Consider the following 115,343-nt stretch of genomic DNA (forward strand, 5'->3'; position numbering starts at 1 on the left):
AACGACAAGAACAAGTCGTAAAAACGCCAAAAACTTGCACAACTGGTCGTTCTATCAATTGCAACGATTTATCGCATACAAAGCGGCATTAGCAAGTATTCGGGTGATAGAAGTAAATCCTGCCTATACCTCGCAAACATGCCCGATATGCGGGAAGCGAAACAAAGCGATTGACCGAATGTACAGGTGTTCATGCGGGTTTCATGCGCACCGTGATCGGGTTGGCGCGATCAATATCATGCGACAACCTGTGGCAGATGGTAACAGTCTGTCAGCCTAGGATGCTATATGCACTGTTCTAGGATGGGCTGATGGCACAGCCATGAACTTGGGAGTTGCATGAAGCAGAAATGAACGGAGTGCGCTAACTACCTAAGAATCCCACGGCTTTAGCCGTGTGGAGTGTCAAGCCTTCATTGTACCCTCTGAGAGATTCAATAATCTCATCATCAATAAAGAAGTTCTCAATCATTAGATTCAGGAATGCAATGAAGTAAATTATGCGGAATCGAATGATGGGCCATCTATGAATCCTACTATACACAATGGAGATAGAATGGTAGTGAATACGGCTATATCTGACGGTATTCTCAAGGGAGACATTGTTGTATTTGAGATGCAGGGGAAATCTTTTTGAGATGACAATCTAACAGCTCGTAAGATTCAGCTAACAAAAAATGAATACTACGTAATAGGAGACAACGTGGATAACAGCAACGATAGTAGAGTCTATGGCCCAATTAAGTTTAATCAGATGATTGGGAAGGTAACAAAGATATTGCATGCGGATTGACGACATTCATCCCGTCAAAGACGTCCATTATTCTTCATCTATTCTAAAAGAATGATGATCCATATCAGGAAGCACCCTTTCTGAATGGATTGTCGCCGCACAATAAGCAAATGGCCTCCAACTGTAAGACCATTTGCTTAGCGAGTTACTTCTTGTTTGCAATCACCCTGTCCAGAAAAAGATCCGCGTCACTGTTGAATTTCCAAGAGACCCCAAATTTATCGACCAGCATGCCAAAGCAAGAGGACCAGGGCACATCGCCTAACGGCATGATCACTTGGCCGCCATCGGACAAATGGTTGAAGTATTCCTGCAGTTTTTGTTTATCATCCATGACCAGAGAAATTAGCACGTTATTGCCGTGAACCACTTCCCCTGTGATCCTCTTCATCGAAGGTAAGACATCCGACATCATGATCTTTCCGCCCTCGAATGCTAAAGCAGACTCCATAATCATGTTCAACTCATTTTCCGGCAACGGATAGTTCGGATCTTGAGGAATATCGTTAAATTTCACCTTTTTCACTTCACTTGTGCTTAAAGCCTCCGAATAAAACTCAATCGCTTGTTCTGCAACGCCATCGAAATTCAAATACACAACAGCCGCCATAAAATGAATACCTCCTTCTTGTGATATCTGGAGTATAATTCACTAAAGGTGACAACTGTTTGTCACCGTTTCAATAATAAATCTGAGGAATAGAGGAAAACTTGTGGACAAGGTAGAACGACTGATTTCGATCATCATGATATTGCTGAAAAAAGAGGTCGTCGCTGCAACAGAATTCGCGCAATTATTTGATGTTTCCAAAAGAACAATCATTCGCGATATGGAAACGCTGAGCTTGTCCAACATCCCAATCTACGCGATCAACGGCGTTCATGGCGGGTACGGTATTATGGATGCATACAAGGTGGATAAAAGGCTTCTAAGCAACTCCGATCTGGAGAATATATTAACGGCGCTCAGCGGATTGGAACAAATACTTATTAGCGAGGAGGTTGAAGTGACGATTAAAAAAATAGAGGCAATGGTCAGCCCATTGTCCCGGACAAGTTCCATTCAGCTGTCTTTCTATGATTGGGAGGGACGGACTGAGATTGCACACACTTTGAAGATATGTCAAGATGCCATATCGACGAGAAGGTTCATTTCATTCGATTATATCGATAAGAATGGTGCCGTGACGACTCGAATCGTCGAGCCGTATCAGCTTCAATTCAGCGAATCTAGTTGGTACTTGAGAGGATACTGTTTGCAGCGCTTGAGCTATAGAACGTTTAAATTGTCGCGAATCGATAACCTTCATATGGACGATAAAACTTTCGACCCTAGAGAGAATGCTGTAGAACAAGAACTCAACGCCAGATATCAACCGGAATTAGTCACTATCAAGGTATTGATTTCACCAAGCGTTAAAGATCAATTTATTGAACGTTACGGCCGAAAGTGTATTGAAAACTACAGTTCTGAATATTTGTTAGCAACCATTGATGTCCCGCATAACAGCACAGGATTTCAATTCCTGGCCAGTTTCGGTACAAATCTCGAAATCCTAGAGCCGAAAAACTATGTTAAAGACTTTCGAAATCATTTAACAAAAATGCTGGATAAATATTCTTGAAACTTAGTAGATTTGAACTATTAAAGGGGGACGGTAAAAATGATGCTACAGTCGTTCCAGTTGATTGTGAAACAAAACATTGAAGTGAATGAAACGATTGCCGACATTCATCCCGTCAAAAATAAAGAAAATACCTTTCTTATTCTAACTGGAAACAGGCGAGTGCTTGAATTGAATTCGAGATCAGGAGCTTGTATCGAGTTGTTCCGCATCGATGATGAGGCAATCCTTTTTGATCAACAAGTTTCTGTTCTGGCATCCGAAAGAGCAGAATTAGTTGCGGTTTTTAATACATACGGCAGGAACGGCATTATTATCGAATCGCGGACCCAAACGGTCGTAATGCAATTTAATCGTGATGATTATCATTTCGAACAAACCATTTTCCCTATCGCATTTGTTCCCCGCGGCGATCAGACCTTACTGATCCACGGAACGAAATGGAATCGATTGGACATCACCAATCCGATTACTGGAGAAGTTCTCACTAACCGATCTGATCCGACATTCCAGATGATTGATTACGAGCCGGTAAGCTCTGAACATTACTTGGATTACTTCCGTGGACAGCTCCTTGTTTCTCCGGACAATCGATGGATTGTCGATAACGGGTGGGAGTGGCATCCTGTCGGGTGCGTTACGGGGTGGAATATTCCTCAATGGCTAGAGAATGAATGGGAATCAGAGGACGGGGTAAGCAAAAAAGAATTGTGGGGGCTCAAAGAAGACTGGAATGATCCCATGTGCTGGATAAGTAGAAATGAGATCGGACTAGTAGGCAGACATAATTCAGATATGCTTGAAGAAGATGAACCTTATGATGCTAGGTTTCATTTTAGAAGGGTGAACGTGGAGACAGGGGCTATAGCAATAGAGTTTCCAATCTCGCGAGGTCATCTGATTTATGACGACTACCTCTTCGTATCCTCCCAAGAAATCGGGTTTCAAGTCTATAATCTGCAGACAGGTGAACTACAATTCGAGAACAGAGAAATATCGATAGACAATTACCACCACAAGTCAAAAGAGTTCATAAGATGTGATAACGATAAAATAGTGATCTATCAATTAATCACAGGGTGATCGCCCACTCCGCAAAAACGATCCCGCATGGCAGTTGTTGCCCGTGCGGGATCGTTTTTTTGAAAAAGCGTCAATCCTGACGGAGAAATCAGTTAAAGCTCGTATAGAAAGTCGTACGCGTACGTCTATAATATTATTTCGACTGACGGATACATTCCGATCGACGGCATGATGGAACACGCGGAGATCTGTTTGCAGGCGATTTACGAATTATCCAAAGCTTGAACCGGATAATCCATTCGTTTTAGACTTTCTTTTCGTTATGCTTGTAAACATACATTAAGGTTATGCGAAAAGGGAGCGACAGGGATGAGCGAGTTTACGGTGCGGCAAGCTACGATGGCGGATTTGAATGAACTGGCCGCCTTGTTCAACGGCTATAGGCAATTTTATGGGCAACGATCGGATGAGGACGGCGCGAGGCGGTTTCTGAGGGATCGGCTGGTCCATCGACAATCGATTCTATTCGCGGCGCGCGAACGCGTGAGCGGGCAGCTTGTCGGTTTTACTCAGCTATACCCGACGTTCTCGTCGATCTCCATGCAGGAATCGTTCGTGCTGAACGATCTGTTCATCGAAGAAAGCTGTCGGGGACAAGGCGTGTCGCATTTGCTTATGCAAGCGGCGGAGCAATACGCGAAGGCGACAGAGGCGAAGGGAATCGCGCTGGAGACGGCAAACGATAACGCGAGAGCCCGCCATCTATATGAGAAGCGAGGGTTCCGTCTGGAAACGACGTATTTATCTTATTACTGGACGACGCCGCAGAAATGAGCGGTTTCAGCTGCCGGAACGAAAGAGCCGGGCAGACGTTATTCCCCTGAGCGGGGAGCGTCTTGCTCGGCTTTTTGCCTTGCGCGGAAACGGCGTACTTTCATCAAGTTGCCGCATAGTTTGTCGTCGCAGTACCGTTTGGACCGGTTGCGCGTGTCGTCGTGGTATACCCAGCGACAATTCGGGTTGTCGCATATGCGAATTCGGGAAGGATCGCCTTCGGCCATCGTCTCAGCGAACGATGCGGCAATGATGGCTTCAATGCTTCGCCATTCGCGGACGGCGGCTGTATAGACCAGTTTGTAGCCGTTCCCGTTGGACGTCAGTTGGCGGATAACGGGGCTTTCCACCATAACGGCGTTGAGCCCGTCGACATCGGCGTCGGACGGAAAGTGGCCGCCCGCGAATACTTCAGCCATGCGCTGCAGTAGTTCGCGCAGTCTTTTCAAAGAAGCCATTTCCTTCCCGTTCGGCAGTCGTTCGGGGTTCAAGCGTTCGGATGCGAACCACTCGCGCAGCCAAGCCTCGTCGTCAAGCTTGTCCGTGGCGGTTCCGTCTCCTCGCCAGTCGCGATGCACAGAATTCAGAAAATCGTCCCAAAGCATGATGCGGCAGCCTCCTTCGAATTCGTTTTATTGTAACAGTTTAAGTGATATTTAGCTAGTTACTTGAACAATGTGGCGAACGATGCTACAATTTTTGTTGTAACCACCAAATATAATTTAAATAGTTACACAACCTATCGGGGAGGAAACACAAAATGATGAATCAACAAGGGCTCCTGATCGGCTGGGATGCCGCATATGATAAGGAAGATTGGTATCCGCCGCTAGTCGACGCCTTGAAGAATGTCACGGCGGAGCAAGCGTCATGGAGACCGGAAGGCGGCCATGTCAACACGATTTGGGAAACGCTGCAGCATCTCGTTTATTACAAGGAACGTTTGCTTAAGCGATTAACGGGAGAAGAGCAAGATTACCCGTCCGATGTGACCAACGATGATACGTTTGCCATCCCCGCAGCGACGGAGGCTGAATGGCAGAGCTCCGTCGATCGTGCGTGCGAAGTTCATCTTGGGTTGCGAGAGAAGTTGGCAGCGATGACGGACGAACGATTGGATATGAAGCTTCCTCATCGTGAAGTCGGCTTATGGCTGCAGCAATTGATCGACCATGACGCGTACCATATCGGGCAAATTATTTTTCTGCGTAAGCTGCAAAGAAGCTGGCCGGAACGTCGTGCATTTGAATAAACTCTAATGAGAAAAAATTAATTTTTTCTTTGTTGACGGTGAAACTTTATCCGGGGGAACTCCGTCTAATAAGTATAAGCAATATGCGGCACGCAAGGCCGCCCCTTAGAAGGAGTGACTCCCGTCATGTGGAACAAATTACTGATCAGCTTCACCGCCGTATTGTTCGGGTTTATGTCACTCGGCTTTATTCAAGCGAACACGCAAGATTACACGCCGGTGCCGAAATCGCCGGACACGCATGTCGCTTACATCGATCGCATCTACACGGAAAACGGCACGCTGTACATCGACGCCGATTATATCTCCTGGTACGAAGGCGAAGAAGCGAACAAAATGTTTCTTGAACGGGAGCCAGACTCGGGGCTGACTGAAGTGCCGGACGGCTACTACATCGTCAACGACGACAACGCGATTACGAAGCTGCCCGTATCGCCGAATGCCGAAGTCCTCATGCAAATTTACAATCGCACCGGTAACGTCGAAGAAGCGACAACGAACTGGAATGAGAAAATCGATCTGAACAAGTTTGTTTCTCTGTTTGCGGACGATACCGATATGAATATGAAAGACTATCCGTACCATCTTGAAGTCGAGAATGGCAAGATCGTGAAGATCACGCAGCAATTCATTCCTTAAGCGAATCTATACCGTAAGGCTTTAGTCCCAACTTCGCTTATTTCAGCAACCTATCCGCCTCCAAGGCGTCTAACTCCATGCAGCGCTTCATGCGCCAGGATTAGACCTTGGAGGTTTTATTATTGACACGGGCTTTATATCGGACAACTTTTCTTTTGCTATCTTTCGTTATCTATCTCGCCTCGGTCGGCGTCTCGGAGGCTAATGCCGCCACGCCATCAGTTATTACGATTTATTTGGACGGGAAGAAGATCGTAACAGACGTCCCTCCTTACATCGTACCCAAAGTCAACGTGACGATGGTGCCCATCAGTGTCATCGGGCAGAATTTGAAAGCATCCGTCTCATGGACGCCCAAAACAAAGACGGCAACGATCAAGAAATCCGGCACGACGATTGAGTTGAAAGCCGGGCAGAAGTATGCAACCGTGAACGGCGAGAAAGTGGCGCTTAACTATTCTGTTCAGTTGGTGAACGGGAGAACGATGGTGCCTCTTCGTTTCGTCAGCGATCAGCTTAAAGTTGTTGTGACATGGTATCAGTCTGCGCAGACGATCAAGCTGCAGTCTCCGGAAGGACTGGCGGACGACACGCTCAAAGGAGCGTGGGTGTCGACGGTGTATAATCTGGACTGGCCTTCGAAAGCATCTTACGGGGATTCCGCTCGACAGCAGCAAGAGTATGGGCAAATGCTCGACGAGCTTCAGGCGATGGGGATTAACGCGGTATTCGTACAAGTAAGATCGGCTGCCGACAGCTTGTACCCGTCCCAATACGCGCCATGGTCCAAATATTTGACGGGTACGCAAGGTCTGGCGCCGGATTATGATCCGCTTGCGTTTATGATTCAAGAGACGCATCGGCGGGGTATGGCTTTCCATGCGTGGTTTAATCCGTTCCGCGCGAATACCGGGGAGACGGTCGAGACGCTTGCTTCGAGCCATGTGGCTGTTCAGCATCCGGAGTGGATCGTTAAGACGGGCAAGGCGGAAAGCCCGAAAATGTACATCAATCCGGGCATTCCGGAAGCGCGTCAGCATATCATCGACGCCATTATGGAAACGGTAAAAGGCTACGAAATCGACGGCGTGCACCTGGACGATTATTTCTATCCTTCGGATGGCGTGTTCCCTGACGATGAGACTTTTGCGTCGTATAATGCCGGGGGCATTACGACGAAAGAAGAGTGGAGGCGCGACAACATTAACGCCTTTGTACGCGATCTCGATCAGGCGATTCATAAAACGAAGCCTGGCGTTCAGTTCGGTATCAGCCCGTTCGGCGTTTGGCGGAACCAAGCCCAAGACCCGACAGGCTCGAACACGACGGCTGGCGTAACCGCATACGACAGCATGAGCGCCGATGTCCGAACGTGGATTCGCCAAGGATGGGTCGATTACGTCGTTCCGCAAATTTACTGGAGTCTATCGTTCAAGGCAGCCAAATACGACACGTTGGTCGATTGGTGGGCGAACGAAGTGCGCGGCACGGACGTTAAGCTGTATATCGGCCATGCGCCATACAAGCTCGGCACGACGGAGGCGGGATGGAACGCGGCGCAGGAAATCATTGATCAACTCGTCTATAACCGCCAATATTTCGAAGTTAAAGGGGACATTTTCTTCAGCGCCAAAGAGTTGAGAAAGAATCCGCTTGGCCTTGTGCCACTGCTGCAATCTTTCTACAAAGTCACACGTTCTTAACTGTTCAGAGTTATTCGCGATTGAGCTCATCCCGAAAGCTTTCGGGTGTCGGAATGAACTGCCGCCTGTTATAATTGGCGTAGATATCGAACCGAGTTTATTCCGATAAACCGTACGGAGGCCGAAGGATGGACAATAAATATTGGGTGCCCGCGATCGAGAAGGCAGATGCCGTGCTGGCGGACATTGCCCGCGAGCCAGGAAAGCTGAGATTGATCGACTTGTCGAAGCGAACCGGCATTAACAAGAGCTCCCTATTTTCCTTACTGAATACACTTGAGAAATTAAATTGGATTCGCAAGGATAAAGACGATACGTTCCGAATTGGTCCGGGTCTTGGCACGTTTGCGGGCGGATATTTCAAGGAACACAATTTGATCGCTTCATTTCGGTTGGAGGCTCCCGGCACGGCTGCTGCCGTCGAAGAGTCGATCCAACTCGCGGAGCTTGTCGGGAGCGATGTGCTTTACCTCGCGAAGGAAGAATTCCCGGGGTTAGTCCGGTTAACGACAGAACCAGGCATGAGATTACCCGCGCATACGACTGCACTCGGTAAAGTGTTATTGTCGTTTTTGACGGACGAGAAGATAAAGGGATTATATTCTTCAGTGTCTTTTCAACTCGCTACGCCCAATACGATTTCGAATTTATCTATGCTCATAGAAGCGTTGCATCAAGTACGAGAGGCGGGAGTCGGCGAAGACAATGAAGAAGCGGTGCAAGGGATTTGCTGTATCGCAATGCCGATCATTCGAGGCGGGCAAGCTGTCGCAGCCGTGAGTTGTTCGATGCTCAAACACCGCTGGGAAACGAAAAAGGAGCTCGTGCTGCAGGAACTGAAAGCGCTAGCCGCTCGACTTTCGTAGCTAATTAAATACAAAATTGTTACCTCCATACGCCATCGATGTCTTTCGGACGCCGATGGCGTATTTGCATCTTGCCCAACCGGCTTCAAAGTTGTAATATTTATTATATGGAACTAAGTTTATTATATAAAACCGAATGAAAGCTTTTATTCGAAAGGAGATCTCGCCATGAGACTGCAAGGGAAAGTTATCATGATTACAGGTGCGGGTTCGGGCATTGGCAAGTGCTCGGCGCAATTGTTCGCTAGGGAAGGCGCGACGGTTATCGTAAATGACGTGGACAAAGCCAAAGGCGAAGAAACGGTAACCGAAATCATCGAAGCAGGCGGGGAGGCGACCTTCCTGTATGCGGACGTCACGAATGCCGAATCGGCGAAGGCGATGGTGGAAGCTGCGCTCGAGAAGTACGGGAAGATCGACGTTCTGTTCAATAACGCCGGTATCAGCGGCGTTGGCGCATTACACGAAGTCGAGCCGGACGCGTGGGACCGAGTCATGAACGTGAATATTCGCGGTGTTTACTTGCCGAGCAAATATGTTTTGCCATCGATGATGGCAAGCAAATCGGGCGTCATCATTAACATGTCGTCGTGCGTAGCGGAGATTGGACTCGCGAGACGTGCGTCTTATGCTGCTACTAAAGGCGCGGTGCTTGCACTGACGAAGTCGATGCAGGTCGATTATGCATCATACGGAATTAGAGTTAACGCCCTCCTTCCGGGCACGATTTTTACGCCATTCGTAGAAAATTATTTGAAAAATTCTTATGACGATCCGGAAGCGGCTATCGCATCGATCAAGAAACGGCAATTAAGCGGCGAGCTTGGCCGGCCGGAAGATGTCGCGCAGGCAGCGCTGTTCCTTGCATCGGACGAATCGAAATTTATGATGGGCTCGCCGCTATATATCGACGGTGGCGCCGTATTCGGGAAAGACGCATAGCAGAGAGGAGATCGGCATATGAAGTTGCTCACAATCATCGAAGAGGGTCGTTATCGGCTCGGGGTTAGCCTGGAAGAAGGCGTGTTGGATATCGAGAATGCGGTGCGACAGGAGGGGGCGAGTAACGTCCCGGTGACGGTCCAGGAAGTCATTGATGGCGGGGATACGGCAATCGCTGCGTTGACCGCTTTCGTTAGCAGCACGCGTCAATCTTCCCGTTATTTGTCCTATATCCGCGAGCAAGCGGCGCTTACGCTCGGTCCGTGTGTGACGCATCCGAACAAAATCATTTGCGTCGGCCTGAATTATCGTAAACACGCGGAAGAGACGAACTCTCCGTTGCCTGAATATCCGATTCTGTTCAACAAGTTCAACAATACGTTAGCTGGGCATCTGGAGGAGATACCGTTGCCGCACGTATCCTCCAAAGTCGATTACGAAGCGGAGCTTGTTGTCGTCATCGGCAAGAAAGCCAAGTACGTCAGCGAAGCCGATGCGTTATCCCATGTGTTCGGCTACTGCAACGTCAATGACTTGTCCGCCCGCGATTTGCAATTGCGGACACCTCAATGGATGGCGGGCAAGTGCTGCGACAAGTTCTCTCCGCTTGGCCCTTATCTCGTCACAGCGGACGAAGTCGGCGATCCGAACCAGCTGTCCATCAAGTGCACGGTAAACGGAGAAGTCCGTCAGCTCTCGAATACGTCCGACATGATCTTCTCCTGCGCACAAATCGTCAGCTACGTGTCACAGCATATGACGCTTGTGCCGGGAGACATCATTATAACTGGCACGCCGGAAGGCGTCGTGCTAGGCAAGCCGGTCGAACAGCAGGTGTACTTGAAGCCGGGAGACGTCGTGACGATTGAAATCGAGAAGCTTGGCGCTCTGACGAACACGATGGTAAGCGAGTCGTAATTCGGAATAAGGCATAGTGGGAGGCTCTTTCCCGTAAAGAGCCTCCCTTTATGTTTCCAGTCGTCGGGCGAGCCAGTCGCGCACGACTTCGAATACGTCCTCGCGTCCGATCTCGTTATGGAGTTCATGCTTGTAGCTCGGCCATTCTCGCCACGTGACAAGCGCAGGCGGTGCCGCCTCGGCGAAGCGTTTGCTTGCCGGAAGCGAAGTGACTTTGTCGTCTCCGCCATGCATGAGGAGAATCGGCACGGAAAGTTCATTCGCATGGTCGAGCGCCCACAACCCGGCAGCTTGCACGCCGAAGAAAAACCGCGCGGTAATATGGCCGTGACCGAGTTTGTCTGTCACGTATCGTTCAACCATGATCGGATCCGTAGTCAGGTTAGCGGCATTGATCGGCCTGTTGTTCGAGTAGCTCGGATACACTTTCTCGATGACTTTGCCAATTACAGCTTGGAGCGATGGGGGCTTAAACGCCAGCTTCAGCCATGGCCCGGATACGACCGCTCCCGCGATGTCCGGCTTGCGGCGAAGCAAGTAATTAAGCGTGACGTTGCCGCCCATGCTATGGCCGTACAGGAATACCGGTACATCGGGGTAACGGGAACGAGCTTCCGCAAGCAGCTTGTCGACGCCTTCGAGCAAAGCTTCATAATGAGGGACGTGACCGCGCTTGCCGACCGTGTGGCCGTGGCCTCTCTGGTCGAACCCGAGCACGGCGTAACCGGCAGCGGTCAACATCTCGGCAACATGCGCATAACGCCCCATATGCTCGCCCATGCCGTGAACGAGCCCAATGACGGCGGGAACGTCTGTTGCATTTTCCGGAAGCCATTCGCAGGCGTACATCGTCGTGCCGTCGGAGCATCTCCATTCCTTCTCGCTAAAGCTCATGGGAACCCTCCTGTCGGTCGCAGACTCAGTTATGCTTATAGAGTTATCATATACGATAATTGCATTCCGCAACGCATTTTCGACAAAGAAAATCGGACGAATTTGGTATGGAGGCGGGAATGCATTACAATAGCGATAGCAGCGTTATTAGGCGCACATGGGAGGAGATTAATGATGGCCGATTCTCATTCGTCGCAGCTTGCGACTTTCGCGGGCGGTTGTTTCTGGTGTATGGTCACGCCGTTCGAGGAGATGCCAGGCATACTTGGCGTCGTATCGGGGTATACGGGAGGTCACACGGAAAATCCGACATACGAAGAAGTGTGTTCCGAAACGACGGGGCATGCGGAGGCGGTGCAGATTATGTTTGATCCCGGCTTGTTTCCTTATCGCAAGCTCCTTGATATTTATTGGAAATCCGTCGATCCGACGGACGCAGGCGGACAATTCCACGATCGCGGTTCATCTTACCGGCCGGCGATTTTCTACCATAATGAAGATCAGCGCAAGGAAGCCGAGGCTTCCAAAGCGGCGTTGCAGGAAAGCGGTCGTTTCGGTGACAAGCCGATCGCAGTAGAGATCGTTCCGGCTTCTACGTTCTATCCAGCGGAAGAGTATCATCAGGACTATCATCACAAAAATCCGCTGCGTTACAAATATTACCGTCAAGGCTCGGGGAGGGACGCGTTTATCGAACGGCATTGGAACACGGCGAAAGACAAGGAAGAACTGCGCAAGCGGCTAACGCCGATGCAGTTCGAAGTGACCCAGAACAGTGCGACGGAACCGCCTTTCCGCAATGAGTTCCACGACTTCAAGGGCGAAGGGCTGTACGTCGATATCGTTTCCGGCGAGCCGCTGTTCAGCTCCCGTGACAAGTTCGATTCGGGGTGCGGCTGGCCGAGCTTCACGAAGCCGCTGCACGGCGGCAGCATCCAGGAGCACCAGGACTTCTCGCACGGCATGTTCCGCGTGGAAGTGCGCAGCCGCGAAGCGGATTCGCATCTCGGCCACGTATTCGACGACGGACCGCAAGATCGAGGCGGTCTTCGCTATTGCATCAACTCTGCTTCGCTCCGCTTCATCCCGAAGGAGAAGCTGGAGGAGGAAGGTTACGGCCGTTATCTGGCTGAACTGGAGTAAGCGGTTCGCTTCGTGATCAAAATCGGGCTTTTGGAACTGCTTCAGTTCAGATCAAGTTCAAAAAGTTCGGTTTTCAGCACCGAGAAGGTTGGATGATGCACGGGAATGAGGATCGGAGCGTAGGCAAACCTACGTGAGAACCGGAAGTCCCGTGCTACATTCAAGATTCGACGTCGAAAAGCTCCCCGAGCTACATCGTGATCAAAATCGGGCTTTTTGAACATCTTCTAGTAAAGCACTCGCCACAAGTAGAAAGTCGCATAGGCCTCCCACCCTTCCCAACCGACCGCCAGCTCCCGAATACGGGCTACGGTCGGTTTTTCGTCCATGCCTAGCACGGCTTTGATGGCATTGTGCAAGCCGACATCGTCGATCGGGAAGGCGGACGGATAACGGAGGCAGCGCATCAGCACGTAATTCGCTGTCCACGGACCGATTCCGCGAATGGCGACGAGACTTTTCTCCGCCGTTTTGAAGCTATCTGATGCAAGCAGTGAATGTTTGCCGATCGAGCCGTCAACGATCAAGCGGGCGACACCGATCAAATATTCAGCTTTACGCCCGGTTAGCTTCAGCGCTGCCAATTCGGCGACATCAAGTTCTGCGATTCGTTCCGGCGTCGGAAACAGCCAGACTTCCACGCCTTGACTTGATACTAGCGTACCGTATGTCTCTACAAACCTGCGCTTTAACGTATAGGCGAACGATAAAGTGATTTGCTGGCCGATAATGCCCCAACATAAAGCCTCGAACAGGTCCGGAATGCCCATGTTGCGCAAGCCGTACAGCCGCTTTACGACATCACTTAAAACCGGGTCGCCACTCGCCATCGAATAGAACGGGGCCAGGTCCAGGCCAAGATCAAACCATTCTTTCACATACTCTTTAATTTCTTCGGACGTATCGGCCGGCCACTCTTCTTCATCCAGCGATCGGACGAGCAGAACGCCCGGCATATCACCTCTCACTTCGAACAGACGGGGCTTTCCTTGCGACACGAAGGCCTTGTACAACTTCCCGTCTTGGATACGATATAAGCTTTCGTCCGGCGAACGGGACAAGTAATGCAAATTTGCTCCGAAATCAAACTCCTGCGGTACTGTTATTTTCAACGGACTAACCATATCAAGCATCCCCTTTGTCTCATTTGCTTGTCTAGCATGCAATCTCTTATTTAGTTGTACCATACCCCGAATCGAACTTCTTTGGTAATCTTGCGTTTTCATTCAAAATAGCTAACACGATTACGACAGACACGTTATACTAAGTGGCAAGAGGTGATGCGACATGGTCAAAGTGATGGACAATGACATCATAAGCGACGAGATGTGGCGGGCGATTGTGTTATGCGATGCTAGTTATGATGGCAAGTTTTATTATGCGGTGAAGACGACCGGCATTTACTGCCGCCCTTCGTGCAAGTCGCGCGTTCCTTCAAGAGCAAATGTGAAGGTGTTCGCGAACGGCGAGCAGGCGGCTGCCGAGCAGTTCAGACCGTGCAAAAGGTGCAAGCCGGACGGAGGGAGAATGCCGACGGAAGAGTGGGTTGCCCTCATTGCCGACGAGATTGAAAAGAAGTATGCAGAACCGCTGACGCTGACTTCGCTGTCGGATCGTTTTCACGCTAGTCCGTTTCATCTGCAACGCATGTTCAAAAAACTGAAAGGCGTCTCACCTGCGGAATACGTGACAATTGTGCGTATCGAGAAAGCGAAGGAATTGCTCGCAGGTACAAACCTGTCCGTCTCGGAAGTCGGGCTGGCGGTCGGCATTGGCAACGCCGCGCATTTCTCAACACAGTTCGCATCTCATGCGGGAATGACGCCTTCACATTTTCGCAAAACCAAACGGAATACCGACGAGCGTGCCAATAAAGGAGGATGAATAAAATGAAACTAGAGCAGACGGAATACGTGGTAGATTGGTCTTATACAGAAGAGGGCGGCAAAAAACTGGTCGTCGCGGCGACGGAAGAAGAGGGGCTTGTATACGTCGGCGGGTGGGATGAGCCATGGGACGAGTTCGGCAATTGGGCGAAACGAAGTTATGGCAAAGACGTCATCTTGCAGGAAAAGCCTGAAGCTGTTGCCGCTTATGCGACGGAACTGCTTGAATATTTCGCTGGACAGAGAAAGAGCTTCACGAAAAGATTTGCTCTTCGCGGGACGGCGTTTCAACGCGACGTCTGGGAGGCGATGAACCGCATCCCGTATGGACAGATAGCGAGTTATGCGGATATTGCTTCCGCGCTTGGCAAGCCGCAGGCTTCGCGAGCCGTTGGTACGGCGATTGGGCAGAATCCGGTTCTTATCCTCGCGCCATGTCATCGCATAATAGGCAAGAATGGATCGTTAACCGGGTATCGTGGAGGGCTGTCGATGAAAAGGCAACTGTTGGAACTCGAAGGCGCTCTTCCAATTCACGTAAGCCTATCGGAATAAATGTTGATTTCCTTGATCTTGGAACTCTGTTTGAGGTATACTTTTGCTTGCCAATATAATAGATGAGGAGCAAGATCATGAGCAAAGTATTGATTTTCGGCCATAAAAATCCGGATACGGATACGATTTGTTCGGCTATCGCTTACGCGGACTTGAAAACGCAACTCGGAGAACAAGTGGAAGCGGTTCGTCTCGGCGCTGTCAGCGGCGAAACGCAGTACGCGCTTACCCAATTCGGCTTCGAGGCGCCACGCCTTGTCGAGACGGTTGCGAACGAAACGAAAGGCGTCATTCTTGTCGATCATAACGAACGTCAACAAAGCGTGTCCGATATCGATCAAGTGACAGTTCTGGAAGTCATCGATCACCACCGCATCGCGAACTTTGAGACGAGCGCGCCTTTGTACTACCGCGCCGAGCCAGTCGGCTGCACGGCGACGATCTTGCTCAAATTGTATAAAGAACACGGAAAATCGGTGCCAAAGAACATCGCCGGTTTGATGCTTTCGGCGATCGTCTCCGATTCGCTGCTGTTCAAGTCCCCGACTTGCACGGCGCAAGACGTTGCAGCGGCTCGCGAACTTGCCGAGATCGCCGGCGTGGACGCGGACGTCTACGGCCTTAACATGCTGAAAGCGGGAGCGGATTTGAGCGACAAGACGATCGCACAACTGATCTCTCTCGATGCGAAAGAATTCTCTATGGGTTCCGCGAAAGTCGAAATCGCGCAAGTAAACGCAGTCGACGTGAACGACGTGCTGTCCAAGCAAGCGGAGATCGAAGATGCGCTGACGAACATCATCAACGAGAAGGGCCTCGACCTGTTCCTGTTTGTCGTCACTGATATCTTGAACAACGACTCCGTCGGCCTTGCGCTCGGACGCGCTACCGACGCCGTCGAAGCTGCATATAACGTCAAGCTTTCCAACAATACGGCTGTTCTGAAAGGCGTCGTATCCCGTAAGTCGCAGATCGTTCCTGTATTGACGGACGTGTTTAACAAGCGCTAAACTCAAACCGAAGCCCGCGTAATGCGGGCTTTTTTTACTACGGTCGCGCAATCGACGAACAAACGGCGTATGAGCGAAATTTCGTACAAGTCGGTGCGCGAGGTGGTCCGTCGGCAAACGTTTGTGCGAAATTTCGCACAAAGCGGTGCGCGCAGTAGTCCGTCGGAGGGCGTTTGTGCGAAATTTCGTACAGAGCGGTGCACGAGGTAGTTTGTCGGCAGAATTTTGTTCGAAATTTCGTACAAAGCAATGCGCGAGGCAGTCCGTCGGCGGGTGTTTGTGCGAAATTTCGTACAAAGAGGTGCGCGAGGCAGTCCTTCGGCAGGCGGTTGTTCGAAATTTCGTACAAGTCGGTGCGCGGAGCAGTCCGTCGGAGGACATACATGATTGTTTGTTCGTTGAGCCGCCGTAGTTTTTTATACTGGTTACCTGGAGAGGAGGCTTCCCTGCGATGAAACTTAGTGTGCTCGACCATTCGCACGTCAACGAAGGCAGAACCGTAAGCGACGCCCTTCGCGAAACAGTCGCGCTTGCTCAAGCGACGGAGGCGCTCGGTTATCATCGATACTGGCTGTCCGAACATCACGGCTCCAGGGCGCTCGCTTCGTCCAGCCCGGAGGTTCTTATCGCCCATATTGCGGCGAATACGCAGCGCATTCGGGTCGGATCGGGCGGTATCATGCTACCTCATTACAGCGCTTATAAAGTCGCGGAAAACTTCAAACTGCTCGAAGCGCTGTACCCAGGACGGATCGATGTGGGCCTCGGTCGCGCGCCGGGCGGATTCCCGTTGTCGACCCGCGCCTTACAAGAGCATAAACAGATGGACATCGATCTGTACCCTCAACAAGTGGCTGACTTGAGCGGATACTTGCACGAAGACCTGCCTCCGGACCATCGGTTTGCGAACCTTCGCGCCTATCCGGAGACGGAAGCAACGCCGGAGCTATGGTTGCTCGGCTCAAGCGACGGATCGGCCCGAATCGCCGCCCAGCAGGGGAGGGCCTACGCTTTCGCTCAGTTTTTCGGTGCGGCAGGCGATGAACCGCTTCATCTGTATCACGCGTATTTCAAACCTTCGGCGCATGAGCCGCAGCCGAGGGCGCTGGCCGCCGTCATGGCGATCTGCGCCGGGACGGCCGAGGAAGCGAAGCAGCTCGCCAAGAGCAACGAGCTGTTTTTCTTGAAGCTGCTGAGTGGACATGAGCTTGGATATTTACCGTCGGTGCAGACGGCGGTCGATTATCCGTATTCGCCGATGGAACGACAGTTGATCGAGCAGATGAGAACGAGGCGGTTCGTCGGCACGCCGGGCCAGGTGAAGGAAGGGTTGAAGCGGTACGCTGATCGCATGCATCTGGACGAGCTGATGATCGTCTCGCATATTCACGATTTCAGTAAGCGGGTCGAGTCGTACCGGTTGATCGCGGAAGCTTTTGATACCCCATAAAACAAGAAGACCAATGCCCCTGAGCGAAAGGGATATCGGTCTTCTTTTTGCGTATTAACGTATGGCTGCCAAATATCTTTCTGCCAACACATTCATGTGGTGTATTTCATGACCGGCGATAATGTACGCCCAAGCTCTTGCGGTCGACTCGTTCCCGTTGACAATGCCGCTTCTGGACCAGGCTTCCTCGGAAAGGCTCTGGAGCAGCGTTAACGTCGACTTGCGAACGAGCGTATAATCTTCGAGCAGCAAACCGAACGGGCATTCGTCGAAGTTCGCGCCCGGCACCAATACGTCCTGGTCGTAGCCGGACAGCGGAGTGCGGTCTCCACGCGCAATTCGGAGCAATCGGTACGCCATAATTCGCTCGTTGTCCGTAATATGCCCGAGCACTTCTTTAATGCTCCACTTGTCCGGTGCGTAACGTAAGCCTGCTTGCGCTTCGGTTAACGGAGAGAGGGTACCGAGCGTGCTCGTCAAAGATCTCGAGAGTGTCTCCCGGATATCCCCTTGCGGAACAAGCTTCACATAGCCGTGAAAATGTTCGTTGTATTCCGCTTGCGTCGGTTGGTGATTCATTGCGAATCAAGCTCCTTTCAAGTTGCGATAACGAGGTTAGTTCAGTTTTTCTTCGAAAATGACTTGGCCGTTGCTGTCCAAGCCGCGAATCGCTTCCCATTCCCTGTGTCCATTCTTATCTTGCCAAAGGAATATAAACATTCTATCATGTAGCAGCGATTCGCGGAGAGGGGCTTTTTTGCCTGTTACGGAATCTGTCTTCAATAGTTCCACTGTTGAGATTCTGTCGTCGGGCACATAACCGAAAAATTTGTACCGCATCATGGAACTTCCGCCGGAGTTTCCTTCCCAACTGTAGCTGAGCGGTTTATTGGGATCGATTTTCATACCGCCTACGCTTCCGTTTCCTGGGCCCCATCCCGTTGCTCTTTTTACGACGGAAGGAGCGGAGAACCAATCCTTGTACCTGCTCAGAAAGACTACCTGATTGCGAGTGTCGGGTTCGTTGATTTTCCGTATGATTTCCGATGGGCCGTAATGGAAAGACTTCTCCGAATCGCGGAAAGCTTCCTCGGCGCTCAAGCTCCCGATCGGCAGCATTCTTTCCTGCACCAGCAACAACAACAGAACGGCAACAAGCAACCACTCTGCGACCGTCCATATGGTTTTCCTTCTCATTTCGATTCACCTGCCTTCGTTAGCGGCAGCTCAAGTTCGGCGTGGCGATCGTACAAGTCATAAACGAGTTTCGCAGTCGAAGGGAGGGCACCAGTATGGTCGAATGTGATATAACCGCGTTGCCCATCGTTCATTCCGCTGCTGCCTCCTCCGCCTGGACTCCACTGCCGTCCGGCCGGCATTATCAGCTTCAGACTCATCGCAGGGAAGGACCATTTCGATATGCTGCGGGATCGATAAGAATAGGTGATCAGCACGGTTTGGGAAGAGAGGTAAACTTCATCAACCGTGAACGTGTCCTCATCGACGTTGAACGACCGCCCGACCTTGATTTTAGTCACCGGACCGTCTCCTTTAAGTTCCGATAAGGGTGCGTTGATGCCGCGACGGTCGTTCTTCCATTGATCGGAAAAATGCATAATGAGCATGAAACCGAGCAGGACGATTATCGTTCTTCGGATAAAGACTTGTGCATAGTTTAGTTTGGACATCGAGGTATTCCTCCTTTGCTCCTTAAACTATAACGTTTGAAATCGTAAATGGTTACGCTTCCCAGTAAAAGAAATCGTTGAGGCGTTGCCTCCACTGTTGCTAAACTCTATGATGAAGCTATAATTGAAACCCGAATCGGGGTGCTGAGCTATGAAAGTGGTCGTTGTGTCCGATACGCATATGCCTAGAATGAACAAGAAGCTGCCAGACAGGTTGCTGCGGGAATTAAAAGATGCGGATGCGATTTTACATGCAGGCGATTGGACTAAGCTGTCTGTATTCGAGGAACTGTCCGCATTCGCGCCAACTTATGGCGTTGCAGGCAATAATGACGGCAGCGATATCGTGAAGCGATTTGGTCCGAGTAGAATCGTCTCGCTTGACGGTTGCCGAATCGGTATCGCGCACGGGCACGGCGAGCTGAAGAGAGCGGCGACGGAAGCGCATGCGATTTCTTTTTTCAAAGGAGAGAAGCTGGATGCGATCGTCTACGGGCATTCGCATATTCCCGTACTGAAGAAGCCTACGAATGGCGGCGCGCTTATCTTTAACCCAGGTTCCCCGACCGACAAACGCAGGCAGGAACGGTATTCTTTTGGCATATTCCACATCGTGAACGGGACGCTCTCTGCGAAACACGTCTTCTATGAGGACAAAAGCTAATTCCCGCCGTATCCGTTATGTTATAATAAAGAATCATTCAATAGGCAACGCGCGGAATGGAGTATCGAACTTGAGAACATTCAAGAAATTTTATATCGAGATTACGAGCATCTGCAACTTGGCTTGCAGTTTCTGCCCGCCGACCAAACGACAGGCGAACTTCATTAAAGTCGACGCCTTCACGCATACGCTCGATCAGATCAAAGGCCATGCAGACCACATTTATTTTCACGTCAAGGGAGAGCCGTTGCTCCATCCGAAAATCGACGAGCTGCTCGATCTGAGCCACGAGAGAGGGTTCAAGGTCAACTTGACGACGAACGGAACGTTGCTGCACAAGGCCGGACCGAAAATCATTCGCAAACCCGCGCTCCGGCAAATCAACTTCTCGCTGCACAGCTTCGACGGCCACGAAGGGTCCGTAGATAAGGAAGGGTACGTGCGGAGCGTCGTTGATTTCGCCAAGGAGGCAGTAGCCACGTCCGACATCCGCATCTCATTCCGGTTGTGGAATTTGACGCAGGACAACGAGACGAACGTGCAGAACGACCGCAACCGGGAAATTCTCGGCCAACTCGAAGAGGCGTTCGGGCTCGATTACCGGATCGAGGAGCGTTTTGTCAGAGGCAAGGGCATCAAGCTCGCTGAAAGGATTTATTTGAATCACGAGGAAGAGTTTAAATGGCCGGACTTGAAAGAGGAAGAAGACCTTAGCAAAGGCTTCTGCCATGCGCTTCGCAATCAGGCGGGCGTACTCGTGGACGGAACGGTCATTCCGTGCTGCCTCGACGGAGAAGGCGTCATTAACCTCGGTAACATTCATCAACAGCAATTTGGCGATATCATTGAAGGCGAGCGCGCGACGAAGCTATACGATGGATTTTCCCGCCGTGAAGTCGTTGAGGAACTATGTCGCAAGTGTGGGTACCGCCAGCGGTTTAATGCTTAAATTGTTTTGATGAAAAGCCATCCCGGCAGATGAGTTCATTCATCTGTTTCGGGGTGGCTTTTTAGAAATTGGACGTTTACATTAACGATCAGTATTATGATAGTGTGACGATCGAAGTGAAGCAGGACTAGAGGATAACCTATACAGAAGCAGAAGGGGATTATAGCATGACTACACCGCTGAACCCGCAATTGAACCGGGACTATACGTTGAATATTTTGCAGAAGCTGCTCGCGACGCCGAGTCCGAGCGGCTTCTGCATGGATATTATGGAGCTTGTTCGCGAAGAGGTCGCTAAGCTTGGCTTCAAGCTCGAGATGACGCTTAAAGGTAATGCCATCATTACAATTCCTGGAGCGGACGGCGCGAATGAGCAGGGCACGTTGGGATTGACGGCGCACGTCGATACGCTCGGCGCGATGGTTCGTTCGGTGAAGCCTAACGGCATGCTGCGCTTTACGTCGGTTGGCGGTTATTCTATGCACACGGTGGAAGGCGAATACTGTCTCGTCCACACGCGCGATGGGCGCGTCTACGAAGGAACTGTACTGTCGACGAAGCCGTCCGTTCACGTCTATGCAGATATGCGCGATCTGAAGCGCGAAGAAGCGAACATGGAAATTCGTCTCGATGAACTGACGTCTTCGAAGGAAGAGACGGAGTCGCTAGGCATCGCGCCAGGGGATTTCATCTCTTGGGACCCTCGCACCCGGGTGATCCCGAACGGGTGGATCAAGTCCCGCCACTTGGATGATAAGGCGAGCGTAGCGGCGCTATTCGGCGTCATGGAATGGTTGAAGCGCGAAGGGCGGCAACCGATCCGCAACGTGAAAATGATTTTGTCTACCTACGAAGAAGTCGGACATGGCAGTTCGTACATTCCGTCCGATGTCGAAGAATTCATCGCCGTCGATATGGGCGCGATTGGTGATGATCTGTCGACGACAGAAAAAGATGTCTCGATCTGCGCGAAAGACTCGTCGGGTCCTTACGATTACGGCATGACGTCCAAGCTGATCGAGCTTGCGAAGCGGGAGAGCCTTCCGTACGCGGTTGATATTTATCCGCATTATGGCTCGGATGCATCGGCGGCGCTACGAGGCGGCGGCAACATCCGCGCCGCGCTTATTGGACCGGGCGTACACTCGTCGCACGGCATGGAAAGAACCCATGCGGAAGCGGTCGTAAACACGGCGGCGTTGTTGCTCGCTTATATGTTCGAATAACGGTTAATCGTCGCTCCAATGAGCGGCGTTTTTCTGTCTTGGGCGTGATTGCGTGGTTTTCTTCTTGGCGGCTTTGCGTCCGGCCGCTGCTACAGAGGCATTGTCTTTGCGCGCGATTCGAGCCAGTTCTCGCGACGTCTTGTGATAGTTCGCCAGACGCTGCGCATCCAACTCGCCGTTAGCGACGGCGGCATTCACCTCGCATCCAGTATCGTTCTCGTGACGGCAATCCCGGTAACGGCATAACAGTGCCAGTTCTTCGATGTCGGAGAACGCAGATTGCAAGCCTTCGTTCGCTTCCCATAGCTGAAGCTCCCGCATACCGGGCGTATCCATCATGAGCGCGCCATCGCTGAGCAGAAACAGCTCGCGATGCGTTGTCGTATGGCGACCTCGTGCGTCGTCTTCGCGGATGCCTTGCGTTTCCTGGCGGTCGTCGCCGGCGAACCAGTTCAGCAGCGTGGACTTGCCGACGCCGGAAGAGCCGGTGACGCCGATTGTCGTTCCCGGACGCATGAAGGGGGCCAAGCTCTCTTTGCCTTGATTTCTAATCGCGCTGACTGCGTGGACAGGGACGCCTGGCGCGATGTTTTCAACTTCGGAGATGAAAACATCCGGATCGTCGCAAAGATCGGCTTTCGTCAGCAGCACGACCGGTTGAGCCCCGCTTTCCCATGCCGCGATCAAGTAACGCTCGATTTTGCGCAAGTTAAAGTCTTGGTTAAGTGCATTGACGATAAAAAGGACATCCAGATTGGCGCCGATGATCTGGTCTTCAACGACGTTGCCCGCGACTTTGCGCACCATGGCGGTGCGTCGGGGTAAAACGGCGTGAATGACGGAGCGACGCTCGTTCGGGAGCGGTTCTGCGAGCACCCAGTCGCCGACGGCCGGGAAGTCCCCGCGCATGGCGGCGTTGTATTCGAACTTGCCCGTGACGACGGCGTTATGTTCACCGGCTTCGGTCATGATGTTGTAAGAGTGGGAGAACTGCGCGATGACGCGAGCAGGGACAAGACGTTCGTTTGCAGGGAAATGTCGCACCAGAACATCGTCCCAGTAATCATTCCAACCATAGGCTTGCAATAATTCATTATTCGTGTGAAGGTTCAAGTGTAAACTCCTTTAGATTGGGTTAGTGAGGTGAAGTGAATCATGAAAAAACACCCCGCAGGAACTTCCTGCGGGGTGTTGGCATGCGCGAACAAACGTCGCGCGGCAACAAAAAAACCGCCGGAAACCGTGATGGTCTCGGGCGGCTCGTTCGCGAAACGGAAAGGAAAAGGGGCATCGCCCGATCGCCGATTCCGTTAACGAATGCTGATCTTGCACCGTAGAGACCTGTCGTTATGAACTGGGAAAACCATCGAAACAATCAATAAGTTTGCCATATAACATCAGCCTCCTTGTTTGTAATAGACGTAAGTATATGATGGAGCACGAGGTTTTGTCAAATGTATCCTGATGGAGAAGCAACCGAACGACCGTTTGTCGCGTTTAATAAGCAAGGGCAACCAATATTTTCTACATAAGGGGAATACGGATGAAAAAAGCAAAGACTGCGCTGGTAGCGGCTCTAACGCTCGGACTACTTCTTTCGGGTTGCATGGAAAAGCGAGCGGTTATGGACGAGACGACGGTGCACGATCTCCCCATCATCGATACACTGCAACCGAATCAAAGGCTCCACAAGATGAATAACGATGCAATGGCCGGGGCGAAACAGTTCGCTGCTTCCACAGTCGTCGTTGATTTGGCTGCGTACGATCGCAAATCGATCGCCAGAGGGGACGTCGTCTACTATGAGACGGATGCGGGGAATCCGTTAAGCGGGTTCGACGTGGGTAGAGTCGTTGGTTTGCCGGGTGAAAAAGTCAAAATTCGCGACGGGCGCATCTCGATCGATGGTTGCAAGCTGGATACGCCTTACGGGTCAGGGCCACAGTTTTCTAATACGGATATTCAAGCGGAATTTGATCGTAACATCAGCGTTCCGGATAACAACTATTTCATCATTGGCGACGTATGGGACAGAAATTTCAGCGGTGGTTTCGTTGAAGGAACGATTCCATCAAGTAGAGTACATGGACAAGTCATCGGCTGGTTAGGGAGCACCTTAGATGACGTAGTACCGCCGCTCGATGCGGTACAATTCGAATCCGTAACTTCGTGGCATTCACTAAATTCGAATTTGGCTAAGCTGGACGCCATTTTGAAATATGTTGCCCAAATCAATTGGCACGCTTTTGGCCAAGAGAATGCTTTGGAGCTGCTGACGTTTCTGTACAATAACCGTGACGCGATCAGCGCAACCGGGAAAATCCAATTGATGAGGGCGACCGACGGACTTGACGGCGCATTATCGGAAACGTATGCGGCAATTGTCGGAGAATGGTATTCGAGCGATCGGCCACATATGATACAGTCGCTCGCGGTGCTTCCGACTGACCAGAGGAGCATGGTCGCAGCGTATATTGCGAAACAAAGCGGTTACGGCAATCTCGAACAAACGATTACCGAGACGAATGCACTGTTGGATGCAGAATGGATTAACCCTCCCGAGAAGTCGGTCGTGGAAGGTTTGCTGGCGGCTTTTGAGAAGGAGCGCAATGAACGATTGCAAGGATCCGATGTGAAATTAAGCAAAGAAGCACCAACGAAGTTCGATGAGCAATCGGCGCAAAGTGACGTGGATGATTTTATTGCTGTTTTGAAGGCCGACAATGCCGACGCTCTTGATCGATTGCTCTCTCATTCGAAAGCTTACGCGGATTACGGGCTCGAGGAAGCGAAAGAGATCATCCGAGGTTTTCGCGAGAACTTTGATTTGCCGAAATTGATAGCGGTGCCGAACCCGAGCGGTCCTTCTCAAGATCCGGGTATCGGTCAATTCGAATTTCAGTTGGATGATGGACGCATCAAAGGGGATAAAAGCTCGTCGGAAGCTGATAAATCCCGCGTGCTAACGTTGAGGTACGGCGAGGACGGTGCGGCCGTATTCGGCAATCCATATGTTCATTACTTCCCTTTTGCAGAGCGGATGGCGCAGCAATATCTCGAACTGGTTCGAGGGAATAAGGCGGAAGAGCTAGCGGGTTTTCTGAACCCCGACGATCTGGAAATTCCGGTTGAAGTCGCGAAGCGGACGATCGGCAGTTATGGGGATGCCGTTGAACTGAAGTCCGCCGTAGTTCGTTATGTCCGCGGATTCGATTTCGTCGTCAAAGACAAGAAAGGAGCTTCCCACTCTTTTTCAATCGTTTACGGGGATGGTCTCATGGGTATAAAGGACGAATTTGTCGAATATCCGGGCTGATCGCATGATCCCGACTGCTTCGTACGCGCGTCGAATTGATGATTCCAATGTCGAATGTTATATTGATGAGACGTGGAATTTATCGATGAAGAGGGTTATTTTATGCGTAGTAAAAATATCGCGGGGTTATCGCTAGTCGTTATGGGAGCCGGATTCGCGGCTACGATGTTGCTGCCGGACCTTCCCGGGACGGAGCTGCTGAAAGGCGGGTTCGAAGCGGGACTCGTCGGAGGGTTTGCCGATTGGTTTGCGGTGACAGCGTTGTTTCGCCATCCGATGGGCATTCCAATCCCGCACACGTCTTTGCTTCTGAAAAACCGGGACCGTATTGCCAAATCGCTGATATCGGCATTCGAGAATGAGTTGCTGAATAAAGAAAGCGTCACGCGTAGATTGCAGCAATTGTCGCTGCTAAAGCTGACAGGCTCAGCCGTAACGAGATTTGCAGGCAAGCGCCGTAATCGCGTCGGCGTATTAAACGGCTTGCAAACACTTTTGGCCAAACTTCCTCTCGAATCGTTCGTGCCCGCCATTCAATCTGCCATCGTCTCTATCGTTCGCGACGTCAACGAACGGGAGCTTGTCGGCAAGCTGATTGCCTCGGCAGAGCAGAATAAATGGGATGAGAAGTTACTAGACTTTGCTCTTGATCGCGGACGTTCATGGGTCAGTTCTCCGCAAGCCGGACATATGATGGGCTCTCTGGCGCTTCAGAAGCTACGAGAGGCAAAAGCCGGCGGTATGTTAGGCTTCGCGGTACAGGCGTTCGCAGGATTCATGAGCGAAGACAAACTGGGCGGCATGATCCAGCAATTGCTGTTGTCCGCCATTCAGGATCTCGTGCAGCCGGGGCATCCAAACCGTGAGTTTGTACTCGCCGAAATCCGCAAACAATTGCGTGACGCTGTCGAAGACGGCGCATTGTTGGAGCGTGGCAAGGCATGGCTCATCGACAAAGCAGCGAGCCCGGAAGGCCAAGCGTTCTTGTCCGAGAAGCTGGAACAAGCGCGAGATAAGCTTATGGCTATGTTGGAAGAGGAGAAAAACCGCGGAGGACGAAAGCTCGTCGGTGCGTGGCGATTCCTCGTCCGGAAACTGCAGGCAGAGCCAGAGCTTGCCGAACGCATTGACCGGAAAGCGATCGGTATGATTGTGGATGCTGTAGAAGCGAACCATTACAGGCTCGGAGCTCTCTTGAAGGACAACATCGACAAGATGGATGACAAAGCGCTTGTCGGAATGCTGGAAGAGAAGGTCGGCGGTGACTTGCAGTGGATTCGGGTGAACGGGGCAGTATGCGGCTTCCTGATCGGACTTGTCCTCTCGGGAATCCGACTGGCGGTCGGATAATTGCCAAAACACAGGCCTCAAGCTGAAATAAGCCGGTTTTACCGGCTTACAGGCTGCCGCCGAGGCGAAATCGGCAAAATAAGCCGGTTTTACCGGCTTACAGGCTGCCGCCGAGGCAAAATCGGCGAAATAAGCCGGTTTTACCGGCTTACAGGCTGCTGCCACCGAGGCAAAATCGGCGAAATAAGCCGGTATTACCGGCTTACAGGCTGCCGTCGAAGCAAAATCGGCGAAATAAGCCGGTATTACCGGCTTACAGGCTGTCGCCGGGGCAAAATTGGATGTAGACTAAAAAGTAGACACGCTGTAACAGCGACCTGGTACAATAAACCAAACGAGAGAGAGGTTCGGTGTATCATGGGAGATCAGCGTCAGCATTTCGACGAGGCATTTAAACGTGAAACCATCAAACACATGATGGAGACAGGCAAAACCCCTGCCGAAGTATCCAAAGAGATCGATGTGCCGGTAAGCAGCATCCGCTCGTGGAAACAGCAGTACGGCAACACAGGTGAAAAGTCAAAGTTGTTTGTGGATATGGAACGTCTCAAACAACTGGAGCTACAGAATCGAGAACTCCAGGAGGAGAACGAAATTCTAAAAAAGGCGATGCACTTCTTCACCAAAAACCGAGACTGATCTACCCGTTTATTTATAAACACCGCTTCCAGTTTCGTGTTGAGAAGATGTGCCGCGTCATGCAAGTTACCCGAAGCGGCTATTACAAGTGGGTGAATGCCCGCCATAAGCCTAGCGAGCAATTGAAACGACGGAAGAAGCTGATGAAGCGAATTGAGCATCACTTCAAAGGCTTCAAGCAGCGCTACGGCAGTCCGAAAATCGCACACAAGCTCCGCGAAGAAGGCTGGAAGATCGCCACCAAGACGGTTGCCAAGCTCATGAAAGAGATGGGGCTGCGTTCTGTTGTCGTCAAGAAATATAAGGCGACAACCAACTCCAAGCATAGCCAGCCCGTGTATGACAATGTCCTGAATCGTCAGTTCCGTGCAGCGGCGCCGAATAAGGCGTGGGTCACGGATATTACTTACGTCGCCACCAAGCAGGGTTGGGTGTATTTGGCGAGTGTAATGGATTTGTTTTCACGCAAGATTGTCGGGTGGTCAATGGGAAGCCGGATGACCAAAGAACTTGTGCTGGACGCTTTAGACATGGCTTGCAGGCGCCAGAAGCCCGAGCCTGGACTGGTGCATCATTCAGACCGTGGCTCGCAGTATGCATCAACCGAATACCGTGAGCGTTTAGCCTACTACGAAATGATTGGCAGCATGAGCCGAAAAGGGAATTGTTACGACAATGCGTGCATTGAGTCTTTTCACAGCGTGATCAAGAAGGAACTCGTTTATTTGACAACGTTTAAGACGCGTCAACAGGCCTACAATGCGATTAACTCGTATATTGAGCTCGAATACAATCGTATCCGTATCCATTCGGCCATTGGTTACTTAACCCCGCACACATGCGAAAAAAGGTACTACGAGCAAAAACAGGTCGCTTAATTTGTGTCTACTTTCTTGACAGAAGTCCAAAATCGGCGAAATAAGCCGGTATTACCGGCTTACAGGCTGCCGCCGAGGCAAAATCGGCGAAATAAGCCGGTTTTACCGGCTTGCAGGCTGCCTCCGAGGCAAAATCGGCGAAATAAGCCGGTTTTACCGGCTTGCAGGCTGCCTCCGAGGCGAAATCGGCTTACATGTTGACTGTCTGGGCCAAATTGCCTTGTCATCCATCATACTTTCGTATAAGCTTAAAGGTGTGTCTTTCAGTAGGCACACCTAATAATAGCCAACTTCATAACGAGATTACCGGAGGAGCCTGCCAACAGAGGGCTCTTTTTGCGTTTTTTCGGGACTCGTCTGTGGCTTTTCGGGAATTGGACATGATGAAGGAAGGCGACTTCGACAGGGGGAGCACAAGATGGAACAACAAGCTTACTGGGCAATCGGAATTTTTCTTGTCATTTATGCCATTATCGTCTCGGAGAAAATCCACCGAACGATCGCGGCCATGCTCGGCGGCATACTGATGATTGCGTTCGGCATCGTAGACCAAAGTACGGCGATGCATCATGTAGATTTTAATACGCTTGGCCTTCTCGTCGGCATGATGATTATCGTGAGCGTGACGGCAGACACAGGGTTATTCCGCTATATCGCGGTGTACGCGGCCAAGAAAGTTAAAGGGGAACCCGTTCGCATACTGATCGCATTGACATTGATTACGGCTGTCGGCTCCGCGTTTCTTGACAACGTGACGACGGTGCTGCTGATGGTGCCCGTTACTTTCAGCATCGCAAGACAGCTTCGGATCAATCCGGTACCTTACTTGATCACGCAAATTATCGCGTCCAACGTGGGCGGCACGGCGACGCTGATTGGTGACCCTCCGAACATTATGATCGGCAGCGCTGTGAAGGAGCTTTCGTTCATGGACTTCATCTGGAATCTTGCTCCTGTCGCACTTATCGTCATGCTGGTATACATTCCGATATTCGTCTGGTTGTTCCACAAAGGCTTGAAGACGACCGAAGCGTTAAAACAAGGCATCATGGAGATGGATGAGAAACAACTGTTAACCGACAGACCACTACTGACGAAATGTTTGGTGGCGCTAGGAGTTACACTCGTCGGCTTTTTTACCCACCAGATGTTCCATCTTGAATCCGCGACAGTGGCGCTGGCGGGCGCATTTCTGCTTCTGCTTCTGACAGGAGAGCACAAGATGGAGAACGCGCTGACTAAAGTAGAATGGACGACGATTTTTTTCTTCATCGGTCTGTTCGCTCTTGTATCGGGGCTTGTAGAGACTGGCGTTATCTCCGAACTGGCGCAGCGAGCGATCGAATGGACGGGCGGCGACTTGACTGCAACCTCGATGCTTATTCTATGGCTGAGCGCAATCGCGTCTGCTTTCCTCGATAACATCCCGTTCGTAGCGACAATGATTCCGCTTATACAGGAAATGGGCTTAATGGGGATCGATAACCTCGAACCGCTATGGTGGAGCCTGGCGCTTGGCGCTTGTCTCGGCGGGAATGGCGCGTTGATTGGCGCGAGCGCCAATTTGATCGTTGCCGGACTGTCCGCGAAAGAGGGGCATCCGATTTCTTTTATGGCGTACTTGAAATACGGATTCCCGCTAATGCTTTTGTCCATCGTGATCTCGAGCGGTTACATTTACATCCGTTATTTGACTTAGGGCATATTCAGACACGCCCTAATCAAGCGGCGGCGGACGATTCTCGCGGGATCGGTTGTTCTTTCTCGGCCCTCATGTACACAAGTAATCCGATAATGATAAACGCGCCGCCGGCGAGTTGAAATCCGCTCAAAAATTCATTGAACAGGACGATGCCGAGCAAGCTGGAGCCGACGGGTTCCGCAAGAACCGAGATGGAGATCGTCGCCGGCTTGACGTATTGCAGCAGCCAATTAAAGACCATATGACCGAGCACCGTAGGAACGATGGCAAGAAGCAGGAAAAGAAACCACTCCCTGCCCGAATATGCCGTCATGCCAATGCCCGCACCGACATTGTAGAAAGCGAAGCACAAGGCGGATACCGCGAACACGATCAGGCTGTATAAGTAGGAGGAGACGCGTTCAAGTATTTTTTTGGCGATGAGCATGTTGACGACTACGGCAAGAGTGCCGAATAGCGACAGTAAATCGCCTTTGAAAGCGCTGGCGGACAATGAAATATCACCGGAACCAACGATGACGACGCCAGCCAGAGCAACGATTACGCCGACCAAAGCAAACGTGCTAAGGCGGTCTTTAAAAAGAAAATAAGCGCCGATCATGACGAATACGGGTTCAAGTGATAAAATGATCGTGGAGCTCGCTATCGAAGTATAATTCAGCGATTCCATCCACAATAGGAAATGGATCGCGAGGAAGACACCCGCGACGACAAGAAGCATCCAGTTTTTCGCGGATATGTTTTTCAGCCCGGGAAGTTGACGTTTGCCGAGCGGAAGCATGAGCAATACGGTAAACAGCATCCGGTACAGTCCCTGAACGGATACGGGAGCATCCGAATATCGGACAAGTATTGGGGCGAACGAGATGGCGATCATACCAACGATAAGCGGTACGATCGGCGCAATAAACGGTTTGTTGCGAGTCATTGGTTGCAAATCCTTCCCGGTAACGTTTCCTACAAGCAATATGCAATTGTACTGCCGAACAGCACAAAGATCAACCGGAATTTCCCGGGGAAGAGCAGGTGAACTAAATGAATACGACAATGTTGCTAATTGTTACAGTGATCGTCATGGTGGGAGCTGTCGTCTGGACCGTAATCGTCGGTTCGTCGTTAGCCCGCAAGGAAGCGACAAGTACGTACTCCGTCAATCCGGCGCGCAAGCTTGGCCGGCTTCTGGCGATGTATATCGTCGTCATCGTTGCCGTCATCATCATTTTCCTGGCGATTAAGAATCGCTAGATACAAAGGAGGTCGTGATCGAATGTTGAGAATCGCCGTACTCGTCGGAAGTCTCAGACAAGGCTCCTACAACATGCAACTGGCTCATACGATGAAGGAGCGGTACATAAACAAATTGGATCTGGAAATTGCAGATATTCGATCACTTCCGTTCTTCGATCAGGATATCGAACTAAATCCGCCGCACGTCGTGACTGACCTGATGCGCAAAGTCGCATCGGCGGATGGCGTCTTCTTCGTTACCCCCGAATATAATTGGTCGGTACCAGGTGTGTTGAAGAACGCGATCGACTGGCTCTCCCGAGTGGACAAAGTGCTGATCGGCAAACCGGCTCTGACGGCAGGTGTCTCGCCGGGCATGATGGGGACGATTCGGTGCCAGCAGCATTTAAGAGAAATTTTGGCAAGCCCTGGCGTTCAAGTTCGGCTTCTTCCGCCGGCAGGCAACGAAATTTATATTAGCTCTGCCGCGCTCAAATTCGACGAATCGACGCAGCGACTTGTCGACGAATCAACGCTCCGTACGATCGATCGCGTTATCGATCACTATATTGATTTCGCTCGTTCGTAAGAGCGATTGTCGGCTATTCAGCAAAAGTTCGCTTTCGAGCGGGCTTTTTTTTATTTCGCTCGGGCAGATTAGCTTATATGTTCGAAATGACATATGTAACTGTTGACATAATGATAAAAAGAGCGTATTTTATTTCGTATGCGAAATATTCTGTTGCGAACAATATAGGGAAAGGAGGCGCGATCTCCGTGTACGACGACCGCAACGAAGACCAGCAGAAACTTCGGGTTCAACAGTTGTTCGCTTCGTTCCGGGAAGTGAATCAAGTGCTTCACCAATCAATGATCAGATGGACTCAGCGATTCGGCATAACGCCGGTTCAATATTTCGTGCTCAAGTCCGTTCTGGAATGTCCAGGCATCGGTCTTGGCGAGTTGGCGGACAAAATACATTCCGTGACGAGCACGACGAGTGGCATCGTGGACAGGCTTGTTAAAGCAGGGTGGGTCCATCGGGAGCGTCCGGAACAAGATCGCCGCTCGATCAAGTTGTCGCTGACGACCGAAGGGGAGGCGTTCATCCTCCAATTGACAGAGCTCAGGTTGACGAACTTGGCAATCGCGCTCGAACAGCTGCCCGAGGAAGACGCTGAAGACCTTCAACGGATTCATAGCGAGATCGTTCGCATTTTACACAGACAGAGAGAGGGAGAGAACGATGAGTAACACCACTACCACGTTAAAAAGAGGTCCGATCGTCGCATCGCTGTTGGTCGCGGCATTCGTCGCCATTTTGGCGCAGACGCTGCTGAACATCGCTTTGCCGAAAATGATGGAAGATTTGAACATCGGGGCCAATACGATTCAGTGGCTATCGACCGGCTATTTGCTTGTTAATGGCGTCTTGATCCCGGTTAGCGCTTATTTAATCAGTCGATTTACGACGCGTAAGCTGTTTGTCGTTGCTGTCAGTCTGTTTACAGCCGGTACGATATTGGGGGCAATTGCCCCCTCATTCGAAGTTGTGCTGATTGGTCGCCTCGTTCAAGCAGCCGGCGCGGGCATTCTGATGCCGTTGATGTCGGTCATTTTCCTGACGATTTTCCCGATTGAAGAACGCGGCAAAGCGATGGGGATGATGGGTCTGGCGATGATTTTTGCGCCAGCGGTCGGTCCAACCTTGTCCGGTTATATCGTCGAGCATTACGACTGGCGTGTCCTGTTCTACATTTTGCTTCCGATCTCGTTCTTCGCATTAATCTATGGCGCCATTGCGATGAAGAACGTGACGAAGACAACCAATCCGAAGCTGGATATGTTCGGCATTATATTGTCGACAGTCGGTTTCGGCGGTATTCTGTATGGTTTCAGCGATGCGGGCAACGACGGCTGGGATAGCGCGCGGGTCGTGACGAGCCTAGTTGTCGGCGCGATCTCCCTTGTCCTGTTCTTCATTCGAGAAATCAAGGTCGAAAAGCCGATTCTGGAATTCCGCGTGTTCAAGTATGGTATGTTCAGCTTGACGACAGTTATTAACGTCATCATTACGATGTCCATGTACTCCGGGATGATTCTGCTGCCGATCTATTTGCAGAGCATTCGCGGATTTACGCCGATTGAAGCGGGGCTGCTTCTGTTGCCGGGAGCGATTCTTATGGGGATCATGTCTCCGATTACTGGCATTATTTTCGATAAAATCGGCGCGCGCTGGTTGGCGGTGACCGGCTTGATCGTTACGCTCGTAACGACGTACGAATTCAGCCAATTAACTGCCGATACGACTTATTCGCATTTGATCTGGATGTACACGCTGCGGATGTTCGGGATGTCGATGTTGATGATGCCGATTCAGACAGCGGGCATGAACCAGTTGCCACAGACGCTAAATGCCCATGGCTCGGCGATGCAGCAGACGCTGCGTAACGTCGCGGGCGCACTCGGAACGGCGTTCCTTGTGACAGTGATGACGAACGCAGCGGCGGATAAAGTAAAAGATCTCGTCATCGCCGGCAAAATCGCTGCGACGGACAAAGTCGGAATGGGCGCAGCCAAAATCGAAGGTACGATATTCGGCATCAACCATGCATTCGTATATGCGACATGGATGACGGTTGCCGCACTCGCTCTCGCCTTCTTTATTAAGCGGGTTAAGCCGCACTCCGAGAAGGTCGCGGATGTCAAACTCGAGAAGCAACCGAGCTGACACGGCATTCGGCACAGTTCTTGAACGCCCTAAGGCATCAAGTCCGGAACCGGTCTTCCAAGTGAAGATCGGTTCTGCTCCGTTTATGTTCACTGGACGTTCGGATGCGTGAATGCTTGCAGTCGTGGTATGCTATAGAAAGTGGGGAACGAGGAGAGCCGGCTATGCGAGTTCTGACATCCGGAGGAACATCACTATGCGCAGACAACGTCGGCTACGCAAGATATGGCATCAGCATACGCTGGTCACAAGTGCTCGAATCCCGCTTATTGCGGCAGTATGCCTATTCGTTATTTACAACTCGTCTTCCTCTTCATTGGCGGGGGTTCCTTCACCGCAGACCGAAGAGCACCCTCTCGCGATTGGTCATCGCGGAGCGTCGGGCTATGCCCCCGAGAATACGCTTGCGTCGTATCGGATCGCTGTAAGCTTGCATGCGGACTACATTGAAATCGATTTGCAAATGACCGAGGACGGCGAATTGGTCGCCATGCACGATGATACGGTTGACAGAACAACGAATGGCTCCGGCAAAGTAAGGCACATGACGTTGGCGGAGGTTAAGGCGCTTGACGCGGGATCGAAATTTAACGCATTGAACCCTGCTTATGCAAAGGCGGAATTCGTTGGAGAGAAAGTGCCCACTCTGAGGGAAATTTTCGATGCGTTCGGCGATTCGACAAAATACATGCTGGAGACGAAAATCCCTTCGGACAATCCGGGACTTGAAGACAAACTGTGGGCGCTCGTTCGTTCACGCGGGCTCGAGAACCGCATAGCCGTGCAATCGTTCAGCAAAGCGAGTTTGCTTCGTATGAGGTCGTTTGACAACGACGTTCCGTTGTACCAACTGCTCTGGTATACCCGGCGAGCGGCACCGCTCTCCGGCAGGACATTGTCCGACATCGCGTCTTACGCGGACGGCGTTGGCGCCAACTTCTCGCGCATCGACGAGAAATATATATGGAAAGTCCGGAGGGCAGGCTTGAAAATGCTTCCGTATACGATCAATACCCGTTCGGGCATGAGGAGAGCGCTTGCCTGGGGTGCGAGCGGCTTGCACACCGATTATCCGGATCGGCTCAAGGAAGTCGCACCATAGAAAAAAAGAGATGGCGGGAGGAAGGAGCATAGGCAATGTCGAACAAAAAAGGACAGCCGCTTCGACGTCCGCATGGCGGGTCGTACAAGGAAAAGCTTGACTCTGCCGGTGAGGACAAGCCGGTAACGTTAAAGGAACGGCTCGGTGCCGGCGTGATTGCCAAGCTGAAGGAACAGGCGGAACTGCTGAAGCAGGAGGAGGCCGACAGCGCTCGACGCAAGCGGCAAGAGCACGAGGAAGCGCGCCAAGCCGAGCGGAAACGCAACGAGAACGACTTCTCCTATTTGCTGAATAACAGTTCCCAGGATTGGAAGAAGTTTAAGTAGAAGAGAGGGATTAATCTTATGAGCGATTTCACGAACGTCATTAAAGCAGGGCCAGAACATACGCAAGATGTCATGCAATTGCTTGTGAGCACGGCCGAATGGCTGCTGAGCAGAGGATCCTCCCAATGGAACGCTTTGCTAAGAGGGGAAGATTCTCACAATACGCCCGAGGCCATTAATCGCGGAGAAGTGTACTTGTTTAAGGAAGACAATAGAACGGCTGGCATGGTCATGCTGCTAGACAGCCCGAATGCATGGGATCTCGATATGTGGGGAGACCGCACGAATGACGGAGCCGCCACGTACGTGCATCGACTAACGGTCAATCGCAAATTTGCGGGCAAAGGCGTCGGCAACCGGATGATGCAATGGGTGGAGCAGAACACGCCTAACCTGGACAGAACGGTCATTCGGCTTGACTGTCTTGCCAGCAACGAAGTACTGAATCGTTTTTACGCGAATCTTGGTTACGAACTGGTCGGTCAAGCGACCAACGAATACGGATTATTCAGCAAATACGAGAAATCTTTACTGCACCTGTAAGAACAAATCCGACAACAAGATGGGGCTTACTTTAGAGGAGGATTCACGCATGAATGATCCCGCGATGATGATGCGTCGGCTAAGAGCGAGGCGCAAAGCGGAAGGGGTATGTATTTACTGCGGAGGTTCGCTCCTTACGACAACGATGTGCGAGCGGTGCGCCGACAAGAAAAGAACCGTATCCGTGGAAGCCGTCATGAGGGAGAAGCGCAGATACCCGATCTATCGCAAGAAGAAAAAGTCGCCTGCGGAATAAATCACCGGGCAGAAGGAAAGTTATGCATACGTTACGGTTATACCTACGTTTCGTTAAGCCTTACAGATGGCTCGTTGCTTTTACGCTGTTGATCGGTATGCTGAAGTTTGCGATCCCGATGGTGACGCCGCTTTTCCTGCAGTATGCAATCGACGATATACTGCTCGCGGAACTGAGCCGAGACGATAAGCTGACACGGCTCTTATGGCTGGTCGGCTTATCGTTTATATTATTTGTTGTTATCCGCTATCCGATCGAATATTTCCGCCAGTATTTCGCCCAACTGACGACAAGCCGAATTTTGTTCGATCTACGCAACAAGCTGTATGCGCATCTGCAACGGCTTTCTTTGCGTTTCTACCAGGAGCGCAAATCCGGCGAGATCATATCCCGAATGATCAACGACGCAGAACAGACGAAGTCGATCGTTGAGACCGGCATGATGAACGTCTGGCTTGACTTGTTCACGCTTACGATTGCCCTCGGTATTATGCTAAGCATGAATGTCGTCCTGACGCTGTTGTCGATTGCCATTCTCCCTTTCTACGGCGTTGCCGTCGTTAAGTTATACCGAAGGCTCAGAAGTTACGCGCGCTCGCGTTCGGCGGCTCTTGCCGATATGCAAGGGTATTTGAACGAACATGTCGTCGGCATTCCCGTCGTCAAGAGCTTTACGCTCGAGAACTACGAGCAGAAGCAATTCGGCATTCGCAACGGCAAATTTCTTGAGAGGGCGCTCGCGCTCACGAGATGGAACGCGTTGACGAATGGCATTGTCAATACGCTAACGGAAGTCGCCCCCTTGATCGTATTGCTGTGCGGCGGTTATTACGTCATCGAAGGCGACTTGACCATCGGAGCGTTTATTGCTTTCTACAGTTATTTGGACCGTATGTATACGCCGCTTCGCCGCCTCGTGAACGCTTCGACGGAACTGACTCAAGCTTCGGCGTCGCTGGAACGAGTCATGGAGCTGCTGAACGAACCGCTTCACGTGAAGGACACGAAAGACGCAGGTACGCTCGCATTGACAAGGGGGCGTATCGAATATCGCAACGTCAGCTTCCGCTATAAGGACGAGACGGAAGACGTACTCCGCCAGATCGACTTGACGATTGAACCCGGACAAACGGTCGCGTTTGTCGGCGCCAGCGGAGGCGGGAAGTCGTCACTCATCGGCTTACTGCCGCGGTTTTACGATATTCAGGAAGGTGAAATTCTCATAGACGGGCAGAACATTGCCCAAGTGACCCAGACGAGCCTTCGCGCCAATATCGGCATGGTGCTTCAGGACAATATTCTTTTTAGCGGCAGCGTGAGGGAGAATGTCCTGCTTGGCGACCCGGATGCTTCTGAGGAGCAGATGATCGAAGCCACGATCAAGGCGAATGCGCATGACTTCATCATGAGTCTTCCTTCCGGTTACGATACGGAAATCGGCGAACGGGGAGTTAAGCTGTCCGGCGGACAGAAGCAGCGAATTGCGATTGCTCGCGTCTTCCTGAAAAACCCGCCGATTCTCGTCTTGGACGAAGCGACATCCGCGCTTGATCTTGAATCGGAGCATCTGATCCAGGAATCGCTAAGCTCGTTATCCGACAATCGGACAACGCTTGTCGTCGCCCATCGTTTGTCAACCATCACGCACGCCGATCAGATTCTCGTCGTCGAACGAGGGGAGATCGTCGAGCGCGGTACGCATGATCAACTTATGGGGCAAGAAGGCGCTTATGCGAGATTGTATAACGTTCAGAATCTGTAGGCGCACGTGCAGATGAATTCGATGACGATCGCGCGGTGCACCTGCATCGCGGCAAGAGAAAGGAGCCGTGTCGCGTGAAGAAGAGCCAGCCAGCAATTCCGTTTCATCCGTTAATCGCGGAATGGTTCGAAGCATCGTTCGGCGAACCGACCAACGTGCAGAGAGAAGCGTGGCACGCGATCGGCGAGGGCAGTCATACGTTAATCGCAGCTCCTACGGGATCGGGCAAAACGCTTGCCGCTTTGCTTCCGTGTTTGGACAGACTAGCAAGGGGAGAGCGGCCGGACAAGCCTGGCGTCAGCGTCGTGTACATATCGCCGCTTAAGGCGTTGAATAACGATATTCATCATCACGCAATCGGTTTCGTCGACGAGCTTCAGAAGCTGGCCGCCAGCAAAGATGTGACTTGGGAAGACATTCGCAGCGCTGTGCGCACCGGAGATACGACGGCTTCTGCGCGAGCTGCCATGATTCGCAAGCCGCCGGATTTGCTTGTGACAACACCGGAATCGCTATATTTGCTGCTGACGTCGGAGAAGGGCAGAGACATGCTGTCGACCGTTCGGCATGTCATCATTGACGAGATTCACGATTTGGCTGCCGACAAGCGGGGCGCCCATCTGGCTTTGTCGCTCGAGAGGCTCGGTCGTCTCGCCGAGAAGCAACCGCAACGAATCGGCGTCTCGGCGACGCAGAAGCCGCTCGAGAAAGTAGCCCGTTTCCTTGCGGGCTGGGAGACAGCGCCGGAATCGGGGACGGCAGCCACACCGCGTGCCGTCGCGATCGTCGAGAGTGCGATGAACAAACGCATAGACGTTCGCGTAACGATGCCGGACCAAGATCGCCCGGCAACAAGTCGCGAGGCGGTGTGGCTGCCGTTGCTCGATCGGATCGTTCAAGAGATGGAAGGCTGTCGCGCCGTTATCTTGTTCGTGAACAGCAGGCGTCTGAGCGAACGATTATGCTTGAGGTTAAACGATCATGTCGGATACGAGATGGCTCGTTCCCACCACGGGAGCCTGTCGAAGGAACTACGTCTCGACGTCGAGAAACAGCTGAAGGAAGGTCAACTCCGCTGCATCGTGGCAACGTCTTCGCTTGAGCTTGGCATCGACGTTGGTCATATCGATAAAGTCATCCAGATCGATTCTCCGCAAGAAGCCGCCCGTGGCATCCAGCGTATCGGCCGAGCTGGTCACGCCGTCGGAGAGTCCAGCCATGGGGTGCTGATCGCCCGAGTGAAGGCGGCGCTCCCCGAAATGGCGGTCCTCGCCCGGCAAGTGGCGCTCCGTCAGATCGAAGAAATCCGCATACCGCATAGCCCGATGGATGTGCTATCTCAACATATCGTGTCGATGGCTTCCTCTGCCGCATGGCCGGTCGAAGAGTTGCACCGGTTCATTCAAGGATGCGACAGCTACAACGATTTCCCTTATGCGAGACTGGAGCAAATGCTGCTTGTATTATCGGGATTTTATCCTTTCGCCAAGCCGCTGCTCGATTGGGATCGACAGTCGAACGCGATATCGGCCAGAAGCAATACGGCAATGGCGGCGATTACCGGCGTCGGAACGATCCCACAGACGGGCAATTACCCGGTGCATCATCTCGACAGTCGTGCCCATCTTGGGGAACTGGACGAGGAATACATCCAGGAAAGCCGCGTCGGCGATGTTTTTCAGCTGGGCACGAGCTCGTGGATGATTCGGGAAATTTCCAACGATCGGGTGTACGTGAGCGAATCGGGCAACCGTTTCAGTGAAATTCCGTTCTGGCGTAACGAAGCGGGGAGCCGGTCTTTCGAAGTGGGGATGGCGACAGGGGCGTTTTTGCACGAATTGTCCGTCAAGCTGGAATTGGACGAAGCAGGCGGATCGGTGCCTGCTGCGACCGAAATTCCCGCGGAGACGGCGCGGGAAATAGAACTCGACAAGTTGGCGACGGAATGGCTTATCTCCCAATATGCACTTGATGGATTGGCTTCGTCTGAGCTGATCAGTTTCGTCCGTGCGCAGCACCGGGCGTGTGCCATCCCGACGGACAAAACGATTGTGGTGGAGCAATACCGCGACATCATGAACCAGACGCGTATTATCATTCATAGCTTATTCGGAAGAACGGTCAATCGAGCGTGGCTGCTGGCGATCAAGCGGCAGTTCGAGCAACTGAGACCTTACCGGCCTTATGGCAACGCCAAAGACGGCGGCATTGAAATCGTGATGCCGGAATGGGACTCGTCATGGATGCAAGTAGTTTTACAAGTGACGGCAGAAAACATTGAATTGCTTTTGACGGAAGCGATCTCGGGCTCACCGTTGCTCGGCATTGCTTTCCGGAGAATTGCCGAGAACTCGTTGTTGCTGTCGCGAAGTTTCACGCGTACGCCGCTTTGGCAGAAGAGATTCCGGAGTGAAGAGCTGCTGCGCGGGGCATTGCCGTATGCAGATGATTTTCCATATTTGCATGAGGCCATGAAGGAATGCTTGCGAGATGAGCTGCGGATTGAAGATTTGAAGCTGCTGCTTGGTCGAATCGCAACGGGCGAACTGAAAATTGTATTTAAGGAGACGCCATATCCTTCGCCGCTCGCCGCGCAGTTCATTGCAGAATATGCCAATATGAAAGTGTACGAAGGAGATGGTTTGGACGAGACGACCAAACTCCATCTGTTGAGCGTCAGCAAAGAAATGGCTTCCCGCTTGTTCGATACGGATGCTTATGCGGCATCGACCGGACAAGAGGCGCTCGCCCATGAACGCGAACGCCTCAGCGAACCTGAACGTAAGCCGGAAAGCGCGGAAGAGCTGGCTTCATTGCTTAAAGCAAGAGGGGATATGACGTCAGCCGAGATTACGAAGCTGGCTGGCGAACAGTCGCTTGGCTGGCTTCGCGAACTCCAGCGAAAGGGAAGAGCGGCGACGGTCGATCCTGCGGGAGATGGGGAGTACCGTTGGATCGCTTCGGACGAGAAAGACGTGTATGCGAAGTTCCCTGCCGACCGGCGTTCGGCCGCATTTGTTGTTGGCCGGTACGCTGAACGAGTGTTATCCTTCACCGAAGCGGAGCTGTGCGACCGTTATCCTTCGATGACGCTGGCACAGGCGAGAATCACAGTCGACGACCTTGTCGGCCAGGGCATTATCGAGCGGGCTCCCCATGCGGTGGACGAGAACGAGAGGTTATGGTCGAGCGTCAAGATCGCCTCGCGTATTGTCCGTTCGACGATTCGGATTGCGAGGAGCAAGGCGGAACCGATCGATCCTGCCGCTTGGTGCAGTCGAATAGCTTTTATGCAGCACGCTTTGAACGGGACTCAGCAGCAAGGTGGCGAAGGTCTGCTATCCGTTATCGAACGGCTGCAAGGGATCTACTTGCCGCTCTCCCATTGGGAGACGATCATTTTTCCGTCGAGGATCGCTGCGTACAAGAAGGAACAGCTTGATCTGTTATGCGCAACGGGGGAAATCGTATGGTTGGGGCGGAAGGAGGATAACGAAGCGGAAGGGAAAATTGCCTTTTTCCTCGCCGGTTCCCGTGCTCTCTATCTGCCGCTTGTCGCACCGAACGACGACACTTCCTCGACGAAATTTCCCGAATTGCTGGGGCTGTTGCGCAAAAGCGGGGCGAGTTTCCTGACACGATTAAGCCGGGACACGGGACGTCAGCCTTCCGAATTGGTCGGCGAATTAATCGAACTTGTCTGGGAAGGGCGGGTGTCGAACGACCAGTTCGCGCCGCTAAGACTTCATGATAGCACAAAGCATGGCCAATGGGCGAAAACTGGCTCGGGTCTAGGGCGTTGGTACGCGACAAGCTTGCTATGCGACGAAGAGAGCGGGAGCGACGGCGAGCCTGTCCGCGATCAGGGTAGCGTCAGGAACGCTAAGCTCGAGCCGACGTTGAGTTCTACGGAGGGAGAGCAGGGCAATGCGGAACAGTCTCCGGTTCTCGGCTGGACGCGTCATTTGCTGCAATCGTTCGGCCTCGTGAACAAGGAGCTTGTCGCGAAGCTTGCGCCTTACCCATGGGACGTCTTCTACCCCGTGCTGAAAAAGCTGGAAGAGTGGGGCGCGATTACAAGAGGCGCCTTCATTCAAGGCATGTCCGCCGTCCAGTTCACGACGCGCGAGCTTGCCGAAGCGGTACGTCAGCCGCTTCCGGTGATGACGGCCGCAAGCGTCACTGTGCTCTCGTCCGTTGATCCTGCCAACCCGTACGGCTTGCTTGTTGATTGGCCGCAATCGCAATCGTTGCAAGCCGGGCCATCGTCCTATTCGCGTAAGCCGGGCAACTTCCTCGTGCTGCAAGGAAGCCGCTGGCTGTTCTGGGTTGAAGGCAACGGAAAGAAGATTTACTCACTTGCCGAAGAGATGCCGCTATCTGATCAGACGGAAGTCGTACAGTTGTCGCTTCAGACGATTATGCGCAGACGTAATCTCGTTAAGGTGAAAGTCGATGCCTGGAATGATGCCCCGATTGCAGGGACAGAAGCCGGCGAACGGCTCAAGCAACTCGGCGGTGAGCGGGATAGGCAGTCTCTCGTATTTTGGTTGAGATAATCCGACCATTCTCGTGTACAATGGAGGGAAGAACTCATACGATAAGGGAGCTGTCGCGATGTTGAACGAGAACGTCTTGTGGGAAGGCAAACCGTTTAACTACGGGATTCCTAGTTTTACCCGCTATCAGATTACGGAGCGGAGAATCATCGTGGAACGCGGCATTCTCACGAAGAGACGCGAAGAAATTCAGTTATACCGCGTCCGAGACATTTCCGTGAAGCGTAACCTGTGGGAGCGAATGTTAAGGTTCGGCGACATCACGGTGCAATCCACCGATACGACGAGTCCGACTTACACGTTGCGCAATATTCGAGGTAGCGTGGATGTGGCAGACTTGCTCAGCCAAGCTGCGGAAGCCGCGAGAATCAAAAACAGGGCGCAGGAACTGACCGAAGTTCAAGCGTAAGCGCTTGGTGCATATTTCGAGCCCTTAAAAGTATTTCAACCGGCTTTCCCTGTCAGCCCGGCCAAGTGGTCGGGCTTTTTGATTCGTTGTCGTCGTAGACAACCGAATCGCTCTCGCTTATGCTAGGTTCATCCGAATTTCCGGATTCCGTACCAAAGCTAATTTGCATGAGGAAGGGAGTTAAAGTGGAAATGGCACCCGTTAGAGCGTCAGTTAGATCGATATGGAAAATGTCCATTTTCGGTCGAATGGTCATTACGTTTCTCCTCGTTATTGTCCCCTTATACTTCCTGAGCATCGAAATTTATCGATGGGCCGTGCAAACGCAAAAACAAGACATTTCCAATACGATGCTCTCTCAGGTCGACTTCTACATGGAGAACTTGGAAAAGGAAGTCCAAAGAATTAAGCTCCTTCTCTATTACGGCACGGAAGACGTGAATCTGCATCAGCTTGCTTTCGTTCCGGAATCACTGGACGACTACGGGAAAGCGCAAACGATCCTGCAATTGCAGCTGCAATTGAAATCCATCGCGAGCAGTAGTTCTTATATCACAAACGCAAGCGCTTACATCCCCTCTCTGAATCGAGTAGTCTCTTCGAGCACTTTCGAAAGTTCCATCCCGAAGGAAGAAATGATCATGCTGGATATCAATTCCCATCATGCGAAAGATGCGCAAACGATTTATTGGCATAACAGGCTTTTCTTGAGCATTTCCAATCTCTCCAACTTCCCGGCCGATTCCGTAAGCAATAAGAAGCCGGCATACATCCTATCCGTGGAACTGGACTTGCGTGCGCTCGAAGGTGCGATAAAGCAGTTTAATAACTACAACGACGGAGGAGCATTGCTCATCGATCTCCGCAATCATTTCGTATTGAACAGCACGAGCAACGTCCAAGAAAACGCCATAGTCGCAGATTACGTGAAGGCTGCTGTCGCGACCGCGAGAAGCGGCTCCGGGAGTATTGAAATCAATGGCAAATCGTACTGGGCGATCTATACAAAGTCCGATTATTTGGGGATCGCGTTGTCCAAATTCGTTCCGGAAAATGAAGTGCTGAAAGCGTTCCGGAAATACTCGAACTGGTTTTGGATTTTTACGGCAACGGCTGTTCTACTCATTCTTATCTATTCTTTCTCGACCTACCGGTTGATTTACAAACCGTTATCGCTGCTCGTGAAATCGTTCCGCAAGATGGAGAAGGGCGATTTGAACATCTCCATTTCTCATAAATCCGATAATGAATTCAAATATTTGTACGATGCTTTCAATAAGATGGTCGATAAATTCGGCACGTTAATCGAACAGGAGTACAAGCAGAAAATTTTTGCGCAGAACGCGCAGTTGAAGCAGCTTCAGACGCAGATTGTTCCGCACTTCCTCTACAACAGCTACTTTATTTTGCATCGGATGGTCATCGATGAAGATCACGAGAACGCGGCGCGTTTCTCGCAACAGCTCGGACAGTATCTCAAGTTCATCACGCGGAGCGGGGCCGACGAGGTGGCGTTAGGCAGCGAAATCGAGCATGCGCGCATTTACGCGGAAATATTGAGCATGCGTCATGCAAGCAGAATGCATATTGAATTCGAGGAGACTCCGGAGAGTTATAAGAACATCAGGGTGCCTCGTCTGATCATCCAGCCTATCATCGAGAACGCGCTCGAGCACAGTCTCGAGAATATGGCCGGAGGCGGCATCTTAAGCGTATCGTTCAGGGAGGAAGATCAAGCTTTGAACGTAGTCGTCGAAGATAACGGCAACGCTCTGAACGACCAGGAGCTGGAGGAACTGCAGAAATCTGTCGACGGGAAAGATCAAATCGATGTGGTGGAAACGACCGGTATCAAAAATATACACAGAAGACTTCAGTACAAATTTGGCAACGACAGCGGATTGCAATTTTCCAGGAGCGTTCTGGGAGGGCTAAAGGTTGTCATCCGATTCGAAGTGCGCCTGACAAATCACGAATTGAAGGAGCGGTACGATGTATAGATTATTGATCGTGGATGACGAACAGATGATCGTCGATTGGTTGTACAGACTTTTCGGGGGACTGTCGCATCTAGAACTCGATCTCTACAAGGCTTATACGGGGGAGCAAGCTTTGGGCTGGCTGAATCGAACGAAAATCGACATCGTCCTGACGGATATCCATATGCCGGGGATGAACGGAATCCAGCTCCTCGAGAACATCAAGACCAGGTGGCCCGATTGCAAAGTCGTCTTCCTGACCGGATACGACCATTTCGATTACGTGTACGCGGCCATCAAACACGAAGGCGTCAGTTATTTGCTGAAAACGGAAAACGATACGGAAATTATCCATACGGTGGAAAAAGCGATTAGCGAGATTGAGAACCGTTACCGGAACACGGAATTGCTCAGCAGGGCCAGACAACAAGCGAGCAAGGCGCTTCCGCTGCTCCAGAAAGAATATTTGGCGACGCTGCTTCGGGGCGAGAAATCCGCCCTTCCGGTGAAGCAGCGGCATCTGGTTGAGCTGGAGATTTCATTAAATGCCGATCTTCCCGTATTAATGCTGCTCGGAACGATGGATAACCAGTCCAAGAAGCTTGCCCAGGCCGAGCGAACCCGTCTTGTCTATACCGTGAAGAACATCGTGGAAGAGTACTGGTTCGAGAACGTCTCTTCCGCGTTTATCGTGCATGAAGAATCGTATTCCGTGTGGTTTATTCAGCCTGCCGATCCCTTGTCGCCATGGGATAAGACCGGCTTGTTTATTAAGGAGATGCTGGAGACTGCGCAGAGGGCGTGTGCGGAATCGCTACACGTCAGCATGTCGTTCGCGATCGCCAAGGAATCGATCGGCTGGGAGACGGTATCGGAGAAATATTACGGCTTAAAGCAGCTGCTGAACGATCGCATCGGTTCCAAGAGCGGAATCGTCATGACGGAGAACGATGCCGACACCGCAGATCGGCAAGGGCCTGACTCAAACCGGGTGAATGTAAGCTTGCGCACCTATCCGAATAAGATCGACAGGCTGGAGAACTGTTTGGAGCGGGGGCAGAAGCAAGATTTTTTCGAAATCTACGCAGACATCGCGGAATTTCTTGCAGGCATACCCAGCATGCACGACATTCCCGCGTTGGAAATCTATCTCTCCTTATCGTTGAAGTTGCTGTCGTATATCAATCGCAGAGGGCTGACGGAGAAGCGGGGGTTCCATGCAAGCCTGAGCAAGCTGAGCCGTATCGACGAGTTCGATAATTGGGCGGATGCCGCCGACTATTTGGGCCGGATTGCGGACGACGTCTTTACGTTACAGGAACGCGACCAGGAAATGCGGGAACGGGACATCATCGTGCTCGTACAGCAATATATTAACGAGCATTTGTCGGACGATATTTCACTGGTCAAGCTGGGCGAGCTGACCTACTTCAACCCGTCGTACTTGTCGCGATTGTTTAAGCAGATTACAGGCACGAACATCTCAGATCACATTCACCTGGCCAGGCTAAACAAAGCGAAGGAACTTCTGGCGGGGACAAGCTTAAAAATTCACGAAGTCGCCTTACAGGTCGGCTTCGATTCACCTGCCTATTTCGCCAAGTTTTTCAAAAAATCGACGGGAATGACGCCTCAGGAGTACCGCGATTCATTCATCATGAAGTAAATAGAACGCTCAAAAGTAAAGATTGTCATATATAAAACGCTTTCATTCGCTGTTTATAATGAATCCAGAGGCCTCGCTCAAACCGAATTAGATAATGGAGGGTTGACATGAAACAACGCATTTACTTAAAGATTGTTTCTTTCGCACTTGTATCTTCCTTGATTTTAACGGTCGCCGCATGTAGTTCTTCGAACAATAAACAAAACGATAATGCATCCGGATCCTCAAATCCGCCATCCGGCGCTTCGGCGTCTACCCAAAATTCGGAAAATTCCGAAAATTTCAATCCGATGGCCAAATTCGATCCGCCTATTACGGTAACAAGCATTAGACCGGATCTGGGCACCAACTATAAATATGACGAAGGCGAAACGATCGACAATAACGTGTGGACGAAAGCGTATTTGGATGATCTGGGCATCAAGATTAAATACAATTGGGTCGTTCCAGGAGACCAATATGCGCAAAAGTTTGGCGTAGCCATCGCTTCTGACGACTTGCCTGATGTATTTGATGTCGATATTAAAAATCTCAAGTTGTTGCTCGAGAATGACGCCATCGCCGATTTGACAGACGTATACGAGAAGTATGCCACACCTCTAACGAAAAGCGTAATCGAAGGCGATGGCGGCTTGATGCTCGGTACAGCCAAATTCAACGGTAAACTGATGGCGATTCCCGAGACGCAATCGATGCTGGACAATGTCGAAATGATCTGGATCCGTAACGATTGGTTAAAAAAACTCGGTTTACCGATCCCACAGACAATGGACGAATTGATCAAAACGGCTGAAGCGTTCGTCACGGAAGATCCCGACGGCAACGGAAAACCCGATACGCTCGGCTTTGCGATCAATAAAGATGCAGTAAGCGGAGGAGTTACCGGCTGGGCAGACATCGCTCCAATCTTCTATGCTTATCATGCTTATCCAGGCGGATGGATCAAAGATGCCTCGGGTAATCTGGTCTACGGCACGATCCAACCCGAAGTCAAGACGGCGCTCGCCGTGCTGCAGGACATGTACAAGAAAAATCTGATCGATCGCGAATTCGGCGTGAAAGACGGCACGAAAGTCGCCGAGTCGACGACCGCAGGCAAAACAGGCATCGCTTTCGGTGCGATGTGGAACTCGATATGGCCGCTGAATTCGAGCAAAGAGAACGACAAGGATCCCGGAGACTGGATCGCGATCCCGCTTGTCCCTGCGGATGATAAGCCTGTATTGTCTTTGGTCGCGTCCCCTGTTGGAACCTACCATGTCGTCAACAAAAATTTCGACCATCCCGAAGCGCTGATGAAAATGGTTAACGAATGGGTAGAGAACACGATCGGCCCGAAAGCCGACAACAATAAATACGGTACGAACCTCGAAGGCAAAGAACTTTTCAAGATGTCCATGTTCCGCGTATGGAAGCCGAAACAGAATCTCGAAAGTTACCAGGCCGTACAAGCGGCGTTACAAAGCAAAGATCCTTCGCAACTGAATACGACCGACAAATCCAACTACGACAAGACGCTCGCTTATCAAGGCGGAGATGTCAAGGCGTGGGGGTACGCGGCCGTATTCGGACCAGGGGGTTCGCAATCGATTCTGGAGCAAGTGGACAAAAACAACCAGTGGATATTTAACGAGTACTATGGTGCACCGACGCAAACCCAAGCGGATAAAGGCGCAACGCTGACCAAAATTCAGAACGAAACGTTCCTCAAGATCATTATGGGAAAAGCGCCGATCGATGAATTCGATAAGTTCGTTGAGCAGTGGAAAAAGCTGGGCGGCGATCAGATCACGAAGGAAGTTAACGAATGGTATAAGTCGAAATAACGTTCTCGGGCGCAGAGGGGAAAGGGAGTTGGCGCGACTGACTTCCTTTTTCCTCAACCGATAGGCAATTCGACAACGGAGGAATCGGCATGGAGGCAAACAGATCAAAGTGGAAAAAGTGGGTCCACGAATCGCCGCTGCACCTGATGATGGTGCCGGGGATTATCCTGCTGCTTATTTTCAGCTACGGTCCGATGGTCGGAATGGTCATGGCATTCGAAAGATTTAACGTGACCAAAGGGTTCTTCCGTTCGAAATGGATCGGACTCGATAACTTCGAGTTTGTTTTGCAAATTCCCGATGTTCGTCAAGTGTTCTGGAACACGATATTCATTGCCCTGATGAAGATCGTCGCCAGTTTGATCGTGCCCGTCTGCTTGGCGCTTCTGCTGAACGAATTGCGGGCCAAGTATGTCAAAAGAGGCATCCAAACGATTATTTATCTTCCCTACTTTTTATCTTGGGTTCTCCTTGCAGGCATTCTGATCGACATTTTGTCTCCTTCTGGCGGCATTGTCAATCAAGCGCTCGGCGTATTTAGCATCAAACCTGTATTTTTCCTGGGCAACGAGAAGCTGTTTCCTTATTTGCTGGTCGTGACGCATGTGTGGAAGGAAGCCGGGTTCGGAACGATTATTTATCTCGCCGCATTGACGGGAATCGATCCGACCTTATACGAAGCGGCGATCGTGGATGGAGCTAGCCGCTGGAGGCAAACTTGGCACATCACTTTGCCCGGAATCATTCCTATCGTCATTCTCATGACCGTATTGAGCCTCGGCGGCATTTTGAACGCGGGGTTCGACCAAGTGTTTAATCTATATAACCCGCTCGTATACAGTACCGGAGACATTATCGATACGATGGTTTACCGGATGGGCTTGATCGACAACCAGTATAGCATTGCCTCGGCCGTCGGCCTGTTCAAATCCGTCGTTTCCGTCATCTTGATACTGGTATCTTACAAATTGGCCGATAAATACGCGGGATATAAAGTTTTATGATCCTTTGGAGGAAACCTATGAAGCCTAATACTTCAATTGGAGGAATGGTTTTTCCGGTTATCAATTATACGGTTCTTATTGTTTTTGCTTTGCTATGCCTGCTTCCGATGGTTCACGTGTTGGCCATTTCGTTCAGCGGCGGTACGGCGGCGGCCGCGGGTTACGTTACGCTGTGGCCTGTCGACTTCACGTTCAAAGCTTACGAGTTTGTCGCTAACAAACCGGAATTCATCCGATCGATGATCGTTTCATTCGAAAGAGTGTTGCTCGGCGTGCCGATCGATTTGCTCTTGATTATTATGATCGCCTATCCTCTTTCCAAAGATGGAAGAATGCTGTCGTTCCGCAAAGCGTATATCGTCTTCTTCATGACGACCATTCTTTTCGGGGGCGGATTGATTCCTTGGTACATGGTCATCAAAATGACCGGGCTGATCGATACTATTTTCGCGCTGATATTGCCCGGGGCCGTTCCTGTATTCAGCGTCATTCTCTTGCTTAATTTTTTTCGGAATTTGCCCAAGGAGATCGAAGAGGCGGCCTTTATCGACGGTGCCAGTCATTGGTATACCTTGTGGAAAATATACGTTCCGCTGTCTATGCCGGCGATTGCCACATTGATTTTGTTTTCCTCCGTAGGGCACTGGAATAGCTGGTTCGACGGCATTATTCTGATGAACAGGACGGAGCATTATCCGTTGCAAAGTTATCTTCAGACCGTCGTCGTTCAGCAAGGGTTGGAAAAAATGGTTACTCTTCAAGACACGCAAACTTTCCTCGAGGTATCCAACCGAACGAACAAGGCGGCACAAATTTTTATAGGCGCTTTGCCGATTTTGCTCGTATACCCGTTCCTGCAGAGGTATTTCATGAGCGGGATCGTATTAGGGAGCGTCAAGGGTTAAACGGGGAGGAAAAGTCGATCAAGACGAGGGGCAGTTCAATAAGGTCGTATTAGCGATCTTATTGGACTGCCCCTGTTTCGTTTAAAGTCGCAGCTTAAAAGTTGTTTTCAGTATCGGGTACAACCATTTGACGCCGCTCGGCGTAAGCGTATCCGCGATCAGGTGTGAAGCGTATCCGGCGAGTGCAACAGTCATAACGCCTTCCGTACCGAGATCGGATTCAAGTCCTGCGCCGATTGCTCCCCAAGCCGCGAGCGCCCAAAGGGTATGCGTCATGCCGCGGTGGGCAAGCCAAGGAGCGATGGCGATGTATACGCCGAGGCCGATTAACCAGTTTGCGCTTTCGGACACGCCAGCATAGAGCAGTGCGGCTCCGATCAAGCTGACGAGCGCGTTGCGGATCGCCCCTTCCTTGGCGATGAGGCCGAGCAGGAAGATGGCCACTGACACAATCCCCTGTTCCGGATACGCCTTCTCCTGGAATACGTAGAAATACCCGCAGGCTAGCGCTGCAACCAATCCTCCCCATATAGCCGTTTCGCGCAGTAGTTTGGACAATCGATTGATCCGCAGCTTTCCATTGATCAGATTCGGACCGTCCAAATCCGGGCTGAGCGCGGATAAGCAGGCAACCGACATGTAAGTGAGCGCGCCGGTCGGCGAGAACGGATAATACAACATAGCGGCGATCCCGATAGCGCCTCCGATGGCAAGATGCGTAGAACCTTTCATGGTTAATGTCCTCCGGTTTCTGGATGTTCGAACAAATGGATGATGGCTAGGTGTAGCCTATTACTCGGCATGCAAACGCACGTTCGTCTATCATCGTTGATTATAAGCGGAAATGCAAGTCAAAAGAGCGAATAGATTTGGCGACTTGCCATGCCTATACGCTCTTTCTTCTATTATAAAACAACCTCTTCCGCGTCTGTCGGGCGCAAAATGAGAAAATATTAATGTTCACTCTGCCCATATCGACAAAAACACAACTTTTCTTCAACGAAAGAATGACAAGCTTCTCGCTCGCATATATGTACAATCATACCAACGTTATTGCGAGTCACTTCACCATTTCCGGAAAGAGGTGTCGTTATGCGTAGTCAATCATTTCGTTCATCGCTCTTCTACGGGCTCGTCCTGGCACTGTTTGTCAACCTTGGCGTGAGAGCCCATCCGGCGGATATGGCCACTTCCGCATATGCCGCTCCCCGAACTGTCCAACCCCTTCCATCTATCGCAATTATAAGTTCTCCGCAAGACGTTCCGGCACTATCCGAACGCGAAGCTGTCGCTCCTGCCGCATCTTCGTCCAACGTCGCTCAGTCTGCAGACATTCCTAAAAACGCGAAAGAAGAAGTGAGGCTTTCATCCGTCGCCGCTTCTCCGACACTGTCTCCGTCTCCGCAATCGCAAATGCAGTCTCAGTCGCGTTCGCAGTCGCCTTCGCATCGTACATATGTGGTTACGGCTTTTTACTTAAATGTCAGGGCTAGCGCAAACTCGTCGTCCGAAGTGCTGAAGGTCGTCAAGAAGGGGACTAAGCTTGAGGTCGACGTCGAGAAGTCGAATGAATGGCTCGCTTTAAAAGAAGGAGGGTTCGTGCACGGCGGGTACGCCGAACCGATATCCCCAATGGAGTCGGCGCAACCTGCAATGCCCATGCAGCAAGGCGCCGTTGCAGGTGCAGCGCAAGCGCTCGTGAATTCAGCCGACTCCGAAACAGCCCAAGCCAGAGATGACGCTCCGAATCGGCCGACGTCGAAAGTCGAGAGCGATTCCGGCTTAAGCGAAGCAGACATTGAGACGATATTTGAGGGGACCGCACTGGCTGGTCATGGGCTGGAGCAGACGGTGCTGGAAGTCGAAGAGAAGTACGGCATTAACGCATTGTTCACGATCGCCGTCATGAAGCTGGAAAGCGGCAATGGCAGAAGCAAACTCGCCAAGAAGAAAAACAATCTATTCGGATTAAACGCGATCACGGGGGACGCCCACAATAAAGCGTACGCATTCGAGACGAAAGGGGACAGCGTTCGGAAATTCGGACAACTATTATCCGCGAGTTATGTGGACAAAGGGTATACGACGATCGAGAAGATCGCCGGCAAATACTGTCCTGCGAACTCCAAGTGGCCGGGCCTCGTCAAATCAATTATGAAGAAGGATTTCCAGAAAATAAGCGACGCTTGATGTCAGAGCATAACCGTTGAAAAGAGGATATTGGTTGGGCGTGTCTAATTTGAATAGGAGCAGAGACAACATTGTGCAACCCGGGGGCTATTCTTGTGACGATCAAAGCCAAACTATCCCTTCTCATTTCGATTTTTGTGACTCTTATATTAGGATTGAATATTTCGATCTATTATTATTCCTCCCAATCGGGCTTGCGCGACAATGCCGAGAAGCAAATGCAGACGATTGCCAAACAGATCGGATCGAGTCTTGACGCGGCGGAGAAGTCGAAGCGCTATATGGAAGAGACGCTTGGAGAGAAGCTGCGCGCGGTTGCGCTCGCGGCACAGGGGGAGCTCGACCCGCATGTCGACCATGTCTCCAATGAGCAACTGGCAAAGCTCAGCAAGAAGCTCGGCGTCGACCATATCTCTTTATGGCAGCGTACCGCCGACGATATCGTCGTCAAGAAATCGTCCGATCCGAACGAGGTCGGCATAGGATCGAAGACATGGGATTACTGGTATACTGCATATAACGAATTGTTTGATTTGAAAAAAGTAACAGTGTCCCAAGGGTTGAAGCTGCCCCATTATTGGTCGGGACCTTACCAATACGCGACTTCCGATCCGACGCATATAAACAAATGGGGCAATTATTACGACGGCACGACTGATTACATGATCAATCCATACGTGAACGCGCAAGTGTTCCTTGATTATGAGAATAACGCAGGGACGGAAGCGCTGATTCGCCGGCTGCTTCAGGATAACGAGGATATTATCGAGATTGCCGGAATCGATCCGGAGTTTTTCGGCAAGCCGGAAATCGTGAAAATCAAAAAAGGAGTCGCTGTACATAATCTCGACGTGCGAGCGGTACCTTTCGGGGTATACGAACTTAAAAACGAGGCGGAGGATGTCGAGCTTGTCCGTCGAGCCGCTGCTACAGGCAAAGCTGAAATTACGAAAACGACGATCCGCGGCAAAGAAGTGATGAGAAGTTTCGTGCCGATCGGCGGAGAGAAGCCGCTTGTCGTCGGCATCAGCTTCGATTACGGAACGGTTCGGGCGAGCCTGATCGATCAGTTATGGTTACATGCTTCCATCTCGCTTGGCCTTGTCGTCGTGTCGTGGTTCGCTAGTTATGTGTTGTCCGGATTTCTTATTCGGCCGCTCCGTTCGATTCTGGATAGCGTCAACGCGATGGCCGGAGGCAGGTTCGGCAGTCCGATCGAGATTCGCAGTCGAGATGAACTCGGCATGTTGTCCGAGAGCGTGAATGTCATGGCGGACAATTTGCAATCGTATATGGGCCGATTAAAAGCGTCCGCCGAGGAACTGAGAAGCACGAAAGAATATTTGGAATCGTTCGTCACCAATACGTCGGATGCGATCGTCGTAACGGATCTGGACGGGATAGTCATACAGGCGAATAACGCCTTCGAAGCGATGTTCGGATGGAATCGGCAAGAGGCGATGAATCGCCCGCTCGGACACGTGCCAGAGAGCCGTGCTGAAGAGTACGCCGCTCTCCGGGACATCATTATGCGCGGTGATTCCGTCGCCGACTTCGAGACCGTGCGGGAGAGAACAAACGGACAGCCGATCGATGTCAGCATTACCGTTTCGCCCATTCGCGGCGAGAACGATGAAGTGGTGGCGATTGCCGAGATATGTCGTAATATTACGGCTCGTAAGCAATCCGAAGAAGTCATTATACGCACGGAGAAGCTGTCGGTTATCGGTCAACTTGCGGCCGGCGTCGCGCATGAGATCCGCAATCCGCTGACGACGCTTCGAGGATTCGTGCAGTTGAACAAACAGCAGGGCGGATTGTCCGGCGAGTACCTGGACATCATGCTGTCGGAGCTGGATCGGATCAACTTTATCGTCAGCGAGTTGCTCGTGCTTGCCAAACCGCAAATTCATCGTTACGAAGAGCTCGATGCAGGGCAATTGCTCCATGACATGATTTCGTTGCTCGATACTCAGGCGGGATTATCGAACGTCGTCATCGAGACATCGTTCGGCAACGATGTGCCGAAAATGATCGGCGATTCGATCCAACTCAAGCAAGTGTTTCTGAACATCATGAAAAACAGCATCGAAGCGATGGATCATGGAGGCACGCTCTCCATCGAACTAGACGTAGAACCGTCGCGCGACACGATTCTCCTCCGGTTCATCGACGAAGGAAAAGGGATCTCCGATGAAGATCTCGCTCGCCTCGGCGAACCGTTCTTCACACGTAAAGTATCCGGAAACGGCCTCGGCCTTATGGTGAGCCAGCGAATCATTACGAATCATAAGGGCACAATGAATGTGAGCAGCAAACTCGGAGAAGGCACGTGCGTGGAGATTCGGTTTCCGGTGGCCGGTGGTCCCCGCATAGTGTTTGCATAACAGGGGAACGTCCCTATTCACACATGAAAGGACCTCAATTTCCACTTCTACAAAGTGGGGGCTGAGGTCCTTTCTACGACGGTACAATCGACGAACAACCGACGATTGCTTCGAATGAGCGTCGAACGATTAACAACTGGACGAGCGAGCATATATGGATGAGAATTCACACAAAATCGGGCAGATCGGCAACCGGACGAGCGTATGTGTATGAAAATTCATTACTACTTAGGGCGACCTGAATAGGTGTTGTCCGCGTAATGCGGAATGCACCCTGAAACTGATCGCTTGGAATTCCGTGTTTCGCCGAAATAACGGTGCCACGCGCGGCTAATCACTTGGAATGTCGAGTAGATCGACAACGGATGAGGGATGCGGACGAGAAACACGTGGGGCACAAAAGATCGCAAATTGGCTTAGGGGACATCCTCTTTTTGGTTAATTAATACGATTCCGCGGAAAAAAGGTTTGACAAATATACCTGACGGGGGTATATTTGAGTTGTGAGAAATACCCCGGCAGGGTATAACGGACGAAGGAACAGGAGGAAAACGATATGTCGGATGACGCAGGTTGCATGACGGGAGCCGGACATTGCGATAGTACGGGCACGGGCACGGGCGAAGTCGAGGCCGCAAGGCAAAGCCATCACTCGGACAAAATGAAGTCGAACCTGATTTCCCGCTTGAACCGCATCGAAGGTCAAATTCGCGGAATCAAAGGGCTTATTGATAAAGATACGTATTGCGACGACGTGCTGAATCAAATCGCTGCCGCACAATCGGCGCTGAACAGCGTCGGGAGGTTGTTGCTCGAAGGGCACATGAAAAGCTGCGTTATCGATCGTATACAATCCGGAGACCAGGCCGTTATAGACGAATTGCTCGTAACGGTTAACAAATTAATGAAATAAAAAACAAACAAATTTCCTTTGGAGGGATTAGATATGACACAACTTACGTTAAAAGTGGAAGGCATGTCTTGCGGACATTGCGTCAATTCGGTGGAAGGCGCGCTGAAACAGCTCGGCGCGAGCGCCAAAGTCGATCTTGGCAACGGCTCGGTTACGGTAGATTTCGACGCGGCTCGTTTGTCGGTCGATGCGATCAAAACAGCCATCGAAGACCAAGGATACGACGTGGTATAAGAGAACGGCGAACGAAGCGATGGGGTCATCTCGCGATGGCCCCTTTATCGGAATTGAAATATACCCCCCACTAGTATATGGTCGTTAAAAAATGCAGACAATATTCGAAGGACGAAGGTGAAGCGAGATGGCGACAACGACGACTAGCATTTCGGCAGAAGCGCTGGAACAAAAAGAGCAAGCTTCTTTATTCATAACGGGCATGACTTGCGCAGCTTGCGCGAACCGGATCGAGAAAGGGCTGAACAAACTCGACGGCGTCTCGCAAGCAACCGTGAACTTGGCGCTCGAGACGGCGCAAGTACAATTTCGCTCGGAAGCCGTATCGGTAGACGATTTGATTCGTAAAGTCGAGCAACTCGGCTACGGCGCCCGGCCGAAGGAAGAAAAAGCAGAACGAGCCGCGGAAGAGCGCGGTGAAGAGCGCAAGCGCGCGGTGCGTCGATATACGATCAAACTGGTGGCGTCAGCCGCGCTGTCATTGCCGCTGCTCTGGGCAATGGTCGGGCACTTCTCCTTCACTTCGGGCATTTGGGTGCCGGAACTGTTCATGAACGCGTGGTTCCAACTCGCGCTTGCGACTCCGGTACAGTTTATTGTCGGATGGCCATTCTATGTCGGCGCCTATAAGGCGCTTCGTAACGGCAGCGCCAACATGGATGTTCTTGTCGCTTTGGGGACGTCAGCGGCATACTTCTACAGCTTATATTTAACGATCGAATCGATCGGCGCGCACGCTCACGGCGGCGAACCTGGCGTTCAGCTTTATTACGAGACGAGCGCCGTGCTCATAACGTTGATTTTGCTCGGCAAGTTGTTCGAAACGCTCGCCAAAGGACGTTCGTCCGAGGCGATCAAGTCCCTGATGGGTTTGCGCGCGAAATCTGCGCTTGTTATTAGAGACGGCGCGGAAATCAGCATTCCGCTCGAGGAAGTACGGACGGGCGACATCGTGCTTGTCAAACCAGGCGAGAAAATCCCGGTTGACGGAGATGTATTGGAAGGCGTATCGTCCGTCGACGAATCGATGATCACAGGCGAAAGCATTCCCGTCGAGAAGAGAGCGGGAGATCGGGTCATCGGCGCGACGGTTAATACGAACGGCATGCTGCGCATTCGGGCGACGCAAGTCGGCGGAGAGACGGTATTGTCTCAAATCATTCGTGTCGTCGAAGAAGCGCAAGGCTCCAAAGCGCCGATCCAGCGTGTCGCGGACGTCATCTCCGGCATTTTCGTACCGATCGTCGTCGGCATCGCGATTATTGTATTCCTCGTCTGGATGTTCGCCGTCGATAACGGCAACTTCTCCGGTGCATTGGAGAAAGCGATCGCCGTGCTCGTTATCGCCTGCCCTTGCGCCCTGGGGCTAGCGACGCCGACTTCCATTATGGCGGGATCGGGTCGTTCGGCCGAACTCGGTATATTGTTCAAAGGCGGCGAACATCTGGAAGCAACGCATCGCGTTAACGTTGTTGTGCTCGACAAAACGGGAACGGTCACGAAAGGCAAACCGGAGCTGACCGACATCGAGATCGCGAACGACGCGGACGGCAGACTGCTGGCACGAATCGCGGCGGCGGAACGACGCTCCGAACATCCGCTGGCGGAGGCGATCGTCTCCGGTCTCGCGGCCAGAGGCGTAACCGCGCCAGAGGCGGAGGCATTCCAAGCGATTCCAGGGTACGGCGTGCAAGCGACTGTGGAAGGACGCGAACTGCTTGTGGGGACGCGTAAGCTGATGGCTGAACGAGGCGTCGATATCTCTGCGGTGGAATCGCGGATGTTCGAACTGGAGCAGCAAGGCAAGACAGCCATGCTCGCGGCGGTCGACGGGCGTTATGCGGCGATGGTCGCCGTTGCGGACACGATCAAGGAAACGTCGAAAGAAGCGGTCGCCAAACTGCTTGCCTCCGGTGTTCGCGTCGTTATGATGACAGGCGACAATGAGCGGACTGCGCAAGCGATCGCTCGTCAAGCCGGAATCTCCGAAGTGGTGGCGGAAGTGTTGCCGGAGGGCAAAGCGAACGAAGTGAAAAAACTTCAGCAAGCGGGCAATGTCGTCGCAATGGTAGGAGACGGCATCAATGACGCCCCGGCGCTTGCGACTGCCGACATCGGCATGGCGGTAGGCACGGGAACGGACGTGGCGATGGAAGCGGCGGACGTGACGCTCATGCGGGGGGACTTAAACGCGATATCGGATGCGATCGGGATGAGCCGCAGAACAATGCGCAATATTAAACAAAACTTGTTCTGGGCGCTTGCTTATAACGTTGTCGGTATTCCCGTCGCGGCCAGCGGTTTCCTGGAGCCTTGGCTGGCCGGCGCGGCAATGGCGCTCAGCTCGGTGTCGGTCGTGCTCAACGCGCTCAGGCTGCAACGAGTGAAGCTGTAAAAAAGTCAAATGATCGATTCGAATAGAGTGGGGGAACTACAGTTGAGAAAACTACTATTTGCAGGTATGGCATTTGTATTGTCGGCAACACTGCTTGCCGGCTGTGGGAAGAAAGCGGATCATGAAGCAATGGGGCAGGACAGCATGGCATCGGAATCCGCTGGCGGCCACGGTGGGCACGGCGCAATGGACGGCAAGGAAAGCGGGGAAACCGAGGCGGCGACAACAGCGGCCTGGAAATGGGAGGAAACTGGCTTGAAGCCGGGGGCGGACGTGAAACTATCGATCGCGATTCAAGACAAGAACGGGGCGGCGGTAGAAGCTTTTAAGCTCAACCACGAGAAAAAAATGCATCTGATCGTCGTTAGCAACGACTTGTCGTTCTTTAACCACATTCACCCGGAATATAAAGGTGACGGACAGTTCGAAGTGACGACGAAATTCCCCGCAGCAGGTACTTACAAGATGTTCGCGGACTACATTCCCGAAGGCGGGAGCGCGACGACCCGGAGCGAACGTTTGACCGTGAAAGGCGAAGAACCGGCGACGAACGCAATTAAGCCGGATACTGAGCTGGTGAAGGAAACCGAAGGCGTCAAAGTGGAACTTGCTCTAAACGGCGCAGTCGTGGGCAAAGAAATAAAACTGAATTTCCATATCACGGATGAGAAATCGGGCGATCCGGTTACTGATCTGCAGCCCGTGCTCGGAGCGGTCGGACACGTCGTCATTCTCGACTCGAACGCCGAACATTACTTGCACGTCCACCCTGTTGTGGAAGATGCAAAAGGGCCGGACGCCGAGTTCATGACAACATTCCCGGTCGCGGGCGTCTACAAAATTTGGGGTCAGTTCAAACGCGGAGGCAAAGATTTTATCGTTCCGTTCGTCGTGCAGGTGAAATAAGAAGAAAACGAATAAAGAGAGTGCGATCGACATCCATCGATCACGCTCTCTTTTTACGTACCCGCTAGGCTTCGATCCCCGCGAATGCTTCCTGTAGGTCGAGAATGATATCGTCCACGCTTTCGAGTCCGATGTACAAACGAACGAGCGTCCTTGCTGGACCTGGACGGCTCCTCGGTACCGGATGTACCGTAACGAGGCTCTCGTAGCCTCCCCAACTGACCCCGATTCGAAAATAGCGAAGCCGCTCCGCCCAACGACGCATCGTTTCGATCGGAACAGTTGTCTCAAAGGAAAACAAACTGCCGGTGCCCGACATAAGCTTCGCCGCCAACTCGTAATGTGGGTGCGAGGGCAGTCCCGGATGGTTCATTTTGGTCACGCGCGGATGTTTCTCCAGCCATGATGCAACTTCCAGACCTTGCTGTTGATACTTCTCCATCCGTAGAGGCAACGTTCGAAGGCCGCGCATCATGAGATTGGCGTTCGCCGGTGTCATAATGCCCCCTAGCAGCATGAATTCGCCTTTAATGAGAGGCTTCATGAACTCGGAACGCCCGATGACGGCGCCCCCTAGCGCATCGCTATGTCCGCCGATATACTTGGTCAGCGAATGCACGACTAGGTCGACACCCATTTCAAGCGGCCGTTGGTAGCAGGGGGTAGCCCAAGTGTTGTCGATGATCGTTCTCGCACCGATTCGTTTGGCGACTCCGACAATGGCCGGAATATCGAGAATGCTGAAGAACAAACTCGTTGGGCTTTCCAGATAAATCAGTTTTGTATTTTCGCGGATGGCCGCTTCGATCGCGCCGAGATCCGTACCGTCGACGAAAGTGGTTTCGATTTGGAATCGGGTCAAGTAGGTTCCCATGAACTGAACGGCAGGACCATAAGCTTCGTTCACGCAAACAATATGATCTCCTGCTCCGACGGCGGACAGGATGGACGCAGAGATCGCGGCCATGCCGGAAGCAAAACAACGAGCTTCTTCTCCGCCTTCCAGCTTCGCGAGTCGATGCTCCAGCTCCTTAACCGTGGGGTTCGTTCCCCGGGTATAGATGCTAGTGCCTATTTCATCTTGCATCGCTTCAAGGAAACGATCGTAAGAATTGAAGGTGAACAAGCTATTCTGATAGATCGGTTGCGTAACCGCTCCGTAATGCCTTTCGTCATGGGGATCGTGCGCTACGATCGTTTGCGCATCGGTTAAGCGATTATTTTCCATTCTGTTAATCCTACTTTCCATCACCTGATTGAATCGTATTTGTCCGTTTCGAATTAACCTTTCTCAGCGCCTTGCGTCAAACCTTGGACGATCAGTTTCTGACAAAGCGCGAACAGAATCAGCGTCGGGATGACCGACAGCACCGTGGCTGCGGACATCGAGCCCCAATCGACGTCGAACTTCGTAATGAAGCTGTTCATCGCTACCGGAATCGTCTTTAACTTCTCGCTGTCGATAACCATGACGGAGAAGAACAATTCATTCCAGTTCTGAACGAAGGAGAAAATAAAGGTGGCCGAAAGTCCAGGAAGCATGACCGGCAAAATCACCCGAACGAGTGCCCCGAGACGAGAGCAGCCATCGATCTGCGCAGCTTCCTCCAGGCTGGAAGGCACTCGCTGGAAGAAGCCTTTAAGCATAATCGTACTGAATGGAATCGCCATTACCGTGTAGACGAGCGCAAGACCAGGCAAGCTGTTGACCAGGTGCAGCTTAGACATCATCAAATACAGCGGTGCGAAGCCGATAAAAGCCGGAATGACTTGCGTCAAGAAAAAGAAGAACATCACCTGATTGCTGCCGCGAAATTTGAATCTTGCAAGCACGTAGCTGCTTAGCGTCGAGACAGCCAGCACGACTAGCGCAGCTCCGAGGGAGACGATCACGCTGTTCATAATGTAAATATGGAACTTCGTAATTTTGAATATATTCTCGTAGTTTTGGAACGTAATTGTTTTCGGCCAGTAGTGAATCGGCAAGCTAAAAATGTCTTTCTTCGGCTTTAGCGACGTAATGAGCATCCAGTATAGCGGGAACACTACGACAACAAGATGCACCGCCATAACGAGAATCCGGACGAGATGCTCTCCGATCGATCGTTTTTTCACCATCAGAAATCACCTGCCTTCTCCTGTTTAGAGGCGGCGAAGTAGAAGAACATGAACAGCACGAGAAGCAGCATCATGATGATGCCAACCGCTGCCGCTTTGCCGTACTCGCCGCCGAAAAGAATCTTGTCCATCATAAACGTTGCGAGAATGTGCGTACTGCCCGCAGGGCCTCCGTTGGTCATCGAGTAGATGATATCGGGGAAGTTCATAATCCAGATGACCCGAAGCATGACTGTCGTCAAAATCGTCGGCATGATGTACGGAACCGTAATCAGGAACAGTTTCTGCAGCCGGTTAGTGCCGTCGACTTCTGCCGCCTCGTAAATTTCTTCTGGGACGGACTGCAACGCTGCCAGCAGCATAATTGCGAAGAAAGCGATGCCGTACCAGACGTTGGCGACGATCACGGCGAACATCCCCCATGAAGGCGAGGAGAGGAAAGCAATCGGAGAGTCGATCAGACCGATCTTCAAGAGCAAGTCGTTAATGACGCCGATCTGACCGTTGAACAGCCAGCGCCAGATGAGACCGATCAGGAAGCCGGACATCGCCCAAGGGAAGAAGATCATCCCCTGATAAACGCCTCTGCCGAAAAACTGCCTGCGGAGCAACAGAGCGATGCCGAATCCGAGGACGAATTGGAGCACCAACGACACGACGACCCAATAGAGGCTGTTCTTCAAAGCGAGCATGAAGCTATCGCTCTTCAGCACTTCTTTGAAATTGTCGAAGCCGATATAGTGCACGTTCGTCAAATCAAACAGCGTATAATTCTGAAAGGCCATCACGATGCCGCGGAGCATCGGATAATACGTGAACCCAATAACCAGCAAGATGGCCGGGGCCAGGCAGCCTGCGATGAACCATAACGCGGACACCGGCTTGCGGGACGAGTTGCTCTTGGCAATTTGCGTTGACATCGAGGTTCACCTCCAAGTAGAGTCGGGGGACAAAAGGACGGATGAGCAGCGCCGAAGCTCTGCTCATCCGCGTAACGTTATGATTGTCGGGGGCGAAGGTGCTAATTAGCCTTTGGCGTTCGCTTTTTCCTTCTTCCAGAACTCATCGAAAGCTTTGGCGAAGTCGGCTGCGGAAGTGCGACCGAAGAGGAACGCTTGCCCTTTTTCCGTGCCATCCTTCTTATAGACGGCATAACCTTGATAGTTGGTGAACGGTTTGACTCCGACATATTTCTCCGGTTGTTTGCCCATCTCGATATAAGGTGCGTAGGCGCCGGTTTTGAAAAATTCGTCGTCGGCCGCTGTCGTATGAATCGGGATGACACCGGATGTCTTCGCGAATTTCAAGTTTTGTTCAGGCGAGGACAAGAAGGCGATCAATTTCCAAGCTTCTTCTTTGTGCTCGGAATATTGCGTCATTCCCCATCCGGCTGCACCTAGCACGAAGTGGGAGACGCCGCTAGGGCCGGTCGGCAACGGTGCCGTTCCCCATTGGCTTGCATCCAGGCTGGTGGCGACCGTATCAATCGTGTCCGGATCCTGGATCAGCATAGCCGTCGTGCCGCTCGTAAACCCTTGAACCTGTTCGGCGAACGCCCAGTTCGCCGAGTCGGGAGGGGAGACCTCTTTAAAGATCTTCTTGTACATTTCCAATGCATCGACCGCGCCTGGCGTCGAGAAAATGCTCGATCCGTCATTGTTGAAGACCGAATCTTTCGGATTGACGTTGCTGCCGTTGTAATCTTGCACGATTTGCGTGATGTACTGTTCGCCGCCTGCGCCGCCGCGGAAAGAGTAGCCGTATTTGTTTTTCGCAGGGTCGGTCAGCTTCTTGCCAACTTCGTAAAGCTCTTCCCAAGTTTTCGGCACTTCCAATCCTTTCTCGGCGAAGAGATCTTTCCGGTAGAACAGTTGACGCTGGTAAATCCCGTACGGGATGTAGTAGGCTTTGTTGTCAACGTCTTTCGCCATCGTCAGCGCATTGGGCGTCAGTGTTCCATAGTCCGGCCATTGCGAAGCATAAGTGTCCAGGCTTTCCAAATAGCCATTGTTGACGAATTGTTTAACCGTTACGTCGCGAACCTCGAGAACGTCGAGCGTCTGTTTCGCGTTAAGCATCGTATTGATTTTGTTGTCTGCGCTTTCAAGCGGAGGCGTAATCAATTCAACCGTGATGTTCGGATTTTGCGCTTCGAACTCCTTAATCGACTGTTGCAGGAATTCGGTGCGTTTCGGGCTGGACAAGCTCTCGATCATCGTCAGTTTGACTTTTTGCCCTCCATTGGAGGCGCTTTCTTTTTCGGCATTGCTGTTACTGTCGTTTCCGCCGCAAGCTGCCAGCATGGAAACAAGAACCGGGATCGTTACGAGACCTGCTGCTTTCTTCATGTTCAACATGAATGATTCCCCCTAAAAATAATGGTGCGCAATCTAGCTGTCTACCCGTCATCCTATCAACCTATCTGACAGCATGATACTAACATAGACGAAAAAAATCTGTCAAGAAAGGCAACGGCCTTTCTGACAGATTTTTTTTAATAATGGCGTGTGAAATTCGTATATTCGTATGGAGCAGGGCTAAAAATGAAAGCGTTTTAGATCTTTTGCGCAGTCGCGTTACGTATTCCTTGCTCGATCAGATCCATAAGGATGTTGAATTCGGTTCGAGCCTTTGCGGCATCCTTGTTCTTGATCGCCTCTCCCAGCGTGAAGTGAAATTCATACGTATCTTCGAAGATGTCGGCTTTGCCGAAAGGGTACTGCCAGAAGTGCTCCATCATTTCCCACATCGAACCGATCACGCTCTCCAGAACCGGATTTCCGGAAGCCTTGTAGATCGTTTGGTGAAATTTCATATCGATTTGCGACTTGTCGCCATTGATCGCTTTCAGCCGCTTCATCTCATCGAGGCAATAATCCATCTCCGCGATATTGTCGGGGGTCGCCCGGGACGCCGCGAGCTCGACACATTGCCCCTCGATCGCCCGTCGCACCTCGCACACATGAAGCAGCATCGTTTCGAAATCTTCTACTTTGACTTTGGCATAAAGCCGATAAGTCTCGACATCGCGTACGTAGATGCCCTTACCGTTCAAAATCTCGATCATATCCAGCGCTTCCAAATAACGAAGCGCTTCGCGCATGGACGATCTGCCGACCTGCATCATCTCGCACAATTCCTCGAGCGGCGGCAGCTTTTCTCCGGCTTTCAAACCGGCCTCCATAATATAAGATTGAAGCTCTCTGGCCGCGAGTTCATGCACGAGTTCCCGCTTAATCGGTTTCATCCTAGGCACTTGTCCTTTCTGCGTGGGCTCAGATAGGTAAATGATAGTAGATCAATCATCGCACTGTCAATTAAAGCAAAGCAGACAGTCCTCGTCCTGAATATGCTTCGTCCAAAGCGCTTCGATCTTTCGTTCGTCGCCCGAGCGGAGTACGGACAATAACTGCGCATGGTCGTCGGCGACTTTTCCGAGATCATCGAAACGGCTCGTATTTTTAATAAAATGCAGCCTCAAACGATTGACGATGCCGGACCAAATTTGCAGCGTATAGGAAGAATCATCCAGCGCAAGCACAAGCTCGTGAAACAAAATATCTTCCTCTACCAAAGCGGGCAAGTCTCCGTCGGTCGCGAATTTTTTCATTTTGGCGACGCTCGTCTCCAGGTGCTCGTAGAACTCCTCGTTCCGCTTGGCGACGCTATGCTTCAAGGCGAATAGTTCCAGCTTCAGCCGGATCGGAATGAGCAGTTCGGTCACCTCTTCCTTACGAACATCTGCGACCGTCGTCTCACGGTAGGGGGAACTGACTACAAGCCCGAGTGCTTCCAAGTCGCGCAAAGCTTCCCGGATTGGCCCTCTGCTGATCGACATTTGCTTGGAAATATCCAATTCCTTCAACTTGTCGCCCGGTTTTAGGTGCCCTTTAATAATCGCGTTTCGAATATCGCTCATGACCCGCTGACGCAGGGACAGGTTTTCTTGGCTTTTGAATTGAAAAGTATCCATCATTAATCTCCTTTGGCTAATTGTTGCATCCTCCGAACATTGCCTTTCATTACGGTCATTATAGTGGAATCCGAAAAATCGTTCAACTGATGATTGTTAGAAATCGATTGTTGACAATCAACACAACTAATTTTATGATGGGTTCAAATAGGTAGAAGGAGGCAAATGGTTTATGAATGTTCTGGCAATATGCGCGCATCCGGATGACGTTGAAATCTGGGCCGGCGGAACGTTGGCGAAGTATGCCGCTCGCGGCGACCGTGTGACGATTGCGATCGCGACGAATGGAGAGGTAGGATCTCCAACACTGCCGAAAGAAGAAATTGCTGCTATCCGACATCAAGAGGCAATCGCAGCAGCCAAACATATTGGCGCGGAGCTGATCTGGATGGGTTATCCGGACGAGTTCTTGTTCGATACGGAAGGAACGCGCCTCGCGTTCATCGAAGCGATGCGCGCTAGCGGCGCGGAAGTTGTCATCACCCATTGGCCGGACGACCTGTACAATCCCGATCATACGATTACCGGACGGGTGGCCAATGACGTGGCCATTATGACGACTGTACCGAATATCGTTACGGCCAGCCCCAAGCTCGACAAAATTCCAATCGTTTATTTTATGGACAGCGTTGCCGGTCTTGGGTTCCAGCCGGAGGAGTACGTCGACATTACGGAGACGTTCGAGACGAAGAAAAAGATGCTGGCTGAGCACGTCAGCCAAGTCGGCGACTGGCTCCAGGAGCAATACGGGTCCAATGCGATGGAGATGATCGAGGTTACTTCTCGTTTCCGCGGCATTCAGAGCGGGGTTTGTTATGCGGAAGGTTTCATCCGGGCAAAAGCGTACCCGCGCAACATTACAGGGACTTTGCTGCCATGAAGCGTTTCGAGGATCGGACGGTTATCGTTACAGGCGGCGCAACGGGTATCGGTTTCGCTACCGCCAAGCTGTTCGCCGCCGAAGGGGCAAGAGTCGTCATCGCCGGGCGCAATGCAGCGAATGGAGCGCAAGCCGTCGAGCGATTGAAGAAAATCGGAGGAAGGCCGTTATTCGTACGGACCGACATTTCCAATGAGGATGACGTCAGGCGCATGATCGATGCGGCTGTCGCGCATACGGGACGGATCGACGTTTTGGTTAACAATGCGGCGATGTTCTATGAAAGCGATTTTCTGAACGAGACGACAGAACGGTGGCGCGCGGTGTTCGACACGATCGTTAACGGGTCTTACTGGTGCTCTAAATATGTTGCGAATGCGATGATCGCGTCCAGCACCCATGGGGCGATCGTGAACGTGTCGTCGATTAACGGGTATCGGGCGTTAAACCAATCAAGCCATTATAACGCGGCCAAGGGGGCGCTTGATCAGTTGACCCGGTGCACGGCGCTCGAGCTGGCCATGCACGGCATTCGCGTGAACGGTGTCGCCCCGGGGTTCATTGAGACGGAGCTGTCGGTCGTCGGAGGCGTAAACGAACTGGAGACCGATTGGTTCAAAAATTATTACGTCGGCATGAGGAAAATCCCGCAAGCCCGCGCCGGGCATGTCGATGAAGTCGCCGAAGTGATCGCGTTTCTTGCTTCCGACGCCGCATCGTACATTCAAGGAACGACCATCCCGGTAGACGGAGGATTATCGACTACTTTTTGAGCGGTTGATCAAACAGCTACGTTGGCTTTGCCTACGTTCAGATCTTTCGTTTCTCAAGACTGCAAATGTGCAGCTTTTGATCCATTTTACCTTTGTACGGGGACATATTCCTGCGAAAATGCATCTTTTTCATCTGACTGCACATTAAATCACCTCAGCCAGTATAAAAAACTGCATTATTGCAGGCGCTAGTTGGAATTCATCATATTCAGACGAATAAAACTGCACTTTTGCATGAATTGCACACCTGTTACAATCATTGGTTCAACTTAAGGAGGCGGCAGCGTGTCGTATGCAGGGGAGTGGCAGCAAATTTCACCGGAAATTCGCCGGAAAATATTGCCGCCGGGCGAGTCGATGATGAGCATGCTGATCGAGTTTAAGCAAGGCGGCTTCGGGCCCGAGCATGCGCACCCGCACGAACAGCTCGGCTTTGTTGTGAAAGGGAAAATTCAAATGCTGATCGACGGCGTTGAAGTCGTTGCATCAGAGGGGGATCAAGTTTGTGTGCCAGGCAATGCTCGTCATTCCGTACTGGCGCTCGAAAATTCCCTCGTACTGGAGACGTTCACGCCATTGCGCGAAGATTTGCTTGCAACGTTGCAAGCACCAACCGAAACGGAGATGAGAAAATGAAAATTACCGAAGTTGAAGCGATCCACCTCAGACTGCCCGACCTGGACGCCGAACAGTGCGACGGCACGCAAGATACGCTTGTCATCCGAATTCATACCGACGAAGGAATCGTCGGCGTAGGCGAGGTCGACTCCTCCCCGTTAGTCGCGAAAGCCGTCGTTGACGCCCGAGCTTCCCATTCCATCGCGGTTGGCTTGCGCAGCTTGCTCATTGGGGAAAATCCGATCGAAATCGAACGGTTATGGGACAAGATGTACCGGGGAACGATCTATTTCGGACGTACCGGTCCGGCGCTGCATGCGATCAGCGGGGTGGACATTGCGCTGTGGGATATTTTCGGCAAAGCGATGAACCGTCCTGTATGCGAGATGATGGGTGGTATTTTCAATCGCAAATTGAAAGCTTATGCCAGTGCGCTCATGCCTGAAACGATCGAAGAAGCGGCGCGAATGGCGGAGCGATACGCGAAGCAAGGCTACAAAGCGATGAAATTCGGATGGGGGCCGATCGGCCGCGATCCGAAGTTCGACGAAGCGCAAGTGAAGGCGATTCGTCAAGCGGTCGGAGATGAGGTCGATATCATGATCGACGCGGGGCTTGCATGGGATTTGAAAGGCGCGCTGCGCATGGCGGAAGTATATGAGAAATACGGCGTATATTGGCTCGAAGAGCCGGTTCATTCCAACGATATTGCCGGATACCGCGAATTAGCGGATCGGACGAGAATTTCGATCGCCGGCGGCGAACAGGAAAGCGGAAGACTCGCGTTCCAACGACTGTTGGACGAGGGCCACCTGGACATTATCCAGCCCGATCTGGCAAGAGTAGGCGGTTTGACCGAAGGGAAAAGAATTGCGTATTTGGCGTACGACCGTCATAAGAAAGTCGTGCCGCATGCATTCAAGACAGGCATTCTCGTTGCGGCGAGTACTCATTTCGCAGCTGCCATCCCGAACGGATTCATGATTGAATACACCGTATCGAATTCACCATTGGCGCGCGATTTGGTCAGCCGCGAAGTTGAATTCAAGGACGGATATGTGACGGTGCCTGTCGATCGCCCTGGATTGGGCATCGAGATAAATGAGACTGTATTGAACCGTTACCGGGTCGACTGAGGAGGGGAAATATGGCTGCAGAGATGCGTGCGCTTGTATACGAAGGACCTAAGACGATGAACATTCGGAACGTCCCCGTGCCAGTGCCAGGGGAAAATGATGTGCTTGTCCGGGTTGAGAGAGTAGGTATATGCGGATCAGAGCTGGGAGGATTTCTCGGACACAATTCGTTGCGGGTACCGCCTCTTGTGATGGGCCATGAATTTTCCGGCGTCATAGCGCAGACGGGAAGCGGAGCGGTAAAATTCCGGGTGGGCGATAGAGTAACCGTTAATCCGCTCGGAACGTGCGGCGAATGCGAGGAATGCCTCGGCGGGAACGAGCAGCTTTGCGAGAGTCGCAAATTGCTAGGTGCTCACGCCCCGGGGGCGTTCGCCGAGTATGTATTCGTTCCGGAGAAAGATGTATATCTACTACCGGATTCCGTTTCATTCGATCAGGCGGCGTTCACGGAACCATTCGCTTGTGCGGTTCATTTGTGCAGAATGTTGTCGCTGAAGCCGGAAGAGCGCTTGCTTGTTCTCGGAGCCGGGCCGATCGGTTTGTTTGCCCTTGCAGCTGCACGTACACTTGGTTTGCAAAATATTGTCGTTGCGGACTTGAATGCCGATCGGCTGCGTATCGCTGCGAAGCTTGGCGGTATTCCGGCGCGTGGGGACGAGGAGATCGCCGCTCTGAAGCCGTCAAAAGGATTCCATGCGGCAGTCGACGCCGTCGGAGCAGCTGCCACTCGCCTGCGTTGCGTGGAGTCCGTTCGCCGTGGCGGGAGAGTGGGGCTTACCGGCCTTCATGAAGCCGAGACGACGCTGCCGATTAACGCAATCATTCGCGAAGAGGTAAAGCTATTCGGAGCGTTCGCCTACTCGCGTAATGACTTCGAAACTGCACTGCAATGGATCGCCGAGGGGCGAATCGATCTGCTGCCATGGACGGAGCATCTGCCATTGGAGGAAGGACAGGCGAGCTTCGAGAAGCTCGTGTCCGGGCCGGGATCTATTGCGAAAATTATGCTCCATCCGAACAAATAGAAGGAGGGTTATCGTTGAAGCTTGTTACGATCGACAACAATGGGAAATGGACGCTCGGCGTTCGAACAGATCGCGGTATCCTGGATATCTCGAAAGCAGCTGAAGTGTACGGGGCTGGCGAAGCTTCCCTGCCTCTCGACGTGATGGCAGTCATTCAAGGCGGCGCTTCGTCGCTTGACTCGCTGCAGTCGTTCCTGACGTCATTACCGACAGACTTGGAACCTTCCATCCTGCGGAATGAAGAAGAAGTGATCTACGGTCCATGCGTAACAAACCCGCAGAAATTGATCTGCGTTGGCTTGAACTATCGCAGGCATGCCGAAGAAACGAATTCGCCGATTCCCGAGTATCCGATCTTATTTAATAAATTCAATAATGCGCTATCAGGTCATCAGGCTTCAATCTCCATCCCAAATGCAACGAACAAGCTCGATTACGAAGCGGAGCTTGCCATCGTCATCGGACGGCGAGCGAAGAACGTGGCCAAAGAAGAGGCGCTGAATTACGTATTCGGTTATACGACCGTCAACGATCTTTCCGCAAGGGATTTACAGCTTCGTACGCCGCAATGGCTGCTCGGCAAAAGCTGTGACGGGTTTGCTCCGCTGGGGCCGAACCTCGTAACAGCGGACGAAGTCGGCGACCCGAACCAGTTGGTCATTCAATCCTACGTGAATGGGGAAATCCGGCAAAACTCGAATACGGCCGATATGATCTTTGCTTGCGACGAGATTGTCAGCTATATTTCCCAGCATATGACGTTGGAACCGGGCGATGTGATTTTGACGGGGACGCCAGAAGGCGTCGTGCTCGGATTGCCTGCGGATCAACAAGTGTACTTAAAACCCGGAGACGAGGTCAGCATTTACATCGAGAAAATCGGCACTCTGACGAACCGTATCATTGCGGACGCTTAAAGGGATTATTTTGTAAGGGATTATTGTGTAATTGCGTGTCAGGTCCAATTGTGATATGATCCAAACAAATGATAACAAACGGTCGTAAAGCATACGCCGTCTAATTCTCCCGGGAGGGAGGATTGGACGGCGTTTTGTTTTTTCGGGACTCGGGAGGGAAACGATTGAGAAAGAAAAACAAGCAAGGTGAGCAAGAGGAAAAGAAAACGATAACCCAGCACGACGAGGCGTTCAAGAAGCTGCTGCAGACGTTTTTCGCAGAGTTTATCGCTTTATTTTTCCCGGAACTGGACAAGCTGCTGGACCATACACACACGAGGCTGCTCATGCAAGAGCTGCTTGTCGATATTGTCGGTCAAGAGTCGCGCAGCCTCGACTTGATCATTGAATTCCGCTTCTTTAAGGTGGAGTTAAGGCGGCAAAATTGGCGGGAGTTTATAACTTCGGACAACCCAATAGCTGCTGCGCTACTTGCGAAGATGGGCTATAATAAGACAGAAGAACGAGAAGTGAGAGCAGCCTATTTGCGCATGATATTGAGAATACGAAAAAAATTGGACGATGCGAAATTGGCGCTGATTATGTCTGTTGCGGACTTATATTTTGAACCGAATGATGCGCAGGATTTTGCGTGAAATACAAAATGAATATCCGGAGGAAGGAGACAATGTTATGGAATTAATGCCAGCGTGGATGCGAACGGGGTATGAGAAGGGGATCAAAGAAGGTGTCGAGAAAGGCATCGAGGAAGGAATAGAAAAAGGTGAAGAGAAAAGCAAGAAGTTAATCATTCAGAAGTTTCTAGGCAAAGGATTTTCGCCTGAACAGCTAGCGGAGACGTTGGAGATTCCCGTCGAAGAAGTGATGAACCTTGGGAAGAATTAGGCACGTCTATGGCGCGATGTGATATAGTAGGTTGTTGCTAAAAGCACAAAGCAGCGGAAAAAAGGAGATCGGATAACCCTTAAGGGGGATTCCGGTCTCCTTTTTTTTGATGCGTATGGGGCAATGCACGGTTCAGCGCTCTAGGAGGACACCGTCGGCTTCTCCGGCGACGCGTCCGGTCGGTCGTCGAGCTTCTCACCCATCTCCGCATCCTCCTGATCGTACAGCCCGGACTTTCTTCTGAACCATTGGAACAAGTGGGTCGTGATGACTTTGAGAATAGCGTAACCCGGAACGGCTAAAATGATCCCGACAAGGCCGAACAGATTGCCCGCCGTCAAAATCGCGAAGATGATCGTAATCGGATGCACTTTCATCGCTTTTCCCATCACTTGCGGCGAGATGACTTTCCCTTCTATGACTTGCACGATCGTCCAGATTATCGCCATTTTCAACAACATAATAGGCGACGTAACCATAGCGACGATGAGTGCAGGCATAATGGCGATAGCCGGACCAACGTAAGGGACGACGCTTGTGCAGGCGGCGATGACGGCAAGCACGAGCGAATAGTCGAGGCCAATGATCAAGTATCCTATGTACAACAGCAATCCGACGCAGAAGCTGACGAGAATCTGGCCGCGGATGTACGAGCTAATCTGTTGGTTCATCTCGAGCATGACGCGCAAGGCGCGTCCGCGGAGCGCCGTCGGTGCGAAATCGAGCACGTAAGGGGTCAGTTTTTTGCGGTCGCGGAGCAAATAAAACAAAATTAACGGCACGGTGATGATCGAGAGAATCGTATGCGTGACGCGGCTGACGAGTCCGCCAATGCCGGACCAGGCGTTGTTCAGCACAGACGACACTTGACCGGAGAAGTCGTGCGCAAGCTTCGACGTATCAATGCCTAGCGTGCTCTGGATTTGGTTAAACGAGTCGCTGCCGACCCATTCCTCGAACTTGGCTTGCGCGTCCTGACTGTAATCCGGGAACGAAGAGACAAGTCCGGAAATTTGATCGCCGAGCAATGGCACGACACGCATGACGATAACGGTAATCGCAGTCGCGATAATCAAGTACAATACGGCGATCGTATAGCCGCGGGAGAGGTGGCGCCGCTCCATGAAATCTACGATCGGATTGAGCAAGTAGAAACCGACGCCCGTGAGCAGGAACGGCAGGAACACCGTCTCCAACACGACGATCACCGGATGGAATATGTATGAGATTTTGTCCAGAACAAAAATATTTAAGCTGATCAATAAAATGACGACCAGGATAAGAACGACTTGCTGGTTCAGCAATATCCACTTCACCCTATCCGACCATTTCCGCTTTGCCGTTTCCACAAAACCCCTCCTAACACTACTCCTATTTTAACCGACGGCGGCCGCGAACACCAATGGACCTCAGTCGGGTATACGTTCTAGACGCTTTTTGGGATGATACGATTTGTTTCATTGAAAACCGACAAAGCTTCCCTCATTCCTCGCTGACCGTTTGACATGCTTCTCGCGAGCGTCCCGGTACACTCTATCTAACTTGCCATTCGGAGGGGAAAGATAGCATGTATCGCGGAATTAAGAGACTCATTTTCGTTCTAGTATTCGCCGTTTCGTCGCAGCAACTCGTTAGTGCCGGAAGTCTCTTTACGCATGAATGGAACCGAACGCCGGCACAGTCCGAAGCGTTCCCCTCGACCTATTCGTATGCGGAAGGCGTGCTGACATTCCGCGGGACGAATGAAAGAAACGCGCCGTCTTTCGGAAGCGTAGAGATGAAGACGTTTCAACCTGCCATCGCGTGGACGAAAAAAACAAAGTCGAGCTCATGGGGCGGGGGCGCGGGATGGACAGGCCAACCGGCAATCGTGAGATGGTCGCCGGAAGTGCTGCGGACGATGAACGTGAAGCCGAAGTTCCAGACAAAGCCGGGCTTAACGGAAGTGATCTATGCCTCGCTCGACGGTTATGTGTATTTCCTCGATCTGGATACGGGCGAAGAGACGCGTAATCCGATTCGCATCGGCAATCCAATTAAAGGGAGCGTGTCGGTCGACGCACGGGGGTATCCGCTCTTGTACGTCGGTGAAGGCATCCCGGAGAACAAAACGATCGGCTTTAATCTGTACAGCCTTATCGATCAGAAAAGGCTGCTGCGCGTGAACGGTTACGACGCTTTTGCTTATCGCAAAGGCTGGGGTGCATTCGACAGTTCGGCGGTATTTAATCGGCTAGATGATACGCTGACGGTCGGCGGGGAGAATGGCATCGTGTATCATTTGAAGCTGAATACGAAGTTCGAACCGGATCGCAAGAAGCTCACAATAGATCCGGTCATCAGCAAGTTCCGCTACAAAATCGCGGGCAACGCTTACCAAGGGATCGAGAACTCCATCGCGACGTTCGGAGATTATGCTTATTTTGCGGACAACGGCGGCAGTCTGCAGGCTTTAAATGTCAAGACGCATTCTCCTGTCTGGCAGCTTGCCCCGATCGATGATACAGACGCGTCAATCGTTGTCGAATCGGAGGGCGGCGTACCGTTTCTATATACGGGAACAGAGGTCGACAAGCAGGGAAAAAAAGGCTTTGCCCATATTCGCAAAATTAACGGCCTGACAGGAGCAGTCATCTGGGAGCAAATATACGCCAGCTTCTCGCAGCTCGGTGCCCATCCGGTTAACGGCGGCGTTCTCGCGACTCCGGTGCTTGGGAAGAAGTCGATCGCGAATCTCGTCATCTTTACCATCGCCAGATACGGCACTTTTAGCGGTGGTCTCATGGTCGCGTTAAATAAAGATACAGGAAAAGAAGCATGGCGGCTGCCGATGAAAAACTACGCATGGTCTTCCCCAGTGGACGTGTACGACGAGGCGGGCAACGCATATTTGTTGCAAGCGAATTCCGTCGGTCTTGTCTCCGTTATCGATGCGAAGAGCGGTCAAGTGCGCGGCTCATTAAATATCGGCACGAATATCGAGGCCTCTCCCGCAGTGTTTAACGACATGGCTGTCGTCGCGTCGCGCGGGGGGATCATTTACGGGATCAAGTTGCATTAATCCTGCCTTCGTTTGTTTTTGGTGGAGCGGGACCTCGACTCGGGAAGCGTCGTCTCGACGATCCGCCAAGACGACTGCGCTGTTTCTCTTTTGAAGGCAAAGTGAAATAGGCCTGTACGTGCTGCCCCACCGACACTGTACACGGTAACGGGCAAATCGATAACCGCTTCGAGCGCATCCGCGGCGATTGAATCGGCGTGCTCCGGCTGTTTGCGAAGCGCAGTCGCCTGCACTCTGATCGACTTGAGCGTGCGCATTCGCGCTACATAATGATCTTGCGTTGTCTGCGGCATATTCGACCACACTTGCGCAAGAAGTTCCGGGTCGCGCTGGTGAAGCGCTTCGATGAAGCTGGCGGCAAGCGTAAAAGGCGAAGCTTGGTCCAGATAAGGTCGCAGAGTTCCTGCGGCCTTATTCACCATGAGTTGGTGCGACGGGTCGGGGTGTTCGGATTTGTGCGACGAACTGCCGAGAAAATGAATACACGAATGGCCTTTGAAGTCGTTATCCGGAATTCCGTCCCCGCCATGGGGCATGCCGTTCATCGAAGCGGCAATCCGATGTCCGTCTTCCGTCATGACGAGAACGGCGCGACGATCCCAGCTCCATTCGCCGCCATAGATCGTCTTCATCACACGAGAATCTTCTTTGGTAATAGGCTGCACGTCCGCATGATCGCTGCCGGCCCTTCTTTGCACGCGGAACGATAAGCCGGTTTCGAGGTCGACGACTGTGAAAATGCTCTTGCGCGGAACGACCGAACGCGCTTCGTTCCAGGGCAGCAATCGACCGTAATGAGCGTTCCTTGCCGCTTCTGCATAGATAAGAAGTCGCGAAGCGATCGCTTGAGGTAAGGCGATTACGCGGGACGTTGCCTTATCGAGCAGATTACCGGAGCCGTCGATACGGTAAGTGCCGGACTGCTTGGATGAAGCTGAATGGAGGACGACTTCGACGTCGGGCCAATTGGCGGAACCTGAAGCAGAATTGATCTGCGCTTCAGGCACTCTGTTGATCGCTTTCGCTAGGGCAGGATTGTCTATGCTTAATGTCGTTAACAATTCTGAATGGGAGCTTGATCTGACGATTATCTGCACTGTGACCGGCATCGATTGTGCGGCCGATCGCGGCTTGGCGGCGGATATTATCGGCGCTGACATCATATCCGATGCCGCGGAGACGCTAGTTAATAACGCTATGGCGAGACAAATGATTTTCATTTCGCTAACCTCCGTTCCTGAGTTTATTCTCGACGGAAGCAGCGCCAATTATGTCGGGTAATCGGGATAATCCGGGAAAGGTTGACGAAGCTTATAAAGAGGGTGCTTTGTGGAGCAAAGGAAAAAAATTCGGAGGCGATACGATTGGGTTGGCATTCGATGACCGGCATCGCGCTATTGCTGGGACAGTTGGGACAGCTAGGCCCGACGCAAGCGCAGAAGATGCCGGAACGATTGACGATTACGCAAGAAGGTGCCGCCATCGCTAAAGTGAATCGTGCGGAATACGAGTTGCCCCCAGGCGGCATGCCGTTCGTTGACATCGACCGACTCGACCGCCTATCGGACAAGCTCGATAAGCTTGTCAACCGCCCTCCTGAGAATGCCGGCCTTGATGCAGGCATGGGCATCATCCCCGAAAAGATGGGTTATCGGTTCGATCGTCGTCAATTCACGGAGCGATTTATGCGTTTCATGACCGGGGAGGCCGCGGACACTCTCGAAGCGCCACAGAAGGCGGTCTATCCTCGGGTGGACAGTGAAATGTTACTGACACTAAAGGAAAAGCAGATCGGACAGTACTCGACCTATTTTAATTCGAGTAACAAAAATAGAACGAACAACATCGTTCTGGCCGCGAAAGCGATCAACAATCAATACGTGTTTCCGGGCGAGACTTTTTCTTTTAATCAAAGGGTAGGCTTCCGTTCGGCGTCTAAAGGTTACGCCAGGGCGAAAATCATCGTCAGGGGAGAAGTGTCTGAAGGGATCGGCGGCGGCATCTGCCAGCTTTCTTCGACGTTGTTTAACGCGGCAGACCGGGCAGGCCTCGAAATCGTACAGCGTTATTCTCACAGCCGCAACGTTTCTTATGTACCGCCGGGTCGCGATGCGACGGTCAGTTGGTATGGACCGGACTTCGTGTTCCGCAACAAATACAGCGTGCCGATACTCGTGCGAGCGGTTGTACATGGTGGAACGGTGTCAGTAACGTTGTATTCCGCGGAGACGATAGCGTTAAAGAAACGGAGCGTCCCGAGCGCGTCCGAGCAGTTGCCGGAAGAAGTGCCGGCAGATCGGGATGTGCAAGAGACAGATAAGTTCGGATGGCCTGACAAAGCCGGCGCTTTGCGAAGCGAAGACGAATAGTAACGATAATCGGAGGGAACGTATGGCATTCTGGTCGATATTCCGCAAATCGTTCGCTAACTTCATGTCGAAGCCGATGTTTATCGTGTCTCTCGTCGCGGTGAGCTTCATTCCGATTTTATACAGCGGCTTCTTGATCAAGGGGACGTGGGATCCATATGGGCAATTAAACGAGTTGCCAGTCGCAATCGTGAACCTCGACCGCGGTGCAGTTTCTGAGGGTGAGGCGAAAAACATCGGTAACGATTTCGTCAACGAGCTCAAAAAAAACGAAAGCTTCGATTGGCACTTCGTAAACGAGGAAGAAGCGCGACAAGGTATGCTGGGCAATCGTTATTACGCGCAAATTACAATTCCCGCAGACTTCTCGGAGAAAGCGGTATCGCTGGCAGGAGACAAGCCGAGACAGGCGGAGCTTGTGTTCGAATCGAACAGCTACTACAACTTCGTCGCGGGTCAGATCAGCGAGAACGCAACGAAAGAGCTAAAGGAAAAGCTGTCTCATAGCTTGACGGAAGCTTATTCGCGCGGCATTTTCGGTAAGCTTGAGACACTGGCGAGCGGCATCCGCGATGCAAGCGAAGGGGCAAGGAAGCTTAGAGACGGCGCATTGGATCTGAACAACGGCGCCTCGAAGCTGAACGGGGGATTAGCGACGTTGTCGGAAGGTGCGAACAAGCTGAACGGCGGAGCAGGTTCGCTTGTTTCCGGTGCGAAGAAGCTGGCAGACGGGGCGAAGGAGGCGTCGAAAGGCGCGACGGATTTGACGTCGGGCGCGCGTAAACTTGCCGATGCAGGAGGCAAACTTGTTGCTGGCGCGAAGAAAGCCGAGCAGGGCTCGTCAACGCTTGCCGCCGGGATGAAATCATCGAAACAAGGCGCGGACGAACTGACGGCAGGGCTGACGGCGACGGTCGACGGCAGCAAATCGCTAAGGGATGGGCTTGCGCAAAGCGCCGACGGTAGCGACGGTGTCGCGGCAGGCAGCGTGAAAGTCGCGGAAGGGTTAAAAAAAGCGATGGCGGCGAATGATGCGCTAGCGTCTGATCCGCAGCTTAAAGAACTGCTAGCCGCAAGCGAGGCGACGGCGGATGCCGCGAAGAAGGTCGCGGCCGCGAACAAGAGTTTGCTCGCAGGCAGCAAATCGCTCGTCTCGGGACAGCAGAAGCTGTTGGACGGCAGCCGCGTTTTAAGTGCCGGTCAGAGTAAGCTGCTTCAAGGCGCGACGGACCTGCAAGCGGGCCAGCGGCAACTAAGCGATGGGCTGAGTCAAGTAAACACCGGGTTAAATGTACTAGCCGACGGAGGGAGTCGACTGTCTTCAGGCACGAATGCGTTGTCGTCGGGTGCAAATTCGCTTCTCAGCGGTGCAGAACAAGCGGCGAAAGCGATCGGGAGCGTCGATTCAGGGGCCGCAACGTTGCATGCCGGCGCTGGCACGTTGGCGAACGGGGCGTCATCGTTATCTTCGGGCGCTGGGGAATTGGCGACAAAGCTGGGTGAAGCAGCGGATGCTACGAGCAAAATTCGCGCAGACGATGAACTGATCAGGCTGCTAGCTCAGCCGGTTGCCATCCGCCCGAACGAGGAGCGGAAAGTGACCGTGTACGGCGCAGGCATCGCGCCTTACTTCATCTCTATGGCGCTGTTTGCTGGCGCACTCGTTTTTACGACCATCGTCTCGGCGAGACGGACGTTGTCGGACGATGTAAAAGGCGTCCCTGTCTTCCTGACAAAGCTGATTTTATTCGGCGGCGTTAGTCTGGCGCAATCGCTGATCGTTGTCACGATACTCGTGTTCGCGTTAGGACTGGAGACGCAAAGTATCCCCTTGTTTTACTTGTACACCGTAATCGTAGGTTTGACGTTTATGTTTATCATCCAGGCTTTCGTCACGTGGCTGGACTTGCCTGGTCGATTCGTCGTCCTGCTGTTGATGATATTCCAGCTCGCTTCCAGCGCCGGGACGTTCCCATTGGAACTGTTGCCGGGCTGGGCGAAAGCGATGAACCCATGGCTGCCGATGACTTACAGTATACGCGGATTTCGCGATGTTATCTCCAGCGGTGATTACGACGACATGTGGAAGCAAGTGACGCGGCTTGCCTTGTACATGATCGCTTTTCTTATCCTTACGCTCGTTTATTTCCTCATCCCGCGCAAGGATAAGGAAGAGGAGCAACTGTTGCCGGTTAACGTGTAACGGCAGCCGTTTTGCCGGAAGCGTCGGTCGGGGACGGAATGGCCGCGATGAATGCAGTGAGCGCTCGGCTCATAGCCGCATCTTTGCGGGTAACAAACGTAGTCTGCATATTGGTGAAGCCGGGAGGCAGCGGGAACGTTCGCAATACGCCGCTTTCTTCCTGTTTGTCGCTGACGGACCTCGGCATAATCGAGATGCCGAGGCCGGCGCCTACGCTGCCGATGATAGCTTCGATCGTGCCGAACTCCATTGTCGCCGTACGGTCGGGGCTAGTCGTCTTGAGCCATTTTTCCAGAACGTCGCGGTAAGAGCAGCCGGCGCTGACGACGAGCACCGGCTTCTTCAGCGCGTCCGACAAATCCCGAACGGAGGGAGGGGCAATGATGACGAGTTGTTCGTCGAATGCAGGCACTGCGCGAAGTTCGGGATGGATGTGCGGACTACTGATAAAGGCACCGTCCAGTTCGTAACGAAGCACTTTGTCGACCAGTTGCTGAGTATGGCTTGTCATCAGAGAAAGATTGACTTCCGGATATTCGCGATGGAACGCAGCAAGCAGCTTCGGCAGGCGAACGGCTGCCGCCGTTTGAGTCGAGCCGATCGCGAGCGGTCCGCCGGGTTTATCGATCCAGCGCACGGCTTTTGTCGCTTCATCCAGCAAACCGACGATTTTGTCGGCATAATTGAGCAGAGACTTGCCTGCCGAGCTTAACACCATGCCCCGATTATGGCGGTGAAATAAGGGTGTGCCAAGCTCTGCCTCCAGCTGCCTGATTCTTGCCGTCACGTTGGATTGCACGTATCCGAGCTTCTCCGCTGCTTTCGTTATCGTTCCTTCGCGCGCTACTGCTTGAAAAATACGCAATTCGCCGCTTTCCATCCGATCGCCTCCCCTATGGATTGACTATCACTATTTGTGATGTTAATTATCGATAACAATCATTATACATCATAGATAACCTCCTTTACACTAGGGACACAGACGAGAAAATGGAGGGAAACGTGATGAACAATTACAAATACGCAGGGCTTGTCATCTTAACGACGTTATTGATGGGGCTCAGTTTTCCAGTCGGCAAAATCGCGATGGAGTATGCCCCGCCTTTTTTTCTGATGGGCATCCGTTTCGTTATAGCAGGCGGCATATTGGCGGCTGTCGTCGGGAACAAAGGCAGACCCCGTAAGGCTTATGATTGGATGAGAGCTAATCTGATTGGCTTTTTTCAGTCCGCTGGCGTAATGGGTTGCGCGTATTACAGTATGAACTGGGTGTCGTCCGGAGAATCATCTATTCTGACTTCGTTAAGCCCGCTGTTTGTTATCATGCTTAGTTCGATGCTGCATCGTATCCGCTACCGAATCAGTCAGTGGGCGGGCGTTGCGATCGGTTTCGTCGGCATATTGACGGCGTTTGGTTTCCGCGTCGATTTCGAACCTGGCACTTGGATCGGCCTCGGAGGAGCGTTTAGTTTCGCGGTAGCGACGTTGATGACGAAAAAATGGGGCGGCGACTTCGGCACCAAGGCGCTTGCAGGTTATCAAATGTTATTCGGCGGAATCCTATTGCTTGTTCTTGGCTTGGCAACCGAACAACCGAGATTCGAAGTCGCTACAGCCTCCATAATCGCCCTGCTATGGCTCGTCTTTCTTAGCTCGATCGCGACATTTTTACTTTGGTATTATTTGCTCAGCTATGGAGATGCAGCGAAGACAAGCGCATTTTTGTTTCTGATGCCGCTATTCGGCTTGCTGACCAGTTGGCTGCTGCTTGACGAGCGTGTACATGCTGCCGTCTACGTGGGCGGAGCACTTGTCTGCATCGGCATTTATCTCGTAAACCGGGAACCGGCGGCGGGAGGAAAGTCGATGCGGAACATGCTACAATGGAGGGAGACAAAGAAGATGATCGGATAAGGAGAGGAACCGCGATGGATGTGAAACTGTTCACGGTGGAAGAGGCGAACGGGATGTTGCCCGATCTGATCGCAGACTTGAAAGTTTTGCAGAAGCTGGCCGACGACATCGAAGAGAAGCAGCGGGAATTGCTGCGGGCGAAGGCTAGACAACGCTCGTCCGGGGCGAGCGACGGAGAGGACCCGTTCTTCGAAGCGGAGAGCATGATCGATTTTCTGAAAATGGAAGGCGAACTGTTGGTCGGCAATTTTGCGCGCAAAGGCGTACAATTGAAGATGATCCACCCGGGCTTGATCGATTTTCCGGCGATGATCGACGGGGAGAACGTGCTCCTCTGTTGGCGCGAAGGGGAAGAGCGCGTCATGCATTACCATACGTGGCACGATGGATTCCAGGGCCGCAAGCCGCTCGCATAATGTTGTCGTATGCGGGGCTTTCGCCTGTTGGGCGGTATCGCCTATTGACAGTCGATGAGTTGGCGTGCCATAATCGACCCTGTTGAACTGTTGAATAAACAATACCCACTATTTCGTATAACCTCACGATTGCAGGGTGGGGGTATCTACAGGAAGCCTTAACTTCCTTGCTACGAATCGGAGATCGGCTATAGCGCCGAAGGCTCCGCTTTCGCAGCAGGAAGTTTTTTTGTTTTCCGGGAGTGAAACAAGGAGGAATGACAAATGAAATATAGATTGTCCGTGCTTTTGGGCGCGATGTGTTATGGGATTCTGTCGACGATCGTCGTCAAAGCGTACGGGGCGGGATACGGGCTCGGCGAAGTCGTCGGCAGCCAGCTTCTCGTCGGTTGCGTGCTGGCGTGGGCACTAGTCGGAGCCTTGAAAGCATTCGGGATGAAGCGGGAATCCGCCGCTCCGCGAGATGCGGGCGAAGCGTTGACCGGAAGCTTGCCGCCGAAAGTGCTGATGACTTGGAAGCAACGCCTAATCTTGATGGCCGCGGGCATGCCGACGGCCGTTACGGGATTGCTGTACTATCAGTCGCTGCGCTACATTCCGAACTCGCTTGCCATCTTACTGCTGTTCCAATTCACGTGGATCGGCGTGCTTGTCCAGGCGGTCATGCAGCGCAAAAAGCCGAGCGGTACGGTGCTTCTCGCACTGGCGATACTGTTCGGAGGAACGCTGCTCGCTGCGGGCGTCTTCCAAGAAGGCTTGTCGCGCTTCGACTGGATCGGCGTCGCTTTCGGACTTATGTCCGCAGTCAGCTATTCGCTGTTTATTATAGTCAGCGGCAAAGCGGTACCGAGCGCCCCTCCCGCCATTCGAAGCGGATGGATGGTGACGGGCGGCATGTTGCTCGTCTTCGCGCTGTTCCCGCCGACGTTCCTGTTCGACGGTCAGCTCTGGGGCAGCCTTCTCGGCTTCGGCGCATTGCTCGGCATCTTCGGCGCGTTCCTGCCGCCGGTGCTGTACGCGATCGGCGTACCGCATATCGGCGAAGGCTTGACCGGCATTCTCGGGGCGTCGGAACTTCCGGTCGCCGTCATGCTGGCCGCGGTCGTGCTGCACGAACAGGTCACCGTATTGCAATGGGTGGGTGTCGCGCTCGTGCTCGCGGGCGTCGCCTTGCCGGAACTGGTCAAGCATTTCAAGCAGGCATCGGAACGGCCGCTTGCCGGACAACGGTTGGGGATGTAAGGCGGTTTTGACAGGTGAAGGGCTGTCTTTCGAAGGTCATGAATTGATCTGTGGGGCAGCTCCTTCTGCCGTAAAGCCCCTCATTAGCACTAAATGCTCGAAATTTTCGAACAACTCCTTGCTCGGAGGCCCATCGGAGAGCCAGATGCTCGAAATTTTCGAACAACTCCCTGCTCGGAGACCCATCGAAGAGCCAGATGCTCGAAATTTTCGAGCAACTCCCTGCTCGGAGACCCTTTGGAGGGCCAGATGCTCGAAATTTTCGAACAACTCCTTGCTCGGAGGCCCATCGGAGAGCCAGATGCTCGAAATTTTCGAACAACTCCCTGCTCGGAGACCCTTCGGAGGGCAAGATGCTCGAAATTTTCGAGCATATCTTCATGCATAACCCCTCCCGAGCGCTTGGTTGTCTCAAGAGGTGACCTATTGGGCAACCATATTTCAACTTTGTAATGGCGGTATAGGGATAGCTCCCGCACGCCGTCATTTTCAAGTCCACAGCCTAATTCCGCTCTTCGCCTCTAATCTGCACGAAAACTCCACCTCCCACACCAGACGAATAGACGCATATGCGACCAAACGACTAATGTGCGCCTGAGCCAAAGGGATATCGGTAAAAGATCGTTCAGATCAAAGCCGAATCGATGTTCGTTCCGGGGCTAAGAGTCAAGAAAAGATAAAACCTAAGTAAAAAAAATATAAAAAAATAGCGCGAGCGATGCCTGTATAATGAGTTTAGAAACCGCTTACCGACTCAAAGAACGGAGTGACCGCGTGCGCCATCTTTTCCATAATCGCAGCTTATTGTCGTTCGGTTTGTTCCACAAGATATGTCTTGCTTTCTTCGTCGCGATCATTCCGATTCTGACGGTAGGATACTTGATCGTAATTAACGGGGAGAGAACGATCCGCCATGAGATCGAGAGCTCGCTGCTTTCGCGCGTTCATTTCTATCTGAACGAGCTGACTTTGGAACTTGAACATATCGTTAATCTGAAAAGGGAATATATTTTCGATCAGGATATTCAGCGGTTAAGCGTTCTGTCGTCGGCGATGACGGATTACGAGCGCAGGGTTGCGATTTTCGGCATTCAGAAAAAAGTGCAAACGTTGAAATCGTCTAGCTCTTACATCGAGGACGTCAGGCTTTACATGGTGTCCGAGGACAAAATCGTGCAGCCGACCCAAATTTTGTTCCACATTTCCGACGCGCAGAAAAGCATTCACGGATCGCTAGGCTTGAAGGAATATCCGATCGTTCAACGGAACGATCAATTGATTATGGTCGAACGCTTTCCGACGGGCAATTATTCGGATGGCAGCTTGCCGGTATATTGGATGGAAATTGTGCTTAACCGCTCCAAGATCGAGTCCGCCCTCTCGCAAATGTTGTCCGAGAATGGCGCAGGCGCGATTTTGTCCGATATTAGGCATAAGTGGAGCTTGTTCGGGGACAACGGCGACGACACGCTGTCCAAGGAAATGACCCGTGCAATCGACAGAGCCGACGGCTCGTCCGAATCCGGTCAGCGATTGCTGAAAATTCGTAACGATTCGTATATCGTGGCCGATGAACAGTCCCCGTCCTATGGCGTCGCGCTTACGGTCTACGTGCCGGAGAAAGTCGTGCTGGAGCCTCTTGCCCTCTACCAGAAATGGTTCCGGATTTTGATCGCGACTGCGATGGTCATCGTGGTGTTATTCGCCTATTGGATCTATTTATTTCTGCAGAGACCGTTGCAGCGTTTGATCCGGGCGTTCCGCAAAGTGAAGGACGGCGCCTTCGACGTCCAGTTGATCCATAAGAACCCGGATGAAATCCAATATTTGTACGATCAGTTCAATCAGATGGTCGGAACGATCCAGTCGTTGATTCGCGACGTTTACGAGCAAGGGATCCGTTCCCAACGATCGGAGCTCCGCCATTTGCAAGCGCAGATCAACCCGCATTTTCTGTATAACACTTATTATCGCCTGCACCGGCTCGTTCAGGACGAAGACATCGAGAACATGAAAGTGTACACGCGGTTGCTTGGAGATTATCTCAAATATATTACGAGGAATGGGCAGGATGAAGCGACGCTGGGCATGGAAATCGATCACTCTCGCACTTACGCGGATATTTTGAAGATGAGATTTCGCAATAAACTGGAGCTCGAGTGGGAAGATCTTCCGGACGATTTGGCGGCAATTCCAATTCCTCGGCTCATCGTGCAACCGGTCGTCGAAAACGCGTTCGAGCATGCGCTGGAGGAAATGGAAGACGTCGGTCGACTGCGATTCGCGATTTTCCGGGATGACGAATACGTAACGATTCGTATCGAAGATAACGGAGATCGGCTGACGAACCGTAAACTGGACGAACTCAAGGAACGTTTGCAGTCTACTCGCGAAGATATGGAAACGACAGGGATCCTGAACGTACATCGCAGGCTGCAGTTGAAATTCGGAGAGGCATTCGGAATCGGAATCGCCAGAAGCGAGTTAGGTGGCTTGCGCGTCGAGATTCGCATACCGCATACGCATAAGGAAGGTGATCATACGAATGTATCGGCTATTGATCGTGGATAACGAAGATTACGTCGTAGAAGGTCTGATAAATGTCTTTCATCAACTGACTCATCTGGATCTGGAAGTGATCGGCGCTTATTCCGGCAAGGAAGCTTTGGAGCGGCTGCAACGAACGAAAATCGATATCGTCGTATCGGACATCCGTATGCCCGGCATGGACGGCATGACGCTGCAGCATGAGATTTGCCGGTTGTGGCCGAGCTGCCAAATGATTTTCTTGTCCGGCTTCAACGATTTCGATTACGTCCAGAAAGCGATCCGCAAAGGCGCCGTCGACTATGTTCTTAAGACGGATGGAGACGAAGTCGTCATTGCCGCTGTGGAGAAGGCGATTCAGAAGCTGGAAGCCGCGATCGAGATCGAACAATTGATTGCCAAATCCAAAAGCCAGATGCAGATGGCGATGGCTGCGCTGCAGAAAGAGTTCTTCAGCAATCTCCTGCAGGGCGACCGGATCGGAGAAAGTATTATCGTTAGGCAATTCGAGGAGCTTCAAATTCCGTTGAATCCGTCGTTGCCCGCGCTGCAGGTCGTAGGAAGAGTAGATGAATGGGCGGAGGGGATCAGTTATTACGATCGTTATTTGCTGATGTACTCCATTCGGAACATCGCGAGCGAGTATTTGGACACGACGGTAGACCAAGTATCTATTGTATACGACCGTTTTAACCTGATTTGGTTCATTCAGCCGAAAGAACTGCATCCGAGCGCAGTTAACAGAGTCCAAGAAGAGACGTGGAGCATGGTCGGCCGTTTCGTTCAAGGGACGTTCGAGCGAATTCAAATGGCATGCAAAGAGTTGATCAAGCTGAAACTGTCCGTCGTTCTCGCGAATCGTCCGATCGAGTGGAAACTTTCGGCCCGCAAATTCGCCGAAATAAAGTCCAAACTTTCTTGGGGACTCGGCTCCGGCCAGGAGCTTTTGATCGTCGACCAAGAAGAGACGGGGCGGGAAGCCTCGAATTTTACGACGGCGCAGGATACGGTTCATCGGTTGAATCGGTTGGAGCAATGTTTGGAAAACAATCTGAAATCCGAATTCATGGCCATCCTCCGGGAACTATTTCAAAAAGAAACCTACGACAAAAACTATTATATGGTCGTCTCTTTGCTTTTTTCGCTGCAAGCGGGGGAACGCTCCCGAGCCGCCGAGATCCCTTTGGAATGGGACAGGCTTGCCCGCCCGGACTTGCATGAATCATGGAATGAAGCGGTCGAATATCTCGTTCATTGTGCCGAGGCAATATTCGATTACAAAGACCGTATTCTTCATGAAGAAGAGGACGAGCTGGTCGGAAAGGTGAAGAAGCTCATCGCGGACAACTTGGCGAACGAGCTCTCGTTAACCGTCATCGCGGATAAAGTGAAGCATAATTCTTCCTATCTTTCCCGGTTGTTCAAGCAGAAAAACGGAATCGGCGTGTCCGAGTACATATCCGATTTTCGCATCCAGAAAACGAAAGAACTGCTGGCCGACCCGAGCCGGAAGATCAACGATATCGCAACTGCGGCCGGCTTCGCTTCCGTGCAATACTTTTATCGCGTATTCAAGAAAGCAACCCAAATGACGCCGCAGGAATTCAGGGACCGATCTGCGGGGAAGTAAATAAAAGGCAACGGCGAGCGAGCGATCGTGCAATCAAAAAACTGCAACGGGAAGTAAAATCTTTAGAATAGAGTTTCCGTTTGCAGTGTTGCTACAATGAGATTAGGAAGCGCTTTCAACCCTAAATCGCAGGAGGTGCAACAGATGCCGCATTTCAGCTCATCAACGATTATTTTATTGATTATCGCCGCTCTGCTCTTATTCGGCCCCAATAGACTTCCGGAACTGGGACGGGCAATCGGCAAAACGTTTCGGGAATTCAAGAATGGAACGAAGGAATTGATCGAGGACCCGCCTTCGGATCCGCTGTCCCAGCAGCGAAAAGAAGTTCGCACCGAAGAATCGAAAAATCTCGAACTGACATCCCCGCCTTTGTCGGAATCCAAACCTTAAGCGTAAGTCGAAGGATGGGACAAGCCTATGCAACAACATCAAATGTCGCTTATCGATCACTTGGGAGAAATACGTAAACGGATGATCTGGATTTTGGCTGCAATGGCTGTCGCCATGATCGTCGGATTTATAGTCGCGAAGCCGATTTTGCGTTATTTTAAGGGCGTAGAGCCCGCTTCCGGCATCGAATGGAACGCGTTTACCCCTTGGGACGGTTTGCGGGTATACATGCAAGTGGCTTTTCTTCTCTCCTTCGCCGTAACCGCTCCGTTTACGCTTTACCATCTTTGGGCTTTCGCTAAGCCCGGCTTGAACGTTGAGGAACGGAAAGCCGCTTTGCGATATATTCCTTACTCCGTCGCTCTATTCGCTGCGGGATTAAGCTTCGCTTATTTCGTCGTGTTTCCCTTAACGTTCAAGTTTACTTCCGGCTTTAATGAAAGCCTCGAGCTTAAGGACGTCTACGGAATCACGCAATACTTTTCCTTTATGCTCAATATATTGCTGCCTATTTCTTTGTTGTTCGAAATGCCGCTCATCGTCATGTTCCTGACTAGGATTCGTCTATTGAATCCGTCGCGGCTGAAAAAAATTCGTCGATATGCTTACATGGCGCAATTGTTCATTTCGACGCTAATTACGCCGCCCGACATCCTATCCGTGCTGATCGTGGCGGTTCCTTTAATCGTTCTGTATGAAGTCGGCGTCATTTTGTCGGAATACGTCTATCGCAAAACAAACCAAACATGATTGAACCATCCATCGGATCGGAAAGGAAGGATCGCAATGGCAATGGCAACGGAAAACACGGCTGTTGTTCAATCTCGCGAAACGGCGGTCGAGGATAGATTGGCTCGGACATCCGCCGCGAATGATTTCCTAACGAAACCTTTGCCTCGGCGCGCTTTCATGCGCGGTTCGTTTTTGGCCATTTTGATGCTGGTGCTTGGACCTTATCTTTACCGCTTGCTGATAAAGGAACTGGATGCCGACCGCGGAAGCATGAAAATTTCCCTGAACGAGCAGGACGAGGGACTTTCTGAAACATCGGCGAATATCGATCCATTCATGAAGGGCCGTCCTTCCCTCATGAACCTGAAAGGAATCGCCGTGCCCAGCTTAACCGGAAACGGCAAACGGCTTTACAAGGGGAAACTGGGATAACCGAGAGGAGCAATTCGGATGTTAGTGACGTCGAGATACACGATAACGAATCCTTATTTATACGTTTCCGGCATCAACGGGGTCATCGACGCCATCTCGGTCGATCCGGCCGGGACGGGCAGCTACAAAGGCAATATAATCAAAAGCGGCGGTTCGTTTTATATGAGCCTTTATAAGGATGGGGGAGAAATTACGTGTTATAGTGCGCTGGGGACGTGGGCGATAAGCGGGAGCACGCTCACGATCAGCGATGTTCCTTTCGGCTCGACGGCGATCAAAGGCGATTGGACGATCGCCCTGAGCGGGAATACGCTCCAATGCAACTACGTCATCAAGAATAGCGGCTCGTCGGCCGTACTGTTTACCAGTCCCGGGTTTAAGCTGGTCACGCCGTTCGAACGGGACGGTTACGACGTAAGCGACCCGACGAAAATCTATTTCAGCAAATTCATTACCGAGAAGGACCAGTATATCGACATCCGCAACTACAAGCGGATAACGGAAGACGACGCGTTGGACTTGTATGGAAACTGGATGCATGCATTCGGTATGAATGGGTACGATTTACGATTTACATCGGATAGCGGCGTTATGAGTCCCCATAATGAAATCGATAGTCAGACGATGCGATTTACGAAAATCAATACAGCCAACCCCTCCCGGCTTAACCCGAGTCAACAATTGGCGAAAACGCTGAATATCGAGGTCTATGCTCTCGGCGCATATACGAAGCCTGACAGTTATCCGACCTTTAGGGCATCCGATGCCGGGGTAGCCGACTCCTTGAACGCCATGTTCTATGAACGCTGCTTTAGTTGGCCGGGCGCTTGGGCGCCTCCTTCCATCTGGAAGGAGTTGACGATGATCGAGAAATCATTCTTGAAAAGCTACGTGCGGGATCAAGAAAGAGAGTCGCTGCTGAACATGCAATTGGATGCGGACGGCACGGTGTTTACATGGGGCAGCCAGAAAAACTACGCGACGGGCACGAATCATGCTTTGTTCGCTAACGCTAATTTCATCAACGGAAGCTCCAGATACTTCATGGCGACGGGGGATACCGATTTTCTCGGATTGATCATGCCGAAGTTAAGGGCGGCCATGGACAAGCTATTAACCTATTACTCCGCTGCGGATAAAATTTTCATCCTGAACGACGGCATCCATTTGGGCAGCTCCTATCAGAACGGTTCTTCCAATCTATGGGACGGTTTTCCGTTCGGGTACAAGGACGCGTACGACAATATTTATTGTTACGCCGCGCTCAATCGCATGGGCGATTTGGAGTCGATCGTAGGAAACGCCTCAAGGGCCTCTCAGCTTACGAGCTACGCAGCGGATGTTCGTACGGGGTACAACACGATCTTCTGGGACGGCAACAAATTCATTCAATGCATCGATATCACGGGCGCCGTGCATGATTACGACATGACGGGCGTGAATCTGGAAGCGATCGCGAACGGGCTCGTGGATCCGGCAAGGGCAAGCTCGATTATCGATTATTTCACGAATAAAATAACGCCTTCCGGTTCCGCCGACGTGTTCACGAGATGGGCGGTCGGACCGAGGCTGCTCGCCACGGACAATCCCGTCAAAGCTTCGGGCGGTTGGTGGGTCTATCAATATGATCCGTCGCTCGGGTACGACAACGTAATCGAAGCCGGAGGGACGACGCTGTGGCTTGGATATTACGAACTAATGGCGAGAATCATCGGCAAAAATGCCGACGACGCATACGCGAGACTTGCAACGATACTAAACCGGTTTAATCAGCCCGATCATCTTAGCGGCGGCAATCCGTTATACGGCGGGGAAAATAATCAACATGGCAGCGAAGGCAACGTAGGCGTATGGGGGGAGTTTCCCGAAAGCGGCGTATTCCCGACGATCGCGATCTACGGTTTCATGGGGATTAAAGCGGACAGAGACGGGCTCCACGTGAAGCCTAACCTTCCTGCAGCGCTTACTTCCCTTGCCATCGATAAATTCAATTACTGGGGAATGGATCTGTCCATCGACGTCACGGGCGCATCCGTCAGGATCAGAGCGACTTCCAATAACAGCCCGTACGCTTGGACCGTAGACGGAACAACCGTTTCCGGCACGTTCGATCGTACGGTCGCCATAACGTCCGGACAGACGGTCACGTTGCAAAGATCCCCGAACGTCAATTTCGACTTATCAGCCCTTCAACCGAATTATTATAGACTGAAGCTGGGCTTAAGCGCTGATATCGTAAGCAAGTCGCACACTTGGGAATACGTCGGCCCTAAGCCGCTGCAAATCGGCCTTAACGTCGTCAGTCTGCCTTCGTCCGGATTCGTCGGCTACAACACGACCGTATCGGACGGTACGGGCGGCGTCATTGCCGAGGTCACTTTTCCCGACGGCTCAAAACTCTATACGGACAGTTCATGGAAAGTGAGCCGAACCGCAGAAGGGGACATTAGCGATCCCGCGTTCGACGATTCGTCGTGGACGAATGCAACCTCTTACGGCCATTACGGCGTTTCGCCATGGAAAAGCTTGATCCCAGGCATGAGCGGTTATCCGGGACAGTGGATTTGGTCCGGAGCCAACAACGATGAGCTCTCCCCGGCATCGATTGTCGCATCCTCGGCTTCAAGCGAAATCTACACTTCCCTGAACGCATGGGACAACAACCCCGCATCCTGCTGGTCAAGCGCGGGACATACCGGAGCTGCCAACACGGAATGGATTCGCATCGATTTGGGAATCGCCAAAGACATCCGAGGGATTACGCTAACGCCAAGGCAAGATACGCCCGGAGCCTGCTTCCCTGTCGACTTCTCTATTCAAGTCAGCAATGATGGCGTGCAGTTTACGACCGTGTCGGGACACAATTACGTCGGATATCCGAATCCGGGGGCAAACGAGCAGGAGTTTAAGTTCACGGATCCCGCAAGGGCAAGATACGTAAGAATATACGCGACAAAATTAAGCGCCATCGGCGGCAGTTATTATTGCCAGTTGGCCGAAGTCAAAGTAATGGAAATGCAATACGCTCAAACTTGGATCGCGGCAACGAAGCTGCAAATAAGTTCCATATCGGCAACAAGCACGTACCCGGGATATTCGGGCAGCTTTGCTTGCGACGGAAATCTGGGCACGACTTGGTCGAGCGCGGGACATTCCGGCGAAGCTTTTACGGAAAATATTACTTTCGATTTGGGCGAAAAACAAAACGTCGGCGCGGTTGTCCTTAATCCGACGTATAACGGAAAGTTTTTTCCGAAGGACTTCTCGATCCAATACTCCGCTGATGGATCAAATTGGACAATCGTCCCCGGACAGAGCTTTACCAACTATACGGCACCGCTTAGCTGCGTCGACCTCAAGTTCGTATTTTCCGGCGTTATTCAGGCGAGATACATTCGAATTAACGCGACGAAACTTAGCGGGGATTCATCCGGCAACTATTACTTCCAGCTTAACGAAGCAACGATATACGGAGGCAATTTCACGGCTTTCGCATCCAGCCAATTATCGTGGGGACCGCCGGGTCAAGTGACGGATAAGGACTCGTGGGACTCTTATTTCACGCTTTGGTCCAGCGTTGCGCACACGTCGGCAGCATCGACGGAGTGGATCGCCATCGACATGAAGAGCGCCAGGAGCATCGATTACGTGGTCGTGCAACCGACGTATTACGGCGATTATTTTCCGAAGGATTTCAAATTTCAATCCAGCAACGACGGTTCCGCATGGACGGATATTCCTGGAGCATCCTATACGGACTATCCCAAGCCGGGAATCAACTTCTCCAACTTGCAATATTTCGAATTTTTGACGCCTGTGTTCGCAAGGTATATTCGGATGTATGCAACGAAGCTGACGGATTACCAAGGGAACGGATGGTATTATTTCCAGCTTGCTACGATGGGACCCATGCAGAAAAATACGGCATTCATGAGAAAAACATTCTATTACCCGACTACGCCGCAAAGTCTATCGTCTGCCGTGGCTTCCTCTTCTGCGGGCGCGGGTTACGAAGCTTCACTGGCAATTGACAACAATTTGACTACTGGTTGGTCGAGTGCGGGCCATTCATCGGAAGCCGTTGCGGAATGGCTCTATGTGGATGCAGGATCCGTGCAGACGATCAAGCAGATTGTGCTGAAACCGGGAGCGGGAGGCTGCTTTCCCGTGGACTTCAAGTTCCAATACGGAAGCGACGCCGTGAGCTGGACGGATATTCCGGGTCAAATCTATACCGGTTACGGTGATCCGGGCGTCTTGCAGCAAAGCTATGCGATCCGAACTCCGGTGTCGGCGCGGTATATCAGGCTGTATATCACGAAAACGAGGGTTTCCTCGAACGGAACGTATTACGCGCAGATCGGCGAAATGAAGCTGGAGAAGTAGCTTAACGATCAAGCTTTTAGGGTCCCGAAACGGGGATCGTAAAGTACAACATCATCTCGCGATCGTGCAATCAAAAACATGCAACGAAAAGTGGATTTATTAGAATAGATGCCTTCATGAAGGGGTTGTTATGATGAACATGCATCTATCATTCAAGGAGGGTAATTCAGTGAAAAAGAGAAAGAGAATATCGCTTCTTCTGGTACTCGCGTTACTTCTAACCGTACTCAGCGCTTGCAACGGCAAATCGAACGATGCAGGCGCAAGCAACAGCCCGAACGGTTCTCCCGCAAGCACGGTGACGAGTTCACTTGGACAGAGCAGCGAGGCTTCGGGAGGGAATAAAGAGCCTGCGGCAAGCGACGGCGGCCCCTTCTCCAAATACGAAACGCCGATTACATTAACGTCTACGCTCGCTACGCAAGGCTGGGCGACTTTCCCGGCCGGAGAAACGTGGGACAACGATAACATCTGGCACAAGCTTATCCGCGAAACGCTCGGAATCGACGTGAAGTGGGCATGGCAAGTCGACGGCTCCCAATACTTCAACAAAGTGAATTTAACGATCTCCTCCAGTGACTTGCCCGACGTCATGATGGTGAACAAACAACAGTTGAACCAGTTGGTAGAAGCCGACATGGTCGAAGATATGACCCAAGCGTTCGATCAATATGCCATGCCGTTCCTGAAAGAGCAAGTGAAGTCGTCGTTATTGTCCGCCCAGAAAACGGCTTTGTATAACGGCAAACTCATGGCAATTCCCGAGTACGCCGGGGATCCAAGGGATTCGGCATTGACGTTGTACATTCGTACCGATTGGCTTGCGAACGTGGGACTTCCCGAACCGAAAACATTGGATGAACTCATTCAAACTGCCGAAGCTTTCGCCAAGAAAGATCCGGACGGCGACAAGAAAGCCGATACTTACGGACTTGGATTGCTGCCAGTCTATACAGGCGGGGGATCGCTAACGGGATTCCTGAACGGGTATCATGCTTACCCCGCGATCTGGGTACCCGATTCTTCCGGTCAGCTCTCCTACAGCAGCACGCTGCCCGAAATGAAAACCGCATTGGGCCGGCTTCAGCAAATGTACAAGGACGGCTTGCTCGACAAGGAGTTCGGAACGAAGGACTTCAATCGTTTGAAAGAAGACGTCATCGCCGAGAAAGTCGGCATGTTCTACGCGACGGTTTCCGAATCCGCGACCATTCTCGGCGAAGCGATGAAAAAAAATCCGAAAGCGCTCTGGAAAGCGCTACCTCTCGTGTCGATCGACGGCCAACCGGCGCGACCGAGCGTTCCGATTACCGGCGGCGCATTTTTCGTCGTGAAAAAAGGCTACGCACATCCCGAAGCCGTGCTGAAAATCATGAATTTGTTCGTAACCAAAGTATATGGCGAAGACGGAGCGGGCAAGGGCGCGGACAGCAATTACGCATGGAAAGACAACGGCAAATATGCCGTTTTCCCGCAGTCTCCCGTTCAAGCGTACGTCAAGGATTTCAACTACGAAGCGGTGAGGGACGCATTAAAGAACAATGACGGTTCCCAATTGCCGGAAAACTTGAAGAAAACGTACGATCTCGTCAAATCGACCGACGGTACCGAGGTGAATGAAGGGAAATGGCAGCAATGGTGGATCTATCAGACCGACATCAGCCCTTTCGAAGTTCGCGTCAATTATCAGAAAGACCCGAATTTCACGATCGTGGACAGCTTCTACGGCGGATCGACCAAAACGATGGACGAGAAAGCGGCCACGCTGTCCACGATGGAACTGGAAACGTTCGTCAAAATCATTATGAATGCCGCTCCGCTTGACGATTTCGATAAATACGTAAGCAACTGGAGAAAACTCGGCGGCGATCAGATCACGAAGGAAGTCAACGATTGGTATGCAAAAAACAAATAGAAGATTTGAAAGCAGCCGTCATCTTAGGAGGTTAATCCAGTGAATATCCGCAAATTCACATCCGTACCGATTTTTCTCGCCATCGCCTTATTGCTAACCGCGCTTAGCGCCTGCAACGGCAAGTCGAACGATGCGGCGTCAAGCACCGCCGGCAGTTCCGAACCTGGCGGCGCCGCATCGTCGACCCCGTCGGAGCAACCGGGAGGCGGAGACGGACCTTTCGCCAAATACGAACCGCCGATTCAGCTGTCTTCGACGTTGATGACGCAAGGCTGGGCGTCCTTCCCAGCCGGACAAACTTGGGATAACGATAACCTGTGGCACAAGCTGATCAAGGATACGCTCGGGATCGACGTCAAGTGGGCATGGCAGGTCGATTCCTCCCAGTATAACAACAAGATGAACGTCACGATCGCATCCGGCGATTTGCCCGACATCATGGCGGTAACGAAGCAGCAGCTTAATCAACTGGTCGACGCTGATTTGGTTCAAGACATGACGCCGGTTTTCGATCGGTACGCCATGCCGTTCCTGAAGGAACAAGTGAAATCGTCGTTGCTGCCCGCTCAGAAAATGGCGCTGTATAACGGCAAATTAATGGCGATTCCCCAATATTCGGGCGATCCGAGAGATTCCGCATTAACCTTGTACGTTCGTACCGATTGGCTTGCCAATGTCGGGTTGTCCGAGCCGAAGACGTTGGACGATCTGATCAAAGTGGCGGAAGCGTTCGCCAAGAACGATCCCGACGGCAACAAGAAGAACGATACGTACGGACTCGGATTGCTGCCTACGTTCGCGGGCGGGGGCTCCATGACGGGATTTTTGAACGGGTATCACGCGTACCCCGGCATTTGGGTTCCGGATTCTTCCGGCCGATTGGTATACGGCAGTACGTTGCCCGAAATGAAAAGCGCGTTAAGCCGTCTTCAAACGATGTATAAGGACGGCTTGCTCGACAAGGAATTCGGTACGAAAGACTTTAACCGGCTGAAAGAAGACGTCGTCGCGGAGAAAGTAGGCATGTTCTACGGCACGATTTCCGAGTCCGCGACCATTCTAATCGATACCATGAAGAAAAATCCGAAAGCGAAGTGGAAGGCGCTTCCTTTGTTGTCGGCAGATGCCCAGCCGGCTCGTCCGAGCGTCCCGATTACCGCAGGCTATTTCTACGTCGCGAAAAAAGGCTTCGCTCATCCGGAAGCGATTATGAAAATCATGAATTTGTTCGTCGGCAAAGTATACGGGGAGGACGGCGCGGGCAAAGGCGCGCAAAACAAAATTTATGCTTGGGTGGACAATGCCAAATATGCCGTATTCCCGCAATCGCCCGTTCAAGGCTACGTAAAGGATTTCAACTATGAGGCGGTTAGAGACGCCCTCAAAAATGGAGACGGATCGCAGCTGCCCGAGGAACTGAAGAAAACGTACGATTTGGTGAAATCGAACGACGGAACGGACCTGAACAATTGGCAGCAATGGTGGATCTTCCAAACCGAAGTCAGCCCGTTCGAAGTTCGCGCGAATTATCAGAAGGATCCGAATTTCACCGTCGTGGACAGCTTCTACGGCGGATCGACGAAGACGATGGACGAGAAGGCGGCTACTCTGGCTACGATGGAGAGCGAGACCTTCGTCAAAATCATCATGAACGCCGCTTCGATCGACGAATTCGATAAATTCGTCGCCAACCGGAGCAAGCTTGGCGGCGAGCAGATCGGCAATGAAGTCAACGATTGGTACGCCCAGAACAAATAAGAGGGTCTAAATCGGAAGGGGAAGGGGATTCTCCTTGCCCTTCCGCTTGAATCGGAAACGGGGAGTGAAGAATGAAATCCAGAAGTTTGCGATTAGAAGCGCCTTTTCATCTCATGCTGTTGCCTGGTGCGCTTCTCGTCTTTATTTTCGCTTATGCTCCGATGTTCGGTATCGTCATCGCTTTCCAGAAGTATTATCCGACGAAAGGTTTTTTCCACTCCGCTTGGGTCGGATTGGACAACTTCCGATACATTTTCATGCTGCCGAATTTCGGAAGGGTACTATGGAATACGGTGTTTATCGCGTCGATGAAAATCATCCTGACTTTGATCGTCCCGGTTCTTGCTGCTTTGCTCTTGAATGAAGTAAGGAAGCAGGTTTTCAAACGGATCGTGCAAACGTTTATTTATTTGCCGTATTTTCTATCGTGGGTTATTCTGGCGGGCATATTGATGGATGTCTTATCCTTGGACGGCGTCGTTAACCATATGCTAGGGTTTCTGAACATTAAGCCGATCTTCTTTCTCGGCGACAACAAATGGTTTCCTTGGACATTGATCGCATCGGACACCTGGAAACAGTTCGGGTTCGATACGATCATCTATCTAGCTGCTTTAACGGGCATAAATCCGACTTTGTACGAAGCTGCCGTTCTGGACGGAGCCGGACGCTGGAAACAGACGTTATACGTTACTCTTCCCGGAATTTTGCCGATCGTCGTGCTGATGATGACGCTTAGCCTCGGCAATGTCCTGAACGCCGGCTTCGATCAGGTGTTCAACTTGTACAGCGCGCCGGTCATGGAGAGCGGGGACATTCTCGATACGATGATCTACAGAATGGGACTGCAAAATTTTCAATTCAGCGTTTCCGCGGCGCTCGGCGTATTCAAGTCGGCCGTTTCGTTCGTCCTCATATCGGTATCCTATTGGTGCGCCTACCGTTTCGCAAACTATAGAATTTTCTGATTGGAGCCACACAGCCATGTTATACAAAATGTCATGGAGCAAGAGATCGTTCGTCATTGCGAATTATTTGGCGCTATCGGCTTTGGCCGCGGTCTGTTTCTTGCCGATTCTGCACATTCTGGCGATGTCTCTCAGTTCCAAAGTACAAGTATCGGCAGGTAACGTCTTCTTTTGGCCGCGGGAATTTACGACCGCATCTTACCGTTACGTGGCTTCGCAAGGGCAATTTATCACTTCTATGCTCATTACTGTCGAGCGGGTCGCCCTCGGCACGATCATCAACATGCTCTTAACGCTGCTAATCGCCTACCCTTTGTCTAAGGAAACACGTGAGTTTCGGTTTCGCACGGCCTACGTATGGTATTTCGTCTTCACGATTTTATTCGGTGGCGGCTTGATTCCCTGGTATTTAACGATAAAAAATCTCGGTTTGCTGGATTCGATATGGGCGCTGGTGCTTCCGGGCGCCGTGCCGGTGTTCAACGTGATCCTATTGTTGAATTTTTTCCGACGGTTGCCAAAAGAGCTAGATGAGTCGGCGAAAATCGACGGCGCCGGCGAGTGGACGATTTTGCTTAGAATTTATACGCCGCTCTCAATGCCCGCACTTGCGACGATCTTGCTTTTTACGATCGTCGGCCATTGGAATGCTTGGTTCGACGGTTTGATTCTCATGAACAGCCCGTCGCATTATCCGATATCCAGCTACTTGCAAACCGTTATTACGATGCCGGATCTATCCAAGATGCAAGATCCGGAAAGCGGGAAGCTTCTTGACTTCATCTCGGATCGGACGGTCAGGGCAGCGCAAGTTTTCGTCGGCATGCTGCCAATTTTGCTCGCTTATCCGTTTTTGCAGAAGTATTTCATCCATGGCATCGTGCTTGGTAGCGTTAAAGAATAAGATGTCGTCAAGATCAGTCTGGAATATAAGGGAAGCGCAAAATTGCTGTTATCCGTACTTCGCTGATCATTATTAAGGGAGAGACTTGACATGCTTAAGATAGGCAAGATGACGGTCGATTACGAGGTGAATCCTCTAGGCATAGACGCAGTTCATCCGGCGCTAAGCTGGCAACTATGCTCGGAACAATCGGCGCAGATGCAGACGGCGTACCGGATACTCGTCGCTCTGAGTCCGGATCAATTGGATCGCGATATCGGCGAATGCTGGGACAGCGGCAAGGTATTGTCGGGCGAGTCGCAGCATCGGATTTATGAAGGACAAACGCTGCGATCGGGGACTCGGTATTATTGGAAAGTGAAAGTGTGGGACAAAGAAAATCGGGAAAGCGATTGGAGCGACGCGGGCTGGTGGGAAACGGGATTATTGTCTCCTGACGATTGGAAGGCGAAGTGGATTACCGCTCCGTTCCTGCCCGATCCCGAGCCGGAACCCGATCTTCTTCGCGATCTTCCGGTCATATGGGATTCGGAGACTCTCTCGAACGAAGACAAGTCAAGTTCCCGAAAGTATTTTCGGTTATCTCTCCAGCTTGACGGGGAATTGCCCTCGGAAGCCAAGCTGCAGGTTTACGCGACGGATTCGCTCTATATTCACGTGAACGGGGAAGACGAAGGCCTTTATTATCCTTACATGCAGGCAGCAACGCTGGACATTGCCGAATTGCTTCGAGATGGGCACAATCTGATCGCTTGTGCCGCGGACGGAGAGCATCCCGGGTTCATTGCGGCTTTATCTCTTCGTTATAGAGACGGTCGCGCAACGGTGCAAACGACGGAATCGAATTGGAAGTGCTTCGATCGTTCGGAACAAGATTGGACTTCGCCCGATATGGACGACTCGCATTGGCGAGCGCCCGAATCGATCGGCCGATTCGGACACGATTCTTGGAGCGTTTATAAACGCATTTTGTATCCGGTGAACAAAGCTTACGGTCCATGCCCGCGATTTCGCGCGACTTTCCGCGTCGACAAGCCGGTCAATCGGGCAAGATTATATATTTCGGCGCTAGGCCTTTATCAGGGTTACTTAAACGGGCGTAAAATCGGCAACGATGTCTTTGCGCCGGGCTGGACCGACTACCGAAAGCGCATTCCATATCAAACCTATGATCTGACGTCGGCGGTTCAAGAGGGAGACAACGCGCTTGAGGCAATCGTCGGTTCCGGCTGGTATGCAGGCAATTTGGGCATCTGCGGCCCGTATCATTACGGGCGAAAAGTCGGTTTAAGAGCGCAGCTGTTGTTGGAATATGGCGACCGGACCCAAGAGCTCATCTTTACGGACAGAGATTGGCAAACCGCCGAAAGCCCTATAGTCGCGGCGGACATGTACATGGGCGAGACGTACGACGCGCGCATGATAAACGCGAGTTTGGAGTGGCAGGATTCCTTTTTGCATGAGGAACTTCCCGGAGTCGTAATGACCGCCCGGCAAGGCCCTCCGATTCGGCAGATGGAGGAGATCGTTCCAAAATCCATCGTCAGACTCGATTCGCGAACGTTTGTCGTCGATATGGGCCAGAACTTGGTCGGCTGGATTCACTTGAAAGTAGAAGGCGCCGAGAGCGGCGAACGAATTCGGATTCGCTACGCAGAACGGCTGGAAGCGAACGGAAGCCTTTACAGGGCGAACTTGCGAACGGCAAAGCAGACCGACGTCTATATCGCGGCCGGCGGCGAAGGCGAAGAAATATACGAGCCAAGCTTTACTTATCACGGCTTTCAGTACGTGGAAATCGATGGTTATCCCGGCGAGTTGACGACCGACAGGATAACGGGAATCGTCGTTCATTCGGCTGCGGACGAAACGATGGAAATTCAAACCTCCAATCCATCCGTCAATCAATTGCTGAACAATATCCGTTGGAGCCAGAAAGGGAATTTCTTCGGCATCCCGCTCGATTGCCCCCAAAGGGACGAACGCCTAGGGTGGCTGGGCGACGCGCACGCTTTCGCCAGAACCGCCACTTACAACATGAACGCGGCCGGATTCTATGCGAAGTGGCTGACGGACATCCGCGACGCCCAGGCGGAAGACGGCGCGATTCCCGATATTGCTCCGTTCGTGGAGCACTTCGGTTACGGGAATGTGTTTTTCGCCGACGGCGGCGTCATCCTTCCTTGGATCATGTACCAAGTGTACGGGGACGCGAGGTTCATCGAGGCGAATTACGATATGATGGCCCGCTGGATCGAGTGGATGGTGAAGGACAGCGATGAACGGTTGATCCGGAAGTCCGAGTCGTTCGGAGATCATTTGTCGCACGGAGCCGATACGCCGCCGGCTTTGATCAATGCAGCCTTTTTCGCTTATAGCGTGCAGTTGATGGCCAAGATGGCGCTTATCATCGATAAGCGAAGCGAATCTGCAAATTATGTCGAGCTCTTCGACAAGTTGAAGATGTCGTTCCAGAACCGATTCATTCGCGCGGACGGAACGATCGAGAGCGAAACGCAGACGGCTTACGTGCTTGCCCTGAAGATAGGCCTGCTTCCCGAATCGTTGATCCCGCTTGCTTTAGGTCGTTTGCTTCATGATATTCGCGAACGGGATTGGCACTTGACGACGGGTTTCATGGGCGTAAGCTACGTGCTTTCGGAGCTGGCTGAACGAGGAGAGACGGATACCGCGTATCGGTTATTGCTGCAGGATACTTTTCCCTCCTGGCTATATTCCGTCCGCAACGGAGCGACGACGATTTGGGAGCGTTGGGACGGCTGGACGGACGATAAGGGTTTTCAGGATCCAGAGATGAATTCCTTTAATCACTATGCTCTCGGGTCGGTCGGCGAATGGATTTACAGATTCGTGGCGGGCATAGATTTGCAAGAAGGCAAGGCAGGTTATCGGGCATTTAAAATCGAACCTCGCCCGGGCGGAGGATTTACCAGTGCGAGCTGCAAATACGAGACGCTATACGGTACCGTCGTCAGTTCCTGGACAATCGAGAACGGCGTGTTTTCCTTGCACGCGGAAGTCCCCACGAATACGGAAGCGTTGATCGTGCTTCCTAAATCGGGAAATGGTTTCGTAGTCGGATCGGGCAAATACGATTTCAAGGTGACGGGATGGGCTTAAACAGTTTGATTTGCCATTGTCTTAGAGGAGACGAGTTCGAGATGAACAACGATAAGCTTCAAGCAACCTGGATCTGGTATCCGGACGATTACGAAATATGGCTTCATCGGAAAGTATCCGTGCTCAGGCAGTATAAGGGCTATATATGTCCGCCATCGTGGCGGTTGGACGACGCCTATACTTGCGTTAAATTCCGCAAAACATTCCGTTTGGATGCGCCCGAGACGTTAACGCTGTCCGTTCAAGGCGAGTTCGTGCTGCTGATGGACGGGAACATGACGCCGATTCCTTACGAGAGAAAGCGGATCACTTCGGTCGTTATCCCGGCCGGGACCCATGAGTTGACGATTAACGTATACAATGAGCGGTATGTTCCCGCGATTTACGCAACGAGCGACAGCTGCTCAAACGACGGAGTCTGGGAAGTGACGGCTCTGGACGGCAAGTGGGTCAAAGCGGCATCCTGGCAATTCCACGATATCCATCAGCCGCCTCGGGAATTCCCTTTTTCATATGAAACGTTCGTTCCCGTTCAAGCCGCCGAAGCAGATGGAGGGTCGTTGCTAGATTTCGGTCGCGAGACATTTGGATTTTTGAAGTTTACGGACGTGAAAGGCAAAGGTACGATTCGGATAAATTACGGCGAATCTCGAGAAGAGGCCTTGGCTGGGCAGTTGGCGGAAACGTTCGACGAGTTGACGGTAGACGCCCTTGCTGCCTCGGAATACGCGACGCCGGTCACGCGGGCTTTCCGTTACGTTTACGTGAAAGCTGACGAGGGAATAACCTACTCGCAGGTCGAACATGCCTATGAATATTTGCCGATGACGGCACAAGGCGAGTTCCGCAGTTCGGACGATAAGCTTAATCGAATTTGGGATGTTTCCGTCCATACGATTCATCTCACGATGAGAGAATTTCTATACGACGGAATGAAACGGGATAGATGGGTTTGGAGCGGCGATGCGAACATCGGACTAATGATCAATAATTACGTATTTTTTGAACAGGACTTGGCCAAGCGAACGTTGATCGCCCTGAGGGGGAAAGAGCCTGTCGGCACGCATATCAACACGATCATGGATTTCACGTTTTATTGGTTTTTGAGTTTGCGCGATTATTATTTATATACGGGCGATTTGGCGTTCATAGAGGCGAATTACGGCAAAATGCTGTCGTTGATGGAGTTTTGCCTGAATCGCCGCAACGAAGAAGGAATGATGGAGGGACGTCCGGAAGACTGGGTGTTCATCGATTGGGCGCCGATGGATTTGCGCGGAGAAGTGAATGCCGAGCAAATCTTGTTTTGCCGCAGTCTCGAGACGATGGCGCTTTTCGCGGAGAAGCTAAGGGATCCAGAAAATCGGGAGCGCTTCGTCGAGCTTGCGGGGAACCTTCGCTGTCGGATATTCGAGTTGTTCTGGGACGAGACGGAAGGTGCAATGCTCCACGGCCGTTACCAAGGCGAAGTCAACCGGAGCGTGCTCAAGTATCCGAATATTTTCGCGACGAAATTCGGATATTTGGACGAACGGCAGCGGGAGTCCGTCAAGAAAAACGTGCTGCTCAACGACGAAGTGCAGAAAATCAAAACGCCGTTCATGCGGTTATTCGAATTGGAGGCATTATGTCTCCTGGGAGAGAACGAGCATGTCCTGAACGAAATACGAAGCTATTGGGGCGGTATGCTCGACCTGGGCGCGACTTCGTTCTGGGAGGAATTCGATCCCGAGGTTCCCGCAGACGAACAATACGATATGTATGGCGATAAATTCCGTAAGAGTTTATGCCATGCATGGGGAGCGGCGCCAAATTTGCTCCTAGGGAAATATGTGCTTGGCGTGCGGCCGTTGGAACCGAGTTATGCGAGCTACGTCGTCGAGCCGCGCTTATGCGACCTCGAATGGATCGAGGGGAAGGTGCCGACTCCAAACGGTCCTATCGAAGTGTACATGGACAAGTCGACGATTCGCATTCGGACAAACAGTTCAGGCGTCGGAGTATTGCGGTTTCATGCGAAATCGAGTCCGCAAACGAGCGATGGAGAATTGACGAGTACGGGCGTCGGGATTTATGAATTAAGCTTGTCCAGACCGAATTCTTCGTACGTTATCCATCTGGATTCAGGGGAGCGGGCGTCTCGTTGACCATGTTCCTCGTTCGGCTTGTCTAGCCGTCGGCCTTCGTATTCGCTATACTGTACCTATAAGGACGTATCGCGAGACAGGAGACGTGACGAATGGAAGCAACCAAAGTTAATGATATTAAATACCATCCTCCCAAAGGGGAGTACTCGCCGTTCGCGGACGAGGACGATTATGCGGAGCGCGGACGAGGCTGGGGATTGTTCGGCAAAACGCCGAAAAAACTGTTCTGGTACAAAAGCGCGACTGCGCAATATCAGGTTACGATTGTTGGCTTCGAAGAGTATCAGTCGCTGAATGTGCTCGTCATCGAGTTTGAGAACGGAAAGCTAAGCTGCATTCACCCCGCTTTCTTAAAGGAAATGCAGAATGGCACGTTCGGGCGTTACGCCGCATCGGATGAGTCGGATGCGACAACCGGCGAATCATCGGCCGCTGCGACTTCGCGAGAAGTCGGCGAAGAGGCGGACGACAATGAGAAGCCGAAGGCGAAGGCGACCGCCAAGGCGAAAGGTGCGACGAAAGCGGCAGCTCCAAAGAAGGAGAAAGTTGAGCTTCCGACGGATAAGGTCAAATTTACCGCGAAGCTGAAGGAGTTCGCCACGAAGGCGAACCATTTCTCCGATACGGACGACGAAGTGCTGCTGCTCGAAGATGTTACAATCCTCGGAGAAGCGCCGCTTGCCCTTGGCGAAGCTTGGTGCGGTTACAGCAACACATTAAAGGCGCTCGGTCTTGAAGTCGGCAACGTGCTTACGTTTGAAGGCAAAGTCGTGGATAAGAAGTTCAATAAAGAAATTATTTACAAAGTGAACAATCCTTCGAAGATCGTCGTTCAGCAATGATCGTAAAGCCCGCTCAAGCGGGCTTTTTTTGCGGATTCCAGCTCCTTACCCATAGTCGTACGATCAGACAATTTCAGCTCTGAGTTGCTCGAAAAAACACCGCTTGACCTTGACGCTACGTCAAAGTGTACGATGAATTTGCAGGGGGGATCGCGATGGAATATACGGTTCAGAAGCTCGGCCAGCTTGCGGGAGTCAGTACCCGGACGCTGCGGTATTACGACGCTATCGGCATTCTCAAGCCGGCGAGAGTGAATACGTCGGGTTACCGCATTTACGGACAACGGGAAGTAGACACGCTGCAACAAATTTTGTTTTACCGGGAGCTTGGCGTCGGACTCGAAGAGATTAAGGCGATCATCACTTCGCCCGACTTCGATGCGACCAAGGCGCTTCTTGAGCACCGGGAGAGTTTGTTGGAGCGACGCAGGCAACTGGACGCGCTGATCGCGAACGTCGATCTGACCCTAGCCGAAAGGAAAGGAACGAGAACGATGAGCGACAAGCAGAAATTCGAAGGTTTCAAGGCGAAACTGATCGACGATAACGAGAAGCAATACGGCAAAGAAGCCAGAGAGAAATATGGAAACGACCAAGTCCACAAGGCGAACAACAAGCTGAAAAACATGACCGAAGCGCAATATGCGGAAGTCGAGCAACTTGCTGCGGACATTCATGCGGCTTTGGCCGAAGCGTTCGCAACGGGCGATCCTACAGGGGAACTGGCTCAGAAAGCGGTGGATTTGCATCGCAGGTGGCTGACGTTTTACTGGGAGAGCTACAGCAAAGAGGCTCATGCGGGACTCGCCCAGATGTACGTCGACGATCCGAGATTTACTGCGTATTACGATAAAGACCAGCCTGGGATTGCCGCATTTCTGAGGGATGCCGTTAACGTGTACGCAGGCAAGTAAACTTATTTCTTCAAATGAAGCGGAAGAGCGATCTCTCAGTCATTCGACTGGGCGGGTCGCTCTTTTTCTACGACGGCACTATGAACAAACAAACTTGACACTGTTGACGTCTCTGGCGTAACGGTTCAACCACACACTCCGTCCAGTTGCCGATTCACCGCAAGCGTCCTCCGACAGACTAATTCTCGCGCCGTGTTGTGCGAACTTTCGTACAAACTCACTTTACAGACGGACTACCTCGCGTTCCATTATGTACGAAACTTCGTACAATCGCTCCCAGACTGAATACCTTGCGCGCCTCTTTGTACGAAATTTCGCACAAACGCCCTCCGATAGATTACCTCTCTCGCCGCTTTGTACGAAATTTCGTACAAACGTCTTCAGACGGGCTACCCCGCGCACTGCTTTGTACGAAATTTCGTACAACTTCCGCCGAATGAGTACCGTGTGAACCAATTTGTACGAAACTTCGTACAAACGTCCTCAGATAAAGAAAAGAACGACAAAAAAAGCTTCTCTCCGCGACCGATATATTCGGCGCCGGGGAGAAGCTTTTTCTATTTCATTACTCATCCAGCCGAAGCGGCCAAATCGTGCGTCTCGCATTCAACTGAGCAGTAGCCGCCTTTGTCCGCTTCGCAGTCGGCGCAGACGAGATGCTGCAGGTGGCACGTATCGTCGGTGCAGTTGACATAGACGTCTGTCGGCGCGCCGCAATGATGGCATTTGCCGACGAGGATGTGCTCGTCCGTCTGATTAATCCGAACAGATACGCGCTCATCGAACACATAACAGTTGCCGTCGAAGCCGCGGCCCTGTACTTCCGGGTCCTGCCCATACGTCACAATTCCGCCGTCGAGTTGGTATACGTTGTCGAACCCTTCGTTTTTGAGCACGGCGGTCAGCATCTCGCAGCGGATACCGCCTGTGCAATAAGTCAGGATTTTCTTGTCTTTGTGTTCTTCGGTCAAATTGTTGCGAATCCACTCCGGGAACTCCCGAAACGTCTCGAGATCGGGACGAACGGCGTTGCGGAAGTGACCGAGATCGAACTCGTAGCCGCTGCGACCGTCCAGTATATAAACGTCGTCACGGTCGAGATGTTCGTAGAACTCTTTGGGCGTCATCCGTCCGCCGCCATCAGTATGTGGATTCAACTGTTTGTCGTAACGAAGCGTGACCAATTCTTTTTTGTGACGAACAAACAGTTTCTTGAACGCGTGATCTTCGGACTCGTCGATCTTAAACAGCAAATCGGCGAACAGCGGGTTCGCCCGCATATCGGCCATATAGCGATCTGTCTGTTCGATCGTGCCGGACAGGGTGCCGTTAATGCCTTCGCTTGCAATCAGGATGCGGCCGTGAATGCCAAGGTCTTTGCAATATTGAAGATGCTCGGCCGCGAACGTCTCAGGGTCCTCGATCGGCACGTAGTGATAGAACAATAAAATGCGATAAGGCTGGCTCATTATTATCGTACACCTTCCATTATATATTCCGGGAGATTGTCCTGCCATTTTAGCCCTTAAGGGCGGACATAGTCAATATGAAAGAATAGGGGTCTTAACGTTCTTGTTTCAGTTTTTGTAGAGTTTCCTGTGATACACTCCTGCAAGGAAATTTTCGACCCGCTTAGGAATGGGGAGTGGTCTATGCACCAATGGACATTGCGCGATTGGCTGAGAGGCCGGTTCGCGTTCATGATGATTGCGATGCTGTTCTTGTTCGGTGCAGGGCTTATTCTCTACCCGCGAGCTGTGGAATACGTTCAGGAACGGAAGGAAACGAAGCTGTTGACGGATTGGGGAGATGTCGCCTCTTTGAGGCAAGGATCTACATCCGTGCGAACTGTGGATAATGGCGGGAAAAAGTTGGCTGACGCTTCCGCTCTGCCCGTCTGGTCCACCGTTGGCGGCGTCGAAGTACTAGGAACGGTAGAAAACGAGCGCATCTCGCTGAAGGAACCAATCGTCCGAGGCGCCGACGCCGCCGCATTAAAGAAAGGGGCGGGAACCGTCGTCGAGGGCAGGCTTCCGGGGCAGTCTGGTAATTTCGTTCTCGCCAGCCATCGCAGTCTGACGTATGGACGCCACTTCAATAGGTTGGGCGAGATTGTCGAGGGAGATACGTTCGCCGTCAACACGTCGGCCGGCGTCTTCCGTTATGTCGTCTCCTCGATCACCGTCGTCGAGCCGGACGATTCGTCTGTGCTAGCGGACGAGCCTAGCGCTTCGACATTAACACTCATCACGTGTACTCCATGGAAACACCCGACTCATCGACTTATTGTGAAAGCGAATTTGCAATCTTAATCACCAGTTCAAAGGAGTATGCTAAAGATGAAATTAATCCGATCCTTTGGGATTATTCTGCTCGTGTTCGCGATTGTCATGAACGCGGGCTGGCTGCCGGTGCCGAAAGTGAATGCGGACAATGATGCTTCGAATGGCATTTTGCTAAGCATGTCATCGGACGTAGCGACTGTCAAAACCGGAAAAACGTTTACGTACACGATCAGCTTCAGTTTCTCCGATCTGGCCGCACATGGCTTTGATTTCACGAAGATGAAGCTCGTGCTGCCGTTATCGGCCGATGTTGAGTACGTAAGTTACGTGCCGATCTCGATCATCTCCGGCGTGACGCAAACCGGGAGCAATCTGGAATTTGCGTTCGACCCTGCCGGACCGGCGCCAGGCACCTCGTACAACTTGCAGGTGAATGTACAATTTAAGCCGTATGTGACGCCTGACGGCACCAATATCACGACTACCTCCACGATTATTAAACGGGAAGCTGCTCCCACGCCCGATACGACGCTCGACACATCGAATCCTGTAACAGTTATCGGAGAAGCGTCGGCAGATTGGGTGCTGAAAAAAGAACGGGTTGCACCGCTTCCGGATCCTATGGTAGATGGGGAAGTACAGTACAGAATCTTGCTCGACAATAACCAGAGCAACACAAGCATCGGCATTCTCGACATCGAGAACGTCGTTGTGAAGGATATTCTCCCGCCAGAAGCCGAGTTTGTATCGGCTAGCCCTGCCCCGTCTTCCGCGCCCGCAGTCGGCAGCAGCGGAATCATTACCTGGTCGCTCCCGGGGACGATTCGCGACGATACGTTCTTCTACGTGACCGTCAGGTATCCGGCTACGAAAATCGTCCCTGCAAATTTGGGGGTCGATGTCACCAATACCGCGACAGTAGATTACAATCCGATCGGCAAATCGCCCACTATGAAGGCGGATTCCGTGTCGCATCATTTCACGGCTACTCCGGACGATACTGGTCCGGGGGGATTTTACAAGCACCGCGACGATCGCCAGAAAGAAATTACGCCCGGACAAAACGTCAAATTCTATGTCGGCGGCTTCCGTAACTGGTCCAACACCATTTATTCGGATGCCGTTATTGAAGATATGACGCCGACCAAAGACAATGCCGGCAACGCGGTCGACCTTGACTTGAAGTCGATCCGTACGGCGACATTTAACGATGCGATCAGCAGTTACGACGTATATTACACGACAACTTCAACGCCAACTGCAGGGGATTGGCAGCTATGGCAGAATGTCAACTCGGCCGTTCCAACCGATCTGAACGTCTCCGCACTGCCGCTCAGCGGCGGTGAGCACGTGATGGGCATTCAATACCGTTTCCCATCCACTCTTCCGGTCATGTTCAGCCAGGTTACCGAGTTCGTAACGACCTACACGCTGCGCGCCGGATCTCCTATTGTCAAAGGCAATCACATTACGAACACGGCTAAGCTCTCGTATACTTTCGAAGGCAATGCCAAAACGAAAGCCGACAGCGCCGACGTCTGGGTATATATCGACCGGCCGCTTGTGCGTCTCGACAAGACGCGTGTCGGCAGCGGGCCTTATGTGCCTTCCAACGACGCAGGAGACAAATTCGTAGAGTTTGATCTCAAAGTATCGAATACGGATCTGTCGAGCGATCTGTTCCATGATCCGATTGTGATCGACAAACTTCCGAAGTGGCTTACTTACGATTCATGGAAGATCGTGGATCAATCCGGCTTCGATCCGAAAGCGGCCGGTCATGCGATCGATCTTGACCCGCTGGTCGTACCTGTGACGAAGAATGCAGTAGGCGAAACGTTGCTGCGCTGGATATTCCCTGCCGGCACGAACATGCCGATCAACAGCTTCTTTACGATTAGGGTGAAAGCGAAGATCGACAAATATACGCCAGCGACAACATATACGAATATCGCTGGCGTAACATCGAACGTCGATCTTTACTTTAACGATTATTTCTTTGATACGAAGCCGGATCCGTCTGATTATGACGGCGACGCGAAAACTAACGATATTTTCATATACAGTTCCGCAGATGTTACCGTTAACAAAGTTTCCGAGCTAGGCTCTTACAAGAGAGTGCGCGGCGAACTGGATAGCGACTGGATGCTCGGTATTCTTCCTGACGGCTGTACGATGAATACGGCTTGCGATCAACTTGCCAACACAACGGAAGGCGGACGCGTCGACTACAAGCTGACAGTCAAGAACAACTCGAACCACGACGTTGACCATGTCGTTGTCGTTGATCCGCTTCCGCGCATTGGCGACGGAGGTGCGCTGCTCGGCGCACGCGGCTCTACATGGGGCACGGTGCTTACCGCGCCGCTGGCAGCGAATCCGAATTATACCGTTCAATACAACACATTGCCAAACGTCAAATTTAGTACGGCGCCAGGCTGGAGCACAACTCCGCCGGATGATTTGACTACGGTAACGGCGTTAAAATTCGTATTTAATCCGGCGTTTACGCTTGTCCCAGGCCAGGAGGTGCCGATTCAATGGACAATGATGGCGCCGGTCGGTACTGTCGTAGACAAGATTGCCTGGAACTCCTTCGCTCACCAGGCGAAGGAAGTCGGCTCCGGATCGGCGATGCTTCCGGCGGAGCCGCCGAAAGTCGGCGTGCACATCAGACCCGATAACGGACTTAAGATCGGGAACTACGTTTGGGTCGATCTCAACAAGAACGGTTTGCAAGATGACGGGGAAACGGGTGTCAATGGCGTTAAAGTTGAATTGTATCAAGCGGACGGCGTGACGCCGTATACGAAAGACTTCAAAGACGATGGCGTCACACAGCATATTCCGGTTACAACCGTTACTGGACCGGACAAAGACGGCAAACCGGGATACTACTTGTTCCCGAATTTGCCTGCAGGGGATTACACCGCCAGGTTCCACCTGCCGACGCAGCTTCCAGAAGCCTACAAATATACCGGCGACGGCAACGCGTACAGCAATGCTGCCCATCACTTTACGGCATGGACGCAAAAATCGGCTGGCGGAGACGCTGCGATCGATTCCAACATTGGCGGCGCTGGAACGACGAGCTCAGTAACGCCGTTTGTAACGGATGTCATTCATTTGACCAATGCGGACGATCTGACGATCGACGCCGGCCTTGACCCGCCGCTTGGCGAAATCGGCGATTTTGTCTGGTACGATGCGAACGGCAACGGCATTCAGGATGTCGGAGAAGCCGGCATTCCGGGGCAAACGATAAAGCTGTACGAGTATACAGGAGGCGCATGGTCACCGAAATCGACCACAACGACGAACGCTTCCGGCAATTACTTGTTTACAGGCCTCCTGCCGGGCAAGTATAAAGTTGCTTTCCCGACCAACTTAAACTATGACACGGACGGCAATGCAGGCACGCCGGATGAAAAGGTCATTTTGACCAAAAGACTCCAGGGCAACGACCGACCACTCGATTCGAACGTATACGATGTCGTCAGCGCTTTGACATATGACAACTTGCCGACTGGCAGCAAAACGTTCGGATTTTCCGAGGCGATCGACTTGCAGCTTGGCGAGATGAACCATACGATCGATGCCGGCTACCTGCTTCCGGTCAAGCTCGGCGATTACGTCTGGTACGATAACGACGCGGACGGTACACAAAATACCGGAGATATGGCAGCGCAGAATGTCGAGGTCCAATTACTGAACGGCTCGGGCATCGCTGTGAAGGGCGATAACGGCATCAATCTAAAAGCCATTACGGATGCTAGCGGCAACTATCTCTTTAAGGATTTGCTGCCTGGCGATTATCAGGTGCAGTTTGTGTTGCCTGGCGGATACGGCTTTACACGTAAGGGGCTAGGTGGGGACGCAACCAAAGATTCCAACGTCAACCGTTCTGTGAACAACTCGCCTACCTTGCAAACCACCGGCAAGACGGACAAGATTACGACCGTTAGCAGTCCCGGCGCAAGCGACATGACGATTGATGCAGGCTTGGTCAAGCTCGTATCGCTTGGCGATTTCGTTTGGAACGATAAGAACCAAAACGGTGTCCAAGATGCTGGGGAAAGCGGTATCGACGGAAGTGACGTCAAACTTTATTATGATTCTGACTCCACAACTGTCGTATATCGAACGGCGACGACGGCTGGCGGAGGTAAATACCAGTTCGACAACTTGTACCCGGGAAAATACACAGTGGAATTTAAGCGTCCGAACGGCTACCTGTTCTCGTCGAAGCAACAAGGCGGAGATACGACGAAGGATTCCAACGTGATTGTTCCGGCAACTCCAAGCACGGCAACCGCGAAAACAGATCAAATTACGTTGCTCGGCTCGGATGACATGACTATTGATGCGGGCATGTATGAACTTGCCTCCATCGGCGACAAAATTTGGGTCGATTCGAATGACAATGGCATCCAAGATGGCGGTGAACCGGCGCTTGCCGGCGTGAAAATCGAACTGTTCAAAGCCGATGGCGTCACGTCGGTAACCGATGGATACAATGCGACAGTCGGAGCGGTTACTACTGCGGCAAACGGGCTTTACACGTTCAGTAATTTGCTGCCCGGCACATATAAGGTGAAGTTTACGCTGCCGAACGAGTATTGGTATGCGAAACTTAATCAAGGCGCCGATCCTGCCAAAGATTCCGACGCCATTGCAGATGTTGTCAATCCGAAAGTCGCGCTAACGAGCGTAATAACGCTCACAGCCGGCCAACACGACGATACAATCGACGCTGGCGCGCTTTCGCTCGCTTCGATCGGCGATACGGTGTGGCATGACCTGAATGGCAATGGCATTCAGGATGGCGGCGAGCCAGGGAAGAACGGGATAACGGTTGAACTGTTCGAAGCCGATGGCGTCACAGCTGTGACAACGGACGCTTACGGAACTATGATTTCTCCGGCGACGACTGATGCAAACGGCAAGTATTTGTTTAGCAACTTGAAGTCGGGCACGTATAAGGTGAAATTCAGCAAGCCGGCAGGTTTCGAGTTTACGAACAAGAATGCCGCATCTGCAACGGCAGCGAACGATTCCGATGCTAATTCGTTAACGGGCATGTCGGATGCGATCGTACTTACATGGGGCACATCGAACATGACGATCGATGCCGGTTTGGTCGATCGCGTGAAGCTCGGCGATACCGTCTGGTATGACAAGAACGGCGACGGCGTTCAGGATGCTGTCGGCGAGCCGGGTGTACCAAGCGTGACGGTGGAGCTTTACGACGGCAATGACCTGTCAAACAAGCTCGCATCGAAAACGACCGATGCCAACGGCAATTACGAATTCGACATGCTGTGGCCGGGTGATTATGTCGTCAAGTTTATTTTGCCTGACGATTCGTATATTTTCTCTCCGAAGAATCAGGGCGGCGATTCCGCGAAAGACTCCGATGCCGATCAAGCGACGGGGATGACTAGCAAAATAACGCTTTTGTCCGGCGTGAGCAATATGACGATCGACGCGGGTATCGTAGAGAAAGTATCTCTCGGCGATACGGTATGGGTAGACACGAATAACAACGGCATTCAAGATGGCGGAGAAGTCGGTTTCGCCGGCGTGAAAGTCCATCTGCTGGACAAAGACGGCAATGCGATCACAGTCGGCGGCACCGAGGTCACGGTGACCACCGACAGCAACGGCAAATATTTGTTCGATAAGCTTGCTCCGGGAAAATACAAAGTCAGCTTCGATCTGCCTGCCGGTTACATGTTCGCGAAGAAAAACGCGGCGGGAAGCACCGCGGCGAACGACTCTGACGTCGACGCGACAGGAGTCACCGACGTTATCAATCTTCCGCCTTACTCGCACGATATGACGGTGGATGCAGGTCTGGTGAAGCTTGCTTCCCTCGGAGACTACGTGTGGATGGATCGCAACTTGAACGGCATTCAGGATGCCGGAGAAAACGGCGTAAGCGGCGTAACGGTCAGACTGCTGGACGAGAACGGCGATCCGGTCAAAGTCGGCGGCGTTGAAGTAACGACAACGACGGACGTGGATGGGTTTTATTTGTTCGACAACCTTGTCCCTGGCAAGTACATTGTACAGTTCGATCCAAGCCCTGCCGCGTCGTATGTCATGACGCAAGAAGGCAAAGGCACGGCAGCTACCGGCTCCGACGCGAACGAGACGACGCGCAGAACGGCAGTTATCACGCTGGCCCCTGGCGAGAATAACAGAGATATCGATGCCGGCGTCATCAAGCTCGTTAATCTAGGTGATACGGTTTGGGTAGACGACAATGTCATCGGCGTCCAAGACGGGGAAGCGGTCAACGCTGCCGCAGCCGGCATCACTGTCCATTTGCTGGATGCAGCCGGAAATCCAGTGTTAAACGGCGTTACGCCGGTAACGGCTACGACAGACGCGAATGGCAAGTACTTGTTCAGCAACCTGTACCCAGGCAGCTACAAAGTGAAGTTCGAATTGCCAACCGGCTACTTGTTTACCCGTAAGACGGTAACGGGCACCGGCATTACGACGGCGAACGATTCGAACGTCGATGAGAACGGCATCACGAACACGATAGTCCTTGTCGCCGGCAACGACGATATGACCGTTGACGCGGGTATCGTCCTCCCTGCCTCGATCGGCAATTTTGTTTGGGAAGACACGAACAGCAATGGCAAGCAGGATCCTGGCGAGAAAGGCCGCAATGACATCACGGTTGAACTGTACGATGATAACGGCACCTTGCTGGAAACAACCAAGACAGCCGATAACGGTGGCACTCCAGGTTACTACATCTTCACGAATCTGGTGCCTGGCACTTACAAAGTGAAGTTCAAAGCTCCGGGCGGCTACATGTTCTCGACGAAAAATGTGCCTGCTGCTACGCCTGCTCTGGATTCCGATGCGGGACTTGACGGCAGCACGGATGCGATCACGCTCGCACCGGGAGAGAACAACTTGGATATTGATGCCGGCATTGTCCTTATTCCGGCAGTTCCGCTCGTATCGCTCGGAGATTTCGTCTGGATCGATACAAACAGCGATGGCATCCAAGATACGGACGAAGCTGGCCTGAACGGCGTAACGGTCGAGTTGTATAATCAATATAACGCTTTGATCGCAACGCAGACGACGGTCAACGACAACAACGGTAAGCCAGGCTACTACAAGTTCAAGGATTTGTTGACCGGCCAATATTCAGTGAAGTTTATTTTGCCGCATGGCTATATGTTTACGGTCGGCGCGAAGGGAGATAATCGACAAGTCGACTCGAACGCGGCCGCCGACGGTACAACAGGGTCGATACTCTTGCTCAGCAGCGACTACTCTATCGACGCCGGACTCATTCCGCTCGGCTCGATCGGAGATTATGTCTGGATCGACACTAACGCCAACGGCAAACAAGATGCGGGCGAGAAAGGCTTGAACGGCGTAACCGTTACGCTGTACGACAGCAACGGCGCGCAACTCGCCTCGACTGTTACAGCCAACGATGGCAGTGGGGCGCCAGGATACTACCTCTTCACTGAGTTGAAGCCCGGCAAGTACACGGTCAAGTTTGATTTGCCAAAA

The 115,343-nt window shown here is 52.0% G+C and carries 97 protein-coding genes, 1 pseudogene and 1 riboswitch (1 of these 99 cut by a window edge); of the genes and pseudogenes, 78 read left to right on the forward strand and 20 right to left on the reverse strand.

Annotation, left to right across the window (positions count from 1 at the left end; genetic code table 11):
• The 3 genes from ACFPOF_RS24355 to ACFPOF_RS24365 form a co-directional block, all read left to right on the forward strand.
• A partial coding sequence (locus ACFPOF_RS24355; RefSeq protein WP_378137573.1) for an RNA-guided endonuclease TnpB family protein occupies window positions 1-280 on the forward strand: 280 nt, incomplete at its 5' end.
• Window positions 281-526: 246 nt separating this feature from the next.
• On the forward strand, window positions 527-637 hold the full coding sequence (locus tag ACFPOF_RS24360; protein ID WP_378137575.1) for a S24/S26 family peptidase: 111 nt from the start codon (window positions 527-529) through the stop codon (window positions 635-637).
• A gap of 24 nt (window positions 638-661) precedes the next feature.
• Window positions 662-793, forward strand: a complete 132-nt coding sequence (locus ACFPOF_RS24365) for a S26 family signal peptidase (protein ID WP_378138535.1) — start codon at window positions 662-664, stop codon at window positions 791-793.
• Between the two features lie 145 nt (window positions 794-938).
• Here ACFPOF_RS24365 and ACFPOF_RS24370 read toward each other — a convergent pair whose 3' ends face one another.
• Window positions 939-1,403 carry a VOC family protein gene (locus ACFPOF_RS24370; protein ID WP_378137577.1) on the reverse strand — a complete coding sequence of 155 codons (465 nt, stop codon included), beginning with the start codon at window positions 1,401-1,403 and terminating at the stop codon, window positions 939-941.
• Window positions 1,404-1,506: 103 nt separating this feature from the next.
• Here ACFPOF_RS24370 and ACFPOF_RS24375 point away from each other — a divergent pair, with 103 nt between their 5' ends.
• From ACFPOF_RS24375 to ACFPOF_RS24385, 3 genes are all read left to right on the forward strand, one after another.
• Complete coding sequence (locus ACFPOF_RS24375; RefSeq protein WP_378137579.1) at window positions 1,507-2,418, forward strand: helix-turn-helix transcriptional regulator; 912 nt, start codon at window positions 1,507-1,509, stop codon at window positions 2,416-2,418.
• 39 nt (window positions 2,419-2,457) lie between these two features.
• Window positions 2,458-3,501, forward strand: a complete 1,044-nt coding sequence (locus ACFPOF_RS24380; protein WP_378137581.1) for a hypothetical protein — start codon at window positions 2,458-2,460, stop codon at window positions 3,499-3,501.
• A gap of 309 nt (window positions 3,502-3,810) precedes the next feature.
• Complete coding sequence (locus tag ACFPOF_RS24385; RefSeq protein ID WP_378137583.1) at window positions 3,811-4,275, forward strand: GNAT family N-acetyltransferase; 465 nt, start codon at window positions 3,811-3,813, stop codon at window positions 4,273-4,275.
• A gap of 38 nt (window positions 4,276-4,313) precedes the next feature.
• Here the strand turns inward: ACFPOF_RS24385 and ACFPOF_RS24390 are convergent, their stop codons facing one another.
• On the reverse strand, window positions 4,314-4,880 hold the full coding sequence (locus ACFPOF_RS24390; RefSeq protein WP_378137585.1) for a CGNR zinc finger domain-containing protein: 567 nt from the start codon (window positions 4,878-4,880) through the stop codon (window positions 4,314-4,316).
• A gap of 155 nt (window positions 4,881-5,035) precedes the next feature.
• Here ACFPOF_RS24390 and ACFPOF_RS24395 point away from each other — a divergent pair, with 155 nt between their 5' ends.
• From ACFPOF_RS24395 to ACFPOF_RS24420, 6 genes are all read left to right on the forward strand, one after another.
• Window positions 5,036-5,527, forward strand: coding sequence for a DinB family protein (locus ACFPOF_RS24395; protein WP_378137587.1), 492 nt, complete (start codon window positions 5,036-5,038; stop codon window positions 5,525-5,527).
• A gap of 126 nt (window positions 5,528-5,653) precedes the next feature.
• Entirely contained in the window at window positions 5,654-6,166 is a 513-nt protein-coding gene (locus ACFPOF_RS24400; protein WP_378137589.1) for a hypothetical protein, read from the forward strand.
• 122 nt (window positions 6,167-6,288) lie between these two features.
• Complete coding sequence (locus ACFPOF_RS24405) at window positions 6,289-7,869, forward strand: family 10 glycosylhydrolase (RefSeq protein ID WP_378137591.1); 1,581 nt, start codon at window positions 6,289-6,291, stop codon at window positions 7,867-7,869.
• Between the two features lie 128 nt (window positions 7,870-7,997).
• Window positions 7,998-8,735: an IclR family transcriptional regulator gene (locus ACFPOF_RS24410; protein WP_378137593.1), complete on the forward strand. Its 738-nt coding sequence runs from the start codon at window positions 7,998-8,000 to the stop codon at window positions 8,733-8,735.
• Window positions 8,736-8,903: 168 nt separating this feature from the next.
• A complete protein-coding gene (locus ACFPOF_RS24415) occupies window positions 8,904-9,677 on the forward strand; it encodes an SDR family NAD(P)-dependent oxidoreductase (RefSeq protein ID WP_378137595.1) in 774 nt (257 codons plus the stop codon).
• Between the two features lie 18 nt (window positions 9,678-9,695).
• Window positions 9,696-10,595 carry a fumarylacetoacetate hydrolase family protein gene (locus ACFPOF_RS24420; protein ID WP_378137596.1) on the forward strand — a complete coding sequence of 300 codons (900 nt, stop codon included), beginning with the start codon at window positions 9,696-9,698 and terminating at the stop codon, window positions 10,593-10,595.
• Between the two features lie 48 nt (window positions 10,596-10,643).
• Here ACFPOF_RS24420 and ACFPOF_RS24425 read toward each other — a convergent pair whose 3' ends face one another.
• Entirely contained in the window at window positions 10,644-11,489 is an 846-nt protein-coding gene (locus tag ACFPOF_RS24425) for an alpha/beta hydrolase (protein ID WP_378137598.1), read from the reverse strand.
• A gap of 171 nt (window positions 11,490-11,660) precedes the next feature.
• Between ACFPOF_RS24425 and msrB the strand changes: the two genes are divergently transcribed.
• On the forward strand, window positions 11,661-12,632 hold the full coding sequence (gene msrB, locus ACFPOF_RS24430) for a peptide-methionine (R)-S-oxide reductase MsrB (protein ID WP_378137600.1): 972 nt from the start codon (window positions 11,661-11,663) through the stop codon (window positions 12,630-12,632).
• A gap of 227 nt (window positions 12,633-12,859) precedes the next feature.
• On the opposite strand, the gene ACFPOF_RS24435 is transcribed toward msrB, so the two are convergent.
• A complete protein-coding gene (locus tag ACFPOF_RS24435; protein ID WP_378137602.1) occupies window positions 12,860-13,756 on the reverse strand; it encodes a DNA-3-methyladenine glycosylase family protein in 897 nt (298 codons plus the stop codon).
• A 163-nt stretch (window positions 13,757-13,919) separates the two neighbouring features.
• Here ACFPOF_RS24435 and ACFPOF_RS24440 point away from each other — a divergent pair, with 163 nt between their 5' ends.
• From ACFPOF_RS24440 to ACFPOF_RS24455, 4 genes are all read left to right on the forward strand, one after another.
• A complete protein-coding gene (locus ACFPOF_RS24440; RefSeq protein WP_378137604.1) occupies window positions 13,920-14,516 on the forward strand; it encodes a bifunctional transcriptional activator/DNA repair enzyme AdaA in 597 nt (198 codons plus the stop codon).
• Window positions 14,517-14,521: 5 nt separating this feature from the next.
• Window positions 14,522-15,073 carry a methylated-DNA--[protein]-cysteine S-methyltransferase gene (locus ACFPOF_RS24445; RefSeq protein WP_378137605.1) on the forward strand — a complete coding sequence of 184 codons (552 nt, stop codon included), beginning with the start codon at window positions 14,522-14,524 and terminating at the stop codon, window positions 15,071-15,073.
• Window positions 15,074-15,150: 77 nt separating this feature from the next.
• The gene (locus tag ACFPOF_RS24450; RefSeq protein ID WP_378137607.1) at window positions 15,151-16,083 is read left to right on the forward strand and encodes a manganese-dependent inorganic pyrophosphatase; all 933 of its coding nucleotides are present in this window, start codon (window positions 15,151-15,153) and stop codon (window positions 16,081-16,083) included.
• A 451-nt stretch (window positions 16,084-16,534) separates the two neighbouring features.
• Entirely contained in the window at window positions 16,535-17,533 is a 999-nt protein-coding gene (locus ACFPOF_RS24455; protein ID WP_378137609.1) for an LLM class flavin-dependent oxidoreductase, read from the forward strand.
• A 54-nt stretch (window positions 17,534-17,587) separates the two neighbouring features.
• Here ACFPOF_RS24455 and ACFPOF_RS24460 read toward each other — a convergent pair whose 3' ends face one another.
• From ACFPOF_RS24460 to ACFPOF_RS24470, 3 genes are read right to left on the reverse strand one after another with little or no spacing between them, the layout of a single operon-like run.
• Window positions 17,588-18,112 carry a DinB family protein gene (locus ACFPOF_RS24460; RefSeq protein WP_378137611.1) on the reverse strand — a complete coding sequence of 175 codons (525 nt, stop codon included), beginning with the start codon at window positions 18,110-18,112 and terminating at the stop codon, window positions 17,588-17,590.
• 36 nt (window positions 18,113-18,148) lie between these two features.
• A complete protein-coding gene (locus ACFPOF_RS24465; RefSeq protein ID WP_378137613.1) occupies window positions 18,149-18,730 on the reverse strand; it encodes a hypothetical protein in 582 nt (193 codons plus the stop codon).
• Complete coding sequence (locus ACFPOF_RS24470) at window positions 18,727-19,221, reverse strand: hypothetical protein (RefSeq protein ID WP_378137615.1); 495 nt, start codon at window positions 19,219-19,221, stop codon at window positions 18,727-18,729. The genes ACFPOF_RS24465 and ACFPOF_RS24470 overlap by 4 nt, the downstream gene beginning before the upstream one ends.
• 151 nt (window positions 19,222-19,372) lie before the next feature.
• On the opposite strand from ACFPOF_RS24470, the gene ACFPOF_RS24475 reads away from it, so the two are divergent.
• The 3 genes from ACFPOF_RS24475 (at window position 19,373) to ACFPOF_RS24485 (ending at window position 22,060) form a co-directional block, all read left to right on the forward strand.
• The gene (locus ACFPOF_RS24475) at window positions 19,373-19,885 is read left to right on the forward strand and encodes a metallophosphoesterase family protein (RefSeq protein ID WP_378137617.1); all 513 of its coding nucleotides are present in this window, start codon (window positions 19,373-19,375) and stop codon (window positions 19,883-19,885) included.
• A gap of 70 nt (window positions 19,886-19,955) precedes the next feature.
• Window positions 19,956-20,834 carry a radical SAM/SPASM domain-containing protein gene (locus ACFPOF_RS24480; RefSeq protein WP_378137619.1) on the forward strand — a complete coding sequence of 293 codons (879 nt, stop codon included), beginning with the start codon at window positions 19,956-19,958 and terminating at the stop codon, window positions 20,832-20,834.
• 167 nt (window positions 20,835-21,001) lie between these two features.
• A complete protein-coding gene (locus ACFPOF_RS24485) occupies window positions 21,002-22,060 on the forward strand; it encodes a M42 family metallopeptidase (RefSeq protein WP_378137621.1) in 1,059 nt (352 codons plus the stop codon).
• A 3-nt stretch (window positions 22,061-22,063) separates the two neighbouring features.
• Here the strand turns inward: ACFPOF_RS24485 and rsgA are convergent, their stop codons facing one another.
• Window positions 22,064-23,173, reverse strand: coding sequence for a ribosome small subunit-dependent GTPase A (rsgA, locus tag ACFPOF_RS24490; RefSeq protein ID WP_378137622.1), 1,110 nt, complete (start codon window positions 23,171-23,173; stop codon window positions 22,064-22,066).
• An 83-nt stretch (window positions 23,174-23,256) separates the two neighbouring features.
• Between rsgA and ACFPOF_RS24495 the strand changes: the two genes are divergently transcribed.
• The 5 genes and pseudogenes from ACFPOF_RS24495 (at window position 23,257) to ACFPOF_RS24520 (ending at window position 29,942) form a co-directional block, all read left to right on the forward strand.
• Window positions 23,257-23,397: a hypothetical protein gene (locus ACFPOF_RS24495; protein ID WP_378137624.1), complete on the forward strand. Its 141-nt coding sequence runs from the start codon at window positions 23,257-23,259 to the stop codon at window positions 23,395-23,397.
• A 206-nt stretch (window positions 23,398-23,603) separates the two neighbouring features.
• Window positions 23,604-25,376, forward strand: a complete 1,773-nt coding sequence (gene lepB / locus ACFPOF_RS24500; protein ID WP_378137626.1) for a signal peptidase I — start codon at window positions 23,604-23,606, stop codon at window positions 25,374-25,376.
• A 102-nt stretch (window positions 25,377-25,478) separates the two neighbouring features.
• A complete protein-coding gene (locus ACFPOF_RS24505; protein WP_378137628.1) occupies window positions 25,479-26,726 on the forward strand; it encodes a DUF445 domain-containing protein in 1,248 nt (415 codons plus the stop codon).
• 357 nt (window positions 26,727-27,083) lie between these two features.
• Window positions 27,084-28,243: pseudogene (locus tag ACFPOF_RS24515) on the forward strand (IS3 family transposase).
• A gap of 418 nt (window positions 28,244-28,661) precedes the next feature.
• On the forward strand, window positions 28,662-29,942 hold the full coding sequence (locus ACFPOF_RS24520) for an ArsB/NhaD family transporter (RefSeq protein ID WP_378137632.1): 1,281 nt from the start codon (window positions 28,662-28,664) through the stop codon (window positions 29,940-29,942).
• 22 nt (window positions 29,943-29,964) lie between these two features.
• Here the strand turns inward: ACFPOF_RS24520 and ACFPOF_RS24525 are convergent, their stop codons facing one another.
• Window positions 29,965-30,873, reverse strand: a complete 909-nt coding sequence (locus tag ACFPOF_RS24525) for a DMT family transporter (protein WP_378137634.1) — start codon at window positions 30,871-30,873, stop codon at window positions 29,965-29,967.
• A 107-nt stretch (window positions 30,874-30,980) separates the two neighbouring features.
• Between ACFPOF_RS24525 and ACFPOF_RS24530 the strand changes: the two genes are divergently transcribed.
• From ACFPOF_RS24530 to ACFPOF_RS24605, 16 genes are all read left to right on the forward strand, one after another.
• Window positions 30,981-31,190 carry a hypothetical protein gene (locus tag ACFPOF_RS24530; protein WP_378137636.1) on the forward strand — a complete coding sequence of 70 codons (210 nt, stop codon included), beginning with the start codon at window positions 30,981-30,983 and terminating at the stop codon, window positions 31,188-31,190.
• A 22-nt stretch (window positions 31,191-31,212) separates the two neighbouring features.
• A complete protein-coding gene (locus ACFPOF_RS24535; protein WP_378137638.1) occupies window positions 31,213-31,761 on the forward strand; it encodes an NADPH-dependent FMN reductase in 549 nt (182 codons plus the stop codon).
• Between the two features lie 188 nt (window positions 31,762-31,949).
• A complete protein-coding gene (locus tag ACFPOF_RS24540; RefSeq protein WP_378137640.1) occupies window positions 31,950-32,426 on the forward strand; it encodes a MarR family winged helix-turn-helix transcriptional regulator in 477 nt (158 codons plus the stop codon).
• Window positions 32,419-33,903: a DHA2 family efflux MFS transporter permease subunit gene (locus tag ACFPOF_RS24545; RefSeq protein WP_378137642.1), complete on the forward strand. Its 1,485-nt coding sequence runs from the start codon at window positions 32,419-32,421 to the stop codon at window positions 33,901-33,903. The genes ACFPOF_RS24540 and ACFPOF_RS24545 overlap by 8 nt, the downstream gene beginning before the upstream one ends.
• Window positions 33,904-34,099: 196 nt before the next feature.
• Entirely contained in the window at window positions 34,100-35,005 is a 906-nt protein-coding gene (locus ACFPOF_RS24550; protein ID WP_378137643.1) for a glycerophosphodiester phosphodiesterase family protein, read from the forward strand.
• A 35-nt stretch (window positions 35,006-35,040) separates the two neighbouring features.
• A complete protein-coding gene (locus ACFPOF_RS24555) occupies window positions 35,041-35,331 on the forward strand; it encodes a YqkE family protein (protein WP_378137646.1) in 291 nt (96 codons plus the stop codon).
• Window positions 35,332-35,349: 18 nt separating this feature from the next.
• Complete coding sequence (locus tag ACFPOF_RS24560; protein WP_378137648.1) at window positions 35,350-35,874, forward strand: GNAT family N-acetyltransferase; 525 nt, start codon at window positions 35,350-35,352, stop codon at window positions 35,872-35,874.
• A 49-nt stretch (window positions 35,875-35,923) separates the two neighbouring features.
• Window positions 35,924-36,130, forward strand: a complete 207-nt coding sequence (locus ACFPOF_RS24565; RefSeq protein WP_378137650.1) for a hypothetical protein — start codon at window positions 35,924-35,926, stop codon at window positions 36,128-36,130.
• A 22-nt stretch (window positions 36,131-36,152) separates the two neighbouring features.
• Window positions 36,153-37,892 (forward strand): ABC transporter ATP-binding protein, encoded by a 1,740-nt coding sequence (locus ACFPOF_RS24570; RefSeq protein WP_378137652.1) that lies wholly within the window; start codon window positions 36,153-36,155, stop codon window positions 37,890-37,892.
• A 74-nt stretch (window positions 37,893-37,966) separates the two neighbouring features.
• Window positions 37,967-42,451, forward strand: a complete 4,485-nt coding sequence (locus ACFPOF_RS24575) for a DEAD/DEAH box helicase (RefSeq protein ID WP_378137654.1) — start codon at window positions 37,967-37,969, stop codon at window positions 42,449-42,451.
• 58 nt (window positions 42,452-42,509) lie between these two features.
• Entirely contained in the window at window positions 42,510-42,860 is a 351-nt protein-coding gene (locus ACFPOF_RS24580; RefSeq protein ID WP_378137656.1) for a PH domain-containing protein, read from the forward strand.
• Window positions 42,861-43,051: 191 nt separating this feature from the next.
• A complete protein-coding gene (locus tag ACFPOF_RS24585; protein ID WP_378137658.1) occupies window positions 43,052-44,860 on the forward strand; it encodes a sensor histidine kinase in 1,809 nt (602 codons plus the stop codon).
• Window positions 44,853-46,505, forward strand: a complete 1,653-nt coding sequence (locus tag ACFPOF_RS24590) for a response regulator (RefSeq protein WP_378137660.1) — start codon at window positions 44,853-44,855, stop codon at window positions 46,503-46,505. Before ACFPOF_RS24585 ends, ACFPOF_RS24590 begins: the two co-directional genes overlap by 8 nt.
• A 107-nt stretch (window positions 46,506-46,612) precedes the next feature.
• On the forward strand, window positions 46,613-48,331 hold the full coding sequence (locus ACFPOF_RS24595) for an extracellular solute-binding protein (protein WP_378137662.1): 1,719 nt from the start codon (window positions 46,613-46,615) through the stop codon (window positions 48,329-48,331).
• An 89-nt stretch (window positions 48,332-48,420) separates the two neighbouring features.
• The gene (locus tag ACFPOF_RS24600; protein ID WP_378137664.1) at window positions 48,421-49,335 is read left to right on the forward strand and encodes an ABC transporter permease; all 915 of its coding nucleotides are present in this window, start codon (window positions 48,421-48,423) and stop codon (window positions 49,333-49,335) included.
• Window positions 49,336-49,352: 17 nt separating this feature from the next.
• The gene (locus ACFPOF_RS24605; protein ID WP_378137666.1) at window positions 49,353-50,240 is read left to right on the forward strand and encodes a carbohydrate ABC transporter permease; all 888 of its coding nucleotides are present in this window, start codon (window positions 49,353-49,355) and stop codon (window positions 50,238-50,240) included.
• Between the two features lie 81 nt (window positions 50,241-50,321).
• On the opposite strand, the gene ACFPOF_RS24610 is transcribed toward ACFPOF_RS24605, so the two are convergent.
• The gene (locus ACFPOF_RS24610; RefSeq protein WP_378137668.1) at window positions 50,322-50,972 is read right to left on the reverse strand and encodes a metal-dependent hydrolase; all 651 of its coding nucleotides are present in this window, start codon (window positions 50,970-50,972) and stop codon (window positions 50,322-50,324) included.
• Between the two features lie 360 nt (window positions 50,973-51,332).
• On the opposite strand from ACFPOF_RS24610, the gene ACFPOF_RS24615 reads away from it, so the two are divergent.
• The 6 genes from ACFPOF_RS24615 (at window position 51,333) to ACFPOF_RS24640 (ending at window position 59,265) form a co-directional block, all read left to right on the forward strand.
• Window positions 51,333-52,430, forward strand: coding sequence for a glucosaminidase domain-containing protein (locus ACFPOF_RS24615; RefSeq protein ID WP_378137670.1), 1,098 nt, complete (start codon window positions 51,333-51,335; stop codon window positions 52,428-52,430).
• 95 nt (window positions 52,431-52,525) lie between these two features.
• A complete protein-coding gene (locus ACFPOF_RS24620) occupies window positions 52,526-54,817 on the forward strand; it encodes an ATP-binding protein (RefSeq protein WP_378137672.1) in 2,292 nt (763 codons plus the stop codon).
• A 577-nt stretch (window positions 54,818-55,394) separates the two neighbouring features.
• Window positions 55,395-55,730, forward strand: a complete 336-nt coding sequence (locus ACFPOF_RS24625) for a metal-sensitive transcriptional regulator (protein WP_378138537.1) — start codon at window positions 55,395-55,397, stop codon at window positions 55,728-55,730.
• Window positions 55,731-55,763: 33 nt separating this feature from the next.
• Window positions 55,764-55,964 carry a copper ion binding protein gene (locus ACFPOF_RS24630; RefSeq protein ID WP_378137674.1) on the forward strand — a complete coding sequence of 67 codons (201 nt, stop codon included), beginning with the start codon at window positions 55,764-55,766 and terminating at the stop codon, window positions 55,962-55,964.
• Window positions 55,965-56,091: 127 nt separating this feature from the next.
• Window positions 56,092-58,359 carry a heavy metal translocating P-type ATPase gene (locus ACFPOF_RS24635; RefSeq protein ID WP_378137675.1) on the forward strand — a complete coding sequence of 756 codons (2,268 nt, stop codon included), beginning with the start codon at window positions 56,092-56,094 and terminating at the stop codon, window positions 58,357-58,359.
• A 42-nt stretch (window positions 58,360-58,401) separates the two neighbouring features.
• Window positions 58,402-59,265, forward strand: coding sequence for a hypothetical protein (locus tag ACFPOF_RS24640; RefSeq protein ID WP_378137677.1), 864 nt, complete (start codon window positions 58,402-58,404; stop codon window positions 59,263-59,265).
• A gap of 64 nt (window positions 59,266-59,329) precedes the next feature.
• Here ACFPOF_RS24640 and ACFPOF_RS24645 read toward each other — a convergent pair whose 3' ends face one another.
• From ACFPOF_RS24645 to ACFPOF_RS24670, 6 genes are all read right to left on the reverse strand, one after another.
• Window positions 59,330-60,493, reverse strand: a complete 1,164-nt coding sequence (locus tag ACFPOF_RS24645) for a trans-sulfuration enzyme family protein (RefSeq protein ID WP_378137679.1) — start codon at window positions 60,491-60,493, stop codon at window positions 59,330-59,332.
• Between the two features lie 53 nt (window positions 60,494-60,546).
• Complete coding sequence (locus ACFPOF_RS24650) at window positions 60,547-61,383, reverse strand: carbohydrate ABC transporter permease (protein ID WP_378137681.1); 837 nt, start codon at window positions 61,381-61,383, stop codon at window positions 60,547-60,549.
• The gene (locus ACFPOF_RS24655; protein WP_378137683.1) at window positions 61,383-62,303 is read right to left on the reverse strand and encodes a carbohydrate ABC transporter permease; all 921 of its coding nucleotides are present in this window, start codon (window positions 62,301-62,303) and stop codon (window positions 61,383-61,385) included. The genes ACFPOF_RS24650 and ACFPOF_RS24655 overlap by 1 nt, the downstream gene beginning before the upstream one ends.
• A 105-nt stretch (window positions 62,304-62,408) precedes the next feature.
• Window positions 62,409-63,740: an ABC transporter substrate-binding protein gene (locus ACFPOF_RS24660; RefSeq protein WP_378137685.1), complete on the reverse strand. Its 1,332-nt coding sequence runs from the start codon at window positions 63,738-63,740 to the stop codon at window positions 62,409-62,411.
• A gap of 197 nt (window positions 63,741-63,937) precedes the next feature.
• Window positions 63,938-64,630, reverse strand: a complete 693-nt coding sequence (locus tag ACFPOF_RS24665; RefSeq protein WP_378137687.1) for a FadR/GntR family transcriptional regulator — start codon at window positions 64,628-64,630, stop codon at window positions 63,938-63,940.
• A 66-nt stretch (window positions 64,631-64,696) separates the two neighbouring features.
• Entirely contained in the window at window positions 64,697-65,356 is a 660-nt protein-coding gene (locus ACFPOF_RS24670) for a GntR family transcriptional regulator (protein ID WP_378137689.1), read from the reverse strand.
• A 172-nt stretch (window positions 65,357-65,528) separates the two neighbouring features.
• Here ACFPOF_RS24670 and ACFPOF_RS24675 point away from each other — a divergent pair, with 172 nt between their 5' ends.
• The 8 genes from ACFPOF_RS24675 (at window position 65,529) to ACFPOF_RS24710 (ending at window position 71,593) form a co-directional block, all read left to right on the forward strand.
• Complete coding sequence (locus tag ACFPOF_RS24675) at window positions 65,529-66,236, forward strand: PIG-L deacetylase family protein (protein WP_378137691.1); 708 nt, start codon at window positions 65,529-65,531, stop codon at window positions 66,234-66,236.
• On the forward strand, window positions 66,233-67,009 hold the full coding sequence (locus ACFPOF_RS24680) for an SDR family NAD(P)-dependent oxidoreductase (RefSeq protein WP_378137693.1): 777 nt from the start codon (window positions 66,233-66,235) through the stop codon (window positions 67,007-67,009). The genes ACFPOF_RS24675 and ACFPOF_RS24680 overlap by 4 nt, the downstream gene beginning before the upstream one ends.
• Window positions 67,010-67,294: 285 nt before the next feature.
• Complete coding sequence (locus ACFPOF_RS24685; protein ID WP_378137695.1) at window positions 67,295-67,645, forward strand: cupin domain-containing protein; 351 nt, start codon at window positions 67,295-67,297, stop codon at window positions 67,643-67,645.
• Window positions 67,642-68,763 (forward strand): mandelate racemase/muconate lactonizing enzyme family protein, encoded by a 1,122-nt coding sequence (locus ACFPOF_RS24690; RefSeq protein WP_378137697.1) that lies wholly within the window; start codon window positions 67,642-67,644, stop codon window positions 68,761-68,763. The genes ACFPOF_RS24685 and ACFPOF_RS24690 overlap by 4 nt, the downstream gene beginning before the upstream one ends.
• A gap of 11 nt (window positions 68,764-68,774) precedes the next feature.
• The gene (locus tag ACFPOF_RS24695) at window positions 68,775-69,791 is read left to right on the forward strand and encodes a zinc-dependent alcohol dehydrogenase (protein WP_378137699.1); all 1,017 of its coding nucleotides are present in this window, start codon (window positions 68,775-68,777) and stop codon (window positions 69,789-69,791) included.
• A gap of 14 nt (window positions 69,792-69,805) precedes the next feature.
• A complete protein-coding gene (locus ACFPOF_RS24700) occupies window positions 69,806-70,708 on the forward strand; it encodes a fumarylacetoacetate hydrolase family protein (protein WP_378137701.1) in 903 nt (300 codons plus the stop codon).
• A 164-nt stretch (window positions 70,709-70,872) separates the two neighbouring features.
• Window positions 70,873-71,343 (forward strand): hypothetical protein, encoded by a 471-nt coding sequence (locus ACFPOF_RS24705; protein WP_378137703.1) that lies wholly within the window; start codon window positions 70,873-70,875, stop codon window positions 71,341-71,343.
• Window positions 71,344-71,380: 37 nt separating this feature from the next.
• A complete protein-coding gene (locus tag ACFPOF_RS24710) occupies window positions 71,381-71,593 on the forward strand; it encodes a hypothetical protein (RefSeq protein ID WP_378137705.1) in 213 nt (70 codons plus the stop codon).
• 140 nt (window positions 71,594-71,733) lie between these two features.
• Here ACFPOF_RS24710 and ACFPOF_RS24715 read toward each other — a convergent pair whose 3' ends face one another.
• Entirely contained in the window at window positions 71,734-72,942 is a 1,209-nt protein-coding gene (locus ACFPOF_RS24715) for an AI-2E family transporter (RefSeq protein ID WP_378137707.1), read from the reverse strand.
• Between the two features lie 218 nt (window positions 72,943-73,160).
• On the opposite strand from ACFPOF_RS24715, the gene ACFPOF_RS24720 reads away from it, so the two are divergent.
• On the forward strand, window positions 73,161-74,654 hold the full coding sequence (locus ACFPOF_RS24720) for an outer membrane protein assembly factor BamB family protein (RefSeq protein WP_378137709.1): 1,494 nt from the start codon (window positions 73,161-73,163) through the stop codon (window positions 74,652-74,654).
• Here the strand turns inward: ACFPOF_RS24720 and ACFPOF_RS24725 are convergent.
• The gene (locus ACFPOF_RS24725; protein WP_378137711.1) at window positions 74,651-75,661 is read right to left on the reverse strand and encodes a hypothetical protein; all 1,011 of its coding nucleotides are present in this window, start codon (window positions 75,659-75,661) and stop codon (window positions 74,651-74,653) included. The genes ACFPOF_RS24720 and ACFPOF_RS24725 overlap by 4 nt on opposite strands.
• 34 nt (window positions 75,662-75,695) lie before the next feature.
• Between ACFPOF_RS24725 and ACFPOF_RS24730 the strand changes: the two genes are divergently transcribed.
• The 3 genes from ACFPOF_RS24730 to ACFPOF_RS24740 all read left to right on the forward strand — a co-directional run bounded on the left by ACFPOF_RS24730 (window position 75,696) and on the right by ACFPOF_RS24740 (window position 79,226).
• On the forward strand, window positions 75,696-75,935 hold the full coding sequence (locus tag ACFPOF_RS24730; protein WP_378137713.1) for a hypothetical protein: 240 nt from the start codon (window positions 75,696-75,698) through the stop codon (window positions 75,933-75,935).
• A 98-nt stretch (window positions 75,936-76,033) separates the two neighbouring features.
• Window positions 76,034-77,023, forward strand: coding sequence for a VanW family protein (locus ACFPOF_RS24735; protein ID WP_378138538.1), 990 nt, complete (start codon window positions 76,034-76,036; stop codon window positions 77,021-77,023).
• A gap of 22 nt (window positions 77,024-77,045) precedes the next feature.
• Window positions 77,046-79,226 (forward strand): YhgE/Pip family protein, encoded by a 2,181-nt coding sequence (locus ACFPOF_RS24740; protein ID WP_378137715.1) that lies wholly within the window; start codon window positions 77,046-77,048, stop codon window positions 79,224-79,226.
• On the opposite strand, the gene ACFPOF_RS24745 is transcribed toward ACFPOF_RS24740, so the two are convergent.
• Window positions 79,216-80,106, reverse strand: a complete 891-nt coding sequence (locus ACFPOF_RS24745) for a LysR family transcriptional regulator (RefSeq protein WP_378137717.1) — start codon at window positions 80,104-80,106, stop codon at window positions 79,216-79,218. The genes ACFPOF_RS24740 and ACFPOF_RS24745 overlap by 11 nt on opposite strands.
• A 125-nt stretch (window positions 80,107-80,231) precedes the next feature.
• On the opposite strand from ACFPOF_RS24745, the gene ACFPOF_RS24750 reads away from it, so the two are divergent.
• The 17 genes from ACFPOF_RS24750 to ACFPOF_RS24830 all read left to right on the forward strand — a co-directional run bounded on the left by ACFPOF_RS24750 (window position 80,232) and on the right by ACFPOF_RS24830 (window position 105,507).
• Window positions 80,232-81,140, forward strand: coding sequence for a DMT family transporter (locus ACFPOF_RS24750; RefSeq protein ID WP_378137719.1), 909 nt, complete (start codon window positions 80,232-80,234; stop codon window positions 81,138-81,140).
• A gap of 14 nt (window positions 81,141-81,154) precedes the next feature.
• Window positions 81,155-81,556, forward strand: coding sequence for a DUF2203 domain-containing protein (locus ACFPOF_RS24755; RefSeq protein ID WP_378137721.1), 402 nt, complete (start codon window positions 81,155-81,157; stop codon window positions 81,554-81,556).
• Window positions 81,557-81,649: 93 nt separating this feature from the next.
• Window positions 81,650-81,749, forward strand: a riboswitch (purine riboswitch).
• A gap of 71 nt (window positions 81,750-81,820) precedes the next feature.
• Complete coding sequence (locus ACFPOF_RS24760; RefSeq protein WP_378137723.1) at window positions 81,821-82,798, forward strand: EamA family transporter; 978 nt, start codon at window positions 81,821-81,823, stop codon at window positions 82,796-82,798.
• Between the two features lie 729 nt (window positions 82,799-83,527).
• Complete coding sequence (locus ACFPOF_RS24765; protein WP_378137725.1) at window positions 83,528-85,369, forward strand: sensor histidine kinase; 1,842 nt, start codon at window positions 83,528-83,530, stop codon at window positions 85,367-85,369.
• The gene (locus tag ACFPOF_RS24770; RefSeq protein WP_378137727.1) at window positions 85,344-86,975 is read left to right on the forward strand and encodes a response regulator transcription factor; all 1,632 of its coding nucleotides are present in this window, start codon (window positions 85,344-85,346) and stop codon (window positions 86,973-86,975) included. The genes ACFPOF_RS24765 and ACFPOF_RS24770 overlap by 26 nt, the downstream gene beginning before the upstream one ends.
• A 144-nt stretch (window positions 86,976-87,119) precedes the next feature.
• Entirely contained in the window at window positions 87,120-87,368 is a 249-nt protein-coding gene (locus tag ACFPOF_RS24775; RefSeq protein ID WP_378137729.1) for a twin-arginine translocase TatA/TatE family subunit, read from the forward strand.
• Between the two features lie 27 nt (window positions 87,369-87,395).
• Complete coding sequence (tatC, locus tag ACFPOF_RS24780) at window positions 87,396-88,118, forward strand: twin-arginine translocase subunit TatC (protein ID WP_378137731.1); 723 nt, start codon at window positions 87,396-87,398, stop codon at window positions 88,116-88,118.
• A 36-nt stretch (window positions 88,119-88,154) separates the two neighbouring features.
• The gene (locus tag ACFPOF_RS24785) at window positions 88,155-88,532 is read left to right on the forward strand and encodes a hypothetical protein (RefSeq protein WP_378137733.1); all 378 of its coding nucleotides are present in this window, start codon (window positions 88,155-88,157) and stop codon (window positions 88,530-88,532) included.
• 18 nt (window positions 88,533-88,550) lie between these two features.
• Window positions 88,551-92,918 carry a discoidin domain-containing protein gene (locus ACFPOF_RS24790; protein ID WP_378137735.1) on the forward strand — a complete coding sequence of 1,456 codons (4,368 nt, stop codon included), beginning with the start codon at window positions 88,551-88,553 and terminating at the stop codon, window positions 92,916-92,918.
• Window positions 92,919-93,087: 169 nt separating this feature from the next.
• Window positions 93,088-94,833 carry an extracellular solute-binding protein gene (locus tag ACFPOF_RS24795; RefSeq protein ID WP_378137737.1) on the forward strand — a complete coding sequence of 582 codons (1,746 nt, stop codon included), beginning with the start codon at window positions 93,088-93,090 and terminating at the stop codon, window positions 94,831-94,833.
• A gap of 39 nt (window positions 94,834-94,872) precedes the next feature.
• Window positions 94,873-96,591, forward strand: coding sequence for a type 2 periplasmic-binding domain-containing protein (locus ACFPOF_RS24800; protein ID WP_378137739.1), 1,719 nt, complete (start codon window positions 94,873-94,875; stop codon window positions 96,589-96,591).
• Window positions 96,592-96,662: 71 nt separating this feature from the next.
• The gene (locus ACFPOF_RS24805) at window positions 96,663-97,559 is read left to right on the forward strand and encodes an ABC transporter permease (protein WP_378137741.1); all 897 of its coding nucleotides are present in this window, start codon (window positions 96,663-96,665) and stop codon (window positions 97,557-97,559) included.
• Window positions 97,560-97,575: 16 nt separating this feature from the next.
• Entirely contained in the window at window positions 97,576-98,463 is an 888-nt protein-coding gene (locus tag ACFPOF_RS24810) for a carbohydrate ABC transporter permease (protein WP_378137743.1), read from the forward strand.
• Window positions 98,464-98,553: 90 nt separating this feature from the next.
• On the forward strand, window positions 98,554-101,604 hold the full coding sequence (locus ACFPOF_RS24815; protein WP_378137745.1) for a family 78 glycoside hydrolase catalytic domain: 3,051 nt from the start codon (window positions 98,554-98,556) through the stop codon (window positions 101,602-101,604).
• 41 nt (window positions 101,605-101,645) lie between these two features.
• The gene (locus ACFPOF_RS24820) at window positions 101,646-103,751 is read left to right on the forward strand and encodes an alpha-L-rhamnosidase-related protein (RefSeq protein ID WP_378137747.1); all 2,106 of its coding nucleotides are present in this window, start codon (window positions 101,646-101,648) and stop codon (window positions 103,749-103,751) included.
• A gap of 92 nt (window positions 103,752-103,843) precedes the next feature.
• Window positions 103,844-104,593, forward strand: a complete 750-nt coding sequence (locus ACFPOF_RS24825; protein ID WP_378137749.1) for a hypothetical protein — start codon at window positions 103,844-103,846, stop codon at window positions 104,591-104,593.
• Window positions 104,594-104,748: 155 nt separating this feature from the next.
• Window positions 104,749-105,507 carry a MerR family transcriptional regulator gene (locus ACFPOF_RS24830; protein WP_378137751.1) on the forward strand — a complete coding sequence of 253 codons (759 nt, stop codon included), beginning with the start codon at window positions 104,749-104,751 and terminating at the stop codon, window positions 105,505-105,507.
• Between the two features lie 569 nt (window positions 105,508-106,076).
• Here the strand turns inward: ACFPOF_RS24830 and trhO are convergent.
• Window positions 106,077-106,976 (reverse strand): oxygen-dependent tRNA uridine(34) hydroxylase TrhO, encoded by a 900-nt coding sequence (trhO, locus tag ACFPOF_RS24835; RefSeq protein WP_378137753.1) that lies wholly within the window; start codon window positions 106,974-106,976, stop codon window positions 106,077-106,079.
• Window positions 106,977-107,159: 183 nt separating this feature from the next.
• On the opposite strand from trhO, the gene ACFPOF_RS24840 reads away from it, so the two are divergent.
• Together ACFPOF_RS24840 and ACFPOF_RS24845 are read left to right on the forward strand one after the other, a co-directional pair.
• Window positions 107,160-107,819, forward strand: coding sequence for a class D sortase (locus ACFPOF_RS24840; RefSeq protein ID WP_378137755.1), 660 nt, complete (start codon window positions 107,160-107,162; stop codon window positions 107,817-107,819).
• Between the two features lie 27 nt (window positions 107,820-107,846).
• On the forward strand, window positions 107,847-115,343 hold the 5' portion of the coding sequence (locus ACFPOF_RS24845; protein WP_378137757.1) for an SdrD B-like domain-containing protein. 477 nt of this gene lie beyond the right edge of the window; the window shows 7,497 of its 7,974 coding nt (coding positions 1-7,497); it begins with the start codon at window positions 107,847-107,849; its stop codon lies off the right edge, out of view.

The organism is Cohnella soli, from assembly GCF_042655525.1.
Taxonomy (GTDB): Bacteria; Bacillota; Bacilli; order Paenibacillales; family Paenibacillaceae; genus Cohnella; species Cohnella soli.

Bases quoted from the DNA above. Each gene is read 5' to 3' on its own strand.
- ACFPOF_RS24360 (WP_378137575.1), top strand. From the start codon at position 527: ATGAATCCTACTATACACAATGGAGATAGAATGGTAGTGAATACGGCT.
- ACFPOF_RS24370 (WP_378137577.1), bottom strand. From the start codon at position 1,403: ATGGCGGCTGTTGTGTATTTGAATTTCGATGGCGTTGCAGAACAAGCG.
- ACFPOF_RS24380 (WP_378137581.1), top strand. From the start codon at position 2,458: ATGATGCTACAGTCGTTCCAGTTGATTGTGAAACAAAACATTGAAGTG.
- ACFPOF_RS24385 (WP_378137583.1), top strand. From the start codon at position 3,811: ATGAGCGAGTTTACGGTGCGGCAAGCTACGATGGCGGATTTGAATGAA.
- ACFPOF_RS24390 (WP_378137585.1), bottom strand. From the start codon at position 4,880: ATGCTTTGGGACGATTTTCTGAATTCTGTGCATCGCGACTGGCGAGGA.
- ACFPOF_RS24395 (WP_378137587.1), top strand. From the start codon at position 5,036: ATGATGAATCAACAAGGGCTCCTGATCGGCTGGGATGCCGCATATGAT.
- ACFPOF_RS24400 (WP_378137589.1), top strand. From the start codon at position 5,654: ATGTGGAACAAATTACTGATCAGCTTCACCGCCGTATTGTTCGGGTTT.
- ACFPOF_RS24410 (WP_378137593.1), top strand. From the start codon at position 7,998: ATGGACAATAAATATTGGGTGCCCGCGATCGAGAAGGCAGATGCCGTG.
- ACFPOF_RS24415 (WP_378137595.1), top strand. From the start codon at position 8,904: ATGAGACTGCAAGGGAAAGTTATCATGATTACAGGTGCGGGTTCGGGC.
- ACFPOF_RS24420 (WP_378137596.1), top strand. From the start codon at position 9,696: ATGAAGTTGCTCACAATCATCGAAGAGGGTCGTTATCGGCTCGGGGTT.
- ACFPOF_RS24425 (WP_378137598.1), bottom strand. From the start codon at position 11,489: ATGAGCTTTAGCGAGAAGGAATGGAGATGCTCCGACGGCACGACGATG.
- msrB (WP_378137600.1), top strand. From the start codon at position 11,661: ATGATGGCCGATTCTCATTCGTCGCAGCTTGCGACTTTCGCGGGCGGT.
- ACFPOF_RS24435 (WP_378137602.1), bottom strand. From the start codon at position 13,756: ATGGTTAGTCCGTTGAAAATAACAGTACCGCAGGAGTTTGATTTCGGA.
- ACFPOF_RS24440 (WP_378137604.1), top strand. From the start codon at position 13,920: ATGGTCAAAGTGATGGACAATGACATCATAAGCGACGAGATGTGGCGG.
- ACFPOF_RS24445 (WP_378137605.1), top strand. From the start codon at position 14,522: ATGAAACTAGAGCAGACGGAATACGTGGTAGATTGGTCTTATACAGAA.
- ACFPOF_RS24450 (WP_378137607.1), top strand. From the start codon at position 15,151: ATGAGCAAAGTATTGATTTTCGGCCATAAAAATCCGGATACGGATACG.
- ACFPOF_RS24455 (WP_378137609.1), top strand. From the start codon at position 16,535: ATGAAACTTAGTGTGCTCGACCATTCGCACGTCAACGAAGGCAGAACC.
- ACFPOF_RS24460 (WP_378137611.1), bottom strand. From the start codon at position 18,112: ATGAATCACCAACCGACGCAAGCGGAATACAACGAACATTTTCACGGC.
- ACFPOF_RS24465 (WP_378137613.1), bottom strand. From the start codon at position 18,730: ATGAGAAGGAAAACCATATGGACGGTCGCAGAGTGGTTGCTTGTTGCC.
- ACFPOF_RS24470 (WP_378137615.1), bottom strand. From the start codon at position 19,221: ATGTCCAAACTAAACTATGCACAAGTCTTTATCCGAAGAACGATAATC.
- ACFPOF_RS24475 (WP_378137617.1), top strand. From the start codon at position 19,373: ATGAAAGTGGTCGTTGTGTCCGATACGCATATGCCTAGAATGAACAAG.
- ACFPOF_RS24485 (WP_378137621.1), top strand. From the start codon at position 21,002: ATGACTACACCGCTGAACCCGCAATTGAACCGGGACTATACGTTGAAT.
- ACFPOF_RS24495 (WP_378137624.1), top strand. From the start codon at position 23,257: ATGCGCGAACAAACGTCGCGCGGCAACAAAAAAACCGCCGGAAACCGT.
- lepB (WP_378137626.1), top strand. From the start codon at position 23,604: ATGAAAAAAGCAAAGACTGCGCTGGTAGCGGCTCTAACGCTCGGACTA.
- ACFPOF_RS24505 (WP_378137628.1), top strand. From the start codon at position 25,479: ATGCGTAGTAAAAATATCGCGGGGTTATCGCTAGTCGTTATGGGAGCC.
- ACFPOF_RS24520 (WP_378137632.1), top strand. From the start codon at position 28,662: ATGGAACAACAAGCTTACTGGGCAATCGGAATTTTTCTTGTCATTTAT.
- ACFPOF_RS24525 (WP_378137634.1), bottom strand. From the start codon at position 30,873: ATGACTCGCAACAAACCGTTTATTGCGCCGATCGTACCGCTTATCGTT.
- ACFPOF_RS24530 (WP_378137636.1), top strand. From the start codon at position 30,981: ATGAATACGACAATGTTGCTAATTGTTACAGTGATCGTCATGGTGGGA.
- ACFPOF_RS24535 (WP_378137638.1), top strand. From the start codon at position 31,213: ATGTTGAGAATCGCCGTACTCGTCGGAAGTCTCAGACAAGGCTCCTAC.
- ACFPOF_RS24545 (WP_378137642.1), top strand. From the start codon at position 32,419: ATGAGTAACACCACTACCACGTTAAAAAGAGGTCCGATCGTCGCATCG.
- ACFPOF_RS24550 (WP_378137643.1), top strand. From the start codon at position 34,100: ATGCGCAGACAACGTCGGCTACGCAAGATATGGCATCAGCATACGCTG.
- ACFPOF_RS24555 (WP_378137646.1), top strand. From the start codon at position 35,041: ATGTCGAACAAAAAAGGACAGCCGCTTCGACGTCCGCATGGCGGGTCG.
- ACFPOF_RS24560 (WP_378137648.1), top strand. From the start codon at position 35,350: ATGAGCGATTTCACGAACGTCATTAAAGCAGGGCCAGAACATACGCAA.
- ACFPOF_RS24565 (WP_378137650.1), top strand. From the start codon at position 35,924: ATGAATGATCCCGCGATGATGATGCGTCGGCTAAGAGCGAGGCGCAAA.
- ACFPOF_RS24570 (WP_378137652.1), top strand. From the start codon at position 36,153: ATGCATACGTTACGGTTATACCTACGTTTCGTTAAGCCTTACAGATGG.
- ACFPOF_RS24580 (WP_378137656.1), top strand. From the start codon at position 42,510: ATGTTGAACGAGAACGTCTTGTGGGAAGGCAAACCGTTTAACTACGGG.
- ACFPOF_RS24585 (WP_378137658.1), top strand. From the start codon at position 43,052: ATGGCACCCGTTAGAGCGTCAGTTAGATCGATATGGAAAATGTCCATT.
- ACFPOF_RS24590 (WP_378137660.1), top strand. From the start codon at position 44,853: ATGTATAGATTATTGATCGTGGATGACGAACAGATGATCGTCGATTGG.
- ACFPOF_RS24595 (WP_378137662.1), top strand. From the start codon at position 46,613: ATGAAACAACGCATTTACTTAAAGATTGTTTCTTTCGCACTTGTATCT.
- ACFPOF_RS24600 (WP_378137664.1), top strand. From the start codon at position 48,421: ATGGAGGCAAACAGATCAAAGTGGAAAAAGTGGGTCCACGAATCGCCG.
- ACFPOF_RS24605 (WP_378137666.1), top strand. From the start codon at position 49,353: ATGAAGCCTAATACTTCAATTGGAGGAATGGTTTTTCCGGTTATCAAT.
- ACFPOF_RS24610 (WP_378137668.1), bottom strand. From the start codon at position 50,972: ATGAAAGGTTCTACGCATCTTGCCATCGGAGGCGCTATCGGGATCGCC.
- ACFPOF_RS24615 (WP_378137670.1), top strand. From the start codon at position 51,333: ATGCGTAGTCAATCATTTCGTTCATCGCTCTTCTACGGGCTCGTCCTG.
- ACFPOF_RS24625 (WP_378138537.1), top strand. From the start codon at position 55,395: ATGACGGGAGCCGGACATTGCGATAGTACGGGCACGGGCACGGGCGAA.
- ACFPOF_RS24630 (WP_378137674.1), top strand. From the start codon at position 55,764: ATGACACAACTTACGTTAAAAGTGGAAGGCATGTCTTGCGGACATTGC.
- ACFPOF_RS24635 (WP_378137675.1), top strand. From the start codon at position 56,092: ATGGCGACAACGACGACTAGCATTTCGGCAGAAGCGCTGGAACAAAAA.
- ACFPOF_RS24645 (WP_378137679.1), bottom strand. From the start codon at position 60,493: ATGGAAAATAATCGCTTAACCGATGCGCAAACGATCGTAGCGCACGAT.
- ACFPOF_RS24650 (WP_378137681.1), bottom strand. From the start codon at position 61,383: ATGGTGAAAAAACGATCGATCGGAGAGCATCTCGTCCGGATTCTCGTT.
- ACFPOF_RS24655 (WP_378137683.1), bottom strand. From the start codon at position 62,303: ATGTCAACGCAAATTGCCAAGAGCAACTCGTCCCGCAAGCCGGTGTCC.
- ACFPOF_RS24660 (WP_378137685.1), bottom strand. From the start codon at position 63,740: ATGTTGAACATGAAGAAAGCAGCAGGTCTCGTAACGATCCCGGTTCTT.
- ACFPOF_RS24665 (WP_378137687.1), bottom strand. From the start codon at position 64,630: ATGAAACCGATTAAGCGGGAACTCGTGCATGAACTCGCGGCCAGAGAG.
- ACFPOF_RS24670 (WP_378137689.1), bottom strand. From the start codon at position 65,356: ATGGATACTTTTCAATTCAAAAGCCAAGAAAACCTGTCCCTGCGTCAG.
- ACFPOF_RS24675 (WP_378137691.1), top strand. From the start codon at position 65,529: ATGAATGTTCTGGCAATATGCGCGCATCCGGATGACGTTGAAATCTGG.
- ACFPOF_RS24680 (WP_378137693.1), top strand. From the start codon at position 66,233: ATGAAGCGTTTCGAGGATCGGACGGTTATCGTTACAGGCGGCGCAACG.
- ACFPOF_RS24690 (WP_378137697.1), top strand. From the start codon at position 67,642: ATGAAAATTACCGAAGTTGAAGCGATCCACCTCAGACTGCCCGACCTG.
- ACFPOF_RS24695 (WP_378137699.1), top strand. From the start codon at position 68,775: ATGGCTGCAGAGATGCGTGCGCTTGTATACGAAGGACCTAAGACGATG.
- ACFPOF_RS24710 (WP_378137705.1), top strand. From the start codon at position 71,381: ATGGAATTAATGCCAGCGTGGATGCGAACGGGGTATGAGAAGGGGATC.
- ACFPOF_RS24720 (WP_378137709.1), top strand. From the start codon at position 73,161: ATGTATCGCGGAATTAAGAGACTCATTTTCGTTCTAGTATTCGCCGTT.
- ACFPOF_RS24730 (WP_378137713.1), top strand. From the start codon at position 75,696: ATGCTTAATGTCGTTAACAATTCTGAATGGGAGCTTGATCTGACGATT.
- ACFPOF_RS24735 (WP_378138538.1), top strand. From the start codon at position 76,034: ATGACCGGCATCGCGCTATTGCTGGGACAGTTGGGACAGCTAGGCCCG.
- ACFPOF_RS24740 (WP_378137715.1), top strand. From the start codon at position 77,046: ATGGCATTCTGGTCGATATTCCGCAAATCGTTCGCTAACTTCATGTCG.
- ACFPOF_RS24745 (WP_378137717.1), bottom strand. From the start codon at position 80,106: ATGGAAAGCGGCGAATTGCGTATTTTTCAAGCAGTAGCGCGCGAAGGA.
- ACFPOF_RS24750 (WP_378137719.1), top strand. From the start codon at position 80,232: ATGAACAATTACAAATACGCAGGGCTTGTCATCTTAACGACGTTATTG.
- ACFPOF_RS24755 (WP_378137721.1), top strand. From the start codon at position 81,155: ATGGATGTGAAACTGTTCACGGTGGAAGAGGCGAACGGGATGTTGCCC.
- ACFPOF_RS24760 (WP_378137723.1), top strand. From the start codon at position 81,821: ATGAAATATAGATTGTCCGTGCTTTTGGGCGCGATGTGTTATGGGATT.
- ACFPOF_RS24765 (WP_378137725.1), top strand. From the start codon at position 83,528: ATGAGTTTAGAAACCGCTTACCGACTCAAAGAACGGAGTGACCGCGTG.
- ACFPOF_RS24770 (WP_378137727.1), top strand. From the start codon at position 85,344: ATGTATCGGCTATTGATCGTGGATAACGAAGATTACGTCGTAGAAGGT.
- ACFPOF_RS24775 (WP_378137729.1), top strand. From the start codon at position 87,120: ATGCCGCATTTCAGCTCATCAACGATTATTTTATTGATTATCGCCGCT.
- tatC (WP_378137731.1), top strand. From the start codon at position 87,396: ATGCAACAACATCAAATGTCGCTTATCGATCACTTGGGAGAAATACGT.
- ACFPOF_RS24785 (WP_378137733.1), top strand. From the start codon at position 88,155: ATGGCAATGGCAACGGAAAACACGGCTGTTGTTCAATCTCGCGAAACG.
- ACFPOF_RS24790 (WP_378137735.1), top strand. From the start codon at position 88,551: ATGTTAGTGACGTCGAGATACACGATAACGAATCCTTATTTATACGTT.
- ACFPOF_RS24805 (WP_378137741.1), top strand. From the start codon at position 96,663: ATGAAATCCAGAAGTTTGCGATTAGAAGCGCCTTTTCATCTCATGCTG.
- ACFPOF_RS24810 (WP_378137743.1), top strand. From the start codon at position 97,576: ATGTTATACAAAATGTCATGGAGCAAGAGATCGTTCGTCATTGCGAAT.
- ACFPOF_RS24815 (WP_378137745.1), top strand. From the start codon at position 98,554: ATGCTTAAGATAGGCAAGATGACGGTCGATTACGAGGTGAATCCTCTA.
- ACFPOF_RS24820 (WP_378137747.1), top strand. From the start codon at position 101,646: ATGAACAACGATAAGCTTCAAGCAACCTGGATCTGGTATCCGGACGAT.
- ACFPOF_RS24825 (WP_378137749.1), top strand. From the start codon at position 103,844: ATGGAAGCAACCAAAGTTAATGATATTAAATACCATCCTCCCAAAGGG.
- ACFPOF_RS24830 (WP_378137751.1), top strand. From the start codon at position 104,749: ATGGAATATACGGTTCAGAAGCTCGGCCAGCTTGCGGGAGTCAGTACC.
- trhO (WP_378137753.1), bottom strand. From the start codon at position 106,976: ATGAGCCAGCCTTATCGCATTTTATTGTTCTATCACTACGTGCCGATC.
- ACFPOF_RS24840 (WP_378137755.1), top strand. From the start codon at position 107,160: ATGCACCAATGGACATTGCGCGATTGGCTGAGAGGCCGGTTCGCGTTC.